Origin of the sequence: Marinobacter sp. F4218, from assembly GCF_019443085.1 — a bacterium.
GTDB classification, from domain to species: Bacteria; Pseudomonadota; Gammaproteobacteria; order Pseudomonadales; family Oleiphilaceae; genus Marinobacter; species Marinobacter albus.
This window is the reverse complement of the sequence record NZ_JAHZIL010000003.1, coordinates 2,392,686-2,480,457: the sequence shown is the minus strand read 5'-3', so window position 1 is coordinate 2,480,457 and position 87,772 is coordinate 2,392,686. Positions and strand designations below refer to the sequence as shown.

Below are 87,772 nucleotides of genomic sequence, written 5' to 3'. Positions count from 1 at the left end.
CATTCTACACCGAACCACCTCTCTGTCAACCGCTTTCTGAAGAATTTTTAAGCTCGATTTCTTCAGTACTTTCAAACGGTTATCTTTCGATTTCTGGCCCGCCTCAGTGGCGTTCCCCTCGAAAGAGATGCGCATTCTACAGACCTGCTCAGAGGTGTCAACGGCGATTCTGAAAAAAACTCAAAACCGCCGAAAATCGGTCACGCAGTAATCACCACCCGGGCGATTTTCTTCTTCCCCGCCTGGACGACGCAATCATCTCCCTCAACAAACATACGATTACCGTCGAACTGCTCACCATCTACAAAGACTGCACCGCGCTTCAGGACATCTCTGGCAGCAGCTCCGTTCTTCACCAGGTCTGCAAGACGCAAAACCGCAGCCATCGGCATTTCTGCCTGCCCTTCCAGGGAAACCTCAACCGTTGGCACATTGTCCGGGATCTCGCCAAGCGCCACGCGGTTGCCCGCGGACTTGTGCGCCGTCTTGGCCGCCTCTTCATCATGGAAGCGGGTGATGATCTCCTCGGCCAGCAGCTTTTTATAGTCCTGCGGGTTGGCACCAGCCTCGACAGCCTTGCGGAATTCCTCCACCTCAGCCAACGGGCGGAAACTCAGCAGTTCGAAATACCGCCACAGCAAGGCATCCGGCATAGAGAGAAGCTTGGTGTACATCTCGCCCGGCGAATCGTTTACCCCGACATAATTCCCCAATGACTTCGACATCTTCTGGACGCCATCCAGGCCTTCCAGAATCGGCATGGTCAGGATGGCCTGGGGCGACTGGCCGTAAGCCTTCTGCAGGATACGGCCCATCAGCAGGTTGAACTTCTGGTCGGTACCGCCCAGCTCGACGTCAGCTTCCATGGCAACCGAGTCGTAACCCTGCACCAGGGGATAGAGGAATTCGTGAATGGCAATGGGCTGCTCGGCGCGATAGCGCTTGGTGAAATCGTCCCGTTCCAACATCCGGGCAACCGTGTACTGGCCCGCCAGTTTGATCATGTCGGCCGCGCTCATCTTGCTCATCCACTCGGAGTTGAACATGACGCGCGTCTTTTCCGGATCGAGGATCTTGAACACCTGCTCTTTATAACTGACGGCATTGTCTGCAACCTGCTCCTCGGTTAATGGAGGGCGCGTCGCACTTTTTCCTGTGGGATCGCCGATCATGCCGGTGAAATCACCAATCAGGAACATGACCTCGTGGCCGAGATCCTGGAACTGCCTCAGCTTGTTGATAAGAACCGTGTGCCCAAGATGGAGGTCCGGCGCCGTGGGATCAAAGCCCGCCTTGATACGCAGGGGGCGACCTTCCTTTAGTTTTTCAACCAGCCCCTCTTCCGGAATCAGTTCGTCAACGCCGCGCTTGATTACGGCCAACGCCTCATCAATAGATGCCATGAACAACACGTCCCCAGTTTTGATCTCGATAGATTCTGACAGTTACAGACCTCTACAAAAGAAATCTGTGAGTTACCTGCACTCCTGCTAAAGTATAATCGTACAGTTTTTAAGCAATGCTGGATGAACAGGGCGGCGCATTATAGCAGTGCCGTGTGCAAAAATCCGGGGGTCATGGATCAGCAATCGTAATGTTCCATACTGTCCCACATACCGTTTATACGGTAACCTGTTTGTCTATACTTAAATAACAGCTTTAATTAGGTAGCTCAACCTACCGTAATACCGATTAAAACGGATGCGATACGTGCTTAAAATGCTCCCAAAGACACACATTACCATTGCCGCCACTGCAACGGTCGTAGTGACCGCCGCCATTCTCATGAGCCCGAGTGCCGACGTGGAAGCCAAGCGCATGTCATATGCGTTGGACCTGGAACAGGGCACTGTCTCGGACAGTGGCACGGCGGAAAAGGCCCAACCCGATATCACGGACCGCAAAGCGATAGATGAAAAGGCGCCGGTGGTGTCCGCGAACCAGAAGGCCAAGGCAGTAGAACCCGCTAAACCAACGCTTGACTGGGATACGTTCGAGATCAAGTCCGGCGACACACTATCGTCTCTGTTCAAAAAAGCCGGCTTCAATGATGGCATCATGCTCTCGGTCATTCACGGAGAAGGTGACGCCGAACAACTTCAACGTCTCTACGCGGGTGAAACCATCCGGTTTGCCAAAGGCGAGGAAGGAGATCTGGCGGCGATTGAGCTTCAGCGCAGTCTGCTCGAGTCTCTCAAAATTGAGAAAACCGAAAACGGTTTCACCGGGCAGAAGGTTATTCGCGAACCAGAGGCTCGCCCGGCGTTTGCCTCTGGCACTATTGACGGCTCCCTTTATCTGGCCGCCCGCGAGGCGGGCCTGAATGATCGCCTGACCATGGAGCTTGCGGGCATCTTCGGCTGGGAAATCGACTTTGTCTACGACGTTCGCAAAGGTGACCACTTCGAGGTCGTATACGAAGAGCTGTACCTCGACGGCGAAAAGTTCGATACCGGACGAATTCTCTCCGCCCGGTTCATCAATCGTGGCGAGGACAACACAGCCCTGCTCTACACCGACAGCAACGGCGAGAGCGATTATTACTCCCCCAACGGCAAAAGCATGCGCAAGGCGTTTCTGCGCACCCCCATCAATGCCCGGGTCTCATCGCCTTTCAATCTCCAGCGCCGTCACCCGGTGCTGGACGTCGTGCGCCCCCATGAAGGCACCGACTATGGTGCGCCGACGGGCACTCCCATCAAGGCAGCCGGATCCGGCAGGGTACATTTTGCTGGCTGGAAAGGGGGCTACGGTCGTACTGTCATCCTTCAGCACGGTGACAACATCTCGACCCTTTACGCTCACATGAGCCGTCTTGGCCGGGGCATTAAGAAAGGCACCCGGGTAAAGCAGGGTGAGACCATTGGATATGTCGGTTCATCCGGCATGGTGACCGGTCCGCACCTGCATTATGAGTTCCGCCTCAACGGTTCACCCCGCAACTCCCGGACCGTAAAGCTGCCGGATGCCAAGCCGGTGCCGTCCTCTGAGATTGCGCGCTTCAAGCGTTATACCGAGCAGCGTCTGGCCCAGTTCGACGTCTTCCGCGAGAACTACCAGCAACTCGCTCTCGCCTCAGAAGAGTAGACGCCATGGAAGCCTGGATAGGGCTCATGTCAGGCACCAGCATGGACGGCATCGACGCCGTGCTGGTGTCCTTTGATGACCAGTCGGTCAACGTGCACGCCTCGGAAACCCTGAACTACCCGGACGATCTTCGACACCGGCTTCTGGCGGTCAGCCAGAACCAGGGCACACCCGACGAGGTCGGAGAACTGGACACACTGGCCGGAGCGCTTTTCGCCGATGCCGCCAGCAGGGTCATCAAACGCTCCGGCATCTCACCCTCGGCCATCCGCGCCATCGGTTCACATGGCCAGACGATTCGTCATCAGCCTTCCGGATTCGCTCCGTTTTCCATCCAGATTGGTAATCCTGCAGTTATTGCTGAAAGAACCGGCATAACGACCATCGCCGACTTCCGGCGCCGGGATATGGCGGCGGGAGGCCAGGGTGCGCCGTTGGTCCCGGCTTTTCACAAAGCTTTCTTCAGCTCCGACCGCGAGGACCGCTGCATCCTAAACCTCGGCGGTATCGCGAACATAACCTGGATTCCCGCGGATTCGACGGAACCGGTCACCGGCTTTGATACCGGCCCGGCCAACGCGCTGATGGATGCCTGGTGCCTGAACCAGACCGGACTTCCCTACGATACCGACGGTCACTGGGCTGACGAGGGTAGCGTGAACCAGGAGCTGCTTAAGGACATGCTGTCCGACGCCTATTTTGCGAGGTCAGCCCCCAAGAGCACCGGTAAAGAAAGGTTCAATCTGGACTGGGTGAAGACCCAGGTGCAGCGGCACCCGGATATTCCGGCTGAAGACGTTCAACGTACCCTGCTGCAACTGACCGTCACGAGTATTATCCACCAGTTGCCGGCCGTACCGGCCATGAGAATCTATGCCTGCGGCGGTGGAACACGGAACCCTTTACTGATGAGGGAACTGGAGCAGGCGGTGAGCCCCGCCTCCCTGGCCGTCACTGCCGAACTCGGGCTGGATCCTCAATGGGTCGAACCGGTTGCGTTCGCATGGCTCGCACAGCAAACCCTCGCCGGCAATCCCGGCAACCTGCCGGATGTGACCGGGGCACGAGGGCCTCGGATTCTCGGTGCAATCCACCACGCCTGACGGCCCAGGCCGCAATGCCAATACAAAAAAAGGAGAGCACAATGCTCTCCTTTTTTGTTCCGTCCCTGGTCAGTCTAAACAAGTCAGATTGAAAACGAACTACCGCAGCCGCAAGTGGAACTGGCATTCGGATTCTGAACTACAAACTGAGACCCCTGAAGCCCCTCCTGATAATCGATGGTTGCGCCCACCAGGTACTGATAACTCATCGGATCCACCAGCAAGCTGACGCCATCCCGCTCGATCACGGTGTCCTCTTCATCCTGACTGTCATCGAACGAAAAACCATACTGGAAACCGGAGCAGCCACCACCCGTTACAAAGACACGGAGCTTGAGATCAGGATTTTCCTCCTCCTCAATCAACTCTCGTACTTTGGCAACGGCACTGTCACTGAAGAACAGCGGCGCGGCCATTTGTTGCTGAACTACACTCAAGTTCGCCTCCGGATCAGTTATGAACAACTCGGACGATTATGGTATTCCTGACTAAAACAATCAACTATTCGGACTTTCCACCACTCTCGACTTCAGCCTCAGCCTCTGCAGCCACAGATCTGTCGTCGGACGAAAAGCTCTCGGATTTCACTCGCGGCTTATCCTGAGTCAGCAGCCCTGCCGGTTCCCGCTGGTGGACCAGGTTACCGTTGACCGACGCACCCATCGCCATCTCAATCAGGTTGTAGTACACATTGCCGTTAATAGAGGCCTTTTCGGCCAGCTCAAGGTGAGCCGAGGCATAAACGTCGCCATGCACCGTGCCGTTGATAATGACATGGGGCGCGACAATGTCTCCGGCGATCTCACCGATCTCCGAGATCCTCAGTACGGCATCGCTGCCCTCTTCAGCTACGACTTTGCCATGGACCTTGCCATCCACGTGCAGACCGCCGGAAAACTGAACGTCGCCCTCGACCGTGGTGCGGGACGAAATCAGCGTATCAAAGTGGCCCGTTGGCCGACGCGGTTTCTGCTTTTTCTTTCCAAGCATGTCAATTCTCCGTTAAGTCATCCCAGTCAAATGTTCGTTCTGCCTGCGAGGATTTGCGGCCTTCGGCCTGGGCCACCACCTGGATCTCCAGCGGTTCGAAATCGTCCGGGAGCACCAGTAGACCTTCCACGTCCTGGAAGTAGCGGAAGCGGAATTTCACGCCGAGGTCTTCGATATCCTGAGACAGGTCGCGCAAGGCAATGACTTCTTTTTCTTCGTCGCGCAAGCCGATGACGTTCACCGCCACCACACCTGCTATGTAGCTTTTATTATTTCCCACCTGGGTCAGTACCAATTTGAAATCAAAGGCACCGGGCTGGCGATCGGGAGCCAGTGAGAAGCTGTCTACCTGAAGCCCCTTACTGGTTTCCGAGGGAGCCATGATATTTTTATAGAATGTCAGATCGGATTTCAGTGAAGCAATCCGGGTTTCAAGTTCAACGATGGTCTTTCGGGCCTGATTCAACGCCTGCTCATCGATGGCCCGGCCACGGTCCAGGTTGATCACCTGTTGTCGAGCCTCGGTGTAACTGTCCCGGAGCTTATCCAGCTCCTCTTCCAGAACGTCATTGGAGGCTTCGACGCTGGAAAATCGAAACCCGCCCTGGGCCAATCCGGCGGCATAGCCGGCAATGGCGGCAACAATGGAGAATACCAGCAGAATGGCTGTCCGCCGAAACCGGTAGCCCGGCCGGTGGCGGATCACGACATACTCTTGTGCCGGCTTGCGGTCCTGACTCACAGCAACGCCCTACGGAAGCAGCGCCGGGGCCTCGAGCCCGAGCGTTTCATTCAGATCGAACATAATGTTCATGTTCTGGATGGCCTGCCCGGCGGCGCCTTTCACCAGGTTATCGATGACTGACGAGACAATCACGATATTGCTCTGTTCCTGGCGATGGAGGGCCATCCGACACTGGTTAGCTCCGCGAACGCTGCGCGTCTCGGGATGACAGCCAAATGGCATGACATCAACAAAGGGCTCGTCCCGGAAACGGTCCTCAAAAAGCGACTGAAGCCGGTCAAACTGGCCCGGATCCTTGAGTTCCGCGTAAAGCGTCGCCTCGATGCCGCGAATCATGGGGATCAGGTGAGGCACAAACGTGATCCCGACCCCGGAGCCGGCCGCCCCGCTCAGCCCCTGACGGATTTCCGGAAGGTGACGATGACCCGAGGCACCGTAGGCCTTGAAACTCTCCCCGACCTCGCCGTGCAGCATGGCGATCTTACCCTGTCGGCCGGCACCGCTGGCGCCGGACTTGGCATCGGCAATCAATCTCGCCGGATCGACCAGGGCGTTTTCCAGTAACGGCAGGAAGCCGAGTTGAACGGCGGTCGGATAGCACCCGGGATTCGCCACCAGCTGAGCCTTTCGAATCTCTGCACGCGCCACTTCCGGCAGGCCATAAACCGCCTGCTCGGCCCACTCGGCGCTTTCGTGGGCCATACCGTACCAGTTCGCCCAAACATCCAGATCCTTCAGCCGAAAATCCGCCGACAGGTCAACAACCCGAACACCAGCGGCCATCAACTCAGGCACCATGCGCATGGCGACGCCGTGCGGCGTGGCAAAAAACACCAGGTCACAGGCTTTCAGTACGGTCGCATCTGGCTCTGAAAATGCCAGATCGTAATGCCCGCGCAAATTCGGGTACATGTCGGCCACAGGCATGCCTGCTTCCGACCGGGAGGTAATGCAACGCACTTCAACTTCCGGATGAACTGCCAGAATTCTCAGCAATTCCACACCGGTATAGCCGGTGCCACCAACGATGCCTACTTTAATCACCACTTTCTCCAGCGACGTCGTATCAGAGTTTGGACGAATAACGCCGTAGTCTACCATGATAAACCAAGGACTTATTGCAGCCCTCAGGGCGGTCGCTACAATGATGGCAGAATCGCTCCTTCACTTCATCGCACCCAACCGGAAATCCGGCGTTCATGCAAAGACTCTGGCACCAGATTACCGAGCATCTTATCCCTGTTTTCCGGCGCAGGTTATCGGGTGTCGATGCACTGCCTCAACTGGCGGTGCTCGGACTGTTATCCGGCCTGATCACCGGCGGCGTTATCCTGGTGTTCCGGCTTGCCATCGAGTGGCCCCTGGAACACTTTCTCCCCGGCGAAGGCTCTGAGTCCTTCGAAGAGCTGGACCTGCTTACCCGCGGCCTGCTGCCTCTGACCGGGGCGCTGCTGCTGGGGTTCATGCTGCATCGCCTTGCGATTCATGACCGCAAGGTGGGGATTGTGCACGTCATGGAGCGCCTGAATTACCACCAGGGGTACATTTCGCTCCGCAGCGCCATCGTGCAGTTCGTGTCCGGGGTCGCGACCGTAGTGACCGGCCAGTCTGCCGGTCGTGAAGGTCCGGCGGTCCACCTGGGCGCGGCTTTTTCAAGCCTGATGGGGCAATGGATGCGGCTGCCCAACAACAGCATCCGCACGCTGGTGGCCTGCGGTTGTGCCGCGGCGATTTCGGCCTCGTTCAACACCCCCATTTCCGGCGTTATCTTTGCCATGGAAGTGGTAATGATGGAGTACACCATTGCCGGGTTTACTCCGATCATCCTGGCGGCGGTCAGTGCGGCCATCGTGACCCAGGCCGTCTACGGCTCGGAACCCGCCTTCAGTGTGCCGGCCCTGACCATGAATTCCCTGCTGGAAATCCCTTGGGTCCTCGCCATTGCGGTCATCATTGGCATCGCCGCGGCACTTTTCATTCAACTGGTGGACACCATGGGCCGTCACCACCAGCGCCCGGTGATGCTTCGGATCGCGTTGGCAGGCCTGTTGATGGTTCCCTTTGCCATCCTGATGCCGGAAACAATGGGGATTGGCTACGACACGGTCGATGACACCATCAATGGTCAGTTGGGTTTCTGGCTGTTGCTGGGAGTCGGCGTTTCCAAGCTGTTGGTGACGTCACTCACCCTCGGACTGGGCATGCCGAGCGGCGTCATCGGCCCGACCCTGTTCATGGGAGCCACCCTTGGCGGTGCGATGGGGCTGGTGGGGGCGCAGATCTTACCCGAGCATGCCTCGTCCGTCGGGTTCTACGCCATGCTCGGCATGGGCGCGATGATGGGGGCCGTGCTGCAGGCGCCATTGGCCGCACTGATGGCCCTGATGGAATTGACCCGCAATCCGAACATCATTCTCCCGGGCATGCTGATTATCACCACCTCTACCCTGGTCACGAGTGAGGCTTTCGGCAAGAAATCGCTGTTCCTTACCATTTTGAAAAGCCAGGGGCTGAGCTACCAGAATTCGCCGGTTATCCAGGCGTTGCGACGGGTGTCCGTGGGCGCCATCATGGATCGGAGCCTTCTGCGTACGGAACGCCATCTGACCGTCGACGAAGCCAGGAAGGCGCTGAAGTCAGAGCCAAAGTGGCTGTTGGTCGAGGGCAGCAGTGGGCCCACCGCCCTGTTGCCCGCCGTCGACCTGGCGCGGTACCTGGAGGACACGGACAAGCTGGTCGCCGAGGACGAGGCTGAAGCCCCGGAATCCGTAGACCTGATGGACATTCCGGCCAATCGCCGGGATGTCGCGCCGGTCCAGTACCAGGCCACCCTCGAAGAAGCCCTTAATGTCTTCGATTCAAGCAATTCCGAGGCCCTCTACGTACAACGGCACGTAGCCCCGATGATTCAGCGGGTGTACGGGGTGATCCTGAAATCTGACATCGAAAGCTACTACCAATACCGACGGAGCTGATGAATGCTTTGGGTTAAAGCCTTCCACATTATCGCCATGGTGTGCTGGTTCGCCGGCATTTTTTACCTGCCACGATTGTTTGTATACCACGCCGCCTGCGAGGACGAGGCTGGCCGCGAACGATTCAAGGTAATGGAACGCAAGCTGTACCGGGGAATCACCACTCCCTCCATGATTGCCACGCTGATCTTCGGACTCTGGCTCATCGGTTACAATGTCTCAGGCTATTTCAGCCAGGGCTGGCTGCCCGCCAAACTGCTACTGGTGGGTGCGCTGATCGTTTACCATTTCTACTGCGGGCACCTGGTCAAGGTTTTCCGTGACGATCGAAACACCAGAAGCCACGTGTTCTACCGCTGGTTCAACGAACTGCCGGTGTTTATCCTGCTGGCGGTCGTGATCCTTGCCGTTGTCAAACCCTTCTAAGGAGTCGAGCCATCAAACGCTATACCCGACCTCAGGTTCTGATATTGTCCGGCCTTGATCCCTCCGGCGGCGCGGGCATTCAGGCTGACATTCAGGCGATTACGTCGCTGGGCTGCCATCCTCTGCCCGTCCTCACCTGCCTGACCGTGCAGGATACGACCAATGTTTATGGCGCCGAAGCGGTCGATGCCGAACTGATTCGCAAGCAATTGAAGTGTGTTGCCGACGATGCCCCGATTCACGCGATCAAAACCGGAGCCCTCGGCAACGCCGCCATTGTCGATGTGCTGGTGGAGTTTATCCACCAGCACCCGGGCATCCCGGTGATTACCGATCCGGTGATAAAGGCCGCCGGCGGTGGCGATCTTGCTGATGACGAACTGATCAACGCCATGAAACAGCGCCTGTTCCCACTGGCCGAAATGATTACCCCAAACGGGGTCGAATTAAGCATGCTGGGCGACAGCGCAAACCCGGAACAGGCCGCCCGGAACCTGCTGGAGAGTGGCTGCTCATCAGTCCTCGCGACCGGCGGGCACGGAACGGGACTGCATATCACCAATACACTCTTCAATCATGCCCCGGAGCCCATGACCTGGGAACTCGAACGTATCGGCGGCGAATATCATGGCACCGGATGCACGCTCGCTGCGGCTATTGCCGCTGGACGTGCAGCAGGCCTGTCCCAGCGTGCCGCTATCTCGCAGGCACAGAATTACGTGAACCGGGCGATCCTGCACGCGTTGGACGTGGGCAAAGGTCAGCCGGTTCCAGACCGGGGCATTCCGTGGGAACGGTGACCCAAGCCCTGCGGCCCGGACTGTATGCCATTACCGACAGCCGCCTGACGCCGCCGGAAACACTGATCGCCTCGGTTGAAGCTGCCCTGCGGGGCGGTGCCGTTCTGGTACAATACCGGAACAAGAGTGCCTCCATGGCCGAACGGCTCCGGCAGGCTCTTGACCTGCAGGCGGCCTGCTCCAACGCCGGTGTCCCGTTGCTGATAAACGACGATGTGGACCTTGCCCGGCGCTCGGGCGCGGCCGGCGTGCATCTGGGCCAGACCGACGACTCGCTGGCAAGCGCACGCCAACTATTGGGAGAAGACGCAATCATCGGCATCACCTGCCATGCGGACCTCGAACTGGCACAAACGGCCTATGCCGCAGGTGCAGATTACCTGGCCTTTGGCCGCTTCTACACCTCCGGCACCAAGCCCGATGCACCGGCGGCCGACCCGGCCGTGCTGACCGCAGCCCGGCAGTTTGACCGGCCGCTCACGGCCATTGGTGGGATTACCACCGAGAACGGTGCGCCCCTGATCCGAGCCGGTGCAGACATGCTGGCCGTCGTGGGCGGTTTGTTCGGCGGCACTCCGGACGACGTTGAGAATCGTGCCAGAGCCTTTGCCCGATTGTTCCAGCAACATCATCCACTTTTTTCAATTTCCAGATAACAGGACTACAGACCCATGACTCACTCCGAAACCCTGTTCGAAGAAGCCCAGAAATACATCCCCGGCGGCGTCAATTCCCCGGTCCGGGCTTTTCGTGGCGTGGGCGGCACCCCGGTGTTCTTCAAACACGCCGAGGGCGCTTATCTGTACGATGAGGACGACCGCCGATACATTGATTACATCGGCTCCTGGGGCCCGATGATTCTTGGCCACTCTGACCCGCGCATCAAACATGCCCTGCATGCTCAGGTGGACCTCGGTATCGGGTACGGTGCGCCCACCTCTCTCGAAACCGAAATGGCCAAAAAGGTCTGCGAGCTGGTCCCGTCGATTGACCTGGTCCGCATGGTGAACTCCGGCACCGAAGCCACCATGAGCGCCGTGCGTCTGGCCCGCGGCTACACGGGCCGGGACAAAATCGTCAAGTTCGAAGGCTGTTACCACGGCCACGTGGACTCCCTGCTGGTGAAAGCCGGTTCCGGCGCCCTGACCCTGGGCCAGCCCAACTCCCCCGGCATCCCCGCCAGCCTGGCCGAACTCACACTGACTCTCAATTTCAACGACATCGACAGCGTGCGGGAAACCTTTGCGAAGATGGGCGACGAGATCGCCGCAATTATTGTCGAGCCGGTGGCCGGTAACATGAACTGCATACCGCCCGTGCCAGGATTCCTCGAGGGACTGCGGGAGGTGTGCGACGAGCATGGGACGGTACTGATTTTTGACGAGGTCATGACCGGTTTCCGGGTATCCCTGGGTGGGGCCCAAGGCCTCTATGGGGTCACCCCAGACCTGACCGCTTTGGGCAAGGTTATCGGTGGCGGCCTGCCGGTTGGAGCCTTTGGTGGCAAGCGGGAAATCATGGAGCATATTTCGCCCCTTGGACCGGTCTACCAGGCGGGCACCCTGAGTGGCAACCCGCTGGCCATGTGTGCCGGCCTGACCACACTGAACGCCATCTCCGAACCGGGTTTTCACGACCGGCTGACGGAAAAAACCGTTGCCGTACGCGATGGCATCAAAGCTGCCGCCGACGCCGCTGGCATCCCTCTGGCCGTCCAGAGTGCCGGCGCCATGTTCGGTTTCTTTTTTACCACCGAGGAATCAGTCACCCGGTTCGATCAGGTGATGGCCTGCGATGTCGAGCGCTTCAAGAAGTTCTTCCAGGGCATGCTCAAAGAGGGCGTTTACCTGGCACCTTCAGCCTTCGAAGCCGGCTTTACCACGGCCGCGCTGTCCGACGCCGACATCGAGCACACCATCAATGCCGCGCATAAGGTCATGGCGACGCTCTGACCGCCGATCGATTGGAAACCCCACCCCCGGTCCCGCTGGCACATTCCATTGACGTGTCATGCGGGGCCAACCGGGTGACCCCTGTCACAACCTGAACACCTGCCCGGCCAAAGCGCCTCTCCGGACATTGACTTGATCCCCGGACCGCCAAACTATAGTCAGATCTCATTAGAGATAGTCTGACGGCAACAATCTAACAATCACAACACCGAAGTCAGCGCACGGAAGCCCTTATTCTGCCCTAGTAGGCAGATGCAGTAAGAGAAGCAGTCTCTGGAGCAGCCCGTTAGGTTGAGCCGCAGTTTGAATAACAAACACAACATCAAACTGTAGGAACGACAATGAAACTCTGGATCAAAGCAATGGCTCTGACCCTCGCGGTTGCGTGGTCAGCCCCCTCCGCCGCCTGGTGGTGGGACTCTACTCCCTCGAATTACACCGATACCCGTTATCCGATCGTGCTGGTACACGGCATGTTCGGGTTCGATTCCCTTGCCGGCGTGGATTACTGGTATGGCGTGGCGGAGGACCTTCGCAAGTACGGCGCGGATGTCTATACGACCCAGGTGCCGGCACTGGACAGCACCATCGCACGGGGCGAGGCCCTGTTGCCGCAAGTGCAGGCCATTGCCGCTGTGTACGGCAAGGTTAACCTGATCGGCCACAGTCACGGTGGTCCGACCGCCCGATACATTGCCCGGGTCAGACCGGATCTGGTGGCGTCGGTTACGTCCGTGGGCTCCCCCCACAAAGGCTCACCGGTGGCCGACCTGATCTACGGCTCCCCGGCCGAGAGCCTGGCGGCCTCTCTGGGCAATGCCCTGGGCGGACTCATTGATCTGCTTTCCGGTGGCGGCTACAACCAGGATCTGCGCTCGAGCCTTCGATCCCTGACCACCCAGGGCAGTGCCGAATTCAATCGCTTTGCGCCCGCGGGCATGCCCACCACATCCTGTGGCGAAGGTGCGCATTCTGCCAATGGTGTCCGGTTCTATTCCTGGGGAGGGACCGGCGTGCTTACCAACGTTCTTGATCCTTCGGATGCACTGCTGGGGACCACCAGTCTCGCCTTCGGTTTCAGTCAGAACGATGGCCTGGTGGGACGCTGCAGCAATCACTTTGGCAAAGTCATCCGGGATAACTACTTCATGAACCACCTGGATGAAGTGAATCAGGCATTGGGGCTGCACAGCCTGTTTGAAACCGATCCCAAGTCGGTATTCAAACAGCACGCCAATCGGCTGAGAAACGTCGGGCTCTGAATCTGCACCTGACTGGCCCCGGCCTCTGGCCGGGGCTAGAAACTCCCTTCCAGTGAGGCTATCAGGGTGTGGCGACGATAGTCGTAGCGGTCAATCCGGCTGTCATTGTCCTGTACCTGCCATTCTGCGCGAACCAGCCAGTTGCCAGTGAGCCGACGCTCGGCAAACACTCCTGCCTCGATCCGGCTATCAACTCGAATTTCGCTCACCAGGGCATTACCCTCGAGCAAGACGTGGGCATCCTGGTAGCGACTGTAACGGTATGCGCCGATCCACCCCAGAGTCAGATCCGGACGGAGACGGTAACGCCCCGTCAACTCCAGGGTGTGGTGCTGGGGCGACACGCTGATAAACTGGTCTCCGGCCCGAAAGTCCTTCCTGTCATTGACTTCCCATCGGTAGTCGCCGTCCAGCAACCAGCCCCTGAACCGGCGCATTGCGGACAAACGAAGCCGGTACCATTCGCCGTCGTAACCCTCGAAACCGTCGCCACCATCAACATGTGCCGCTGCCAGTGCGACCGAGCAGCGTTCCAGCACCATGAATCCACCACAGGCTGACCAACGCTGAAAACCTTCCACTCCGTAACGGCGCTCAAGCGCATCGGCATCGTACCAGGACTGACTCATGGTGAGGCTGGCCCCCTGGACCGACGACGCCAGGGTTCGTGACCAGATCAGTTCCCCCTGCAGAAGGGAGGTGTCGTATTCATCGTTGGCGGGGTAGTGACGGCCATAGGCGACGCCGCCAAGCCTTAGCCGGCCTTCGCCAAGCTCTCCAACCGTCGTTGAGGCGGCAGCCAGGACCTCACCAAAGATGCCCCCCTCACTGGTGGCAGAGGTGTCGGGCAAGCCGGCAATGTTGCTGTCGTAGCCGACGGAGGCCGCCAGGTAGCCCATACGTGAACCCCGGGAATAGTCCTCGGTGGCGTGGGGGGCCAGCTTTTCAAGCTGGACCTCGGCCAGCGCCCGAAGCTTTTCCGGCGTGCTCGGTGTCGCTACCCGCGCGAACCAGTGCCGCGCGGCGGGTTCTTTGCCCTGGGCCAGCGCGACAAGCCCGAGATTGTAACTGGCAAGGGCCTGGTGCTCCGTATTCAGAAGCTCATGAAAGGTCCGCTCGGCAGACTCATAGTCACCCAGACGGTAGTAAACCACACCCAGGTTGTAGACCAGCGAAACCGAGCTGAGACCACCGGCCCTGGCCGTCTCGAACGATTCGCGGGCCCCTTCCAGATCGCCCGACTGGAACTGCTCGACGCCAAACCTGAAGGTCTGAGCGGAAGAATCGTGTTCGGATGCAGCGACCCAGGAGGACGCCAGAGGAAGCAGCCAGCACAGAAGAGTTAGCCGAAATGCCAGCAAGGGTACTCTCCGGATCAACGAATGAGTCAGCAGGCTGGCGGAAGGACATACCAGCGCTACCGGGCGATAACGCTGGAGAGTATAGCAAGGAGGGCACTAAAAAAAGGGGAAGATCGCCTGACGATGCACAGACTCAGCCGATCGGATTACCGGTCCAGGCCTGGCGGGGTTTTACCCCGGATATCCTGTGCACGATCTTTTGCATCAGACGAGACCTCAGGGCGCTCAGGTTTCTGGGGAGCGTTAATTTTCTCCGGAAGCTCCGGCTTTTCCCGCACCGCGTCGACACTCCCTCTGGCGCCACGGGCGTCATCGGCAACAGACTGGCCGACTTCCCGACTGCTGTTCAGGCCATCTTGCGATGAATCCGGGTTCGACACCGATTTTCCCCTCTGCAATTCGGACGGGGTAGCCATGGGCAACTCAATCTCCCGGACGACGGATTCCGTTAATTCGGCATCGTCCAGAACCATGCGCATGGTGACATCAAGATCCTCTGCGGCCGCAGCGCCCAGGGACACAGACAATCCAGCGGCCATTACACAGGCACGAAGGAATACAGCAGTTCCCAAAGTACGATACATCACGACGATGGCCCCTCTTTCATTGGCATAGCGTTCTCACTCTCCGGAATCACTGCCCTGAATGTTTTCTGGCGATCACCGGTATCAAGCTTGGCAACCAGCTCTCCGGAACCGGGGAACAGAACCTTGAGAGGCAAGGACAAAACGTTCTCGCCGGCATCCAGGCTGACCTTCCAGCTCAACTCATGCTGGCCAGGCCAGGAGGCAAGCTCCACGTGGGGCGGCAGCTCAAGGGTCAGAGTGACATCTTCAAGCGCTTCACCCGAGCGGAAGGCCAGGCGGACGGTGCGCTCGGTCGGCTGACCAACCTCCGCCAGACTACTTTCGGGCTGACTCTCGCCCGCAGATTCAGCGCTCGCGACCGGCGTGTCCGGAGACGGTGACCGCTCGTCCAGCATCACACCCAGACCGATACCGAGTGCCAACGCAGCGGCTATCGCGCCACCCAGGACAGAGTGACTCCAGCCCTTGCCAGTCTCGGGCGCGCTACCGGTTGCCGCATCAAGCACCCGCGTCTCAAACCCACTCGACGGCGCGGGAATGGCAGCCTGGCGCCGTAGCGCACCGGTCAGAACCCGCTCGGATTCGAGCCAGTCACGACACAGCGAACAGGTGTGCAGATGCCGCGCAATCTCTTCAGTGCGTGCTTCTGAGAGCTCATTGTTGCTGTAAGCAGGTAGGCTTACACGAATTTCCCGACACAACATAGTCATTACCTCACTCTCCTACACGCCCGGACCCGGAGATTGGTTCCAGCTCCCGCTGCAATTTTTTTCGCAGCATTGCGCGGCATCGGTGCAGTCGGGATTTCACCGTACCGAGGGGTATTTCGAGAACCTCTGCAATGTCCTCCTGTCGCCAGCCATCGACGTCGTGCAGCAACACCAACGTGCGCTGGTCCGGAGAGAGTGTTTCCAGAACCCGGTCCAGTACCGGCCCCAGGCGTTCCTGCTCAAGCAGGGCCTCGGGACCTTCCTCCTCCGATTCGAGGCTGTCCAGCCAGTCCGCGTGGCTATCGCCATCAATCAACTCACTCAGTGGGCGATCGCCCTGACGGCCCTTGCGTCTGACCTGATCAATGAATTGTCGGTACAACACGCGGTTCAGCCACGGGCGGAGTTGTTCAACGGACTCGAGCTCTTCAAGCCTGGGGTAGAGTTTGACTACCACATCCTGAACGAGATCCTCGGCGTCGTGCTGCTGCCCCGCCAATCGATAGGCAAAACGGTACATCACTTCCAGATGTGGCTGCACAAGCGCTTCGAAACGCCGGGTCTTGGAAAGCCTGAACGGAACTAGGGACAAAACCGGTACTACCTGCGTGGTTTTTATTCGGCCCCGCAGTTTATAACAGTTACCTCCCCACTGCATTCACCGGCTGCTCCGGAAGCGGGTTCATGACTGAACCATGAGGAAACGTTAACAAAAATTGCGGAACTCTAAGGATTTCGCGAACGTGATAGTGACGTCACATAGCGATTTTTTTCGGCTATACACCAAGAAATAAACCAAGGGGGTTTATATGAAGCGTTCCATCCGTTTTTTCACCGTCTCAGCCCTGGCTGCAGGTATTGCCGCCTGCGGCGGTGGTAGCGATGGCTCAGGCTCAACCGGAACAGTTTCCTTTGACGTGACCGACGCGCCGGCCATGGAATTTTCCAATGTAACCGTGGCGTTCACCGGGATTTCCCTGAAACCCGAGAACGGCGAATGGGTCGAGTTCACTTTCGATGAGCCGAAAACCTGGGACCTCCTGGACCTGCAGGGTGGCATGAGCGAGCCGCTCATCACCGATGAAGAAGTGCCGGCCGGCCCCTACAGCGAGCTTCGCCTGCTTGTGGACACCGAAAGCTCTTTCCTCGTGCTGAAAGATCAACCCGACATCCAAAAAACCCTGGCAGTACCCTCTGGCGAGCAGAGCGGCCTGAAGCTCAAGGGTGACTTCCTGGTGGCAGCAGACACCACCACAGACTTCACCATCGACTTTGATGTCAGGAAGTCCATTGTGAACCCGCAAGGTGAATCGCTGGCAGACTACCTGGTTAAGCCGTCCCTGCGTCTGGTCAACAACCTGGAAGTGGGCTCGATCAGTGGTGAAGTGGATTATGTAACCATCAACTCCACCCGGTTGAACAGCGCCGAACTGGCCAACTGCTCAGATGGTTATGAAGGCTCCGCCTACGTCTATGAAGGCGCCGACGTAACGCCGACCGACATCAACGTGAACAGGGAAGAAGACATCGGTCCGTTGATGGCCATCCCGGTCACGGACGCCGATAACGACGGCATTCACTCCTACACTGCCGCGTTCCTGACTGCGGGCGAGTACACCGTCAGCTACAGCTGCCAGCTGGATGACAACGAGTCGGATGATTCTATCCAGTTCGAAGGTACGCAGAACGTGACGGTTGTTGTGAATACCGAAGCAAAAGCAGAGCCGATTCCGCTGGTGCAGTAACCAGAAGAATCCTCTGAACTGAAAAAGCCCCTGCCTTGGCAGGGGCTTTTTTTGTTAGAGCGCCGCAGCCCTCTCTTCGGCCTGATCTGCCCCCGCAACGTTACCACGGGCTCTTCGTATGTCCGCCAGCAATAACCAGCCCGCCCGTTGCATCTGGGCATCATTGCCAGCCAGCGAGAGACCTTTCAGGGTGAACTGCTCCGCCGCTCCCAACTGATTACTCGCCACATAAGCCTCTGAGAGCTTGAAGTAGACCTCGGCAGAACGGGGCGCAATTCGCTGGGCCCTCTCGAGCCGGGCGATGGCCGCAGGCGCGTCACCCCGGGCAAGCAGGCCGTCCGCCTCCCGAATCAGGCTGAGCGCGGCCGGAGACAGGCTCTCCCCGGAATCCCGGTAGCTTGGAGACGTACTGCGCGGGCTCGACTCCACCGGCTCGGACGTCTCCGGCTGCTCACTTTTTCGCCAAACCCTTGGCTCTTCGGGCTCACTCGTTGTTCGGGGCGGCTCCGGCGCCCTCGGTGCATCGCCACCAATGGGCACATAAATCGACTCTCCCGGCGACGAAGCACAGCCCGCAAGGGCAAGGAACGCCGTCATCGAACCGGCGCAAATCAGAAAACGCGTATTCATTGGAAAAATCCTTCAAACCAGCCTTGGATTCGACGCTGCAGGGTACCAGAACACGACACCGTTTGATCGGGTTCACTGCCGGCGATCAGTGGCACCAGCCGGGCATTGTCACAGTACTCGTCGGTCAACGCCTGCCTTTCGCTATTGACCCAGTGATAATTGACACCATCGGGAACGACCGGTGACAGGCCATGCTGGGGAACCCGGGCCATAAACCGCGACCAGACCGGCAGTGCGCCGCTGGCACCGGTCAACGACGTCGGGCCATTATCATCCCGGCCAACCCAGGCGACGGCGAGCAGATCGCCACTGAAGCCGGCAAACCAAGAATCGCGACCGTCGTCGGTGGTACCGGTCTTGCCTGCCAGGGCAAGCTCCTTCGGCAGCGTATAATAGGCTGACCGGCCGGTTCCTTCCTGCATGGTCTCCTGCATGGCGTACTGCACCAGATGCACCGCCGCCGGGTCAGCCACCTGATCAACTTCCAGGCTGTAACGGGAAAGCGCCTCACCACCGGAATCGGTTACTTCGCGAATGGTACGCAAGGGTGTATTGAAGCCGGATGTCGCCAGACCCTGGTACATCTGGGCCACGGTCACCGGATTCATGGACACCGATCCCAGCAGCATCGACGGATACTCGGAGATGCTGGAGGTGACCCCGAACTCCTGGAGGGTTTCCTTGACCACGTCCACCCCGATGTCCAGCCCTACGCGCACTGCAGGCAGGTTGTAGGAGTGCGACAGAGCCTCGTGCAGGGGTACCTCACCACGCTCCTTGGTATCGTAGTTCTTCGGTTCCCAACGCCGGCCATCATCAAACTCAAGGACAAAGGATTTATCGAGCACCGGCGTGATGAGTGTGTAGCGCTCGGGTTGCTCCAGGGCAGACAGGTAGATGAACGGTTTGATCAGCGAGCCGATAGGCCGATTGGCGTCGAGGGCCCGATTAAACCCGGCAAACTGGGGATCACGCCCACCCACCAGTGCCAATACCTCGCCGCTGTCCTTGGCCGTAACCACCAGCGCAGCCTCCAGCGCTTTCCGGGTTTCACCACTGGCCAGCCTGGGCAAGGTATCCGTCACCGCGTACTCTGCCGCGTACTGAATGGACGGATTGAGGGTCGTGAAGATGCGCAGCCCTTCGCTGCGAAGATCTTCCTCACGGTAATCCCGCGCCAGGTGTCGGCGAACCAGGTCGATATAGGCCGGATAACGGTTTTCGGAATAAGAGGGTTTTCCGCTGACCCCGAGTGGCAGCCCACGGGCGCGCGCCGCGCGCACGGAATCAATCAGGCCGGCTTCCTCCATTTCCGAGATCACGAGGTTCCGGCGCTCCGTGGCCCGGTCGGGATGGCGTCGCGGATTGTAGTAGCTAGGCCCCTTGACCATACCCACCAGGAGGGCAACCTGATGCACGTCCAGATCCTTCAGGGACTCCCCGAAATAGAACTGACTGGCCAGCCCGAAGCCGTTGATGCTGCGAGTGCCCGCCTGCCCCAGATACACCTCGTTCAGGTAGGTCTCAAGGATGTCCCCCTTCTCGTAATGCAATTCCAGAAGAATCGACATGAGGGCCTCATTGCCCTTGCGCAGCAGGGTCTGATCCCGGGTCAGGAAGAAGTTCTTGACCAGCTGCTGGGTCAGGGTGCTACCGCCCTGGACAATCTGCCCGGCGCGAATGTTGGCGAGCATGGCACGGGCTATGGAAAGCGGTGCGATTCCGAAATGGTCATAGAAGTTCCGGTCTTCTACCGCCATCAGTGTGGCCGGAAGCAGTGCCGGAACCTCCTCCAACTGCACCAGGATCCGGTCCTCCTTGTGGGACGGGTAGATTCCGCCGATCTGCGCCGGTTCCAGGCGCACAATGGGCGATGCTTCGCCGTTCAGCACCGAGAAATCCTGAACCCGGTCACCATAGATATTGAGCGCCAGCCGGCGCTTCGACTCGCTGCCATCCGGGAACCGGAATCCCCGGGTGCTGATGACAAAATGCCCGCCGCTGCGGCGATAGGTGCCGGCACGGTTACCATCCCCCTTGCGAAAGCCCGAGAGCTGGAGTTCCCGTTCCAGGGCGCCAGAACTGATACCGGCACCATCGTACAACTCCAGAGGGCGAGCGTAGACCCGGGAGGGCACTTCAAACCTTCGCCCCTCAAAGCGCGAGGTAATAACCGCGTCAAGGTATACCGTCCAGCCAACCAGCAGAACGAATCCGATGGCGGCAAAACGGCCAAAGAACCGCCAGAACCATGGTCGGCGACCGTTCCTCGGTGACTTTCGGGGTGATTTCCTGCGTGATCTGGACGATGAGCTAGATTTTTTCATGACCGGATTATAACGAAGGCCATCGCACTAAAGGCAGGCCAACTGTGTGTTATTTCTGTAATCTGGCGGCTATGATGGGCCGGTTAAAATTCAATGAGTTCAGGGAAAGTTAGGAGAACACCGTGAGCGAGACATCCTCAGAAATGCTGGTTCGGGCACTGCAGAATCCTGAGCTTTACGATCACCCAGTCAACGGATTTCAGGTCATTGAGACTCACATTTCGCAGGTTATCCTCACGGGTGACTACGCCTACAAAATCAAGAAACCGATGAATTTCGGGTTCCTGGATTTCTCGACCCTGGCCCGGCGCAAGCATTTCTGCGAGGAGGAGCTCAGGCTGAATCGCCGACTCGCCGAGCCACTGTACCTTGAGGTCCTGCCCATTACCGGCACACCAGACCAGCCAGTGCTTGGCGGGACCGGCGACGCCTTCGAGTATGCCATCAAGATGCGCCAGTTCGGACAGGACCAGTTGTTCGATCGGTTGCAGGAGCAAGGCAACCTCGATCCCTCACTGCTGACGGACCTCGCCCGACAGGTGGCCGATTTCCACGACCGGCTGCCCACGGTCCCCGACGACAAGCCCCTGGGCACCCCGGAGGCGGTGTACGCCGCCATGCAGGAGAATTTTGACCAGATTCGTCCGATGATCGACGACAAGGACCTTCTGTTGCAGCTGGATAACCTCGAAGCCTGGACCGAGACCACCTTTGAACGGCACCGCGACCTGATTGCCCAGCGCCGGGCCAATGGCCTGGTTCGCGAATGCCACGGCGACCTGCACCTGGCGAATATCACGCGTTTTGAGGACAAGGTTACGGTATTCGACTGCATCGAATTCAATGAACCGTTCCGCTGGATTGATGTGATCAACGATCTGGCGTTTCTGCTGATGGACCTTGAGTCCCGACGGGAGCAGGCCCTCAGTAACTTGGTACTCAACACCTACCTGGAATACCGGGACGATTTCGACGCACTCCCGCTGCTGCCACTCTACAAGGCTTATCGTGCCATGGTGCGGGCCAAGATCGCCCTGTTCACCATGGGCAACCCGTCTTTGAGCGATGCGGAGAAAGCCGGGCTGATGCAGCGTTACCGTGATTACGCTCAGCTGGCCGAGGATTACAGCGCCATCCCCAACCCTTACCTGCTCGCCACCACGGGCCTGTCTGCCAGCGGAAAGTCCTGCGTGTGTTCGGCCATGGCCGGCGAACTGGGCCTGATACGACTGCGGTCAGATGTGGAGCGCAAACGAATCCACGGACTGGCTCCCCTTGCAAACAGCAAATCCCCCACCCGCGGCAACCTCTACACCCCGGAAGCCACGGAGAAAACCTACCGGCGCCTCGCGGATGTTGCCGGCAACCTGCTCGCGGCCGGGCTTCCAGTGGTAATAGACGCAGCCTGCCTGAAAGAACAGGAGCGTTCCCTCTTTGCCAAGGTCGCCGAAGAGCAGGCCGTGCCTTTCGCCCTGCTGCACTGTGAGGCCCCGGAGGAATTGCGCCGGGAATGGATTCGCAAGCGTACGAACGACGCGTCCGAGGCGACCGAGGAGCTCCTGGACGAACAGCAGAGCTGGTTTGAGCCACTGACGACCGAGGAACGCAGTCACACCATCCACCTGCATACGGATCAGGAGCATGTGGCCGAGGCCGTCGCTGACCGGATTCGTCAACACTTCGGTTTTGGCCCGCGCTGACCAGGGAAGGATGCGTTCATGACCTCGACGCCAGCCAGCCCGTGGCAGCCAGTCTGCCGTCGGGACGAAATTACCGCGGAGCGAATCGTGGAGTTCCGCATTCAGCGCCCGAATGCGGAACCCGGCTCAATGCCACTGTCCGGGTTCCTGTTCCTGGACGGCGACGAGCTCCGGGCCTATGTCAATCAGTGTCCCCACCTGGGCATTGAACTGAACTGGATGCCCGGTCGGTTCATGGATTCCGACAACCTGTTCATTCAATGCTCGACCCACGGGGCGCTGTTCAAGCCCGGCACCGGCGAGTGCATCGCCGGCCCCTGCCAGGGCGACGCGCTGACCGCCCTCGATACAAGAATTGAAAACGGGGAGGTTCAGATCAGATTTCAAGAATGACCGGCACCGAATCGGTCAGGCTCATCACTCCCGTCGGGTTACCGCTCTCGCCCATTAGATCGGCCCGATAGGCAATCACCTCGACACCGGCGTCGCAGGCTTCCCTCAATAACTGTCCGTAGGTCGGATCAATATGGTCCGCCGGTCGAACGGTCTCGATGCCCGTGTGATTCACCACAAAAAACAGCACGGCCCGGTCGCCCGCGGTTACCTGAGCCATCAGTTCCCTCAGGTGTTTCTGCCCCCGGGTCGTCACCGCGTCGGGGAAAAAACCTTGACCGTTCTCCGCCAGGGTGACGTTTTTCACTTCCACCCAGGCATCCGGCTCGCTGCCATGCCCGGATAACAGAAGGTCGATACGGCTTTTCTCGGAGCCGTATTTCACTTCTGTCCGGCAAGATTCGTAGCCGGTGAGTTCGGCCACCCGGCCACTTTCCACCGCCGAGCGAGCCTGGGCGTTCGGCCGGACAGTATTGATGCACGCGAGCGCACCCGGCGCAGTTTCGACCAGCTCCCAGGTGAATTGCAGTTTGCGCTTCGGGTTATCACTCCGACTCAACCAGACCCTGGCATCGTCGGGCTGGCACCCGAGCATCGAGCCGGTGTTCGGGCAATGTGCCGTCACCTCGCTTCCGTCTGCAAGACGCACGTCTGCGAGGAAGCGCTTATATCGGCGAATCAGACGCCCTTCAACCAAAGGTTCTGGAAACTTCATGTGATCTCCGTACAAAAGTAGTTGTCACAAGGCTGGCACCCCCGTGACTAATCTGCTATTTTCCGCAAATTCCCGTTTTCAGGACGTCTGCTTCATCCAGGGTTCAACCGCTCAGCCACGGGGGCTCAGGCGGTGGGAAGCAAAGCGTTCTTGTGAAGTACAAACAAGAGGCCGGGTTCAATGGCAAACACTGCAGAACAACCACGCGAACGTTTTACTAACTTCACCCCTTACGAAATGAAGAAGGGTGAAGAGTACATGAGTGCAGACATGCTGGAGCACTTCAAGAATCTGCTGCGGCAATGGAAGCAGGAGCTGATGGAAGAAGTGGACCGCACCATGCACCACATGCAGGAAGATGCAGCAAATTACGCGGATCCCAGCGACCGCGCAACCCAGGAAGAAGAATTCAGCCTGGAACTGCGGACCCGCGATCGCGAGCGCAAACTGATCAAGAAAATCGATCAGACCATCGACCGTATCGACAAGGACGACTATGGCTTCTGCGACCAGTGCGGTGTCGAAATAGGCATCCGTCGTCTGGAAGCGCGCCCGACTGCAACCCTGTGCATCGACTGCAAAACACTCGCCGAAATTCGCGAGCGCCAGACCGGCATCTAAGCCAGGCCAACCCCCAGCAGCCGGCACCGCATTTATTGAGCTGCCGGCTGACTGACTGCCCATGACACCATCACGTTACCGGGGCCGTTTCGCGCCCTCCCCAACCGGCCCGCTGCACTTCGGCTCTCTGGTCGCGGCGTTAGCAAGCTATCTTGAAGCCCGCCAGCATCAGGGCATGTGGTTCATCCGCATTGAAGATCTGGACCCTCTGCGAGAGCCTCCCGAGGCTACCGGCCAAATTTTGCAAAGCCTTGAGGCCCACGGCCTGATGCCCGATGAGGCGGTACGCTTCCAGTCGAGACGGCACGACGCCTATCAGGCTGCCATCGAACGCCTGCTCGCCAGTGGCAATGCGTACCGCTGCGTCTGCTCGCGCAAAGAACTGAAACTTCATGGCGGCCGTCACCCCAATCACTGCCGGGAGGGCAACATCACGCCCGGTGATCGGCCGTACGCCATTCGCTTCGCGCTGAACGACGAGACCAGCCATTGGCAGGACCAGCTTCTCGGCCCCCAGGTCCAGCACGTTACGGCGGAACTGGATGATCCGGTGATTCTCCGCAAGGAGGGGTTCTACGCCTATCAACTGGCGGTGGTGATGGACGACATCGACCAGGGCATCACCGACGTGGTCCGCGGCTCCGACCTGCTGGACATGACCGCCCAGCAACAGCAGATCTACCGGGCGCTGGGCGCCGAGCCTCCCAACTGGCTGCACATTCCCGTAATTCTCAACGAACAGGGGCAGAAGCTGAGCAAGCAAACTCATGCACCGCCCCTTGATGACGACCACCCGGCGGAGAACCTGGTTCAGGCGCTGGACGCCCTGGGGCAGCAACCACCAGGGACGCTCGGCAAGGAGACTGTCGACACGATTCTTGACTGGGGCGTCAGGCACTGGCGGCGGGGAGCCATCCACCTGACATCAAGGTAAGCGACATGGTATAAAGCCTTTCACAAACCTCAGCGCGGATGGCATACCTGATGTATATCTACCGTCTGGTCTTCCTGTTGGTCCTGGCCATCTACATTTTTTCGCCGAACATCCTCGATTGGTGGACGTCACCGGGAAACGCTTGGTACAGCCCTTATGCGATCTGGGCCGGACTCATTGCCGTAGGCTTCTGGCTGGAATGGCGACGGGACCCCAATGAGTTTTAGCGCCGCCGGGCTGCTATTCGCCAGCCTGTTCTACCTGGTTATCCTGTTCGGCATCGCCTGGATCACCGAACGCGGCGTGCTGCCCCGACACTGGGTCAGGCACCCCCTGGTGTATACCCTCAGCCTCGGCGTCTATGCCGGCATCTGGGCCGTTTACGCGGCCGTCGGCGTGGCCGCCGAAACCGGGTACGGCTTCCTCGCCTATTACCTTGGTATCAGCGGCGCCTTCCTGCTGGCTCCGGTCCTGTTGAACCCGGTGCTGCGTATCGGCCGCGCTTACCAGCTGACCTCCCTGGCCGATCTGTTTGCTTATCGCTATCGCAGCCAATGGGCCGGCACCCTGGTCACCCTGTGTTCCGGCGTCGCGATTCTGGCGCTGCTCAGTATGCAGATCCAGGCGGTCACCACGTCGGCCAGCATTCTGGCGCCGGACACCTCGCCCAACGTCATCAGCGTGATGTTCAGCCTCACCGTCGTGCTTTTTGCCATGCTGTTTGGCGCCCGCCGGGATCAGACCTCCGAAAACCATCAAGGGCTGGTCCTGGCTATTGCCTTCGACTCCCTGGTCAAACTGGTGGCCCTCCTGGTCCTCGGTGGTGTCATCCTGTTCAGCGTGTTTGGCGGCATGGACGGCCTCGATGCCTGGCTGCTCAGCAACAGTTCGCCGGCGACCACCATGACCCTCAACGTCGACGATGGCAGCTGGCGAGCCCTTATGCTGATGTCGTTCGCCGCCGCCCTGGTGCTGCCTCATATGTACCACATGACATTCAGCGAAAACCCCTCGCCGAAGGCACTTGCCAAAGCCAGCTGGGGGCTGCCCCTGTACCTGTTGCTGCTCGGCCTGCCGGTCCCACTGATACTCTGGGGCGGCCAGGAATTGGCCGTCACCACCGGCTCAAGCTTTTACACCATTGGCACAGCCCAGGCGCTGGGCAGTCGCGGTCTGACCCTGTTCATGTTCATTGCCGGCCTGTCCGCCGCCAGCGGCCTGATGATTGTCAGCACCCTCGCCCTTGCGGGCATGGTCCTTAACCATGTGGTGCTTCCCCTGAAGACACCGCGTGAACAGGGTGACATCTACAGCTGGCTGCAGTGGATCAAGCGCCTGCTGATCGCCGTCATCATCTTTCTTGCGTTGCTGTTCCACGAAACCCTGGGCAAGAACCTCGACCTCTCAATCCTGGGTATCATTTCGCTCTCGGGGATGCTGCAACTCCTGCCCGGCGCACTCGGCGTCATTTACTGGCCGGAGGGCAACCGGCGCGGACTCATCGCCGGCCTTTTGGTGGGCCTGACGATCTGGACCGCCACCCTGGTTCTGCCGTTCTCCCACACGGCGAATCTGCTGGCCGTTCTGGGCGCTCCGATCATCCCGGATTACAGCAACTGGCACATCTTCGTCTTTGTCAGCCTGACAGCCAATGTCACGGTGTTTGCCCTGATCTCCATGCTGAGCACCAGCACCGGAGAAGAAGCCAGTGCCGCCCAGGCCTGCTCAATGGGGGCGCTCTCCCGCCCGCAGCGGCGGGAACTGCTGGCAACATCATCAATGGAATTCGCCAAGCAGCTGGCGGAACCGCTTGGCTTTGGTGTGGCCAAGCGCGAAGTGGAACGGGCGCTGGCGCAACTCAAACTGCCCAATGTCGAGTATCGCCCCTACCAGTTGCGCCGGCTGCGGGATCAGGTGGAAATCAACCTGTCCGGCCTGCTCGGGCCTTCCGTCGCACGGGATATGGTGAAGCGTTACCTGGGTTTCAAACCCATGACCAGAGGCGGCACCGCGCAGGACATCCGCTACGTGGAACGGGCACTGGGCGAGTACCAGAACCGGTTGACCGGCCTGGCCGGGGAACTGGACAACCTGCGACGTCATTACCGGCAAACCCTTCAGAACCTCCCCATTCCCGCGTGTTCTGTCGGTGAGGATGGCGAAATCCTGATGTGGAACAACGCCATGGAGAGCCTCACCGGCATCACCGCAGACGACGTGGTCGGTGCCCGACTGCTGGCACTGCCCGAACACTGGCACCTGCTGCTGGATGACTTCAACAGCGGCGAGGAGTTGCACCGGTACAAACACCGGCTCGACCTGCGGGGCAAGCCCCACTGGCTGAACCTGCACAAGGCAGCGCTCAGCGGCCCGGACCACCCGGAAGGCGGCAGTATCATCCTGGTGGAGGACCAAACGGAGACCAGGCTTCTGGAAGACGAACTGATGCACAGCGAGCGTTTGGCGTCTGTTGGTCGACTCGCCGCGGGGGTGGCCCATGAAATCGGCAATCCGGTAACCGGCATTTCCTCCCTGGCCCAGAACCTGAAACTGGAAACCGATAATCCGGACATACTCGACACCGCGGAACAGATTCAACAACAAACCCGCCGGATTTCCACCATTCTGCAATCGCTGATGAATTTCGCCCGTACCGGCAACCATGCGCAGGCCAACCACTACGAGCCAGTCACAATCCGACGCTGCGTGGACGAATCCATCAACCTGCTGTCGCTAAGCGACAAAGGCCTGCGCATCCACTTCATTAATGACTGCCCGGCGAACCTGCAAGTGCTGGGGGATGAACAGCGCCTCGTCCAGGTTTTCGTCAACCTGTTGGCAAATGCCCGGGACGCGTCCCCCGATGGCGGCACCATCCGGGTCAGTGGAAACGGTGACGGCTACTCCGCTATTATCGAGGTCATTGATGAAGGCTCAGGCATTCCCCAGGATCAGCTCGACCACATCTTCGAGCCGTTTTACACCACCAAGGCACCCAATAAAGGTACAGGGCTTGGCCTGTCGCTGGTGTACAGTATTGTGGAAGAACATTACGGTAACGTTCAGGTGGAAAGCCCGGCCGCTTCCGGCAAGGGAACCTGTGTACGCCTGAGACTGCCCGCCTTCGAACCGGAAACCGGCATTACGCCCATCAGCCAGAACGAAAGGTCATAACACTTATATGCCTCGCATTCTGATCGTAGAAGATGAAGACATCATTCGCTCGGCGGTACGAAAGCTGCTGCAGCACGCCGGTTACGAAGTGTCCGACGCCGGCTCGGTAGAAGAGGCTGAGCAAAACTTTGAACCGGAACATTTTGACCTGATCATCTCCGACCTTCGGTTACCGGGCGCCGCTGGCACCGAACTGATTAACCGCGCGCCCAATACCCCGGTGCTGATCATGACCAGTTACGCCAGCCTCCGTTCGGCGGTGGATTCGATGAAGATGGGGGCGGTGGAATATATCGCCAAGCCCTTTGATCACGACGAAATGCTGGCCGCAGTCGAGAACATTCTGGCCCGTCAACCCTCCACTCCGGGCAAGTCCGACAATCAGGGCAGCTCCTCCTCCGCACCGGAGGACGGTGATCCGGCCAACGTCATGTTCGGCCAGTGCGACGCCATGGAGCGGGTGTTCACCCTGATTCGCAAGGTGGCGCCAACCGAGACTACGGTACTGATTCGGGGGGAATCCGGCACCGGTAAGGAACTGGCTGCCCGGGCACTCCACCTTCTCAGCCCCCGGGCCTCCAAGCCCCTGATCTCGGTCAACTGCGCAGCCATTCCCGAGAGCCTGATTGAATCCGAACTATTCGGCCACGAAAAAGGCGCTTTCACCGGTGCCGTATCGGCCCGGACCGGGCTGATCGAGGCTGCCGATGGGGGCAGCCTGTTCCTGGACGAGATCGGTGAACTGCCAGCCGAGGCACAGGCCCGGCTGCTCCGAGTCCTGCAGGAGAGTGAGATCCGCAAGGTGGGCTCGACCCAGAGCCGAAAGGTGAACGTCCGGATGATTGCCGCAACACACCGGAACCTGAAAGCGATGACCCGGACCGGAGAGTTCCGCGAGGACCTGTATTACCGTCTGAACGTCATGCAGATTCGCATACCACCATTGCGCGAGCGCCAGGGAGACACCCTCGGGCTGGCCCGGCGTTTCCTGACGCGCCAGGGCGAGAAGATGGGCAAACCCAACCTCAACTTCAGCCCGGAAGCCATGCGCGTCCTGGAACGCCACCGCTGGCCCGGCAATGTTCGTGAGCTTGAGAACGCTATTGAGCGCGCCACCATTCTTTGCGACGGCGATGTCATCACGCCGGCGCTGCTGGACCTGGACAGCGAAGTCGGCGACGAACACATTCCGGAAACCCTGGTGGAAGGCAACAACGAACAGAGCCGAGCCAGCGATGTCGATTCCTCCAACGATCTGTCGCTGGAGGATTACTTTCAGCACTTTGTGCTGGAAAACCAGGATCGGATGAGTGAAACCGAACTGGCCCAGAAGCTCGGAATCAGCCGGAAATCCCTGTGGGAACGCCGTCAGCGCCTCGGTATTCCCCGGAAAAAATCCTCAGGCAACTGAATTGGCGAAGACCGGGCCGCGCCCGACTTTGGCCTGGCCCGGCAAAAAGTGTGAACCTCTGCTCATTTGTTACCTGCCTGTTCCTGTCGGTAACACTCCATCCAGAATTAACGTGACCTGAGTAACACTTTGGTTGGGTACGGGGTAACACTTACGACCTAAAAATTCGTAACGTGCTGTTAATAAAGCAAATCCAAAAACTGGCACACCGACTGCACTCTATTAAGCGCACAACAACAAAAACAACAATGACAACGCAGCGCTAAAACAAAAACAAAAAGCTGCAGAGAAACGTTCAGCAACAAAAACAAATACAGAACGTGAGCGAACTGAGTGTTTTGGGTACTTTGCTTTTTAGTGGTCCCACGGCACGTGTGAGTTGTAGATGTAGAGAAGAATCGTCGACAGGCGACGCTGCAGCTACCCCTGACTCGCCCGATGTCCCTAGCCGCTCTATGTATTCAAAGCTTTCCGTTTGCGCTGCTGAGATGCCCCGTTGTTCGGGGATATGCAGTGGGGTACAAAAATCAAGAAAAATCCCGGTAACAACAACAACAATGCAGATCGTCAACGCTTTCAGGGCGGATTCGTGAAAACGGATCCGCCTTTTGATTTTCTGGCCTTCCTGTATTTAAACGCCACTTTCCCGGCCAGACGTGGGCAAATCCTGCGCAAACCGTTAAACTCTCGGTTTTTGCTCATCGCAACCACGGATTTCAATGCCTAAACGACTCGTCGACAAACTCCGTTCTTTCATTCCCGGCAGCGGAAACAAGAAGCCTCGCCCCTATCAACGAAGGGAAATTCCGCGCGACCAGCACAATGTCTCCCGCTCGGTAATCAGCGACCCCGCGAAAAAGGTGCTCAACCGGCTGAACAAGTCCGGGTACGAGGCGTACCTCGTTGGCGGTGGTGTGCGCGACATTCTCCTGGGCGGAACACCGAAAGACTTCGATATCGCCACCAATGCCACTCCCGAAGAAGTCCACGATCTGTTCCGCAATTCGCGGCTGATCGGCCGCCGTTTTCGCATAGTGCACGTGGTATTTGGCCGGGAGGTCATTGAGGTGACCACCTTCCGCGGGAACGCCGCCCAGGCTGATGACGACACACCGGATGATGACCGCAGAACCAGTGAACACGGACTGCTGTTGCGGGACAATGTCTATGGCAGCCAGGAAGAAGATGCTCTGCGGCGGGATTTCACAGTCAACGCCCTTTACTATTGCATTCGCGACTTTACCGTCATTGATTTTGCCGACGGCATTGAGGACCTGCGCAATCGCCAACTCCGGCTGATCGGTGACCCCGAAACCCGTTATCGGGAAGACCCGGTCCGCATGCTCCGGGCCATCCGGTTCGCCGCCAAGCTGGACTTCGACATCGAACCGGAAACCGAGGCACCGATCCGGGAGCTGGCCCCCCTGCTGACCCATATTCCTCCGGCGCGGCTGTTTGATGAAGTCCTGAAGCTGTTTTCCGCCGGCCAGGGCGAAGCTACCTACGATCTCCTGATCCGTTACAACCTGCTGGCCCCCCTGTTCCCCGAAACCGTCCGGGCCATCGACAATGGTGAACCGGACGAGCTGATTCGCCAGGCGCTGCAAAACACCGACGCCCGCATTGCCCAGGGCAAGTCCGTCACCCCCTATTTCCTGTTTGCGGCCATGCTCTGGCCAGCCCTGCAGGCTGAATGGACCCGCCGCCAGGATCATGGCGATCCGGTGCAGCCTGCACTGCATGGGGCCATCGGCAAAGTCATTGGGCGCCAGGTTCAGGCCACATCCATACCCAAGCGCTTCTCCGGCCCCATGAAGGAAATCTGGGAGCTGCAGATGCGTCTGCCCCGCCGCCAGGGCAAGCGCGCGTTTGTCACCATGAGCCACCCTCGCTTCCGGGCTGCCTATGACTTCCTGCTGGTGCGGGAAGCGGCCGGTGAAATCGAGCCCGGTCTCGGTCAGTGGTGGACCGATTTCCAGCAAACGGACGAGCGCGGGCAGGAGCGCATGCTTTCCGAACTGGGCAGTGACGCGCCGAAGAAGCGCCGGCGTCGCGGCAAACCACCGGTGAAACGGCCCGCCCAGCAATGATGACTGACGCCTTCATCGGCCTCGGCAGCAACCTCGAAGATCCGGCGGCCCAGTTGGCGCGGGCGGTGACGGCACTGGCGACATTGCCGGAGTCCGTGCTCGTCGCCCAGTCACCCTTCTACGCCAGCCGCCCGGTTGGCCCCCAGGATCAACCGGATTTCGTCAATGGCGTTGTCTGGCTGCGCACCTCACTTACGCCACATGCACTCCTCGATCACCTGCAATCGATTGAACAGCAGCATGGGCGGGAGCGACTTCGCCACTGGGGCCCCAGGACCCTGGACCTCGATCTGCTGATCTTTGGCGACCAGACCCTTGAGGACGAACGGCTAACCGTCCCCCACAAAGAACTGCCGAACCGCGATTTTGTGCTTCAGCCCCTACTGGACCTGAATCCGGACCTGACACTTCCTGACGGCCGGAGCATCAGCGCACTTCGCCAACACTGTACCGACAACCGGCTGCGCAAGCTTCCCCCGATCAACAGGGATCCCCTCGCCCCATCTTGAGAAAGGCCTGGGCGCCAGGACAGACGGGCCTATCCGCGCCAGGGTTCGTGCTACTATTGCCTCAGACATACCCCCGGATTACCCTTAGCACTGAATGCCGGCAGACCCCGGCCCGGTCTTGGCCCATCCACCCACAAGGCAAGGATTTTATGGCTGTTACCATCAATACCCTTCGGGAATACAAGCAGAAAGGCGAAGCCTTTTCTGTCCTCACCTCCTACGATGCCACCTTTGCCCAGCTGGTCAGTGAAGCGGGCGTTGATGTCATTCTGATTGGAGACTCCCTTGGCATGGTTCTGCAGGGGCACGACAGCACCCTGCCCGTCACCATGGACCAGATGGTTTATCACACCAGCTGCGTTGCCAAGGGCAACCGTGGCGCACTGATCATGGCCGACATGCCGTTCATGACCTACGGCACCGTGGACGCCGCACTGGAAAACGCCGCCGAACTGATGCGGGCCGGCGCCCATCTGGTCAAGCTCGAGGGTACCGACTGGATGAAAGACACCATCAGCGCGTTGAGCGAGCGAGGTGTCCCGGTCTGTGCTCATCTGGGCCTGACTCCGCAATTCGTCAACAAGTTCGGTGGCTACAAGGTACAGGGGCGTGATGAGAAGGCGGCGGAAATGATGATTGAGCACGCCTGTGAACTCGAAGCGGCCGGGGCCGATGTCATCCTGCTTGAGTGCGTCCCGGCACCCCTGGCGGCTCGTATCACCCAGACGGTCAAAGCCCCGGTTATTGGCATTGGCGCCGGTGCCGACACCGACGGACAGGTCCTGGTGCTGCACGACATGCTGGGCGTAACCACCGGACGCAAACCCCGTTTCGTGAAAAACTTTCTGGCCGAGACCAACTCGGTTCAGGAAGCCCTTGCCGCCTACGTTTCCGCAGTACGCGAGCGCACTTTCCCCGCCGAGGAGCACACGTTCAAGGCATGAGAACCGTACATTCCCTAAAAGAACTGCGCACCATTCTCCGCGGCTACCGGCAACAGGGTAAAACCATCGGTCTGGTTCCGACCATGGGCAACCTGCACGAGGGTCACATTTCACTCGTTCGCAAAGCTGCCGAGGCCGCCGACGTGGTCGTCACCAGCATCTTTGTCAATCCGATGCAATTCGGTGCCGGCGAGGATCTGGACAAGTACCCACGCACCCTGGCCGAAGATCAGGAACAGCTCGAAGCGGCTGGCAACACCCTCGTGTTCGCTCCCGGCGTCGATGAAGTCTACCCAGAAGGCCTGGCCCAACAGACCCAGGTCGTCGTGCCCGAGGTCAGCGATGGCCATTGCGGCGCCAGCCGACCGGGGCATTTTGAAGGCGTGGCGACTGTAGTGACAATGCTGTTCAATATGGTCCAGCCAGACCTTGCCGTGTTTGGCGAGAAGGACTTCCAGCAGCTCGCGGTAATCCGAAAAATGGTCAGGGATCTGATGATGCCCGTGGAAGTTGTCGGCGCCCCCACCGTCCGGGAAGACGACGGTCTGGCGAAAAGCTCCCGCAACGGTTACCTCTCGGCGGACGAACGCAAAATAGCTCCGGCAGTTCACCAAACCCTGCAGGACACTGCTCGGGCGCTGTCCGAGGGGCGTTCCGATTTCCAGACTCTTGAGGACGAAGCCCGGGACAAGCTCAGCAAAGCCGGGATGCGCCCCGATTACTTCAATATCGTGAACAGCCGGACCCTCAAACCCGCAACCGCAGAAGACACCGAAATCACTCTTTTGGCAGCGGTATTTCTGGGCACGACTCGCCTGATAGACAATCTTTCCATCACACGGTAATCAAGCAAACCCGACAGAGAAAGGATGTTCTGATGCCCGACACCGCGAGCAAGCTGACCTCCAAACCGGAATGGAAGGCATTGGAGCGTTTACAACAGCAGCTTCTGGCCACGCCCATGACCCGACTGTTTGCGGATGACCCGGGCCGGGCAGAGCGGTACTTCATTGAGGGCGCCGGCCTGTCTCTGGATTTCTCCAAGAACCGGATCACCGACGACGCCTTCAACGGCCTGCTGGCACTGGCGCGGAGCTGCCAGCTGGAAGATCGTCGGGACGCCCTGCTCCGGGGTGACAAGGTCAACACGACGGAAGACCGACCAGCCCTGCACACCGCCCTCCGGAACCCGGGCAATGCGGCCATAATGGTGGATGGCGTCGATGTGGTCGAGGAAGTCCGGAACACTCTGGATCGCATGGAGACCTTTGTGACCAGCGTTCTCGAGCAATCCCGAACCGGATACAGCGGCAACCCCCTGACCGACGTGGTCAGCATTGGAATCGGCGGCTCTTACCTGGGCCCGAAGCTGGTGGGCGAGGCTCTGCAACCTTATTGGCAAGGCAGTATGCGCTGCCATTTCGTGGCCAATATTGACGGCACGGACATCTGCGAAACGCTCAAGCTGGTCAATCCCGAGACCACCCTCTTCCTCATTCAGTCGAAATCCTTCCGCACTCAGGAAACCCTGGAAAACAGCGCCGTGGCACGACAGTGGTTTCTCGATCACTGCGGTGACGAAGCCGCCATTGCCACCCACTTTCTGGCCGTAACGGCCAACGTGGCAGATGCGGAAGCCTTTGGCATCGATGCCGACAACGTATTTCCGATGTGGGACTGGGTGGGCGGAAGGTACTCGTTGTGGTCCGCTATCGGCCTTCCCGTGGCGTTGGTTGTAGGCATGGACAACTTCCGGAAGCTGCTGGCCGGCGCTCACGCCATGGACAGCCATTTCCGGGACGCGCCACTGGCGCAGAACCTCCCGGTAGTAATGGGGCTGCTGAGCGTCTGGTACAACAACTTCTGGGGCGCCGACACCCACGCCATCCTGCCGTATGACCACTACCTGCGCAGCCTGCCGGACCATTTGCAACAGCTGGACATGGAAAGCAACGGCAAAAGCGTGAACGAAGCCGGCGATCCGCTGGGTTATGAAACCGGGCCAGTCATCTGGGGCGGCACCGGTTCAAATGGCCAACATGCCTATCACCAGCTGATTCATCAGGGCACCCGGCTGATACCGGCAGATTTCATTATTCCCCTGAAGACCCACAATCCGGTCGCCACCCACCATGCCGATCTCTTTGCCAACTGCCTCAGTCAGGCCCGTGCCATGATGGCCGGCAAGTCCCTGGAGTTGGCCCGATCTGAATTGAAGGCGGAAGGACTGGCGGACACCGAGATCGAACGGCTGGCCCCCCATAAGGTGATTCCCGGCAACAAGCCCAGCAACATGCTGATCATGGACAAGGTAACGCCGGAAACGGTCGGCGCGCTGATAGCCCTCTACGAGCATCGGACCTTTGTGCAGGGTGTGATCTGGGGCGTGGATTCCTTCGATCAGTGGGGGGTGGAGCTGGGCAAGCAGCTGGGCAAGGGCATTCTCCCGCGCCTGCTGGGTGAGGGCGAACAGACGTCAGACAGTGACAGTTCGACCGACCACCTGATCGACCTGTTTCGGTCAGCGGGCGGCCAGTGAGATCCGGCGGCCCTTCCAGGTGAAATCCACGGGCCAGAGTTTCTGGCCCGTATTGTAGTCGTTCCACAGCTCCCGGTACTTCCGGCCGCAAACCGGATGCTCAACCTCCGGCGCAATATCGGCCAGAGGTCTCAGGACAAAGGCGTTCTTGAGAATCTCCCCGCGAGGAAGCTCCACACCATCGATCTGACCTACCTGATCACCGTAGGTCAGGATGTCCAGATCCAGGGTTCGGGCACTGAACTTGGGCACATCGCGACGGCGCCCATTGTCCGCCTCGAGCTGCTTGAAGCGACGGGACAACTCGCCGACCGACAGGGTTGTGGTTACTCCAACCACCAGATTCAGAAACGGAGACCCGTCAAAGCCTACAGCTTCACTTTCATAGACCGGTGATATATCCAGTTCGCCAAACCAGGCCCCAAGCGCATCCAGCGCCGCGGACACATAGCGTTCCCGGTCGATGTTGCTGCCAATGCTGATGTACACCCGGACCTGACCGGCCATTAACGTGCTCCCCTTTCGATTCGGACACCCACCGCCTGCGCCGCCGGCACGGCCCCGGGCTTTCTGAGTGTCAGTCTGAGCCAGGCGATCCCGAATACCTCCTGCAATTCCGCCGCAAGCCGTTCGGCACCGTGTTCCAGTAACTGGGGCCTGAGCGCCTGCAGGCACGACACCACCCGTTCAGTGACGGCGGAATAATCGAGAGCATCATGTACGTCGTCGGATGCCCCCGGAATCCGGTTGTCCCAGGCCATCTCCAGGTCCACCAGCAATTGCTGGTCAACCTTTCGCTCCCAGTCGTAAACGCCGACGACGGTTTCCACCACCAGACCTTCAATGAGCACACTGTCTGCCAAAGGAACTCCCGGAGTATTCCACTCTTTGCTGATTGAATAACACACAACCAGCGGATACTGTGTTAACGCCGGCCTGCGATTTCAGGGCCGGCATTTTCGCACACAACACCCTGAGACGTCTCCGCCTTAGAGCCGATACCATGAATCTGCCCAGTGACCCGGTTGTAACCGTCCTGCTTTGCGCAGCCGCCTATCTTGCCGGTTCCGTGCTATTTGCCCTGCCGGTATGCCGGCTGTGGAAATTGCCAGACCCCCGGGCTCAGGGCTCCGGCAATCCCGGAGCGACCAACGTCTACCGCACCGGAGGCTGGCCGCCGGCCATAGCGACACTGATCCTGGACGCCGCCAAGGGCTGGTTGCCGGTTTGGCTGGCGCACGCTAGCGGGCTCTCGGTGATGGTACAGGCCATGGTAGCCCTGTTCGCGGTAACCGGGCACATGATCCCCGTGTTCTACCATTTCAAGGGCGGCAAGGGCGTGGCGACAGCACTTGGTGCCGGCCTGGCCCTGGCTCCTGTGACCACCCTGGTGATGGCGGCAATCTGGCTGCTTGTCATGTGGCGCTGGCGCATCTCTGCCCTTGCCTCCCTGATCGCCATCATCAGTGGCCCCATCATCAGCGCCTTTCTCGAACCCAAAACCTTGCCGCTGTTTGGTCTGCTGGCGATCCTGATTGTCGTTCGCCACCGGAACAACCTGATTCGACTGGCCCAGGGCCGGGAGACAGGGCTTTAAGGGCCAACCTCAGTCCACCAACCCTTCAGAGCGGGGCTCGGTGATCGGCGGCAGCGTGTTCATCGGCCAACGGGGCACGGCAACGATTCGTTCGCCATCCCGCTGGCCTGCTTTCAGGCGCTGGGCGCCGGCGTAGGCAATCATGGCACCGTTATCGGTGCAGAACTCCGGCCGGGCATAAAAGACACCTGCCTTCAATTTGGTCGCCATTTTCTCCAGCCCGGCTCGTAACCGCTTGTTGGCACTGACACCACCGGCGATCACCAGGCGCTTGCAGCCGGTCTGTTCCAGTGCACGTCGACATTTTATGGTCAGTGTATCGACGACCGCCGCTTCAAATGCCAGGGCAATATCCGCACGAGTCTGATCGTTAAGATCGCCGGCTTCGCGGGCGGCGTTGACCGTGTTCAGGGTGAAGGTTTTCAGTCCGCTAAAACTGAAATCCAGTCCCGGGCGGTCGGTCATCGGCCGCGGGAACCGGTAGCGGCCGGGTGTACCCTGCTCCGCCAGGGCCGCAACCCGGGGTCCGCCGGGATAATCCAGACCCAGCATTTTAGCGGTCTTGTCGAATGCCTCACCGGCCGCGTCGTCCACCGATTCGCCCAGCATTTGATAGGCACCGATGCCGTCGACGCGCACCAGCTGGGTGTGCCCTCCGGAGACCAGCAAGGCGACAAATGGAAAGGCAGGTGGATTGTCTTCGAGCATTGGTGCCAGCAGATGGCCTTCCATGTGATGAACGCCCAGAACCGGAAGCCCGAGGGCAAACCCCAGGGAGTGGGCGACCGAGCCACCAACCATCAGTGCCCCGATCAGCCCGGGACCGGCGGTGTAGGCTATGCCGTCCATGTCGGCCCTGGTCTTGCCGGCCTCGGACAGCACCTGGTCGCACAGGGGTAGAAGCTTGCGCACGTGATCCCGGGAAGCGAGTTCAGGTACCACGCCACCATAATCCGCGTGCATGTCGATCTGACTGAACAGCGCATGCGCCAACAGTCCCTGCTCGCTGTCATACAGCGCCACACCGGTTTCATCGCAGGAGGTTTCAATACCAAGAATCAGCATAATGTCCAGGCCACGTTGGTTGGCTATAATAAAGAGAGCGGCATTTTAGCAGAAACCCGAAACGCGCTGTCAGTTTGGTCGAACAAACATTGACCTCGCCATAAGGCAAGCGCTATCATTGCCGCCCTAAAATATGCACTGGTCGAGTTTTAGCCAATCTGACCAGGGATCGAACCAGTCTGGCCCGGCCAGATGGACAAAATTGAAACCGAATCTATCAGGTAGGTGATTTCCGAATGCCAGCTGTTAAAGTGAAAGAGAATGAACCGTTTGACGTAGCACTGCGTCGCTTCAAGCGTTCCTGCGAAAAAGCGGGTGTACTTTCCGAAGTACGTCGTCGCGAGCACTATGAGAAGCCGACCGCTGTTCGTAAGCGCAAAGCAGCCGCTGCCGTTAAGCGTCATCTCAAGAAGCTTCAGCGGGAACAGCGCAAGTTTGAGCGTCTGTACTAAGTTTTAACCGACGCCGCTTGACTGCAAAGCACTGATTGCCTGTCCAGCCGCAGGCTGCACAGAGCGACTCACAAAATGCCGCCGAGGCCTGGCTTCGGCGGCATTTTTGGCTATGGCCGAACCCGACAAGTCCTGGTTGATCTGGAGTCTCCATGAGTGGACTGATCCCTCAACGTTTCGTTGAAGACCTGCTTGATCGTCTTGATCTGGCGGAGCTGATCGGTTCACGCATCACTCTCAAGAAAGCCGGCGCCAACTACAAGGCCTGCTGCCCGTTCCATGATGAGAAGACCCCGTCTTTCAATGTAAGACCAGACAAAGGCTTCTATCACTGCTTCGGATGTGGCGCCCATGGCGATGCCATCAGCTTTGTCCGGGAGTTCGAGGGCCTCGGCTTTACCGAGGCGGTCGAGGAACTGGCCAAGCGGGCCGGCCTGGAGGTGCCCTACGACAAGGCGGCCAAACAGGAAATCCAGCAGGCGCGGACACTGACCGATGCCCTGGATTTTGCCAACCGCTTCTATCAGTCGGCACTGGGCGGCCAGCAAGGGGCCTACGCGCGGGATTACCTGAAACAACGGGGCCTTGACGACGCCATCGTGCAGCAGTACCAGATTGGTTATGCCCCGGCGGCTGGCACGGCGCTGTTCGATGCCGCCAGCAAGGACCTGAAGGGCCCGCTGGTTGAGACCGGCACGGTTTCCGACAAGTACGGCCGGCCACGCGACCTGTTCCGCAATCGGGTCATGTTCCCGATCCGGAACAGCCGGGGCAAAACCATCGCGTTTGGCGGACGCACCCTTGGCGACGACAAGGCGAAGTACATCAACTCCCCGGAGTCCGATGTCTTCCACAAGAGCCGGGAGATCTACGGACTCTTTGAAGCCAAGCAGGCACTGAGACAACTGGACAAGCTGCTCGTTGTCGAAGGCTACATGGACGTGATTGCACTCGCCCAGCACGGCATTCATTACGCCGTCGCGACACTGGGCACCGCAACGAACCAGGACAGCCTGACCGCCCTGCTCCGGCAAGTGCGACACATAGTGTTCTGCTTCGACGGTGACGAGGCCGGGTTCAGGGCAGCCGATCGCGCCATGGACAATGCGCTCGAATTGATCGCCGACGGCATGCACCTCCAGTTCCTGATGCTGCCACAGGGCGAAGACCCGGACACACTGGTTCGCAAGGAAGGCCCGGAAGCCTTCCAGAAGCGGATCGACGCGGCAACGCCGCTGTCCCGATACCTGTTTGACCGGCAGAGTGAGGGTCTGGACCTTCAGTTGCCGGAACACCGGGGTGAATTGCGGGCGCGGGTAGAACCGCTGCTGAACAAAATGCCCAAGAGCACCCTGCGGGATGCCATGTGGCATGAAATGCTGCGCCTGTGTGGGGGCCGTAACCAGTGGCAGAACCGGCAGAAAAACCAGGGCGGCCAATGGAAAGGTGAGCGCCGGAACCGCATCGCAGAAGAACGGATCGACGTAAAGCTCAGCAAAGACAGCATCCTGTGTCTGGCATTGCTGGAGGCACCGGATATGGCGACTGAGGTCATCGAACTGTCGAGAAGCTCACGCCAGTTCGATCAGGCCCGCAACTTTGCGGGCTGGATTCTGGAGCAGGACATCGGGGACCGTAAAACCCTGGTGCGCTGCCTGGCCCTGAACAATCAGGCCCGGGATCGCTTCTTTCACCTGTTCGACGGGATTGAGCACATTCCCGCGCGGGAGAGCACATTGGCGGCGGCACGGGAATTACTGAGTCCCAATGAGGAAACATCGCGCCAGCAGCGCCTCGCGGCACTGTTGCGCAATTTTTCGAACCTTACGACCGAGGAACGGAAAGAATTGAGGGCCCTGAGTAGTGGCACTCAGGACTAACAGCACTTGAAACTAGACGCATTGATCACCATCTAACCATTCGGTGGCAGTGCAACTGAGCGACAGCTATAATGGCTGTTTAACTTTTTTTCCTTTTAAAAAGCGAGTTCACAGGGTGTCTATGTCAGGCAATTCGCAGAAATCACGTTTAAAAGACCTCATCGCACGAGGCAAGGAACAAGGTTACCTGACTTACGCCGAGGTAAACGATCACCTCCCGGAAGACATCGCCGACCCGGATCAGGTCGAAGACATCATTCGCATGATCAACGATATGGGTATTCAGGTCACGGAAGAAACGCCGGACGCCGATACCCTGCTGATGACCGAAGGCGATTCCACCGCTGACGAGGCGGCCGCCGCCGAAGCCGCCGCCGCACTCGCCGCCGTAGAAACCGACGCCGGTCGCACCACCGATCCGGTCCGCATGTACATGCGGGAAATGGGCACCGTGGAACTGCTGACCCGTGAAGGCGAGATTGTCATTGCCAAGCGCATCGAGGAAGGCATTCGCGATGTCATGGCTGCGGTTGCACACTTCCCCGGTACCGCCGGCACCGTCATCCAGGCCTACGAGCGCATCATCGAGAACGAAGGCCGAATCAATGACATCGTGACCGGCTTTCTCGACCCGGACGACGCCGAGCCGTTCATGGGCGAAGAAACCCAGACCGAAAGCTCCGACGATGCCGACTCCTCGTCCGACGACGATGATGATTCCAACGACGAAGAAACCGAAAACGGTCCGGATCCGGAAGAGACCCGGCTGCGCTTCGAGCTTCTGAAAGAGAAACTGGATGCCGCCGACAAGGCGCTCGCCAAGCATGGCCGCTCCGACAAGAAAACCCAGGAAGCCCTGAATGAGCTGGGCCAGGTGTTTGCACCGTTCAAGCTCGCCAACAAAGCGTTCGATGAACTGGTTAACGTGGTCCGCTCCACCAACGATCTGGTGCGCGAGAACGAGCGCGCGATCATGCAGATCTGTGTTCGCGACTGCAAAATGCCGCGCAAGGATTTCATCAAGTCGTTTCCGGGCAACGAAGTGAACCTGGACTGGGCCGAGAAGATCGCAAAAAGCAAGAAGCCCTACGCCGCACCGATGGCCGAGCGCATTGACGAAATTGTTCGCCTGCAGAAACGCATCCAGAACGTTCAGACCGAAGTGGATCTGGATGTGGCGGACGTCAAAGAGATCAACCGTCGCGTGTCCATCGGTGAAGCCAAGGCCCGCCGCGCCAAGAAAGAGATGGTCGAGGCGAACCTGCGTCTGGTTATCTCGATCGCCAAGAAGTACACCAACCGTGGCCTGCAGTTCCTCGACCTGATCCAGGAAGGCAACATCGGCCTGATGAAGGCTGTCGACAAGTTCGAATACCGCCGCGGCTACAAGTTCTCGACCTATGCCACCTGGTGGATCCGTCAGGCCATCACCCGCTCCATCGCGGATCAGGCCCGTACCATCCGTATTCCGGTACACATGATTGAGACCATCAACAAGCTCAACCGTATCTCCCGCCAGATGCTGCAGGAGATGGGCCGCGAGCCGACCCCGGAAGAGCTGGGCGAGCGCATGGAAATGCCGGAAGACAAGATTCGCAAGGTCCTGAAGATCGCCAAGGAGCCGATCTCCATGGAAACACCGATCGGCGATGACGAAGACAGCCATCTCGGTGATTTCATCGAAGACATCCAGGCGCTCTCGCCGGTGGATTCCGCCACTGCCGAAGGCCTGCGCGAGTCCACCCGCCTGGTACTGGCCGGCCTGACCGCCCGCGAGTCCAAGGTACTGCGCATGCGCTTCGGCATCGAGATGAACACCGACCATACCCTGGAAGAAGTCGGCAAGCAGTTCGACGTAACCCGGGAGCGGATCCGCCAGATCGAAGCCAAGGCCCTGCGCAAACTGCGCCACCCTTCCCGCTCCGATCACCTGCGCGGGTTCATTGACGATCAGGGCAACCAAGGTTAATTGCCCGAACAGTAGCGGGCGCCACACCTCACCGGTATAATGGCGCCCGCTTTGTTTTCCCCACCAGGAAACATCCTTCAAAACAGCATTTTGCTGCTTGGGCCTATAGCTCAGTTGGTTAGAGCAGGGGACTCATAATCCCTTGGTCGCTGGTTCGAGTCCAGCTGGGCCCACCATTTTTCAATGGGTTAGATTACTCTAAAACACCTGAACCGCCTTAGACGTCAACGAAACGTCAACGGAAACTGTGAACTGCATTGTTGGACACATGGTAAAGGCGTTCCGCAGTATCCAGATAAAGCTCTTCAGCCCGATCACAAGAACCGCTCATCTCTGTCTTAGCAGACTTAGGAGCGGAGTACATTCGAGCCAATCTCGCCCGGAAGGCTGATTCTTCAGCAACCGCTACAGCATCAAGAACGAACGAAATGCTCTCTGTTGCATAATAAGGTCGTTCCGTGAATGCAGTAATTACTTTGCTTGAATACACGATGGCCCCGTCGACATCACAAGCATGCTCTCGGTCAGTACTTCTCAGCAGAATGTCGGGTGCCACAATACCGGCGCTAAACATTGGCGTTTCATCTGCGCCAGTGAAACGATATCGAAACCTTGAGTAGCTATTGTTAACTAATGAGTCGGCCATGAGAAATGTGCCCAGATCCGCAAACGCTGGGTGAAGAGACCCCATTCCACTATCAACGGGTAAACCGCCAAAATTATCCCCAATCTCAAACGCATTAGGGTCCCGCTCAAGCGAACTGAAAACGTCATCGATTTGAGAGTTGGGCAATTCTGAGACGGTAGGACTATCTTGCCGACCAATCGGAACTGGAAAACCAAGCCCTCTTTTCAGGTCGACCCAAAATCCCTGTTCTGAGCCTTTCGAATCGTCGGACACCTCGGCGTGGGCAACCGAAAAAAATGAAAACTCTGGGAGAAGACTTAAATCATGGGAAACACGATCTCCAGTACCAGCAAGGATGTTGGTGATCAACCCAGGTGCAGCAATTCCGAGAACAAACGCTTGCCTGTATTTTCGTTCCCTCAAACCCAAACAGACTAAAAACCCGATGAAGGCATAAATTCCGATCGCTACTATATGCCCCAACTTCAATATCGCTTCGACACTTTGCTCAATCCCCATTGGGGCAAGCCTACACAAGGTCGGAAGAGCTCCCCCAACGCCAGCGTATAACGCCGCAATATATACGGACGATGCTAAATCATCTTCTGAAGAATTATCAGACATGTTAAGACCTCCATATCGAACGCCTCCATACAATAATCGTGGCGCCTGATAGTCACTACTAAGTCAGGTCTGGTGATTTATCAACCACCTCGTCTAAAAAGCTGGGCGCCAAATGCGCGTACTTCATAGTTAACTTTAGGTCTGAATGCCCTAAAACCCTCTGCAAAGTAAGGATATGACCGCCGTTCATCACGAAGTGACTAGCAAAGGTATGCCGGCAAATATGCGTCAGTTGACCTTTTGGCAGCTGAATGCCAGCTCTCTCAACTGCGGATCTGAAGGCGCTGTAGCATGATTGAAAAGGCAGTTCTGTAATTAATTCCTGGTAAAGACCCTTACTGAGTGGAACCGAGCGACTTTTCCCGCTTTTCGTTCCGAAGTATGTCACCCGATAAGGCGTGAATGCTGATGGCATTACAGACTCAGCTTCAGACCACCTCGCGCCCGTAGCCAGGGCCAAACGAGCAACATGATAGACCGATGGATTGGATGATGCCCTGCACTCCTCGAGGAGCCTTTCAATTTGTTCCTGGTTCAGGAAAGCTAACTCGGGCTCATCGATTTTGAACCGGCGGAGTTTTTCCAGCGGGTTCTTTCCTTTCCATTGGCCTTGACGGATCAGCTCGTTAAATACAGCCGTGAGATATGCCTGCTCATGATTCATGGTGTTCTCTGAGATTCCGGAGTCGACCCGTACGAGGCGATAGGCTGCAAAGTCGCCAGACGTAAATCGTGTACCCCTGGGATTGCCCAAGCGCTCAGCGGTTGCTTCCAGCTTTTTCTTCCGGGATTCGCCGTCTTTCAATGCGTGACCGTGGTGGATGTACCACAGTTTTACCAAGTCCTGGAGCGTCCGCTTGTCGCGCTTTGGGTTCCAATCTTCCCCGACCTCGTGCTTGTTAAGTACCCAGCGTTCATACCTAAGAGCCTCCGGCTTTGAATCGAAGGATTTCCTGATGCGCTTCTGCCCTCTTCCACCTGGCTGAATATCAACCTGCCATCGTCCCGACGGTAGCTTCCTGATCATGCGGCCACCTTTGTGAGCAGCCGTCGCTTGATGAGCCCATCCTGAACGAGCTGGAAAAGCTCGTTTTCATAGATCTCACGCCTTCGGTAGTAATTGCAGAGGTCTTCCCAAAGACCGGATTTCTTCAAGCAGTCCCAGGCCTGGCGTGTGTTAAATCGGTTGCGGGCATAAATGGAGAGCAAGTTGCCAAAGGCCAGGGAGACATTCTTTTCGTTGCCGCAACCGGGTTCCTTTTTTACGCGTTTGTAGAGCAGGTCCGGAGCTGAATAGCCAAAGCCGATGTCGTCTCTCAGCTTCGTCCAGATGGGGTGCACCCATTCCCGTTTGACCTCGTAGCGGTTGCCTTGCAGGGCGTATTGCCAAAGGCCCGTCAGGTGGGGAACTGCATCCATGAAGGTATAGATCGGTTTCATATTGGGCGTGCCCTGGGAGATCTCGTTGACGATCCGGTGATGAAAGCGGATTTCCAGACGCCAGACGGGCTTCTCGGGGTCATAGCAGGTGTCCAGGAAGCGCTCTTCGTTGGTCGCGCATTCCCAGATGCCCTCCATAAAGGCGCGCTTGTCGGAGACGTCGATTTCCTTGGACTTGTCGTAGAGGCACACCTGCAGACTGTTTGCCTTTCCAAAGGTGTAGGTTTCTCCCCGGCCGTTCACGGTTGAGCCTTCCAGGCCCTGGAAGTGGAAGTCACTCATGCCGTTGTGGACGCTGATAGTCCGGGCACGAGTCACGAAGTGTTGGGCAAAATCCTGGGGCGGTTCCCAGCCCTGGAAATCCACGGCGAGATGAAGCGCAATGCCGACCGGGTTGATGTTAGTGAGGAAGTACATACCCCACTCAGCCAGCTCGTCGTGGATTTCCTGGCTGGAGCGTTCGTAGAGCCAGCGGGGAGACGTCTCGATCTTAACGTGCGTTCCGAGGGTGTCGGCTTCAGCGTAGAAGTTCTGCAATAGGATAGTGAGGCCGTATTCCCGGTTTTGCAGGATGTACTTGAAGCCCCCTCGCCTGCCCGATTGGAGACGGAACGGGATTTTCTTAATGATGATCGTGGCGTCGTAACCAGATTCATATTCAGTGGCGATGTCCGCGAGAATTTCCGGTTTGAGACGTCCCTGGAAGAGCTGCCGGACGGTATCCGTTCCGGTCCAGAGGACATTCACCTCATTGAGGTTCACCTGCTGGCCTTCCGGACCAATAAACAGGTCCCCTTTTCCGAGTTCGCCCGTTTGTACATCAATGCGCTCAAAGTCTTTGATTTTCATCTATGGCTCACTGTGGTTCTGTGTGGTTAAAAATCGACTACCGTCGTTTTCTATGAGACGTGTTACAGGGACGTCTCTGGGGCTTCGCCCCGGCGCCAGCGGATCGCTTGCTCCTCGCGCATCGTCGCTAGCGCTCCGCTGGCGCCGGGGCGTCGGCCTGGGTTAATAAGGGTGGATACATGCTGGGTTCGATCATCGGCCGTGGTCCTGGGTCTTCCGATCGGATGCGATGGCAGTAGAGATCCTGAACGGCTTGCCCGTTCCACCAGAGCTGGCCGTGGCACTCTCTCAGGTAGAGGACGTGGTAGCCGTAGCTGGCGAGGTCCTGTTGAGTGAGTGCAAACTCACCTTGCTGATCTTTACCGCTGAACAGGTAGGCGCGGTTGATGCTGCCGGCGATACGGAGGTGAACGTCCGAGAAAGGATGTTGTGGATCTACAGCACGCTCAGCCGGGCGATTAACCGGAACGCGGCCCCCATCAGCACCATCAGGGTTAGCGCCACCATCAACCTGAGCAGCTTCAGGCACAGCCACCTGCTCACCTGAGAGACGCGCTTTCTCACGCTCGATGATCTGGACCGCAGCGTATGAGAAGTAGCCGAGACTGCCGATGACAACCACAACTGCCATCTGCAACTTGCGATCCTTAAGGATTGAATGGCCCCCGACCACCCCTTTAGCCTTGCCGGTTTTGGTCGATTGGTAGCACTCGAATACCCGGAGATCGACCTTGTACTCTTTTGGGACACCGATGCTATGGGAGGTAGCTTTTCCGCTGTTTTCAGGGTCATGTTCCAGTTCCCTCCATTTGTTTTTCTTCCAGGGCACGATGTGCCCCATCTGCCAATGACGAAACGCCTGCTGGGCACTCTGTCTTATTTCTTTGTGGATCTTTCCGATGTTCGGGGTGCATAGGAACAGGTCCCAGTTGTAGTGCCGGTGCATGTCGAAGGCTAAGAGGACATCGGCGGGCCGGTTGTCTCTCTGAGCGGCTTCCTTTCCGCCTGGGTAGTCCAACTGCTCGATCCTGAAGTCGCGCCTTGCTGCCGGATACACGGCCTGGGCTTCATCGAGGACGATCAGGGCACCGATAGGGGCCCAATGGAACCAACGGGCGGCGTATTTCAGGGCGTCCCGGGTTTCGGTTTCCAGGTTGATGATGCGGGCTTCCGGGCCGCAGTTGACGCCGAAGGCTTCCTCTACCCGCTCGATGGAATCCAGGCCCCTAATATTGGTGACGACGCAACGGCCATCCGGATAGTCACCGTCCTCCCCGATCAGAGCCGGGATCACATAGCGTTGAACGACCCCGGCGGATTTATAAGAGCCGGGCGGGCCGTGGTGGATGTTGATGGTCATTTGAAGACTCCCATCACGTAGCGGGTCAGGTGAGCGTTCAGGATGATGTTCAGCGCGTCCGGCACCCGGAAGAAGGTGAGCACGCCCATGACCTTGGAATCGATGGAACCCCAGTACTGATTGATGGTGCCGGAGATGTTCAGCTGGTTGAGGACTTCCTGAGCCACCTGCCAGGAGAAGCCGACGAAGTAGATCTTGGCTTTCGTTACCCAGATCACGTACCAGGCGGAGAGCTTGACCAGAATGTCATCCAGGAAAGCCGGGATGGATTCGAAGAAGCCCCAGATAGCGGTGAAAAAGTCAGCAATGAATTCCATCAGTCACGTGCTCCCATGGTGATGCCGAGCGCGGCGAAGGTGGCGGCGAACAGGATGATGGAGCCGATCATGGACAGGTCCGCTCCAAACTTGGACAGGCCGGCGTTGAAGGTCTGGCCGAACAGGGTGATGTTGTTGTCCTGGAGACCGCCGGCCCCGGTGAAGGAGCCAAAGAAGGCGGACATTTCCGCGCGGACGTTGGCAATAAGGGATTCATATTCACCCTGAACAGCATTGAGTTCGTTCAGGCCGTCTTCGACTTCCATGACGATCGCACCGCCGGACCAAGAGATCGCATTGCCGTCCTCGCCGACGATCTCGGTTTTGTCGGCGGAAGAAGGGTCTGCTGTTCCACCACCGGCCGCACCGAGGCCGTCAACAACATCACCAAAGCCTTTCTTTATGGCCTCGGCGATATTGTCGCGGGTGACGTTGCCGTCCTTGAGCAGGCCCTTTATATCCTGTAGCTGGCCGGCAATCCCGGTATCATCCGCGGCCCCATCGCCGTCGCTGTCACCGTCCGAGGTGTCGTTGCGATTGGGATCGGTGGCTTCTTCATTGGTGACGCCACACGCGAAGCCGTCTTCATAGATTTCCAGAACACTTTCAAATCCCCCTGGACACACGGGAGGGTTCTGAGAATCGGAGACACAGACACCCACATAACTGCCAGCAGAGCCTTCCGAAAAGGCATAACTCTGCCCAGCAGGACAAGTAGACTCGCCGGAGCAAACATAACGCTGATCATCTCCAAAACCTGCCGTTCCGAGATAATCATCCGAGGAGGGAAGGCACTGCGGATCAGGCTCAAGGAGGCAGGAGTTATTCAGAGCTCCATTAGTGCAAATAGGGACACAGATCTGCTGGGCAGGATGATAATAGTCGCCCTGTTCCGCACATTCCTCGGGGGTCGGGGCAGGCGTGATACAGGAGCCGGCGCTTTCATCCCATTCCTGTCCCGTATCACAATCAAGCTCAATGTAACCGTAAAGGTTGCTATAAACCGGACCACTGAGATTTTCAGGCGTGCTGTTGCTGTAATACATGTTGTAGCAAAACCCGACCTGAACCTTGTTGTAAGTCGGAGAACGTTGCCACTCAACATGATGAAAATCAGCGTAGGTAGACGTGGAACTTCGGGGCGTACCGGCAAGCGCCTGACAGGCATTCTCCGCCGTCAGATACCGGTAGTCCTCGTTTAAGTTGGCGTACAGCTCCAGCGCCGAGACCGAGGCGGAGACCAGGAAGATGAAAGCGGACAGGACTAACCGGAACATGAGACGACCCTATGAAAAAAGGCCGGATAAACCGGCCTTAGACAGTGCGATAACCGGAGACAAAACAGCCTGTCCAGAGACAGGCTATTAAGATGCTGGTCAGCATTACCGGTTGATCAGACGCAGCACGATGCCGACACCGAAGACCACGGCAGCGACACCGATCACGGCGGCCACTGCGGCAGTGGTGTTGGTAGTCGCGTCTGTCTGTGCCGCGGTGATGGTGGCGGTGTGATCCACGGCGAAGGCGCTTAGGGATGTACCGGTCGCCGCAACCACAGCACCGGCTTTAGCCAGTCCTTTGCCGAAGCGAGCGCGGGCCATGCCCCAGGTTTTGCCGTTGTCCTGCTTTTCCATTTCGATAACTTCGTTCATAGCGTGTACCTCAGACTTTTCTCATGATTTGAACGACTCGTCCGGCACCGACCCCGGTGACGAAGAGAGTCAGGGCGATCCCTGACACCAGGCCGATGATCTCGACATCCGGTGCCAGGTATTCCTGAAACAGGACGTCGACGTCCTGATAAGGAATGCTTTGCAGGGTCCCGGTGCATTCGATGCCCTGGGTCCCTTGAATCCACTCACCTTCACAGGTGATGACGTTCATGGCGGGCTACTCAGGCCGCCGGTTTCTTTACGGTGTCCTGGGGCTTGAGCTCCAGGGCCTTGAAGGTGATCTTGCCGCCCTGCCCGGCTTTCATCTGGGCCTTCACGGTGAACATGCTCGGGAGACGTTCGGCGTGGTTGCGCAGCTGGTCGATATGCTTCCAGTCGCAGGCGATCTTCATGACTTCGTTGCCAACGCGGTTGTCGTCGTCGGCTTCAGCGGGGGAGTAGGCCCACAGGGAGCCGCCCCGGTTGCCGTCGATGTCGTACCGGGTGGCGCCAATGATCATCAGGTTCAGGTAGTTTTCCATGGTGGTTACCTCAGTCCTCGTTGGTGTTGAGTCCGCCTTGTGGCGGTGGGGTTTGGGTTTTCTCTGTTGACGCTGCGCGTCCTCTTGGTACCTCGGGTTCTGGAATCAGAGGGCAGCCGTTTCGCTACCCCCATCACCCGTCCCCGTCGGCGGTCGACAATCTGGCAAAGCCCGTCAGCTCCGCAAGGCCCGCTGCGCTGGCCCTTCGGGCCGCCTTGCAGACCTGCCGTGCTGCGCCTGTCGCCCTCGTACCGACGGAGACGGATGACGGGGGCAGCTACACAACATGGGGGTTATGTCGGGCTTGGCCGAGTTGAGTCCGGTGACTGGCCGCGACTCTGGATGGCCGATTCGAGCACTTGTGCGGCGTACTCGGCGGGGGTCTTGATGGTTTCCTGGCTGGCGACCTGCCGGAGCATTTCGCGGTAGGTGTCGGTGTCCAGGTACAGGCGCATGCCCTGCTTGCGTTTCGTTTTCATGGGGTTCTCTCCCGTGGGTTTCCGGTGTCAGGGTTCCGTTGTCGTAGGCATCGCGCAGGGCGATGAGGCGGTCGAAGGCGGGGCTGTGGTAGCCGTGGCCTTCGAGTTCGTTCAGGAGCTGGTCGGTGAAGGCGGCCTTGATGCGGGCCACGTAGTCATCCGGCAGATCGGTACGCACCTGGGTTAACTGCTCCGGGCGCAGGCACAGGGTTGTAAAAAGACCTTCCAAGGCATGCAGTGAGGGTGAGCCAGCCAAGGGGCCCTGGAAGGAAAAGGAAGTTCTGTTCAGTGCGGATTTCGGCGGTTGGTGGGTTCGCATTACGCCACCTCCACGAGCTTGAGCTTTTCCTGGATGCCGGAGCGCGACTCCGGGCGATTGGTTACGGGCACAGGATCGACGAACGGCTCGACCTGATAGCTGTTGCAGATTTCCGTGGCAAAGACTTCGACTTTGTGAAAACCGCAAAGACCAAACTGAGTTCTTTCTTTGGGCTTTCGGCTGAACTTGTCATTGAAGGGACAATGGGCGTCCCGATCGTAACCCTTGGCTGTGTAGTTCTGGCAGCTGATGCAGGCTTTTGGCATCTGCAGTTCGGGAGATGCGTCCACTCCGTTGAGTATTGGTTTTGGAGCATGAATCATTGCCAGTCCTCCTTGTCCATGGCGTCCTGGGAGAGCGCGGCGATGTTCACCATGCGAGGCTTTCCGATCTTGAGGGAGGGCAAATGGCCCTTCTCGATCATGCCCCGCACCTGCCCTTCCGTGAGCCCGGTCAGCTGAGCAAAGCGCTCCTGCGTCATGACCGGTGTGGCTAACAAGATGATTTGTTTCTGCTCGTCCACTGTTTTGCACTCTGCTACACTGATTTACACACAAAACGACACCGAAATAGAACACTAACGTGTGTCGCTAGAGTAAATATAACACTTTAAGGTGTTTTTGCAATACCTTAACGTGTTTCTTTTTGATTTAAGCGAAACACAAAATGCATCAGAACACACAAAACGCTACTTCTTATGCCATCGGGGAAAGGTTGGCCGAAATCAGAGGCCCTAAAAGCCAGGGAGCTTTTGCCGAGGAACTCGGCATTCATAAAAATTCACTGGGGCACTATGAACGCGGAAACCGGGTACCTGATGCAGAGGTCCTTTTCCGATTAGTGGGAATGGGATTCAATGCAAACTGGGTTCTTACAGGAGAGGGATCTCCAAAACTCGAACCAGAAACTCCTGGCCTAAGACAAGACATAGACAAACTAAGACGGCTAGATGAAGAGTTCGCTCTAATACCTGGTTACAACGTACAGGTAGCAGCAGGGCATGGTTCAATTGCCGGAGATGAGGCGCCGACTAGGGAGCTGGCTTTCCGGAGGAAGTGGCTCAGGTTTCGAGGGCTGAGGGAGAATGATTTAGCATTAGTATTCGCTAAAGGTGACTCCATGGAGCCAACTATCTCCGATAACGAGACAGTGATGGTTGATACAAGCGAAACGAAACTGCGGGATGGCCATATTTACGTAATTCGGAACGGCGATCACTTACTGGTTAAACGAATTCAGACTCTCTGGAATGACGGAGTACAACTCTTGAGTGACAATAAGGAGTATCCTCCGCAGGAGATTTCGAGTTCTGACTTGGAGAGCTTGGAAGTTATTGGGAAGGTTGTTTGGGTTGGGAAGGACCTTTGAAGCTGAATTTAAAAACCAAAGTCATCCTGTAAACAGGATAACTTGTCACCATGCAAGGCTGCTAAGGCTTTGATAACCGGAAACTCAACTTCATCGTTCTGATAATCAATATAAGTAACTTCTCCCTTGCGCCCTAAATATATTATTAAAATAATTTGCATAGAAAATAAAACAGATGAACAAATAGAGTCTAAGAAATTGAAATAATCTTCATTACAACTACCACCATATTCCTCATCCTCAGGAATCTCATGAGTTCCATGGGCTAGACTGTTCCTGGCCATCCGGACGACGTTTAACCCTATGGCCAAAGACGACTTAAATTCGTCAGGGGACAACATATTTTCGATTGCTTTTTCAGAGCTATCGCTAAGCATAAACTCCCTAGCGAGAGCCGCGAGTTCTCGATCATAACAATGACCGCATAACTTTCTAAGCTCATCGGTTTCATTGATTTTTATATAATATACAGCCCTTTCAACAAGACTAGATTTCTTTCTGATTTTCTTTGGTACTTCAGGGAACTCATCCCCCAAGTTTTTCAAAAAACACTCTAAAGCTGACCATAAAAATGTAAACCTTGAAATTCTAAGCGTTGCCTCATCAAGAAATTTATCTCTGCGATCCGCATACTCCATAGCTGGACCACACATAAACCAGGCCCCGCTCGCATCATAAGCTGTTGTATTAGTCTTAACAGACATAATGGATTTTGCGAGATCTAACCATTCACAAACGGAGGTAAAGCTCACGCCGCGAAATTGCGGATTCATTGGCATCAAATCTACTATGCCCTGCTGCCAAAGCTCCGAGATAAATTGACTTAATTTCGCAGCATGTTCCGAAACACTAGATTCATCACTCATACAAACTCTACTAACCTTTTACAGAAAAAGAACCTCGAACGGGACAAATGTCCAAGCATTTACAAGAAGCCACTACTCTCCAGCCAAGAACGCCGGTTACTTCCGTTGGCATAGTGAAAAGTATGAGTTCGCCCCTTATAACGGCTTGGCACTTATAGGTCCGAACAATTTTCGCCAGACTGATACGATCAGTTCAACAATAGCTTTTTGGCCTCTTGGATCGTGAGCCAACGTCGATTTCGAGAAATGCCACGATGAATCAGGCGGTGGCAATTTGCGCATAAAAGGGCCATGTCGGAGAGCCGTGTGGTTCTCTTTTCCGCCTCTGCCAAGGGGACTACATGATGCGCTTCAAAAACTGACTCCGCGCACTCCGGATGGAACTTTGAGGCCGACATTCCGCACATATCGCAAGCCATCGAACCTTTTTTTGACCTGCTATCCAAAAGTTTCTTCCTGATTTTTTTACTGCGTTCTCGAGCCTTATGATTGCGAGTAAGGAGCCTTCCCTCTGAAAACTCCTCGTCTTCATCGACAATCTCAACATCGATCGTGGGAATGATCGTATTCAGCGATTCTCGGATAAGATTCGCGATAGATTTTACGGTCTTAGGATCATCTCCAAGTTCTTTTACGACCTCGACATCAACCTTGGAAACACTGTCCAACCCTTTGCCGGTCTGTACCTGACGGATGTTTTGCAGCTTGAAAGCAACCCCGTCGGGATTTCGGAAATTTGGTTTTCTCCGAGTACGAGAATGAAATGGCGCTTCACTAAGAAGCTTAGAAAGCTTTAGAACCCGAGGATCAGACTTGTCTGGCACTTTACCCGCACAATCATTATAGAGATCTAAAGCCAGAATCGTCTCGTCTCGATTCCAAAGAGGATTCCCGTGTCCTGTCGTTTTCGGCATAAGCAACCTATTGATTTATCGTGATGATCGCTTGTATGTTTCTATAACTCACAAAAATTAGACGCAGATTTCGATGTACGCAATCTGCCTCTACCAAAAATATTCTGCGTTCGTCAGGAGACCAGTTTCATGGAAGTGAATCCACGGTGGATAACAGCGATAGCATTTTTTACATCCGACGCGACCTATCATGTACCAAAATATCAAAGGGATTACCGCTGGGGTCAGGATGAGATTACAGACTTTTGTGACGACATTCGGCATGCATATCGTCAGAGGGATGCAGGGGAACGAATAGATCATTTTTTTGGTGGGATCGTAACCGTAAGCAAAGCTATCGATGGCTCAGCGACCAGAGAAACGAAAATTGTAGACGGCCAACAAAGAACAACGACGATAGCACTGCTATTGGACGCCATACGAAAGCGTTACAAAAAACTGGGCGAATTAGCTCAAGTTGCTGGCGACGAGGACAAAGCGGAACTCTATGAGAGCCGGACTAGACGAATAACTAAAAAAAACCTCACTATAGAAATCGAGAAAAACCAAAAACCCACCACAATGACGAAGCTTACGTTATCCAAAGCGGATGACAGTGTTTTTCGCGATATTTTGAACGGTGAGGCCGAAATAGATGTTTCTGCCAGGGAGTCTCATAAACGCCTATTCGAGGCCCACAAAGCGATTACGAAGCTAGTCGAAGAACTATCACCAGGAAGCTATGAGCAGGCATCAAACTGTCTGCAGAAACTAGAGTCAGTACTTGCAAGTGATCTTACTCTAATAGAAATCGGTACGACGACTGACAAGGAAGCCTATAAGCTTTTCCAGGTCTTGAACGATAGAGGTGTCAATTTAGCAGAAGGTGACCTTCTGCGGGCTTCAACGCTCGAAGCTTTGGATATTGATGGAGGGGATGAGATATCCAGAACGGCCGCTAACAACTGGGACTTGACCCTTAGCGAAAGCACAGAAGATACCAGAAATTATTTGCGCTGGTACTTCACCGCAATTCAGGGTAAAGCGCCAAGTCGAGCGAAATTATTTGACGAGTTCCTAGAGAAAATTTTTCCTGAGTGCAATCCTGCCAACTACCCCCTCTCGATGGCAGAAGCTTCGAAAATCGAGCAGAAAATAAAAGAACTGAAAATCTATACGGACGCACTCCGAAAACTGGAGTCCGGGGAGTGGCCATACACCACAAAGCAAGGGGTCACTGGTTGGGATAAAGCTAGACTAAATATGCTAGTGAAAGAACTTAGGCATACAGTAGCGATGCCATTGCTTCTAGCCGCAACGCGACGACTGGACGCGAAAGCCTTTGCGCGCCTTGTTCATACTATTGAGAGATTTGCATTTAGGTACAAAAACCTTGTGGGCGCCCACATTGGAAAGGCTCAGAGCGTATACTTCGACCATGCACATAAAATCTATCATGGCGAGATCTTCAACGAAAATAAATTTCGAGAAGATCTAAACTCTCTAATAAACGAGAAAGCAGATGACCAGCTTTTCGAAACATACCTCAAGCAACTTAAATATCAGAAAAAGGCTTCTAATCGCCTCTTGAAGTATTTTCTTATTACGCTAGAGGACTATTGGAGATGGTATAAAGAAGACAACAATAACAAGCCGAAGGTCAAAGAAACTTCTCGAAGTCTACATATGGATGACACTACCCTAGAACATGTCTACCCGCAGAATCCGAAGGCTGGAGACATAATCACTAAACTCCGGGAGAAGGTACACGATCTCGGAAACATCACGTTGCTGGGGCCTGGAGACAACGTTGAGTTCGGCAATGATACCTTTGATGAGAAAAAGGAAAAGCTAGCCAACACAACAATTTCGATGAATCGATGGTTTGAGAATAAAGACCTGTCTCCAAGTTTAATCGACGATCGTGCAGAGGAGTTGATCATTTTGGCTAAAAAGGTATTTAGGGCGTGAGTATAGGAATGTGACTGCAGGCCATATCTGCGGATCGGAGCGGCAGTCTTGGTTGCGATAACAACCGAGGGTTCCAGGTTAACTGTCCGCTCCAATGTTTGGTTAGGCTCTGAACACATATCGCCTGTGATATCGTATATACGGAATGTGCTCCTTGCTGAACTTGATTTTGATTCTCGAATGGATCCCGAGCGCGCTTCGATCTTCCGGTGACAGATACGGCGATAATATGACCGTTCCATTTTCTGCGAAAGCCACCAACCCAGTATCGAACAGTCGGTCCCATGTAGGACTCAAAAGCAAGCCATTGAATGGATCAAGACGCTCGCGATTTTTCGCTTTCGCCCAAGGCTTGATGTGAGACGCAACGAGTAACGCTTGATTCTTGCAGCCCGAGATGGCGCACTCATTCCAGAATTTCAGAAGTTCCTTACGAAAGCGGCCTTGCCCCTTTCTAGTCTTTACTAACGCATCCTTCTCAGTTTCATCCAGCTGGGGATCTGCCAAGATAGTTTGAACGTCTCGACTAATCTCATCATAGGGGTCAGGCCCAAGTTCTTCTGCAGCAACCAAGATGCCATTCTCAACGTCGGCAGCGTCAAATCTCAATTGGTCGAGGTCATCCCGGTATCTCTCCCATACTGCTCGATACTCGACGCGCCCCTTGATCTCCTCTCCGGCTGCGAGCTTATCAAAGTACCTAAATCGACGGCGGACCCCTGCAGGATCGCGAAACTTCGAATTCCTCTTCTCTTGAGGGTGAACACCAAGAGCGTTCAGAACTTGGCTGGTACGGACCACAGTCGAATGCGTGTCGGTAGCTTTGTCCCCGGAACGACGGAGTTCGAAATATGCATTGAGTGCAAGAAGCAACTCGGCAGCTCTCCAGTCTGGGTTCCTTTTCGGGCTTTCGTCATTCATATCAGAAAAACCTAACGCTAAGCTAAGCGGCTGATTAGCCATAAATAGGACACCGACTTATCAATCGCCTGAGTGATTGAACCAGTGCGCCAGCTCATCAATTATCTGAGACAAATCGATTTTTTCGTCATCAGAGGAATTTTTGTTTTCACTGCCCAAAGTACTTCACCATTAGGGTCAGATAGCGCCGTGGTGTCCATTTCTGCCAACGCACCTTAACTCAGGAAATCCCATTAGTCGGTAGATATCAACAAAGTGTCCACGGACTTGCGGTCAATTGTGGTGTTGAGTGGGACTCTATTTTTGCAACTTCCTGTTTTGTCGCTGATAGTGGTTTACTGTGTTGCTCTGGAGGAGTGCGACATCGGGTTCAATTCCCGCAACTCATTAAGCGCTCGAATTCAGAGCTGCCACTTAAAAGCCACATCCGAGACTGCTGTCACATTCACCACTCTGGAAATCTTTATCATGGGTCACATTACGTAGCCAAAAACTACTTGTCGCCACAAGGATGTGCCATGAGAATCCTACCGAAAATTGCCGCTGTAGCATTCCTAATTGCCAGTCCCTGCGCCCTATCCGACATAGAATTGATATCCGACGAAGACTTGGGAGCGATCACTGGTCAGAGAGGAATCTCCATTGAGCTCGAAACTCAGGTTTCCATCGATCAATTTATCTATACGGACGAGGGAAGCCTTGTTGCTAGTGAAATCAGATTTGGGGGCGCAGGCGTCACTCAAAGTGGTCAAACACAAGGTTATGGGGTGCTTTTAGACGAGGTACGCTTTGACTTTGACGTAGAAGATACAGGAAACCTTGTCATCTCAATGGATCAACTGAACGATAAGCCAATCGATTGGGGCTTGCACATTGGAAGCGTGGAAACAAAAGGCACACGTAGCACATCCCTTCTTTCTAACCTCGACATATACGGTCTAACAGACGAGCTGGAAATAACGGTGGATACAGCCACAGACCGGCTCCAGCTCTCTAGCAGCTCCCAATTCGAGATTGATTTTGATGTTCCTTTTCTTGGGATTGCAATTGAGGGAACAACAATCACCGGTCCGGGCAGCAATATCGACTTAGACGGAGATGGCGTAACCTGCGCAGAGAGCGTTTACGAATGCGGAATCGACGAGGGTTATGCCTGGCCACAATCACAGGAAGAACTGCTCAAGCTTTGGGATCAGGCTAAGGAGTCTCTGCAATATGTGAAAGTATCCGCTTCAATATACAAAGGCGATGGTTTGGGCAGCTCAACAAAAAGGAATGTACTAAGAGCAGACTTCGACCCAGTGTACATGGATATGGATGTAGACAATATCTATATCGGTGGTAAGAGCATTGGCTCTCTCCAATTCGACAACATATCTCTGACCGATACCAAACTGGCGATCTACGGACATTGAAAATAGGTCTCAATCGCGCCTATCACTGGTTCGAGCCCTCCACTACCGATCCATCAATTGCTCCGAACCAGCCAAAAAATTCATCATCTAACTTAACAAATGGGTATTCCAGGCTCCCTTCTGCAGCCGGCTTTGAACGAAATCAGCGAATTCTTTTGGCTCACGAGGGGTACTTCTCGCATGCCTTTTGACGTTGCAAAACCTGCATGCGGCCACGATGTTCGAGGAAGATGCCTTTCCCCCTTCACTATGAGCCACCAAATGCTCACCAGTACACTGAAGATGCCTTGCCTGTTTAACCGAAATTGAGAAATTAGCGGCGAAGGTCTTAATATCCGAGATCCACATTGGCTTATGACAATAAAAGCAGCGACCGTCCTGACGGAAATAGGCAGAAGTGCGAAGATACTTAAGTGAGGGTCTTTTTGTTGACATGAAACTACCTGGCGTTCTTATCAGTGCCCAGACTTCGCTTATGCGATAACCTGAGAACCAGCCGAGATAGTTCGTACTGGAGAGTGAAGGGCAATAGAATTATTTCACACTGCCCAATATTGCTATAAAAACTATATCAACCTTTGCAGCCTGTAAAGACTGAAACTGTCAACGAAGCGTCGACGCCGATGCGGTTTTCTGTGGCCTTCAGTGGAGCCATCAACCCCTAACTTACTGTCTTGGCGACTTTTGTGGGTTTCTGTGGTGCTAATTAAATTCCCACAAGGCTCTCATAATCCCTTGGTCGCTGGTTCGAGTCCAGCTGGGCCCACCATTTTTCAGGCGTTACCCAAACCTTCTCTTCTCCGCCAGGACCGCTCCAGGCGAGCTGGTTTCGAGCGGACATAAAAAAGCCCCGGGAGTACCGGGGCTTTTTTTCTTTTTTGTCTGTCAGTCTCAGGATTTCATGAATCGACGTCTGCATCCAAGAGCAAAGAGACCTACCCCCAACAGGGCAAGAGTGCCTGGCTCCGGCACCTCGACGGTTCCACCGATCGGTGCAATATGACTGATCGTGAATCCGTCGCTGGGCAGATTGAACCCGGCGGCGAGCAGTGAGGTGTCAATCACAGCCCAGTCCAGTTCAGGGGTGTTCTCGAACAGCCCATACCACTGTGCGTTCTTGATAAAGAAGTACTGCGTCGGGCTCGAAAGCTCGAACGCTATCACCGTCGAGCTGCCATCAACCGTTGAGTACGGCTGCGTTTCGACCTTGTCGCCCTCTTCATAAGTCGTTGTACCTCCGCCCAGACTCGACAGAAGGTTGTTGATCCAGCAAAGCTCGGTGGTCGGGCTGTTACCGGAACCACAGGTGCCAGTGGGATTGGCATTCAGATCGTCGGTTTGTCCCAACAATGTGTCTGCTCCACCGACATCCTCGGTTCCGATCATGTAGGCCGAGGCCGGAACGACCCAGGCGAGGCTTGCAGCCAGAACCACAGATTTAGTTAATGCCTTCATATCCTTATCTCCCCCAGTAGGGACTATCAAATCCAACCGCTTGATCCTGTTAAAGTTACAGGCCCTCCAAGCGAGTTACCACTGATGCCACCCAGAACTCCAGGCGAGTGATTACACGCGTTCGTCCTGTTCTTGCACAGTCCGCGCCAAGAATTGATTACCGGATTAAATACAGGACAATGCTGAAGCTTCGGAAAAACGTCACTCGGGGCAGTGTAAAATTCCTCGACAGACGATTCCCTCTGCATTACAGCGCTGCCCGTCTTGCGCAATCTCACATTTCGGCCAAAGAACCACACCACTTCCATACAGAACGAAACGTGAATTCTGCGATTAAGACCTTGTTTTCCGGTTACTTTTAAATGCCACTTGTGCCTACGTGGTTTTGCAGACACCCACCTGTGTCAAACAAGCCAAAGTCCTGATAAGACAAGCCTCATACACTAAACCTGAACAAACGTACCAGTCGTGATCCCGCTCCGGCCAACGACATGCGTATAAAAACAATGAAATGATGGAGTGTATCGATGATTTCCAACTCCCGGTTTTCAGTACGGGCAATGTCCCTCGCCGTTGCAACACTATCTGCCGGCCTCTCGATGCCAACTAACGCCAGTATGGGCAACCTCGGTACTACCTATGGGGTCATGCCGGTGGACGTTGCTACTGCGCAATCGCTTTCCATGTTCAACGACCAGGTATCAGCGACCTACTACAACCCGGCCTACCTCACCCAGGACACACGGGGTGAGCTGACCACAGGCATCCTTCATGCCGATCAGGAACTGCGATCAGCCAATCCGAACGCCGACGGCGATGTGCTCTCCAATTCCCCGAGCCAGCACGTACTGATCGGCATGAAGACCAACCTCGGCTCGTTGACCCGTTTCGACCATCCGATCTACCTGGGCTTCATTGCGGGCGTCGAGAAATATGGCAAAGAAATGCTGGCTTTCAGCTCGCAAACCACGGAAAGCGGACAGTTTCTCCAGTACGGCAAGGAACCCCTGTTCCTTAATATCGGCGGTGCCACGCCCATTTGGCGCGGAATTTCAGCCGGTGCCTCAGTGAGAATCACCCTTGAGGCGGCGGCCAAACTTGATGCAGTCTCGACGCTCGGCGGTGAAACCAGTCGCGAGAGGCTGTCGGTTAACGCCGAGCCCTCGCTCAAGAGCATCCTGGGCACCAACATCGATCTTGGCCGCACTTTCTGTCCCAATTCCGATTGTTTCCTTGATGGCTGGGAAACCGCACTGACCTACCGAACCAAGTCCGCCGCCTCCACCGCCATCGATTCCAACATCATCGTTACCCAGACCATCCCGGACCCTGGCCTGAGCCTCGCGGTGTCGACCATCGATTCGTTCCAGCCCGAGACCCTGGCAATCGGCACTCAATACCGGGGCAAAAACTGGCGCGTGGGTGGTTCGATTGAACAGCAGAACTGGTCGGAACTGGAGGATGAATTCGCCGCCGACACCATCAAGGACCAGCAGTCCGCAGCCCCCGGGGATCGCATCAAATTTGATGACATTGTCATCCCCAGGATCGGCGCGGAGTACGAACTCAACAAGAACTTTGCCGTTCGTGCCGGGGTAGCCTTTGAGGAATCCCCGCTGAAGTCCACCCGCAACCCCGAGATCAACTATCTGGATACCGACAAGATCGTATTGGGTCTTGGCTTGAGTGTCACCTACGACCGTACCCGCCTGCTTGTCTACCCGGTGCGCCTGGACATTGGTTATCAGTACCAGCAACTCCAGGAGCGGGATTTCACACTGGTGGATTACGACGGTAACGAAACCGACGTAACCGCCGAAGGCGATGTTCATGTAATCAGCGGCTCCATCACCCTGAAGTTCTGAGGAGAGGTTCTGCCATGAAATACAACAAGACTCTGGCATTGATTCCAGCCATGCTGCTCGCAGCCTGTGGCGGCGAAGAACAAACCGTGAACAAGCCGGCGATTCCGGGTTCGGTGGTCTATTCCTACCCGGCGGATGGCCAGTCCGGCATCAGCCCCACAGCCAGCATCGTTGTCCGTTTTTCTCATGCCATTTCGGACGAGGAAGCAGACCTGCAACAAAAGATTCTGGTGACGGACGGCAGCACCCCCGTTGCCTTTACTGTCACCAAGGTGGATGGCGGCCGGAGCCTCAAACTGACGCCGACCAGCGAACTGACGACAGGCACCGACTACTCGGTAACCTTCACTGACCCACTGCTCGCCGAAGGCGCCCGGGAAGTCAGTACCCCGAACGCCCAGGGCCCCGACGGCATACAGTTCTCCACCCGGGGCGGTTTCACCGGCATCGCGGACCTGGACAGCCTGAGTGGTGAGTTTGGCGTTGCTGAACTGATTCCCTCCCCCAACGATCAGTTCAAGCCCATGAACTTCTCGACATTCCGGCTCACGCTGACCCAACCGGTGCATCCGGAATGGCGAGCAATGGGCGGCCAGATCACATTGGAGAATGGCGAGGGCGAGACCGTACCGACCACAGTCCTGATTGATGGCCGCCGCATCACGGTCGATCCATGCACGGTTGGGGCAAAGGAACTTTGCGGCACCAAAGACGATGCGCTGACCGCCGGTGAAACCTATACCCTCCGGATTCAGGGGCTGCCAAGCCAGACCGGGGCCGGCACACTGGACTTCACCCAGGCGTTTGTCCCCCGTGAAACCGGGCCGACCGTCGTCCTGTTCCAGGAAGTGATCGATTCCGGATTACTGGCAGGGGCCGACGAATCCGGGGCCCAGAAGTCCGTACTAAACGGCCAGATCATCAACGGGATCACCCTGAACTCTGTTTTGCAGGGCGTGGCGGGCCCGTCACAGCAAACCGGCGGTCTGTTCGCGGAACTTGCCTACGCCCCCTCATTCTCGGCGGATGAACCCTTGCCGCTTCGGGTCCCCAAGGGCAGCGTCCTGACCAGCAGCAGCCTGGACGTGAGAATCAATGGCAGCGTGCCCGTTCTGGACGCCGGCACCGGACAGCCACAATCCACTGGCGACATCAACGTCACCATGCTGTCCGATGCGACTGGCTATCTGTCCCCCAACCCCTATACCGATGACCTGAGTGCGCCACGCCATGTGAAGCTGTTTATGGATGTGGCCATGAACACGGAAGAGGCGCAACCGAATGCCTCCCTCTCCCAGGATCTGCTCGGTGTCGAACTCAGCGGTATTGCCCTGGTCAAGGACGGCGTACTGACCATTGACGCTATTGGCGTCGTTGAGCCGGAGCTGTTGGGCCAGGAGTACACCGATTCCACCATCGCCTTTCAGATCGAAGCGGCGACGGACGCCAATTCGGTTCTGGATGCGGAGCAGCTCTGGACCCCGGACACCACCAGCCCGCAACTGGTCAGCTGGATGCCCGGCCCCACCGATGCCATTCCGGCCACGCGCCAGTCCATGCAGCGGCCTGGCGACCCGGTGATTCTGAACTTTGACGAGCCGCTGGATGGCGAAACGTCAATCGCAGCGTTTACGCTCTTCGAAGAAAACTCGACGGTGCCTTTTAAGACACGTGTGGACGGTACGACGGTCACGATAAACCCAGAGGGAGGACTGAAGCATGGGGTTGATTACAGTCTTCTAATCAATTCCGAGCTGACTGATCTCGCTGGAAACGGTGCAACCGAACAGACTCTGACGTTCTCACTACCCGCTATCCGTGACGGCCAGGAAGCCGCGTTCCCCTCACCGATTGCGCTGACGACCTATCCCGGTTTTCCGTGCGTCACCGAAAATCTGGACATCGCAAACGGCGAACATGGAAACTGCATCGATGACGCACCAGGCGACACTGTTCGAGACCAGATCCCTGTTATGACGATGCCCCGGGATCGCCCAATTGTAGTGAAATTCTCTCAATCCATGGATCTGGCCTCGATCAACCCCCAATCCTTTGTGGTCGAAAAAATTGCTGACACTTCGGCTCCCGGGCCAGTCGGGTCCGAAACAATTCTTTCCGGACGCCTAGAGAAGAACAACCAGCACGTACGCTTTTACCCGGATCAGCCTTGGGAAATTGGCGAAACCTATCGCTATACAATGCGCTCAGAAGTCGACGGCGACTGTTCATCAGGTTCATTTATTTGCTCCGAAGAAAACCGCCCGCTTCAAACTGACTTACTAGTCGCACCAAGTGATTTTGGCGGCCCTGACCTGTCAATCTATTTTACTGGGTCAACGGCATTGGATAGCGTATTTACCCCTTTGCGGAACCTACCAATTCGGGACACCAACTCGAACTACATGGTTGATTGCGATTCACCGCAAAATGAAGGTTGCCTGGAGCCGTTTGACCATGAAACGGACGGTAACGGCGGCTTTTTACCTTCGGCCAATTCCAGCAAGTTGACCATCGTGAATGGGGAAAGCTCTCAAGGTCCAGCCAGGGTTGGTTGCTCACCCGACGGGGCGGACTGCCCAACCGAGAAGTTCATCTACCAAACCTATGGACTGGATACAGAGGTTATCGGCCCTGCTCTTGACGATTCTGGGAACACAATTGGGGTCAGGGTATTGTTATATCCGACTTTGCTCGCTACCTCTTCAGCCAGAGTGATTGTAAGTGCCAACCTTCTGCTGGGAAGCGACATCACTTCTGATACCGGCACACAAATCCTGCGTATGACCTATGGCGAACCAACGGATGATAATCCACTCGGATTGGTCGAGGGGGTCATCGTGGAGGGTGCAAATGGCGGCCCCGTTTTTAAAACCGAGGCAAACCTGACCTTGGACGCGCCAGAACTGAGTGGCGTCGACAGCCACGACGTATACAGCAAGCCCCTCACCCTAAAGCTCGAAGGGCCTATTACCTTCTTCGACGATGGACGCATGCAAATCGAGCAGCGCAACGTAGTGCAGGAAGATATCATCGTCAATGCAACGTCATTCGGCTTCGTTGACGTAAAAATTCCACTGAGAATCCCTGCTTTAGGGACTTATCTCAATTTCATCTCCAACCCTATTAAGGAAATTCCGGCACAGCAATAACCTCAGGCCCGTGCCTTTCAGGCCAGCCTACACAGCTGGCCTTTTTTGTGTCCGAAGTGGCCTGGGGACCTTTTCCCATCCCTGTGCTTTCCTGCTAATCTGGTTGCACAATGAAACTGCCTCATTCACAACAATAACCTGCCAGGAGAGAGCATCCATGGAAAACGGAACTCACTACCGCACCTGCCATCTTTGCGAAGCCATGTGTGGCGTTGCGATAGAAATGAAGGATGGACACATCGCGTCTATCAAGGGTGACGAAGAAGACCCGTTGAGCCAGGGACACATCTGCCCGAAAGCCGTGGCCCTAAAGGATCTCCATGAGGACGCTGACCGGCTGCGAAAGCCCGTTCGGCGCACCGACAATGGCTGGCAGGAGATGGAGTGGGACGAGGCATTCGACTTGGTGGCGGACAAGCTGCATCAGACCCGAAAGGAACACGGTCGGAACAGTGTGGGTGTCTACCTGGGTAACCCGAATGTCCACAATCACGGCTCTCTCGTGGCGACCATGCCATTTTTGCGAGCCATCGGCACCCAGAACCGGTTCTCGGCCACATCCAACGATCAGCTTCCTCACATGCTGGCAAGCCTGGAGATGTTCGGCCATCAGGTACTCTTCCCGATTCCGGATATCGACAATACCGATCTGTTCATCTGCATTGGCGCCAACCCCATGGCCTCCAACGGCAGCCTGATGACGGTTCCCGACTTCCGCGGCCGGATAAAGCGAATGAAGGGCCGGGGCGGAAAACTGGTGGTGGTCGACCCCCGGCGAACCGAAACCGCCAAGCTCGCAGACCAGTTCCATTTCATCCGGCCCGGCAGCGATGCCCTGCTGCTGATGGCCATGGTGCACACGCTGTTTGCCGAGGATCTGGTCAACCTGGGGCCCGCCGAACACTTGGTCAAAGACGCCGACCTCCTGCGACTGGCGTCCCTGGCATTCACCCCGGAAGCCGTGAGCCAACACTCGGGCATCGCCGCCGACGAGATCCGTAACCTTGCCCGACAGCTGGCCTCCACGCCCAAGGCCGCCTTATACACCCGTATGGGCACCAGCACTCAGGCCTTTGGCGGCGTGGCCACGTGGCTCGCTTACTGCTTGAACATTCTGACGGGCAAACTGGATACCCCGGGTGCCATGCTGTTCACCCAGCCCGCCATCGACTTGGTTACACTGGGTGCCATGGTGGGACAACACGGCCATTTCGGCAAGCGCCACAGCCGGGTCAAAGGGCTGCCGGAGTTTGCCGGGGAATACCCGGCGAGCACCATGGCGGACGAAATCCTCACCCCGGGCGAAGGTCAGGTCCGTGCCTTTGTGACCGTGGCCGGCAACCCGGTGCTGTCCAGCCCCAATGGCAAGCGCCTGGAACAGGCCTTCAGCGGGCTCGAGTTCATGGTCTCCGTGGACTACTACCTGAATGAGACGACGCGCCACGCGGACGTCATTCTGCCTCCGACGGCGGCGCTGGAGCGCAGTCATTACGACCTGATCTTCAGCATGTTCGCGGTGCGAAATTTCGCCAAATACAGTGAGCCCCTGTTCGACGCCGGTCCCGACAGCCGCCATGACTGGCAGATCCTGCTGGAGCTGGCGCATCGGCTGGAAAAACGGCGCAAGGGCGGGCGTCTCCCACTGCGCTCGGAACTCGGATGGCGGGCTTTCAAACAGGTCGGACCGGACCCGATCCTGGACCTGTTATTGCGAACCGGGCCCTATGGCGCGGATGCAGGTCGTGTTCGCGGGTTGGTTCAACCGGCCATTGATCTGGTGATGGACGTTCTGCCCACGCGGCACCCACTCCGGGGCCTGGCAAATCTCAGTCCGCTCAACCGGCGCTGGCAGGCACTGCCGAAGGGCCTCTCCCTGCCGGCGCTGAAAGACAACCCCAACGGTGTGGATCTCGGCCCCCTGCAGCCGTCATTGCCCGACCGCCTGTTCACCCGGGATGGCCGGATCAACCTCGCCCCGAGACTCTACCTTCAGGACCTGGACCGTTTGCACGAACACCTCGCCCAACCGGCAACCGACACGCTGGTACTGATTGGTCGGCGCCATGTCCGCAGCAACAATTCGTGGATGCACAACAGCCAGCGCCTGGTCAAAGGCAAGGACCGCTGCACGCTGATGATCCACCCCAAGGATGCCAGCCGGCTGGGCCTTCAGGCCGGGGACTCCGCCGAAATTTCCGCCGAGACCCGAAAGATTGTGCTGCCGGTGGAGATCACGGAGGACCTGATGCCCGGAGTCGTATCCATTCCTCACGGCTGGGGTCACAACCGCCAGGGTACAGGGCAATCGGTTGCGGCCGCTCATGCCGGCGCGAGCATCAATGATGTCCTCAGTGACGAGCAGATTGATCCGCTGGTCGGTACGTCCGTATTGAATGGGCAGTCGGTAACTGTCAAAGTCTGGCGTCCAGAACGACAACGCAAACGCGCCTGAATCGAAACGAGGAGACCAGAATGCCATCGTGGCTGCAGTGGACCCTGATTATCGCAGGACTGATTGCCATCACTCTGCTGCTGGCCTTTATCCGGCGCCAGGTTGGCACCCTTTCCGAGGGCCGCCGGCGCCGGCTGAAAGCCGAGGCGTTCCAGCAGAAGCGCCGTGAAGACATGATCGACAGCATTCGTGTGATCGCGATGGCGGTCGAAACGGAGCAGGTCGAGTATTCCGAGGCCTGCCTCCGTATAAAAGGCCTGCTGGATCATGTTGCGCCCGAGCTGCTCGAACAGACACCTTTCAGGGTTTTCCAGGAAGTGCACGAAAAGCTGGAACACATGCCCACCCATCGGGCCCGCCAGGCGACCGACACTCGCTTCGTCGAAAAGATGGACAAGGAGCGGTTTGAAGTGGAAAAGGTCCACGCAGACGAGATCCGGCGGGCGGCTACCGCCATTCGGCATCATCAGTTTGATGCCAGGTAGGCAAAGTTATCTCGTTACCTGGTCAGACCGTCTTTTTGTAACTTTTTGTAACCGAAAAGCCAGTCAACAGTGCAGGTTAGTCCTGAAAATCAAAAGCTTCCAGAGGACAGAAAAGTTGACAGCAAACTCATTCCTTGATGCCTGCAACTATTGACTTTTCTTTTCCCTTCCTTCGGCTAAATTGAAGTCAGGGCGTTGCCTAAATCTGCGACGGCAACAGTCCTTCGTTGTTTTCTCCTGAAAAGTTTGGACGACTCTGCAACAAGCGGGTGAGCTTGCCGGCCTTAGGGCCGGCTTTTTTTGGGGAACTGTTTCAGGCGGTCGTTTAGTGGCCCATCATTCCGGCCATGGTCATGATGCTGCTTTTGCTCTTCACCAGCTCATCGAACTGTGCCTCCACCTGCTCACGATCAAGCCCGAGTTCATCGTACACTGCCTGGCTGACTGATTCCCCCGCACCAAGGGCAACGCCTCTGGCGGTCAGCAGCTGGCGGCCCAGCCAGAGCAGCTTGGCGTAGACACTGTAAGGGCCATTGTAGGCCCGGTTTTTCTGGTAGCGAATTGCCATGATTACCTCATCCGGCATGCCCCAGTTTTCCATCAGCTGGGCCGCAATCTGCTCCCGCGTGATGCCCAGCAAATAGTGTTCAGTAACCGATGAGTCGATCTCTGGATTAACCTCGAGAGACCGGCAGACCAGCTTGAAATGGGGCGGAAAAACCTGCGCCAATACCAGATGACCAAAGTTGTGCAGCAGGCCACCGAGGTAGGCAAGCCCTAATAATGGTCGTTCACCGCGGGGCATCATGCTGGCAAGGATACCTGCGGACTGGGCCTGCCAGATCGCCTGCTGCCAGTAATCAACGTAACCCTCCGGGTGATCCTGAGGTTTTTTCAGGGCGCGGCCAAGAGACAGGCCCATCGCCAGGTTCATCACCAGATCAAAGCCCAGCACCCGGGAAACCGCGTCATGAACGGATCGCACCTGCCCTGCCGCCGCATAAAACGACGACGATGCCCAGCTGACAACCTGGGCCGCCAGACTCGGATCACTCTCGACAATATCGACGAGGTCTCCCATTACGGCATTGGGGTTCACCCGCAGGTGGATGATGCGCTGGGCGGTTTCCGGAAGCGGTGGCAGTTCCAGCGTGTCTTCAAGACGCTGTTGAATGCGCAGGCCGGTGAACTTCTTGATAGCACATTGCAACTGATCCCGATCCCGGCCGTGATCGTCCAGGTTGACTGCGATCGACTCCGGATCCACCGCAAAATCCAACCGATCGGCACCGCTCGTCAGCGCCTGAAATTCGTTTGCGGGGACCACCATGGCCAGGTTCTGTTCTTCCAACTCCAGTGCCACAGCGGGCAATGCATCAACACGGCTGTCAACGACGGTCGGCCAGCCCGTCAGGGAGGGCAAGGCCGGCAGGGTCGTTAATCCTGCCCGCTCGTGGACACGGACCTGCTCACGGCGTTTCATGACCCGGAAGTCCCGCCCGAGCCGCTTGTTCAGTTCTTCAAGATCAATCAGATCGTCTTTGCGACAGATCACCTGGAGGTTGCCGCTCCCGTCACTCAGCAACGCCATCCGCAGTAGTTGATCCTTGTCTGCCTGGCACGCACTGCGCAGCGACACGCCTGAGACCGAATCACCAAGGGCTTGCTGGACTGCGACAGGTAGTTCCATAGTCTGCTCCATTTCTTGCTGCAGGCTGGCTTCCAGCCTTTCCTTGAAGGGTCAGGGTCAGTATAGGCAAACCCGACAGCTCAACGGGCATTCTCACACATCACCGTAGCGAATTCTTTCACCCAACCAACGGCGTATAAGGGCTTGAACCACGTCCCGGTCCGGCATCAGCCGGGGGGCCATTTCTCGGACCGGCTCAATCCAGCCCTTATCGCGCTCAAAATCGGCGAGTCGAAACTGCATCATGCCAGTCTGGCGAGTACCTAGCACTTCACCCGGCCCGCGAATCTCCAGGTCTTTCTCGGCAATAAAGAAACCATCCTGGCTATCCCTGAGCGCCTGCAACCGGGCCTTGCCATTGCTGGACAGGGGCGGGTGGTACATCAGAACACAGAAGCTGGCCATTTCGCCTCGTCCCACCCTGCCCCGCAACTGATGCAACTGGGCCAGGCCCAGGCGTTCCGGATTTTCAATGATGATCAGCGACGCGTTGGGAACATCTACCCCAACCTCAATAACCGTGGTGGCCACCAAAAGGTCCAGCTCGCCGTTCTTGAACTGTTCCATGACCCCGGCCTTTTCTGCCGCCTTCAGACGACCATGGACCAGGCCAACTTTGAGGTCTGGCAAACGCTCCGACAATTCCAGCGCCGTGACCTCTGCGGCCTGGCACTGCAATGCTTCCGACTCCTCGATCAGAGTGCAGACCCAATAGGCCTGCCGCCCCTCACGGCAAGCATTGCGCACCCGCTCGATCACATCTTCCCGACGGCTGTCCGGGATGACAATGGTTTCAATCGGCTTCCGCCCGGGCGGCAGCTCATCTATTACCGAGGTGTCCAGGTCGGCATAGGCGCTCATGGCCAGGGTTCTCGGAATCGGGGTCGCCGTCATGATCAGTTGGTGAGGCGCAAGCCTGGCGCCAACACCTTTTTCACGAAGCGCCAGGCGCTGGTGAACGCCAAACCGGTGCTGCTCGTCGACAATCACCAATGCCAGGCGGTCAAACACCACATCGTCCTGAAACAGGGCGTGAGTACCGATCACCACGCTAACCGAGCCCGCCTGCACGGACTCCAGGGCCTGCTGGCGCGCCTTACCCTTCACCTTGCCAGAGAGCCAGGCCAGATTGATACCCAGGGGCGCCAGCCAGCTGTGAAAGTTCTGGAAATGCTGCTCGGCCAGTATCTCGGTCGGAGCCATCAGCGCGACCTGCGCACCGGCGCCAATCGCTTGCAAGGCTGCCAGTGCCGCAACCACGGTTTTGCCAGACCCAACATCGCCCTGAACCAGCCTCAGCATCGGCAGCGGTTGGCTCAGATCCTGGCGGATATCCGTCATTACATGACGCTGGGCACCGGTGAGCTGAAACGGCAACAAGTCCAGGAACCGGTCGGAGAGATCACCCGTTGGCAACAGGGGCAGAGCCTCCCGCGCCTGGATCTGTTCCCGAACCTGCAACAGACTGAGCTGATGGGCCAGCAATTCCTCCATGACCAGTCGTTGCTGGGCCGGATGGCGACCTTCCATCAGCAGGTGGACCGGCGCGTCTGCCGGGGGCGAGTGCACCAGTTGGACGGCCTCAGTGATTCCGGGCAACTGGTAGTCTGCCAGTAAAGATGGAGGCAGCCAGTCCCGGATCGGAAAACGCTGGAGGTAAGCCAGCGCCTGCCGGCAGAGTCCACGCACCCGGGGTTGCTGAATGCCCTCGGTGAGGGGATACACCGGTGTCAGGGTGGCTTGCCCCTCAGCGGGCATAGGTGGGGGATTGACCTGATATTCGGGGTGATAGAATTCGTAGCCGGCACGACCGGGCCGCACTTCACCAAAGCAGCGCACCCGGGCTCCTTCCGTGAGCTGGTTTTTCTGGGCGGCGTTGAAATGAAAGAACCGCATGACCAGAAAGCCGCTGCTGTCCTTGAGGGTAACCTGCAGGCTGCGACGCCGGCCCATCACCAGGTCCGCCTTCATCACCTCTCCTTCCGCAACCGCCACATCGCCGATCCGGAGACTGCCCATCGGGACGATCCGGGTACGGTCTTCATACCGGTGAGGGAGGTGAAACAGCAGATCCTGCAGCGAGGCGATGCCCAGTTTGGCGAGCTTTTCCGCCAGGGCGTTGCCGACTCCCTTGAGCTGGGTGACCGGAATGTCATCCAGTGACGTCATGCGGAGACTCAGGCGCTCTCGGCCACGGCCGGCGTGTCTGTTTTCGCCTTCTCAATGACCCGGCACTGGCTCGCCGCTAGAGACAGGACGTCGATCGCTTTTGGCCTTGGGAAGGTCACTCGCCAGGCGAGCGCAACGGTCCGGAACGGCACGGGAGGCGCGAACCGGCGTACCGCCAGAATGTCCTCTTGATACTGCATGGCGGTCGCCGCCGAAAGCGGCAGAACCGTGATCCCGAGGCCGGAGGCGACCATGTGCCGAATGGTTTCCAGGGAACTGCCCTCGGTCACCAGCGACGGTGACGCCGTGTCCACACGCCGGGTGACGGCTTCAACCAGCGGCGGGCAGGATTCCAGAACCTGATCCCGGAAGCAGTGTCCCGGCCCGAGCAACAGCAACTGTTCCTGCGCCAGCTCCTCGGCCGTCAGCTGGTCCTTCTTGGCCAGCGGGTGCCCCGCCGGCAACAACACCACAAACGGCTCATCGTAGAGTGGCAGGGTAAGAACCTCTGGTTCCTCGAAGGGCAACGCAATGATGATGGCGTCGAGTTCGGACTGGCGCAGCTTCTGGCGCAGGGTTGCCGTGTAGTTCTCTTCGATGTACAACGGCATATCAGGCGCCGCGCGGCGCAGTTCCGGCAAAAAATGAGGAAACAGGTAAGGGCCGATGGTGTAGATGGCCCCGACTTTCAGCGGGGAATTCAGCTGATTTTTGCCGTCCTGGGCCATGTCCTTGATCACACCGACCTGGTCCAGTACCCGCTGGGCCTGTTCAATGATACGCTGCCCGGTCTCGGTCACCCGAATGCTGCTTTTGCTGCGCTCAAACAGGGGAATGCCGAGTTCGTCTTCAAGCTTTTTGACGGCGACACTGAGCGTTGGCTGACTGACATGACAGCGCTCGGCAGCGCGGCCAAAATGCCTTTCTCGGGCAAGCGTAACGACGTATCGTAACTCGGTGAGAGTCATGTTGAGCTCCGGTCAAATGGGTCCAGGTCGAAGTTTCGCTTATTTATGGGTTCAAGCATAAGGATTGAAATTGTCTATGGCAATGACTGAAACCACGAACACTCCCAGGGTTCTTGTAGCCGGCTGCGGCAACCTCGGAGGCGCCATTGCCAGCCTGCTGACCGACTCCGCCACCGTCTATGGGCTGCGGCGAAATCCTGACCGCATTCCCGTCGGCATTCACCGCCTAAAAGCCGACCTCATGCACCGGCATTCCCTGGAAGCGACGGTGCCCGAGAACCTCGACGTTGTCATCTATTGCCTGACCCCGGCCAGTTATGACGAGCAGGGCTATCAGGACGCGTACGTGAATGGCCTTAGCAATCTCCTGGCGACGATCGCAGGGCAGCCGATAAAACGGGTCATCTTTGTCAGCAGCACCAGCGTCTACGCCCAGGACGACGACAGCTGGGTCGATGAGACCAGCCTGACTCAACCACGGCGCTTCAGCGGTGAGAAAATCCTGGCCGGCGAACAAACCGCTCTGGAATCCGGGCATCCTGCCACCGTGGTGCGCTTCAGCGGCATCTACGGTCCGTCCCGACGACGGTTCCTCGAGGAAGTTATTGAAGGCCGAATGGATCCACAAAAACCGGCTCCCTACAGCAACCGCATCCACGAAGAGGATGCCGCCCGGGTCGTCCAGCATCTGGTGGAACGGGTACTGTCTGGCCAATCCTTGCAGGAACTCTACGTGGCCAGTGATTGCGAGCCGGTTCGGCTCGACGAGGTGGTTGACTGGGTGCGCCAACAAACTCCCTGCGCAGAGCCGGCCGAGGGCGCCAGAAAGGGCGGACGTGCAGGAAGCAAACGCTGCAGCAACCAGCGTTTACTGGAAACCGGCTTCCGGTTCCGATTCCCGAGTTTCCGGGACGGCTACCGGGGCATGATTGCAGACCGGTAGTTTGGCAGACACAAACAAAAAGGCGGCCGTAGCCGCCTTTCCTACCCTAATGGTTTCGGGTGCCAGCTCACTCAGCTGAGCACCATCACCGCTTCCATCTCAATGGGCACACCTTTGGGTAGCGCCGCAACGCCCACGGCGGCCCGGGCCGGGTAAGGCTCCTCGAAATACGTCGCCATGATTTCGTTTACGGTGGCAAAGTTGGCGAGGTCCGTCATGTAGATGTTGAGCTTCACGATATCTTTGAGCTCGCCACCAGCCGCTTCACACACCGCCTTGAGATTTTCGAATACCTGCCGTGTCTTGGCGGCAAAATCTCCGGCAACCACTTCCATGGTTTCCGGTACCAGCGGAATCTGGCCAGACAGGTACACCGTGTCACCGGCTTTCACAGCCTGCGAGTAAGTGCCAATCGCCTGCGGGGCGCTTTCAGTCTGGATAACGGATTTGTTGGTCATGACTTTGGAATTCCTCTCTTTCAAAACGCCAATCGTCACCTCTCGGCGCTGCGACTGTCAACCAGCCATTGGTCCGTATCAGTGGCGGACACGGCCGATGTGGGTGACCGCCCGGATGTTACGGACGCGCCGCATGACACGGGCCAGGTGCCGGCGCCCGTTGACGTGGAGCACCAGGCTGACGATGCTGAACTTGGCGTTCTGGTCTTCTACGTTGATCCGTTCGATGTTGCCGTCGGCCATCGCCACGGCATTGGCCACTTCCGCGATCACGCCCCGCTGCCGCTCAAGCTCGACCCGCAATTCCACAGAGAACTCGTCGGTGATGTCCTTGGCCCATTTGAGGTGGGTCAGCCGCGCACGTCCCTCATCGTCATCGGGTAGACGGGCGCAGGTATCAGAATGAATCACCATGCCCTTCCCGGAGTCCATCATACCGACCACCGGGTCGCCCGGAATCGGTTTGCAGCAACTGGCGAACCGAACCAGAAGCCCCTCGGTACCCCGGATGGTGACCGGGCTGTGATCACCATTGCGATGAACATCCCTGGCAACGTCGACACTGGGTTCCGATTCCGCGCCGGTCAACAGCTGCCGCGCGACCAGATAGGCCATGCGATTCCCGAGGCCGATGTCGCTGATCAGATCGTCAAGGCTGTTGACCTGATTGTGATTGACCACCGCCTGCACCTGGGCATCGCTGATGTCGGCCAGACGGGCACCAAAGCCCTTAAGGGATTTCTTCAGCAGGGTTTTACCCAGATCCAGGGATTCGGCCCGTTTCTGACTCTTGAGCACATGCCGGATACTGCTGCGGGCTTTGCCCGTGACGACAAAGCTGAGCCATGCCGGGTTCGGGCGAGCGCCTGGAGCGGTAATAATCTCAACGGTCTGACCGCTCTGCAGCGGCTGGCTCAGTGAGCTGAGGTTGCGGTTGATGCGGCAGGCGACGGTGGCGTTGCCGATATCGGTATGGATGGCGTAGGCGAAGTCCACCGGGGTAGCCCCGCTGGGCAACTCCATGATCTTGCCCTTCGGCGTGAACACGTATATTTCGTCCGGGAACAGGTCGACCTTCACGTGCTCGATGAACTCCAGTGAGTCATCGGCCCGTTCACGCATTTCCATCAACCCCTTGACCCAGCGGTCGACACGGGCCTGATTGGCATTGGTTACACTGCTCGGCTCATTCTTGTACATCCAGTGGGCCGCGATACCGTTATTGGCGATATGCTCCATTTCCTCGGTGCGGATCTGGATCTCGATGTTGACGTGCATACCGAACAGCGTCGTGTGCAGGGATTGATAGCCGTTGGCCTTGGGCATCGCAATGTAGTCCTTGAAACGACCAGGCAGGGGCTTGTACAGGCTGTGGACGGCGCCCAGGATACGGTAGCAGTCGTCCTCGGTATCGGTAATGATCCGGAACGCATACACGTCCATGATTTCGTGAAAGGATTTCTGTTTGAACTTCATCTTGTTGTAGATGCTGTTCAGATGTTTCTCGCGCCCCAGGATACGGCCCGGCAACCCCCGCTCCTCCAGCTTTTCCTGCAACTTGCCACGAATTTCTTCGATGATTTCCCGATGACTTCCCCTCAGCTTGTCGACAGCCTTCGAAATGTATTTTGACCGCATCGGGTACAGGGAGGAAAAACCGAGGTCTTCGAGCTCGGTACAGATCGAATGCATGCCGAGACGATTGGCAATGGGCGCGTAGATGTCGAGGGTTTCGGTGGCGATACGCTGGCGTTTCTCATAGGGCATGGGACCCAGGGTGCGCATATTGTGCAGGCGGTCCGCGAGCTTCACCAGGATGACGCGAATGTCCCGAGCCATCGCCAGTGTCATCTTCTGGAAGTTCTCGGCCTGTGCTTCGGCCCGCGAACGGAATTCGATCTGGGTCAGTTTGCTGACGCCATCCACCAGCTCTGCCACATCCTCGCCAAACTGCTCAGAGAGGGCATCCTTGGGAATACCGGTGTCTTCAATCACATCGTGGAGCATGGCCGCCATCAGACTCTGATGGTCCAGTCGCAAATCGGCAAGGATGTGAGCGACTGCAAGGGGGTGGGTAATGTAGCGATCGCCGCTTTTGCGCATCTGCCCTTCGTGGGCCTGCTCGGCATAATAGTAGGCCCGACGCACCTGATTGATGCGGCTTTTATCCAGATAGGTACTCAGCTCTTTCGCGAGCCCTTCAACTGTAGCCTCTGCCGACACCGCGCCTCCGTATACTCCAGAATTTCAGGGACAAAAAAACCCGAATGCACGCATCCGGGTCCTTCCTGATCCTGCCAACGACGTTCTATAGCTACACTATAAAAGCGCGGGGCCAGATTTCAATGCTTCCAAGGTACGGATACGTACTTGTACCCGCGACGGCGTTACTCGTCGTCTTCTTCCTTCAGCAATTCACGACCGACCTTGCCCTCGGCGATCTCGCGCAGTGCGATAACCGTCGGCTTGTCGTTTTCTTCCGCCACCATTGGTTCCGCACCTTTGGTCGCCAACTGACGGGCACGCTTGGTGGCCAGCATCACCAGCTGGAAGCGGTTATCAACGTTTTCCAGACAATCTTCAACGGTAACTCGTGCCATAACTTCCCCGAAAATAAAATGACTGATTCAGCAGACCGCGTAGTTTACTGCGGCCGGCTCATTTTGTATACAGCTACAATCGCTCCCGGCACTATTGCGAAAGTCCCGCCAGAAGCTCGCCGTGACGCTCCTGCTGTACCGACATCCGCAGGCGTTGACTGCGGACAACCGCCAGCAGATCCGCCAACGCCACCGCGAACTGATCGTTCACCACCAGGTAGTCAAACTCAAGGGCGTGCCGACACTCCTCAGCCGCCTCGGCGAGCCGGCGCTCCACCACCTCCGGCGCGTCCGTTCCGCGTCCGGTCAGGCGCTCCCGAAGGACGTCCGACGAGGGGGGCACGATAAATATGCTAACGCATTCCGGCATCAAACGGCGCACCTGTTCGGCGCCCTGCCAGTCGATCTCCAGGATTACGTCCCGGCCTTGCGCAAGGGTGTCGCGAACCCATATGTGGGAGGTGCCGTAGTAGTTCCCGAAAACATCGGCGTGTTCCAGAAAATCGCCCCGCCCGATCATTGCCTCAAAGGCTTCGCGACTCACGAAGTGATAATTCACACCGTCCTGTTCACCCTCGCGCATGGGGCGGGTGGTGTGGGAGACCGAGACGCAGAGCTTCTCGTCATTGCGCAGCATTGCCGCCACAAGGCTGGTCTTCCCGGCACCCGAGGGGGCAGAAACGACATACAACGTACCTTGCTCACCTGCTTGACTCATGAACAAACAACTCCAACCCGCGTGTATTCAGACGGCCGCCCGAAACCGCATCAGCGCCGCGAAAGCGCAGGATTATACGATTTTCGGTCCGCGCCCGCACCTCATTCGAGGTTCTGCACCTGCTCGCGCATCTGCTCGATCAGCACTTTCAGGTCCACCGCAGCGCGGGTTACCCGGGCATCGATGCTTTTGCTGCTCAGCGTGTTGGCCTCCCGGTTCAGCTCCTGCATCAGGAAATCCAGCCGTCGCCCGATGGCGTCATCGCTCTTCAGGGTGTCGCCAACTTCACTGATGTGGGCATCCAGCCGCTCCAGTTCTTCGGCGACGTCACTCTTCTGGGCCAGCATCACCATTTCCTGGGCGACGCGCTCAGGATCCAACTCCACCTTGGCCTTCTCGAAACGGTCGCGCAGACTCTGCTCCTGGGCCACAAGGAGTTCCGGCATCAACTCCCGCACCTCGGATACCAGACGACTCATGGCATCCAGTCGGTCCTCGAAAAGCGGCCTGAGGCGCTCTCCTTCCCGTTCGCGGACACTCACCAGCTCACCGACCGTCTCCTCGAAGATTTCGGCGGCTGCAGCCCGGGCCGGACCATAATCCTGCTCAGGCACCGACATCACCCCGGGCCAACGGAGGATATCCAGGGCGCTGATGTGCGCGGGATTGTCGAGAATGCGGTTGACGTGATTGGCGGCTTCATTGAGCGCCTTCGCCAGATCATCGCTGACCTCGAAGCTCTGGGAGGACGTATCGGCTGACTGCAGGCGCATGGATACATCGACCTTACCCCGTTTCAACTGCCTTCGAAGTTCTTCGCGGAACTGATTTTCAAGTTCACGAAAGGCCTCCGGCAAGCGAAACGACGGCTCCAGGTACCGATGATTGACCGTGCGAATCTCGCAGGTCAGCGTGCCCCAGTCTCCTTGGGCGTCCCTTCGCGAAAATGCGGTCATACTTCGGATCATGGCAGCTCCGGTCATGGTTGTTGGCATGGAAATCGAGTTTAGCAGGCTCCCAGCGCTGCCGGCGAGTGCAACCCGAGCCAAAGCCATCCGGGCCTTGATCGACGTGTTATACTCCCACTCCTTTCAATACACGCTCAACCGGGACACGTGCCCGGACACCAACTTCAGACTTCAGGAAATACTATGCGACCAAGCGGCAGAACGCCCGAGCAACCCAGAGACGTTCGAATCACCCGTAATTACACCCGTCATGCCGAAGGCTCGGTACTGGTGGAATTCGGGGACACCAAAGTGATCTGCACTGCCTCCGTCGAAAACAAGGTTCCCCCATTCCTGCGCGGTGAAGGCAAAGGCTGGATCACTGCCGAATATGGCATGCTCCCACGCTCCACCGGCAGCCGCATGGGTCGGGAAGCAGCACGCGGCAAACAGGGTGGGCGCACCGTGGAAATCCAACGGCTCATCGGCCGCTCACTCCGGGCCGCCGTCGACCTGAGCGCACTGGGTGAGCACAGCATCACAATCGACTGCGACGTCATCCAGGCAGATGGTGGTACCCGAACCGCCGCCATCACCGGCGGCTGCGTGGCATTGGTGGATGCGCTGAATTTTCTGGTCGCCGAAAAGCGCCTGAAGAAATCACCACTGAAACAGATGGTTGCCGCGTTTTCGGTAGGCGTCTACAAGGGCACTCCGGTGGTCGATCTGGACTACCCGGAAGACTCTGAGGCTGAAACCGACATGAACGTGATCATGACCGATCAGGGAGGGTTCATTGAAATTCAGGGCACCGCCGAAGGCGCGCCTTTCGTTCAGGAAGAACTGGACAGCATGCTAGGCTTGGCCAAGCAGGGAATCGAGAAGCTGTTTGAGATTCAGAAGGCAGCGCTGGAAGGCTGACCCGTCAGTCCGGGGCGCCGTAACGGCACTCCGGACCTAAAACCCGATTTCGATGTCGTAATCCATGATCACGGGTGCGTGATCCGAGAACCGGGTGCTGTCGTCAATCCAACCATCCTGGATGGTATTCCGGATGCCCGGCGTCAACAGTTGGTAATCCACCCGTATACCCGCATTCTTACGTGCACCCTCGGCCTGTTCCGGCCACCAGGTAAACTGATTACTCTGTTTGTTGATTTCCCGGAACGCGTCAATAGAGCCCATCTCATCAAAAAGACGGTCCAACCACGCCCTTTCATGGGGCAGGAAGCCAGAGAAATCATGCTTGTGGTAGAGCGGGCTCGCATCGGTTACGTGGTGAGCAGTCTGCAGGTTGGCGCAGAAGATAAACTGGCGGCGCTTGCGCAAGGTCTTCTGCATATGCAAGCCGAAGGCGTCCATGAATTCGTCCTTGTGATCCAGCACCGTGAGGTCATCCTCACCGAGAAGCTCTTCCTCACGCCCCAGCGCACAAGGAGCCAGCACACAGGCAACCGAAACCTTGTCAAAGTCCGCCTGAATAAAGCGGCCTTCACGGTCCGCCTGCTCGTTGGCGAAACCGTACATGATGGCCTTGGGAAAATGCCGGGTGTAGATACCGACGCCGCCATCTGCGTTGTTTTCGCCGTCAATGAAGTAGGCCTCGTAACCTTCCGGGATGAGATTGTAATCCTCAATCTCGTAGGCCCGCATGCGGTGATCCTGAACGCAAACGACGTCAGCGTCCTGATCGGCCAGCCAGTCGAAGAAACCTTTATCAACGGCCTGCGCAAGACCATTGACGCTGATTGATACTACCCGCATACGTGTTCCCTGATTCGGTTTGTGTGTATGATACCGGTTTTACGCGCTAATTAAAGATCCACACCCGCCAGAAGCCTTGCCATGCACGACTATCAGCAAAATTTCATCGAATTTGCCATTCGCCGGAACGTACTTCGCTTTGGTGAATTCACGCTCAAATCCGGCCGTACCAGTCCGTACTTTTTCAACGCGGGGCTGTTCAACACGGGCGACGACCTCCTTCAGTTAAGCAAAGCTTATGCCGCCGCGATAGAACGCAGTGGGCTGGATTATGACATTATTTTCGGGCCTGCCTATAAGGGCATTCCGTTGGCCACCGTGACGGCCATGGCGCTCGCTACAGACGGTAACAGCAAACCCTTTGCCTTTAACCGCAAGGAAAAGAAAGATCACGGTGAGGGCGGCAATGTGGTCGGCGCGCCATTGCAGGGCAAAGTCCTGATTGTCGACGACGTCATTACCGCAGGCACTGCCATCCGGGAATCCATTGACCTGATCCGCAGCGCCGGCGCCGAGCCGGCAGGTGTGCTGATCGCTCTGGACCGCCAGGAAAAAGGCAACGGGGAGCTGTCCGCCATCCAGGAAGTCGAGCAAGAATTCGGCATCCCGGTTGTCAGCATCATCCGCCTCGAACAGGTTCTGGACTACCTGAAGGCCAATCCGGAATTTTCCGACCACGCCGCGAAGGTGGCCAGTTATCGGGATCGCTACGGAGTCTGATTCATGACCAACCGTTTAACTCCATTCAAAATCGCAGCTGCGATGACGTTGGCACTGGGAATTGTTGCCACCGCTCACGCTGGCATGTACCGGTACACGGATGAAAACGGTCAGGTCGTCATCAGCAACACCATCCCCCAGGAAGCCACCCAGCGGGGTTACGACATTCTCGGCAATAACGGCCGGGTCATCGAAACTGTCGATCCGGCGCCGACCGAAGAAGAAATCGCCGCCCGGGAAGCCGAAAAACAGCGACAGAAAGAGCGGGAAATCCAGCGTGAAAAGGACCGCCTGCTGCTGAAGCGCTACAGTCATCCAGACCAGGCCGTTCGTGCCATGCACCGCAAGGTTCGCGAACTGGAAGGCCTGATCCAGCTGAAGCGGGGCAACATCGCTGTCATCTCGAGCCAGCTGGACAATGAGCAAAGCCGCGCAGCTGACATGGAGCGCGCCGGTCGCGACATTCCGGAGGCCTCGCTGGAAAAGATCCGGCGACTGGAATCCCAGATTCGCGACCTTGAACGGGAAATCGATGTCCAGAACCGGGAAATTGACGCCCTCAAAGCCGATTTCAAAGCCGATATCGAGCGTCTGGAAGAAGTGACCGGGGAGCCGCGCACGCTGTCACTGAATGGGACGGACAAGGACTAGCAGTCGACCGTCCGAAACAAAATGTCCGGACACAAAAAAGGGCGGAGGTTATCAACCTCCGCCCTTTTTACTGAAGACCACCGACACGCGGCGTTCCATCAGGCGTCTTAGGCAGACGCAGTCGTCTTCTTCTCAGAAGAAGTGGTCTTGCGCGTAGTGGTCTTGCGCGCAGCCGGCTTCTTGGTTGTTACTGAAGCCTTGGCACTTTGCGCAGCACTGGTCACTTCGTCAGCGGTTTCGGAGACGGTATCCGCCGCTTCCTTCTCCAGCTTGGCAACCAGATCGGCGGCAAAGTTGCCGAAGCGGCTGTTCAGGCTGCGCAGCTGGTCGAACAGGTTTTCGCTGTACCCGTAGTAACGCTTGCGCAGAGTCTTGACGCTGTATTCGCGAGCTTCGGACTCCAGCTTCTCAGCATAATCAAACGGCTTCGAAGCCAGTTTTTTCTGCTGCTCTTCGGCAGTGTTGATGCCTTTCTCAACGATTTCCTGAATCTGTTCCTGATACGATTTTAGTTTACCCATAACATTTCTCCTTAGGTTTTCTGAAAGCACTTTCGGTCCAGCGGCCTAGCGTCGACTTCCGGCCTTTTCTGAATTTCGACTTCCAAGGTACGGAGAAAAATTAGAATGTTCATACTAAAAGCTGACAGGTGACCCAAGCTCACCGAATTTCCCGATTCCAGACCGGGCACCAGCCACACCTACCAGCGAAACAGCACCCAGCTCGGCACCAGCATGTCGGACTCGGTTTCCCGGATCCAGCCGCCCCCGTCCGAAGGGACGAGGTAGTATTCCGGGCCGACCTCCGGTACCACCTTGATCTCCATGAGCTGGCCGTTCACCCGGTACTCGTAGAAGACCTCATTCTCTCCGGGTCGAATGACAATCTGCGGGCCGTCGCTGCTGGGCTGGTAATCCGAGATCACCACGGGCTCGTCCGGAGTTTCCACGAGCGTCTCATCCAGGGCACCGTCATTCTGGGCAATAACCACTCCGGAAAAACACGCAAGCAGTAACGCTCCGGGAAAGGCGAATCGTTTCATTTTCGTGATACCCTTTTGCCAATTGAATTAAGTACAGATTTGCACAAGCCAACCAACGCTTCAATCAGAATCCGGACCCGTTTTGACATGACTGAGCAAAAGACTCCGCCTGTGGTTCTTGTGGACGGTTCGTCCTACCTTTTCCGCGCCTATCATGCACTTCCCCCGCTCACCACGAGCAAAAACCAGCCGACTGGAGCCATCAAGGGCGTAATCAGCATGCTGCGGCGACTGGAACAGGATTTCCCGGGCTCGAAGATGGTGGTGGTGTTTGACGCCAAGGGCAAAACCTTCCGCCATGACATGTACGAAGAGTACAAAGCCAACCGCCCGCCGATGCCGGACGACCTTGCCTGCCAGATAGAACCCATCCACGAGATCGTGAAGGCCATGGGCCTGCCGCTGCTGATTGTCACCGGCGTGGAAGCGGACGATGTGATCGGCACTCTCGCCCACGAAGCCACCAGCAAGGGCATAGATGTGGTGGTATCCACCGGTGACAAGGACATGGCCCAACTGGTCAGTGATCACGTCACCCTCATCAACACCATGACGGAAACCCGCATGGATCGGGACGGTGTGCGGGAGAAATTCGGGGTAACGCCCGAACAGATCATCGACTATCTGGCGCTGGTCGGCGACAAGGTCGACAACATTCCGGGCGTCAACAAGTGCGGCCCGAAGACGGCGGTAAAGTGGCTTGAGAGCTACCAGGACCTCGACAACCTGATTGAGCACTCGGATGAGATCAAGGGCAAGATCGGCGAGTATCTTCGCGAAGCCACGGAGACCCTGCCCCTGAGTCGGGAGCTGGCCACGATCAAGACCGACGTGGATCTGGACTTCGGGCTCGAAGACCTGAAACTCAGGCAACAGGACGATGACCTGCTCCGGGACCTGTTCAAGGAATACGAGTTCCGGAGCTGGGTCGCGGAGCTGGAGCAAGACCATGGCAACGACGAATCCGCAGATCCGCCTGATGCCCCGAGCAGCCCGCCCGGGGAAAAGAACTATGCCATCATCACCGACCAGGCTGAACTGGACAGCTGGCTGAAACGGTTAAAGGACTCGGGTCTGTTCGCCTTCGACACCGAAACCACCAGCCTTCGGTACAGTGACGCCGAGGTGGTCGGGGTATCCTTTGCCGTTGTGCCCGGCGAAGCCGCCTACGTACCCCTGGCGCACGATTACATGGGCGCGCCCGAGCAACTGGACCGTGACGCGGTACTGGACCGACTCAAACCACTGCTGGAAGACCCGAAACAGGCCAAGGTCGGCCAGAACCTCAAGTACGACAAGAACGTACTGGCGAACCACGGCATCAATCTGGAAGGCATCGCCGAGGACACCATGCTGGAGTCCTATGTGCTCAACTCCGTCCTCACGCGCCACGACATGGACAGCCTGGCGCGGCAGTACCTGGATGAGAGCACCATTACCTTCGAGTCCATTGCCGGCAAGGGCGCCAAGCAGCTGACGTTTAACCAGATTGAACTCGAAAAGGCCGGCCCCTACGCGGCTGAAGACGCCGACATCACCCTGCGCCTGCACCAGACGCTGAAACCCCTGCTGAAAAAAACCGGCAGGCTGGAATCGGTATACCGTGAGATCGATCTGCCTCTGGTACCGGTTCTGTCCCGGATGGAACAGCGGGGCACCCTGATCAATGCCGGCACGCTTCGCAGGCACAGCCAGGAGCTGGCCGAACGCATGGCCGAACTTGAGCAGGAAGCCCACGAGGTCGCCGGAGAAACGTTCAATCTCGGCTCCCCGAAGCAACTGCAAGCCATCTTCTACGACAAAATGGGCCTGCCGGTCGTCAAGAAGACCCCCAAGGGCGCCCCCTCAACGGCCGAGCCAGTGCTCCAGGAACTCGCCCACGAACACGAACTGCCACGACTCATTCTTGAGCATCGCAGTCTGAGCAAACTGAAATCCACCTATACGGACACGCTGCCAGAGCTGATCAGTCACCGCACCGGCCGGGTTCATACGTCTTACCACCAGGCAGTTACGGCCACCGGTCGCCTGTCCTCATCCGAGCCCAACCTGCAGAACATCCCGATTCGCAGCGAACAGGGCCGCCGGATTCGTCAGGCCTTCATCGCTCCGGAAGGCTACAAGCTGGTAGCGGCTGACTACTCCCAGATTGAATTGCGCATCATGGCACACCTGTCCGGGGACAAGGGCCTGCTGAGTGCGTTCGAACAGGGCGAGGACATCCACAAAGCGACCGCGGCCGAAGTGTTTGGCGTCGCCGTGGACGAGGTTTCAGGGGACCAACGCCGCAGCGCCAAGGCCATCAACTTTGGCCTGATCTACGGCATGTCCGCGTTCGGCCTGTCCCGCCAGCTGGATGTCGAGCGCAAAGTCGCGCAGGCGTACATTGACCGTTATTTCGAACGCTACCCGGGCGTACTCAGATACATGGACAATATCCGCAAACAGGCCCATGAGGATGGTTTTGTGGAAACCCTGTTCGGCCGGCGCCTCTACCTGCCGGAGATCAATGCCCGTAACAAACAAATGCAGCAGGCTGCCGAACGAACGGCGATCAACGCCCCGATGCAGGGTACGGCGGCCGACATCATTAAACGGGCCATGATTGAGGTTGAGGACTGGCTACTCCGGGAGCATGCCGACGAGGCCAGGATGACTATGCAGGTCCACGACGAACTGATCCTCGAGGTCCGGGAAGCGGCGCTGGACAAAGTCCGGGATGGACTGGTGAAACGGATGTCAGCGGCGGCCAGGCTCGATGTTCCGCTCGTCGTGGAGGCGGGCGTCGGAGACAACTGGGACGAAGCCCATTAACTAACCGGGCTGTCCCGCTCTGTCAGACAACACCGGGCCAAAGCCCGGTGCTTTTCCATTAACGCCCCCAAAACAGGGCAACAGCTCACAAAATGCACCTTAAAAAAGCGTAACCTTCCGACCAAGACGCTGAATTTTCTCCGCTCTCCCCTCCTCCCGACCTTTGATAACAGCACTCCACGGCTTTCTTTCAGAAGCGGCACGAAATTCGCTTTATTTTTCAGTGTCGGCGTTCGCCCGTCCCACTGAAACCAGGCAGCGCCATTCGTGACACATCCAGTCCGAGGTCGTAACCATGACATCTATGGCATCTGAACGAAGCTGGCTGCTGGATCCGGGCCTGCTCAAGCTGGTTCACCAGTGCCGCCGCCTGATTCGCTCCGAATTCGGCGTCAAATTGCACCTCACAGAAGAACATCTGGAACAACAGCTGGCGGAATACGCGAGCAAAACGCGCTCCAGTCACCTGACCCGTACCTGGGAGGCATTGCAGGAAAAGGTGCCGCAACTGTGTGTGGCAATTGACGATGCAGAAGCGCCGAAACGGATGTATCGGGGCCAGGAAATCGCTGAGGACAACAGGCCTGCAGTAGAGGCAAGCGAAGCGGATACAGAAGCGGACCAGGCACGGAAGAAGAAGGTCATCTACCGCGGCCAGGTCATCGGCTGATCAGCAGACGCTGATCAGCCATGCATCATGATTAGAAGGCCTTGCTGACCTGCACTGACGCACTCCAGGCACTCAACTCGTAAGCGCCCTGATAATTGGCGACCGAGCTCGGCCGGGTCGGGTTCTGGTGCGTGTAGTACCGGTCATCGACTTCCGCGTCATCGGCAAAAATCAGTGTACCAATCGCCGCATCGACCGCCCAACCACTTTGGACATCCTTCCACTGGGCACCCAGGGTCAGCCAGTGCCGGTCTTCCGAGGGAATGCGGGCGGTAACGAACTGGTCAACGGGTGACTCGTCCCAGGCGTAGCCTGCCTTGAACGCCCATGCCGGGGTCGCCTGCCAGATTCCGCCAAGGTTGAACTGCCAGGTGTTCTTCCACTTCTCGGTAATGTGGGTGATGTAGGCTCCCGGGACGCCAGCAATCTCTCCGTTCGGATCCCGGCTGATGATATCCAGCTCCTCGAAACGCCCCCACCTGGCGTAGGTCGCCCCTGCCAGAACCGTGACCTCGTCGGTCAGCTGGTGCCGGGCGCCAAAGGTCACGCTCTCGGGAATCGCCAACGGCACGGTCACCTTTTCATTCAGGGTTGTAGTGTCAGTGAAGGTCGGCGGTACCGGCACATTACTGATTTCCGCATCCCCCTTGAGTTCCAGCTCGGTTCCGGTCTGGGCTGTCAGGCCGAACTGAGTCCGATTCGAGAGCTCATAGAGGAAACCCACCCGGAAGGTAACAGCCACATCATCGCCTTCGATGTCGGCGTAGGGCTCGGGCAGGGCAAGCGCAGCCGGTCCGGCTGTCGAGCTCAGATCCTGATAACGGGTAAGACGGCCCTCGGCGTAGATCAGGTTGAGGCCCGCGCCCATAGACAGTCCCTGGCCGTTGCTGACTGAGACGGAAGGTGTAAAGGCAATGGCCGTCAGCTCGGTCTTGTCGGCAAAGAAGCGACCGGCGAAATCGTCGTCGTAATCGGCGGCCAATCCGTAGGGCGCGTGAATACCGAAGCCGACGTCGATCTCGTCACTGACTTCGTGGCTCAGGTAAAAGTTGGGCAGGACCGCAGGGTCGGAAATATCGCCACCGTTGGTGGCAGGCCGCACCGGAACTGCAGGGTTTTCACGGGTTGCGGAAATGCTGTCCTGCTTCGCTTCGGCATCAATATCCAGTACTGCGGCACCAAACGAGACATTGGTCCCGGACAGCTGGCTCATGCCAGCCGGATTGAACAGCACCGTGGTGGCATTTTCCGGGTTGGCCGCCGCACCGGCGTTCGCCGTGCCCATAGCACTGGCACTTTGCTCATTCAGGGAAAAACCGCCAGCCAGCGCCGTGGCCGGCCCGGTGATGGCGGCCAGAGTGGTTAGGCGAACGGCTCGCGCAAGCAGTGTGGATCTCATGTGCAGGTATCTCCTTTTTAATTCGGCGCGGAGTATACGCAGCACGGGCTAATGGCCTCAAATGCCAATCCTACTGGTTCGCGAGACTAACAATTTACGACTTTTGTCTAATCACCCTGGATCGACAGCTTGTCGACTGTCGAGGACAACTGATCCGCTCCCTGGGCATCGGCACCCAACTTGATCATCAGACGCAGATCGTTGGCGGAATCGGCGTGGGCGAGTGCATCTTCATAGGTAATCGAACCTTCCGCGTAAAGCCGGTAGAGTGCCTGATCAAAGGTCTGCATGCCCGATTCGGTGGATTTGGACATCAGTTCCTTGAGCTTGTGCACCTCGGCCTTGCGGATCATGTCGGCCACCAGAGGCGTATTGATCAGGACCTCGATTACCGCCTTCCGGCCCTTGCCATCCGGTGTCGGGACCAGTTGCTGGGCCACGATCGCCTTGAGGTTGAGGGACAGGTCCATCCAGAT

The 87,772-nt window shown here is 57.3% G+C and carries 85 protein-coding genes and 1 tRNA gene (1 of these 86 running past the window's edge); 41 read left to right on the top strand and 45 right to left on the bottom strand.

Annotated elements, in window-relative coordinates:
• Positions 1 to 200: 200 nt before the first annotated feature.
• Positions 201 to 1,403: a tyrosine--tRNA ligase gene (tyrS, locus tag K0B93_RS15325; protein ID WP_219868021.1), complete on the bottom strand. Its 1,203-nt coding sequence runs from the start codon at positions 1,401 to 1,403 to the stop codon at positions 201 to 203.
• A gap of 307 nt (positions 1,404 to 1,710) precedes the next feature.
• Here tyrS and K0B93_RS15320 point away from each other — a divergent pair, with 307 nt between their 5' ends.
• Positions 1,711 to 3,087: a peptidoglycan DD-metalloendopeptidase family protein gene (locus K0B93_RS15320; RefSeq protein ID WP_219868020.1), complete on the top strand. Its 1,377-nt coding sequence runs from the start codon at positions 1,711 to 1,713 to the stop codon at positions 3,085 to 3,087.
• 5 nt (positions 3,088 to 3,092) lie between these two features.
• Positions 3,093 to 4,190: an anhydro-N-acetylmuramic acid kinase gene (locus tag K0B93_RS15315; protein WP_219868019.1), complete on the top strand. Its 1,098-nt coding sequence runs from the start codon at positions 3,093 to 3,095 to the stop codon at positions 4,188 to 4,190.
• Positions 4,191 to 4,273: 83 nt separating this feature from the next.
• Here K0B93_RS15315 and erpA read toward each other — a convergent pair whose 3' ends face one another.
• The 4 genes from erpA to argC all read right to left on the bottom strand — a co-directional run bounded on the left by erpA (position 4,274) and on the right by argC (position 6,969).
• Positions 4,274 to 4,606, bottom strand: coding sequence for an iron-sulfur cluster insertion protein ErpA (gene erpA / locus K0B93_RS15310; RefSeq protein WP_219868150.1), 333 nt, complete (start codon positions 4,604 to 4,606; stop codon positions 4,274 to 4,276).
• Positions 4,607 to 4,691: 85 nt separating this feature from the next.
• Complete coding sequence (locus tag K0B93_RS15305) at positions 4,692 to 5,180, bottom strand: bactofilin family protein (protein WP_219868018.1); 489 nt, start codon at positions 5,178 to 5,180, stop codon at positions 4,692 to 4,694.
• A gap of 1 nt (position 5,181) precedes the next feature.
• Positions 5,182 to 5,922 carry a DUF6776 family protein gene (locus K0B93_RS15300; RefSeq protein ID WP_219868017.1) on the bottom strand — a complete coding sequence of 247 codons (741 nt, stop codon included), beginning with the start codon at positions 5,920 to 5,922 and terminating at the stop codon, positions 5,182 to 5,184.
• Positions 5,923 to 5,931: 9 nt separating this feature from the next.
• Positions 5,932 to 6,969 carry an N-acetyl-gamma-glutamyl-phosphate reductase gene (gene argC / locus K0B93_RS15295; protein ID WP_219868016.1) on the bottom strand — a complete coding sequence of 346 codons (1,038 nt, stop codon included), beginning with the start codon at positions 6,967 to 6,969 and terminating at the stop codon, positions 5,932 to 5,934.
• 155 nt (positions 6,970 to 7,124) lie between these two features.
• Between argC and K0B93_RS15290 the strand changes: the two genes are divergently transcribed.
• The 6 genes from K0B93_RS15290 (at position 7,125) to K0B93_RS15265 (ending at position 13,340) form a co-directional block, all read left to right on the top strand.
• A complete protein-coding gene (locus K0B93_RS15290) occupies positions 7,125 to 8,900 on the top strand; it encodes a chloride channel protein (protein ID WP_219868015.1) in 1,776 nt (591 codons plus the stop codon).
• A 3-nt stretch (positions 8,901 to 8,903) separates the two neighbouring features.
• Positions 8,904 to 9,326, top strand: a complete 423-nt coding sequence (gene hemJ, locus K0B93_RS15285) for a protoporphyrinogen oxidase HemJ (protein WP_219868014.1) — start codon at positions 8,904 to 8,906, stop codon at positions 9,324 to 9,326.
• A 41-nt stretch (positions 9,327 to 9,367) separates the two neighbouring features.
• Entirely contained in the window at positions 9,368 to 10,126 is a 759-nt protein-coding gene (thiD, locus tag K0B93_RS15280; protein ID WP_219868149.1) for a bifunctional hydroxymethylpyrimidine kinase/phosphomethylpyrimidine kinase, read from the top strand.
• Entirely contained in the window at positions 10,114 to 10,782 is a 669-nt protein-coding gene (gene thiE / locus K0B93_RS15275) for a thiamine phosphate synthase (RefSeq protein ID WP_219868013.1), read from the top strand. The genes thiD and thiE overlap by 13 nt, the downstream gene beginning before the upstream one ends.
• Before the next feature lie 15 nt (positions 10,783 to 10,797).
• Positions 10,798 to 12,078 carry a glutamate-1-semialdehyde 2,1-aminomutase gene (gene hemL, locus K0B93_RS15270; protein ID WP_219868012.1) on the top strand — a complete coding sequence of 427 codons (1,281 nt, stop codon included), beginning with the start codon at positions 10,798 to 10,800 and terminating at the stop codon, positions 12,076 to 12,078.
• 341 nt (positions 12,079 to 12,419) lie between these two features.
• On the top strand, positions 12,420 to 13,340 hold the full coding sequence (locus K0B93_RS15265) for a lipase family alpha/beta hydrolase (protein ID WP_219868011.1): 921 nt from the start codon (positions 12,420 to 12,422) through the stop codon (positions 13,338 to 13,340).
• Between the two features lie 35 nt (positions 13,341 to 13,375).
• Here the strand turns inward: K0B93_RS15265 and K0B93_RS15260 are convergent, their stop codons facing one another.
• From K0B93_RS15260 to K0B93_RS15245, 4 genes are all read right to left on the bottom strand, one after another.
• Positions 13,376 to 14,701, bottom strand: coding sequence for a tetratricopeptide repeat protein (locus K0B93_RS15260; RefSeq protein ID WP_219868010.1), 1,326 nt, complete (start codon positions 14,699 to 14,701; stop codon positions 13,376 to 13,378).
• A gap of 146 nt (positions 14,702 to 14,847) precedes the next feature.
• Positions 14,848 to 15,222, bottom strand: coding sequence for a hypothetical protein (locus tag K0B93_RS15255; RefSeq protein ID WP_219868009.1), 375 nt, complete (start codon positions 15,220 to 15,222; stop codon positions 14,848 to 14,850).
• Positions 15,223 to 15,284: 62 nt separating this feature from the next.
• Complete coding sequence (locus K0B93_RS15250; RefSeq protein ID WP_228743381.1) at positions 15,285 to 15,998, bottom strand: anti-sigma factor family protein; 714 nt, start codon at positions 15,996 to 15,998, stop codon at positions 15,285 to 15,287.
• A gap of 4 nt (positions 15,999 to 16,002) precedes the next feature.
• Positions 16,003 to 16,590: an RNA polymerase sigma factor gene (locus tag K0B93_RS15245; RefSeq protein WP_219868008.1), complete on the bottom strand. Its 588-nt coding sequence runs from the start codon at positions 16,588 to 16,590 to the stop codon at positions 16,003 to 16,005.
• Positions 16,591 to 16,807: 217 nt separating this feature from the next.
• Between K0B93_RS15245 and K0B93_RS15240 the strand changes: the two genes are divergently transcribed.
• A complete protein-coding gene (locus K0B93_RS15240; protein ID WP_219868007.1) occupies positions 16,808 to 17,743 on the top strand; it encodes a DUF4382 domain-containing protein in 936 nt (311 codons plus the stop codon).
• Between the two features lie 54 nt (positions 17,744 to 17,797).
• On the opposite strand, the gene K0B93_RS15235 is transcribed toward K0B93_RS15240, so the two are convergent.
• Both K0B93_RS15235 and mrcB read right to left on the bottom strand, forming a co-directional pair.
• Entirely contained in the window at positions 17,798 to 18,373 is a 576-nt protein-coding gene (locus K0B93_RS15235) for a tetratricopeptide repeat protein (protein ID WP_219868006.1), read from the bottom strand.
• Positions 18,370 to 20,700, bottom strand: coding sequence for a penicillin-binding protein 1B (gene mrcB, locus K0B93_RS15230; RefSeq protein ID WP_219868005.1), 2,331 nt, complete (start codon positions 20,698 to 20,700; stop codon positions 18,370 to 18,372). The genes K0B93_RS15235 and mrcB overlap by 4 nt, the downstream gene beginning before the upstream one ends.
• Positions 20,701 to 20,843: 143 nt before the next feature.
• Here mrcB and K0B93_RS15225 point away from each other — a divergent pair, with 143 nt between their 5' ends.
• Together K0B93_RS15225 and K0B93_RS15220 are read left to right on the top strand one after the other, a co-directional pair.
• Complete coding sequence (locus K0B93_RS15225) at positions 20,844 to 22,400, top strand: bifunctional aminoglycoside phosphotransferase/ATP-binding protein (RefSeq protein ID WP_228743553.1); 1,557 nt, start codon at positions 20,844 to 20,846, stop codon at positions 22,398 to 22,400.
• Positions 22,401 to 22,418: 18 nt separating this feature from the next.
• Positions 22,419 to 22,793 carry a Rieske (2Fe-2S) protein gene (locus tag K0B93_RS15220; RefSeq protein WP_219868003.1) on the top strand — a complete coding sequence of 125 codons (375 nt, stop codon included), beginning with the start codon at positions 22,419 to 22,421 and terminating at the stop codon, positions 22,791 to 22,793.
• On the opposite strand, the gene sfsA is transcribed toward K0B93_RS15220, so the two are convergent.
• A complete protein-coding gene (gene sfsA / locus K0B93_RS15215) occupies positions 22,777 to 23,508 on the bottom strand; it encodes a DNA/RNA nuclease SfsA (protein ID WP_219868002.1) in 732 nt (243 codons plus the stop codon). The genes K0B93_RS15220 and sfsA overlap by 17 nt on opposite strands.
• Positions 23,509 to 23,688: 180 nt before the next feature.
• Here sfsA and dksA point away from each other — a divergent pair, with 180 nt between their 5' ends.
• The 11 genes from dksA to pgi all read left to right on the top strand — a co-directional run bounded on the left by dksA (position 23,689) and on the right by pgi (position 35,730).
• Positions 23,689 to 24,129, top strand: a complete 441-nt coding sequence (gene dksA / locus K0B93_RS15210) for an RNA polymerase-binding protein DksA (protein ID WP_219868001.1) — start codon at positions 23,689 to 23,691, stop codon at positions 24,127 to 24,129.
• Positions 24,130 to 24,190: 61 nt separating this feature from the next.
• Positions 24,191 to 25,063 carry a tRNA glutamyl-Q(34) synthetase GluQRS gene (gene gluQRS, locus K0B93_RS15205; RefSeq protein ID WP_219868000.1) on the top strand — a complete coding sequence of 291 codons (873 nt, stop codon included), beginning with the start codon at positions 24,191 to 24,193 and terminating at the stop codon, positions 25,061 to 25,063.
• A gap of 50 nt (positions 25,064 to 25,113) precedes the next feature.
• Positions 25,114 to 25,290 (top strand): hypothetical protein, encoded by a 177-nt coding sequence (locus K0B93_RS15200; protein WP_219867999.1) that lies wholly within the window; start codon positions 25,114 to 25,116, stop codon positions 25,288 to 25,290.
• Positions 25,280 to 28,237, top strand: a complete 2,958-nt coding sequence (locus K0B93_RS15195; RefSeq protein ID WP_219867998.1) for an ATP-binding protein — start codon at positions 25,280 to 25,282, stop codon at positions 28,235 to 28,237. Before K0B93_RS15200 ends, K0B93_RS15195 begins: the two co-directional genes overlap by 11 nt.
• A 7-nt stretch (positions 28,238 to 28,244) precedes the next feature.
• Positions 28,245 to 29,648, top strand: coding sequence for a sigma-54-dependent transcriptional regulator (locus K0B93_RS15190; RefSeq protein ID WP_219867997.1), 1,404 nt, complete (start codon positions 28,245 to 28,247; stop codon positions 29,646 to 29,648).
• A gap of 508 nt (positions 29,649 to 30,156) precedes the next feature.
• The gene (locus K0B93_RS15185; protein ID WP_219867996.1) at positions 30,157 to 30,375 is read left to right on the top strand and encodes a hypothetical protein; all 219 of its coding nucleotides are present in this window, start codon (positions 30,157 to 30,159) and stop codon (positions 30,373 to 30,375) included.
• Complete coding sequence (gene pcnB, locus K0B93_RS15180) at positions 30,368 to 31,738, top strand: polynucleotide adenylyltransferase PcnB (RefSeq protein WP_219867995.1); 1,371 nt, start codon at positions 30,368 to 30,370, stop codon at positions 31,736 to 31,738. The genes K0B93_RS15185 and pcnB overlap by 8 nt, the downstream gene beginning before the upstream one ends.
• On the top strand, positions 31,735 to 32,247 hold the full coding sequence (gene folK, locus K0B93_RS15175) for a 2-amino-4-hydroxy-6-hydroxymethyldihydropteridine diphosphokinase (RefSeq protein WP_219867994.1): 513 nt from the start codon (positions 31,735 to 31,737) through the stop codon (positions 32,245 to 32,247). Before pcnB ends, folK (K0B93_RS15175) begins: the two co-directional genes overlap by 4 nt.
• Positions 32,248 to 32,396: 149 nt before the next feature.
• Positions 32,397 to 33,191 carry a 3-methyl-2-oxobutanoate hydroxymethyltransferase gene (gene panB / locus K0B93_RS15170; protein ID WP_219867993.1) on the top strand — a complete coding sequence of 265 codons (795 nt, stop codon included), beginning with the start codon at positions 32,397 to 32,399 and terminating at the stop codon, positions 33,189 to 33,191.
• The gene (gene panC / locus K0B93_RS15165; protein WP_219867992.1) at positions 33,188 to 34,036 is read left to right on the top strand and encodes a pantoate--beta-alanine ligase; all 849 of its coding nucleotides are present in this window, start codon (positions 33,188 to 33,190) and stop codon (positions 34,034 to 34,036) included. The genes panB and panC overlap by 4 nt, the downstream gene beginning before the upstream one ends.
• A 32-nt stretch (positions 34,037 to 34,068) precedes the next feature.
• Positions 34,069 to 35,730: a glucose-6-phosphate isomerase gene (pgi, locus tag K0B93_RS15160; RefSeq protein ID WP_219867991.1), complete on the top strand. Its 1,662-nt coding sequence runs from the start codon at positions 34,069 to 34,071 to the stop codon at positions 35,728 to 35,730.
• Here pgi and folK (K0B93_RS15155) read toward each other — a convergent pair.
• Both folK (K0B93_RS15155) and K0B93_RS15150 read right to left on the bottom strand, forming a co-directional pair.
• Positions 35,713 to 36,237: a 2-amino-4-hydroxy-6-hydroxymethyldihydropteridine diphosphokinase gene (gene folK / locus K0B93_RS15155; RefSeq protein WP_219867990.1), complete on the bottom strand. Its 525-nt coding sequence runs from the start codon at positions 36,235 to 36,237 to the stop codon at positions 35,713 to 35,715. The genes pgi and folK (K0B93_RS15155) overlap by 18 nt on opposite strands.
• A complete protein-coding gene (locus K0B93_RS15150) occupies positions 36,237 to 36,593 on the bottom strand; it encodes a dihydroneopterin aldolase (protein WP_219867989.1) in 357 nt (118 codons plus the stop codon). The genes folK (K0B93_RS15155) and K0B93_RS15150 overlap by 1 nt, the downstream gene beginning before the upstream one ends.
• 140 nt (positions 36,594 to 36,733) lie before the next feature.
• Between K0B93_RS15150 and plsY the strand changes: the two genes are divergently transcribed.
• A complete protein-coding gene (gene plsY / locus K0B93_RS15145) occupies positions 36,734 to 37,327 on the top strand; it encodes a glycerol-3-phosphate 1-O-acyltransferase PlsY (RefSeq protein ID WP_219867988.1) in 594 nt (197 codons plus the stop codon).
• Between the two features lie 9 nt (positions 37,328 to 37,336).
• On the opposite strand, the gene tsaD is transcribed toward plsY, so the two are convergent.
• On the bottom strand, positions 37,337 to 38,392 hold the full coding sequence (tsaD, locus tag K0B93_RS15140; protein WP_219867987.1) for a tRNA (adenosine(37)-N6)-threonylcarbamoyltransferase complex transferase subunit TsaD: 1,056 nt from the start codon (positions 38,390 to 38,392) through the stop codon (positions 37,337 to 37,339).
• Positions 38,393 to 38,628: 236 nt separating this feature from the next.
• On the opposite strand from tsaD, the gene rpsU reads away from it, so the two are divergent.
• From rpsU to K0B93_RS15120, 4 genes are all read left to right on the top strand, one after another.
• The gene (gene rpsU / locus K0B93_RS15135; protein ID WP_007153483.1) at positions 38,629 to 38,844 is read left to right on the top strand and encodes a 30S ribosomal protein S21; all 216 of its coding nucleotides are present in this window, start codon (positions 38,629 to 38,631) and stop codon (positions 38,842 to 38,844) included.
• Between the two features lie 152 nt (positions 38,845 to 38,996).
• Entirely contained in the window at positions 38,997 to 40,724 is a 1,728-nt protein-coding gene (dnaG, locus tag K0B93_RS15130) for a DNA primase (RefSeq protein WP_219867986.1), read from the top strand.
• Between the two features lie 121 nt (positions 40,725 to 40,845).
• Positions 40,846 to 42,693: an RNA polymerase sigma factor RpoD gene (rpoD, locus tag K0B93_RS15125; protein ID WP_219867985.1), complete on the top strand. Its 1,848-nt coding sequence runs from the start codon at positions 40,846 to 40,848 to the stop codon at positions 42,691 to 42,693.
• Positions 42,694 to 42,792: 99 nt separating this feature from the next.
• A tRNA-Ile gene (locus tag K0B93_RS15120) sits at positions 42,793 to 42,869 on the top strand.
• A gap of 59 nt (positions 42,870 to 42,928) precedes the next feature.
• Here K0B93_RS15120 and K0B93_RS15115 read toward each other — a convergent pair.
• The 10 genes from K0B93_RS15115 to K0B93_RS15070 form a co-directional block, all read right to left on the bottom strand.
• Positions 42,929 to 43,945, bottom strand: coding sequence for a hypothetical protein (locus tag K0B93_RS15115; protein WP_219867984.1), 1,017 nt, complete (start codon positions 43,943 to 43,945; stop codon positions 42,929 to 42,931).
• A gap of 58 nt (positions 43,946 to 44,003) precedes the next feature.
• A complete protein-coding gene (locus tag K0B93_RS15110; RefSeq protein ID WP_219867983.1) occupies positions 44,004 to 44,972 on the bottom strand; it encodes a tyrosine-type recombinase/integrase in 969 nt (322 codons plus the stop codon).
• Positions 44,969 to 46,234 carry a hypothetical protein gene (locus K0B93_RS15105; protein ID WP_219867982.1) on the bottom strand — a complete coding sequence of 422 codons (1,266 nt, stop codon included), beginning with the start codon at positions 46,232 to 46,234 and terminating at the stop codon, positions 44,969 to 44,971. The genes K0B93_RS15110 and K0B93_RS15105 overlap by 4 nt, the downstream gene beginning before the upstream one ends.
• Before the next feature lie 127 nt (positions 46,235 to 46,361).
• Positions 46,362 to 47,594, bottom strand: coding sequence for a zonular occludens toxin family protein (locus tag K0B93_RS15100; protein WP_219867981.1), 1,233 nt, complete (start codon positions 47,592 to 47,594; stop codon positions 46,362 to 46,364).
• Positions 47,591 to 47,911 (bottom strand): DUF2523 family protein, encoded by a 321-nt coding sequence (locus tag K0B93_RS15095; RefSeq protein WP_219867980.1) that lies wholly within the window; start codon positions 47,909 to 47,911, stop codon positions 47,591 to 47,593. Before K0B93_RS15095 ends, K0B93_RS15100 begins: the two co-directional genes overlap by 4 nt.
• Positions 47,911 to 49,188, bottom strand: a complete 1,278-nt coding sequence (locus K0B93_RS15090; protein WP_219867979.1) for a hypothetical protein — start codon at positions 49,186 to 49,188, stop codon at positions 47,911 to 47,913. The genes K0B93_RS15095 and K0B93_RS15090 overlap by 1 nt, the downstream gene beginning before the upstream one ends.
• A gap of 105 nt (positions 49,189 to 49,293) precedes the next feature.
• A complete protein-coding gene (locus K0B93_RS15085) occupies positions 49,294 to 49,563 on the bottom strand; it encodes a hypothetical protein (protein WP_219867978.1) in 270 nt (89 codons plus the stop codon).
• 10 nt (positions 49,564 to 49,573) lie between these two features.
• Positions 49,574 to 49,795, bottom strand: coding sequence for a hypothetical protein (locus K0B93_RS15080; protein ID WP_219867977.1), 222 nt, complete (start codon positions 49,793 to 49,795; stop codon positions 49,574 to 49,576).
• A gap of 10 nt (positions 49,796 to 49,805) precedes the next feature.
• Positions 49,806 to 50,105 (bottom strand): hypothetical protein, encoded by a 300-nt coding sequence (locus tag K0B93_RS15075; protein WP_219867976.1) that lies wholly within the window; start codon positions 50,103 to 50,105, stop codon positions 49,806 to 49,808.
• Between the two features lie 293 nt (positions 50,106 to 50,398).
• Entirely contained in the window at positions 50,399 to 50,584 is a 186-nt protein-coding gene (locus K0B93_RS15070; protein WP_219867975.1) for a hypothetical protein, read from the bottom strand.
• Between K0B93_RS15070 and K0B93_RS15065 the strand changes: the two genes are divergently transcribed.
• On the top strand, positions 50,583 to 50,771 hold the full coding sequence (locus K0B93_RS15065) for a hypothetical protein (protein WP_219867974.1): 189 nt from the start codon (positions 50,583 to 50,585) through the stop codon (positions 50,769 to 50,771). The genes K0B93_RS15070 and K0B93_RS15065 overlap by 2 nt on opposite strands.
• A 131-nt stretch (positions 50,772 to 50,902) precedes the next feature.
• Here K0B93_RS15065 and K0B93_RS15060 read toward each other — a convergent pair whose 3' ends face one another.
• Both K0B93_RS15060 and K0B93_RS15055 read right to left on the bottom strand, forming a co-directional pair.
• Positions 50,903 to 51,226, bottom strand: coding sequence for a hypothetical protein (locus tag K0B93_RS15060; protein ID WP_219867973.1), 324 nt, complete (start codon positions 51,224 to 51,226; stop codon positions 50,903 to 50,905).
• Positions 51,223 to 51,426 carry a helix-turn-helix domain-containing protein gene (locus K0B93_RS15055; protein ID WP_219867972.1) on the bottom strand — a complete coding sequence of 68 codons (204 nt, stop codon included), beginning with the start codon at positions 51,424 to 51,426 and terminating at the stop codon, positions 51,223 to 51,225. The genes K0B93_RS15060 and K0B93_RS15055 overlap by 4 nt, the downstream gene beginning before the upstream one ends.
• Positions 51,427 to 51,569: 143 nt before the next feature.
• Here K0B93_RS15055 and K0B93_RS15050 point away from each other — a divergent pair, with 143 nt between their 5' ends.
• On the top strand, positions 51,570 to 52,271 hold the full coding sequence (locus tag K0B93_RS15050; protein ID WP_219867971.1) for an XRE family transcriptional regulator: 702 nt from the start codon (positions 51,570 to 51,572) through the stop codon (positions 52,269 to 52,271).
• 8 nt (positions 52,272 to 52,279) lie between these two features.
• Here K0B93_RS15050 and K0B93_RS15045 read toward each other — a convergent pair whose 3' ends face one another.
• Positions 52,280 to 53,137, bottom strand: a complete 858-nt coding sequence (locus K0B93_RS15045) for a hypothetical protein (protein ID WP_219867970.1) — start codon at positions 53,135 to 53,137, stop codon at positions 52,280 to 52,282.
• 188 nt (positions 53,138 to 53,325) lie between these two features.
• On the bottom strand, positions 53,326 to 54,051 hold the full coding sequence (locus K0B93_RS15040; RefSeq protein WP_219867969.1) for an HNH endonuclease: 726 nt from the start codon (positions 54,049 to 54,051) through the stop codon (positions 53,326 to 53,328).
• Between the two features lie 129 nt (positions 54,052 to 54,180).
• Between K0B93_RS15040 and K0B93_RS15035 the strand changes: the two genes are divergently transcribed.
• The gene (locus tag K0B93_RS15035; RefSeq protein WP_219867968.1) at positions 54,181 to 56,001 is read left to right on the top strand and encodes a DUF262 domain-containing protein; all 1,821 of its coding nucleotides are present in this window, start codon (positions 54,181 to 54,183) and stop codon (positions 55,999 to 56,001) included.
• 102 nt (positions 56,002 to 56,103) lie between these two features.
• Here the strand turns inward: K0B93_RS15035 and K0B93_RS15030 are convergent, their stop codons facing one another.
• Positions 56,104 to 56,964 (bottom strand): HNH endonuclease, encoded by an 861-nt coding sequence (locus tag K0B93_RS15030; protein ID WP_219867967.1) that lies wholly within the window; start codon positions 56,962 to 56,964, stop codon positions 56,104 to 56,106.
• Between the two features lie 476 nt (positions 56,965 to 57,440).
• Here K0B93_RS15030 and K0B93_RS15025 point away from each other — a divergent pair, with 476 nt between their 5' ends.
• On the top strand, positions 57,441 to 58,337 hold the full coding sequence (locus K0B93_RS15025) for a DUF6160 family protein (protein WP_219867966.1): 897 nt from the start codon (positions 57,441 to 57,443) through the stop codon (positions 58,335 to 58,337).
• A gap of 87 nt (positions 58,338 to 58,424) precedes the next feature.
• Here the strand turns inward: K0B93_RS15025 and K0B93_RS19475 are convergent, their stop codons facing one another.
• Together K0B93_RS19475 and K0B93_RS15015 are read right to left on the bottom strand one after the other, a co-directional pair.
• Positions 58,425 to 58,685 carry an HNH endonuclease gene (locus K0B93_RS19475; RefSeq protein ID WP_416383216.1) on the bottom strand — a complete coding sequence of 87 codons (261 nt, stop codon included), beginning with the start codon at positions 58,683 to 58,685 and terminating at the stop codon, positions 58,425 to 58,427.
• Positions 58,686 to 59,228: 543 nt separating this feature from the next.
• Positions 59,229 to 59,792 carry a PEP-CTERM sorting domain-containing protein gene (locus K0B93_RS15015; RefSeq protein WP_219867964.1) on the bottom strand — a complete coding sequence of 188 codons (564 nt, stop codon included), beginning with the start codon at positions 59,790 to 59,792 and terminating at the stop codon, positions 59,229 to 59,231.
• A 527-nt stretch (positions 59,793 to 60,319) separates the two neighbouring features.
• Here K0B93_RS15015 and aupA point away from each other — a divergent pair.
• The 4 genes from aupA to K0B93_RS14995 all read left to right on the top strand — a co-directional run bounded on the left by aupA (position 60,320) and on the right by K0B93_RS14995 (position 67,743).
• Positions 60,320 to 61,657 carry an alkane uptake protein AupA gene (aupA, locus tag K0B93_RS15010; protein ID WP_219867963.1) on the top strand — a complete coding sequence of 446 codons (1,338 nt, stop codon included), beginning with the start codon at positions 60,320 to 60,322 and terminating at the stop codon, positions 61,655 to 61,657.
• 14 nt (positions 61,658 to 61,671) lie between these two features.
• The gene (locus K0B93_RS15005; protein ID WP_219867962.1) at positions 61,672 to 64,806 is read left to right on the top strand and encodes an Ig-like domain-containing protein; all 3,135 of its coding nucleotides are present in this window, start codon (positions 61,672 to 61,674) and stop codon (positions 64,804 to 64,806) included.
• A 157-nt stretch (positions 64,807 to 64,963) separates the two neighbouring features.
• Complete coding sequence (locus K0B93_RS15000) at positions 64,964 to 67,258, top strand: molybdopterin-dependent oxidoreductase (protein ID WP_219867961.1); 2,295 nt, start codon at positions 64,964 to 64,966, stop codon at positions 67,256 to 67,258.
• 20 nt (positions 67,259 to 67,278) lie between these two features.
• Entirely contained in the window at positions 67,279 to 67,743 is a 465-nt protein-coding gene (locus tag K0B93_RS14995; protein ID WP_219867960.1) for a DUF2489 domain-containing protein, read from the top strand.
• Between the two features lie 325 nt (positions 67,744 to 68,068).
• Here the strand turns inward: K0B93_RS14995 and K0B93_RS14990 are convergent, their stop codons facing one another.
• The 3 genes from K0B93_RS14990 to K0B93_RS14980 all read right to left on the bottom strand — a co-directional run bounded on the left by K0B93_RS14990 (position 68,069) and on the right by K0B93_RS14980 (position 72,570).
• Positions 68,069 to 69,433 (bottom strand): HDOD domain-containing protein, encoded by a 1,365-nt coding sequence (locus K0B93_RS14990; RefSeq protein ID WP_219867959.1) that lies wholly within the window; start codon positions 69,431 to 69,433, stop codon positions 68,069 to 68,071.
• 93 nt (positions 69,434 to 69,526) lie between these two features.
• Positions 69,527 to 71,602 carry an ATP-dependent DNA helicase RecG gene (gene recG / locus K0B93_RS14985; RefSeq protein ID WP_219867958.1) on the bottom strand — a complete coding sequence of 692 codons (2,076 nt, stop codon included), beginning with the start codon at positions 71,600 to 71,602 and terminating at the stop codon, positions 69,527 to 69,529.
• 8 nt (positions 71,603 to 71,610) lie between these two features.
• Positions 71,611 to 72,570: a hydrogen peroxide-inducible genes activator gene (locus K0B93_RS14980; RefSeq protein ID WP_219867957.1), complete on the bottom strand. Its 960-nt coding sequence runs from the start codon at positions 72,568 to 72,570 to the stop codon at positions 71,611 to 71,613.
• Between the two features lie 76 nt (positions 72,571 to 72,646).
• On the opposite strand from K0B93_RS14980, the gene K0B93_RS14975 reads away from it, so the two are divergent.
• On the top strand, positions 72,647 to 73,513 hold the full coding sequence (locus tag K0B93_RS14975; RefSeq protein WP_219867956.1) for an NAD-dependent epimerase/dehydratase family protein: 867 nt from the start codon (positions 72,647 to 72,649) through the stop codon (positions 73,511 to 73,513).
• A gap of 71 nt (positions 73,514 to 73,584) precedes the next feature.
• On the opposite strand, the gene K0B93_RS14970 is transcribed toward K0B93_RS14975, so the two are convergent.
• From K0B93_RS14970 to K0B93_RS14950, 5 genes are all read right to left on the bottom strand, one after another.
• Positions 73,585 to 73,971 carry a RidA family protein gene (locus tag K0B93_RS14970; protein ID WP_219867955.1) on the bottom strand — a complete coding sequence of 129 codons (387 nt, stop codon included), beginning with the start codon at positions 73,969 to 73,971 and terminating at the stop codon, positions 73,585 to 73,587.
• Positions 73,972 to 74,049: 78 nt separating this feature from the next.
• Positions 74,050 to 76,194 (bottom strand): RelA/SpoT family protein, encoded by a 2,145-nt coding sequence (locus K0B93_RS14965; RefSeq protein ID WP_219867954.1) that lies wholly within the window; start codon positions 76,192 to 76,194, stop codon positions 74,050 to 74,052.
• A gap of 164 nt (positions 76,195 to 76,358) precedes the next feature.
• The gene (gene rpoZ, locus K0B93_RS14960) at positions 76,359 to 76,571 is read right to left on the bottom strand and encodes a DNA-directed RNA polymerase subunit omega (RefSeq protein ID WP_219867953.1); all 213 of its coding nucleotides are present in this window, start codon (positions 76,569 to 76,571) and stop codon (positions 76,359 to 76,361) included.
• Between the two features lie 91 nt (positions 76,572 to 76,662).
• On the bottom strand, positions 76,663 to 77,289 hold the full coding sequence (gene gmk / locus K0B93_RS14955; protein WP_219867952.1) for a guanylate kinase: 627 nt from the start codon (positions 77,287 to 77,289) through the stop codon (positions 76,663 to 76,665).
• A gap of 101 nt (positions 77,290 to 77,390) precedes the next feature.
• Positions 77,391 to 78,257 (bottom strand): YicC/YloC family endoribonuclease, encoded by an 867-nt coding sequence (locus K0B93_RS14950; protein WP_219867951.1) that lies wholly within the window; start codon positions 78,255 to 78,257, stop codon positions 77,391 to 77,393.
• Positions 78,258 to 78,440: 183 nt separating this feature from the next.
• On the opposite strand from K0B93_RS14950, the gene rph reads away from it, so the two are divergent.
• On the top strand, positions 78,441 to 79,157 hold the full coding sequence (rph, locus tag K0B93_RS14945) for a ribonuclease PH (RefSeq protein WP_219867950.1): 717 nt from the start codon (positions 78,441 to 78,443) through the stop codon (positions 79,155 to 79,157).
• Between the two features lie 36 nt (positions 79,158 to 79,193).
• On the opposite strand, the gene K0B93_RS14940 is transcribed toward rph, so the two are convergent.
• Complete coding sequence (locus tag K0B93_RS14940) at positions 79,194 to 80,000, bottom strand: exodeoxyribonuclease III (protein ID WP_219867949.1); 807 nt, start codon at positions 79,998 to 80,000, stop codon at positions 79,194 to 79,196.
• An 81-nt stretch (positions 80,001 to 80,081) separates the two neighbouring features.
• On the opposite strand from K0B93_RS14940, the gene pyrE reads away from it, so the two are divergent.
• Both pyrE and K0B93_RS14930 read left to right on the top strand, forming a co-directional pair.
• The gene (gene pyrE, locus K0B93_RS14935) at positions 80,082 to 80,720 is read left to right on the top strand and encodes an orotate phosphoribosyltransferase (RefSeq protein ID WP_219867948.1); all 639 of its coding nucleotides are present in this window, start codon (positions 80,082 to 80,084) and stop codon (positions 80,718 to 80,720) included.
• Between the two features lie 3 nt (positions 80,721 to 80,723).
• The gene (locus K0B93_RS14930; RefSeq protein WP_219867947.1) at positions 80,724 to 81,371 is read left to right on the top strand and encodes a DUF4124 domain-containing protein; all 648 of its coding nucleotides are present in this window, start codon (positions 80,724 to 80,726) and stop codon (positions 81,369 to 81,371) included.
• 107 nt (positions 81,372 to 81,478) lie between these two features.
• Here the strand turns inward: K0B93_RS14930 and K0B93_RS14925 are convergent, their stop codons facing one another.
• Both K0B93_RS14925 and K0B93_RS14920 read right to left on the bottom strand, forming a co-directional pair.
• Positions 81,479 to 81,892, bottom strand: coding sequence for a hypothetical protein (locus K0B93_RS14925; protein WP_219867946.1), 414 nt, complete (start codon positions 81,890 to 81,892; stop codon positions 81,479 to 81,481).
• 179 nt (positions 81,893 to 82,071) lie between these two features.
• Positions 82,072 to 82,413 carry a DUF2782 domain-containing protein gene (locus K0B93_RS14920; protein ID WP_219867945.1) on the bottom strand — a complete coding sequence of 114 codons (342 nt, stop codon included), beginning with the start codon at positions 82,411 to 82,413 and terminating at the stop codon, positions 82,072 to 82,074.
• An 87-nt stretch (positions 82,414 to 82,500) separates the two neighbouring features.
• On the opposite strand from K0B93_RS14920, the gene polA reads away from it, so the two are divergent.
• Together polA and K0B93_RS14910 are read left to right on the top strand one after the other, a co-directional pair.
• A complete protein-coding gene (polA, locus tag K0B93_RS14915; RefSeq protein WP_219867944.1) occupies positions 82,501 to 85,227 on the top strand; it encodes a DNA polymerase I in 2,727 nt (908 codons plus the stop codon).
• Positions 85,228 to 85,522: 295 nt separating this feature from the next.
• Positions 85,523 to 85,897 carry a hypothetical protein gene (locus tag K0B93_RS14910; RefSeq protein WP_219867943.1) on the top strand — a complete coding sequence of 125 codons (375 nt, stop codon included), beginning with the start codon at positions 85,523 to 85,525 and terminating at the stop codon, positions 85,895 to 85,897.
• Positions 85,898 to 85,928: 31 nt separating this feature from the next.
• Here K0B93_RS14910 and K0B93_RS14905 read toward each other — a convergent pair whose 3' ends face one another.
• Entirely contained in the window at positions 85,929 to 87,302 is a 1,374-nt protein-coding gene (locus K0B93_RS14905) for an OmpP1/FadL family transporter (RefSeq protein ID WP_416383215.1), read from the bottom strand.
• Positions 87,303 to 87,403: 101 nt separating this feature from the next.
• Positions 87,404 to 87,772, bottom strand: the final stretch of a protein-coding gene (locus K0B93_RS14900) for a PilT/PilU family type 4a pilus ATPase (RefSeq protein ID WP_219867941.1). Its footprint extends 753 nt past the window's final position; 369 of the gene's 1,122 nt are visible here — the last part of the coding sequence; its start codon lies off the right edge, out of view — the gene reads right to left on this strand; its stop codon occupies positions 87,404 to 87,406.

What these genes read in the sequence shown, in the direction of transcription:
- K0B93_RS15115 (WP_219867984.1), bottom strand. Translation starts at nt 43,945, where the DNA reads ATGTCTGATAATTCTTCAGAAGATGATTTAGCATCGTCCGTATATATT.
- K0B93_RS15045 (WP_219867970.1), bottom strand. Translation starts at nt 53,137, where the DNA reads ATGAGTGATGAATCTAGTGTTTCGGAACATGCTGCGAAATTAAGTCAA.
- K0B93_RS19475 (WP_416383216.1), bottom strand. Translation starts at nt 58,685, where the DNA reads ATGTGGATCTCGGATATTAAGACCTTCGCCGCTAATTTCTCAATTTCG.
- K0B93_RS15090 (WP_219867979.1), bottom strand. Translation starts at nt 49,188, where the DNA reads ATGTTCCGGTTAGTCCTGTCCGCTTTCATCTTCCTGGTCTCCGCCTCG.
- gmk (WP_219867952.1), bottom strand. Translation starts at nt 77,289, where the DNA reads ATGAGTCAAGCAGGTGAGCAAGGTACGTTGTATGTCGTTTCTGCCCCC.
- K0B93_RS14925 (WP_219867946.1), bottom strand. Translation starts at nt 81,892, where the DNA reads ATGGGTAAACTAAAATCGTATCAGGAACAGATTCAGGAAATCGTTGAG.
- K0B93_RS15030 (WP_219867967.1), bottom strand. Translation starts at nt 56,964, where the DNA reads ATGGCTAATCAGCCGCTTAGCTTAGCGTTAGGTTTTTCTGATATGAAT.
- dnaG (WP_219867986.1), top strand. Translation starts at nt 38,997, where the DNA reads ATGAGTGGACTGATCCCTCAACGTTTCGTTGAAGACCTGCTTGATCGT.
- hemL (WP_219868012.1), top strand. Translation starts at nt 10,798, where the DNA reads ATGACTCACTCCGAAACCCTGTTCGAAGAAGCCCAGAAATACATCCCC.
- K0B93_RS15265 (WP_219868011.1), top strand. Translation starts at nt 12,420, where the DNA reads ATGAAACTCTGGATCAAAGCAATGGCTCTGACCCTCGCGGTTGCGTGG.
- K0B93_RS15305 (WP_219868018.1), bottom strand. Translation starts at nt 5,180, where the DNA reads ATGCTTGGAAAGAAAAAGCAGAAACCGCGTCGGCCAACGGGCCACTTT.
- K0B93_RS14970 (WP_219867955.1), bottom strand. Translation starts at nt 73,971, where the DNA reads ATGACCAACAAATCCGTTATCCAGACTGAAAGCGCCCCGCAGGCGATT.
- sfsA (WP_219868002.1), bottom strand. Translation starts at nt 23,508, where the DNA reads ATGAAGTTTCCAGAACCTTTGGTTGAAGGGCGTCTGATTCGCCGATAT.
- K0B93_RS14940 (WP_219867949.1), bottom strand. Translation starts at nt 80,000, where the DNA reads ATGCGGGTAGTATCAATCAGCGTCAATGGTCTTGCGCAGGCCGTTGAT.
- rpoD (WP_219867985.1), top strand. Translation starts at nt 40,846, where the DNA reads ATGTCAGGCAATTCGCAGAAATCACGTTTAAAAGACCTCATCGCACGA.
- folK (WP_219867994.1), top strand. Translation starts at nt 31,735, where the DNA reads ATGATGACTGACGCCTTCATCGGCCTCGGCAGCAACCTCGAAGATCCG.
- tsaD (WP_219867987.1), bottom strand. Translation starts at nt 38,392, where the DNA reads ATGCTGATTCTTGGTATTGAAACCTCCTGCGATGAAACCGGTGTGGCG.
- K0B93_RS15075 (WP_219867976.1), bottom strand. Translation starts at nt 50,105, where the DNA reads ATGGAAAACTACCTGAACCTGATGATCATTGGCGCCACCCGGTACGAC.
- K0B93_RS15200 (WP_219867999.1), top strand. Translation starts at nt 25,114, where the DNA reads ATGTATATCTACCGTCTGGTCTTCCTGTTGGTCCTGGCCATCTACATT.
- K0B93_RS15040 (WP_219867969.1), bottom strand. Translation starts at nt 54,051, where the DNA reads ATGCCGAAAACGACAGGACACGGGAATCCTCTTTGGAATCGAGACGAG.
- K0B93_RS15025 (WP_219867966.1), top strand. Translation starts at nt 57,441, where the DNA reads ATGAGAATCCTACCGAAAATTGCCGCTGTAGCATTCCTAATTGCCAGT.
- K0B93_RS14910 (WP_219867943.1), top strand. Translation starts at nt 85,523, where the DNA reads ATGACATCTATGGCATCTGAACGAAGCTGGCTGCTGGATCCGGGCCTG.
- K0B93_RS15185 (WP_219867996.1), top strand. Translation starts at nt 30,157, where the DNA reads ATGCAGTGGGGTACAAAAATCAAGAAAAATCCCGGTAACAACAACAAC.
- K0B93_RS15240 (WP_219868007.1), top strand. Translation starts at nt 16,808, where the DNA reads ATGAAGCGTTCCATCCGTTTTTTCACCGTCTCAGCCCTGGCTGCAGGT.
- K0B93_RS15085 (WP_219867978.1), bottom strand. Translation starts at nt 49,563, where the DNA reads ATGAACGAAGTTATCGAAATGGAAAAGCAGGACAACGGCAAAACCTGG.
- mrcB (WP_219868005.1), bottom strand. Translation starts at nt 20,700, where the DNA reads ATGAAAAAATCTAGCTCATCGTCCAGATCACGCAGGAAATCACCCCGA.
- K0B93_RS15000 (WP_219867961.1), top strand. Translation starts at nt 64,964, where the DNA reads ATGGAAAACGGAACTCACTACCGCACCTGCCATCTTTGCGAAGCCATG.
- pyrE (WP_219867948.1), top strand. Translation starts at nt 80,082, where the DNA reads ATGCACGACTATCAGCAAAATTTCATCGAATTTGCCATTCGCCGGAAC.
- K0B93_RS15225 (WP_228743553.1), top strand. Translation starts at nt 20,844, where the DNA reads ATGCTGGTTCGGGCACTGCAGAATCCTGAGCTTTACGATCACCCAGTC.
- plsY (WP_219867988.1), top strand. Translation starts at nt 36,734, where the DNA reads ATGAATCTGCCCAGTGACCCGGTTGTAACCGTCCTGCTTTGCGCAGCC.
- K0B93_RS15080 (WP_219867977.1), bottom strand. Translation starts at nt 49,795, where the DNA reads ATGAACGTCATCACCTGTGAAGGTGAGTGGATTCAAGGGACCCAGGGC.
- panC (WP_219867992.1), top strand. Translation starts at nt 33,188, where the DNA reads ATGAGAACCGTACATTCCCTAAAAGAACTGCGCACCATTCTCCGCGGC.
- hemJ (WP_219868014.1), top strand. Translation starts at nt 8,904, where the DNA reads ATGCTTTGGGTTAAAGCCTTCCACATTATCGCCATGGTGTGCTGGTTC.
- recG (WP_219867958.1), bottom strand. Translation starts at nt 71,602, where the DNA reads ATGACGTCACTGGATGACATTCCGGTCACCCAGCTCAAGGGAGTCGGC.
- rph (WP_219867950.1), top strand. Translation starts at nt 78,441, where the DNA reads ATGCGACCAAGCGGCAGAACGCCCGAGCAACCCAGAGACGTTCGAATC.
- K0B93_RS15110 (WP_219867983.1), bottom strand. Translation starts at nt 44,972, where the DNA reads ATGATCAGGAAGCTACCGTCGGGACGATGGCAGGTTGATATTCAGCCA.
- gluQRS (WP_219868000.1), top strand. Translation starts at nt 24,191, where the DNA reads ATGACACCATCACGTTACCGGGGCCGTTTCGCGCCCTCCCCAACCGGC.
- panB (WP_219867993.1), top strand. Translation starts at nt 32,397, where the DNA reads ATGGCTGTTACCATCAATACCCTTCGGGAATACAAGCAGAAAGGCGAA.
- K0B93_RS15070 (WP_219867975.1), bottom strand. Translation starts at nt 50,584, where the DNA reads ATGAAAACGAAACGCAAGCAGGGCATGCGCCTGTACCTGGACACCGAC.
- rpoZ (WP_219867953.1), bottom strand. Translation starts at nt 76,571, where the DNA reads ATGGCACGAGTTACCGTTGAAGATTGTCTGGAAAACGTTGATAACCGC.
- polA (WP_219867944.1), top strand. Translation starts at nt 82,501, where the DNA reads ATGACTGAGCAAAAGACTCCGCCTGTGGTTCTTGTGGACGGTTCGTCC.
- K0B93_RS14980 (WP_219867957.1), bottom strand. Translation starts at nt 72,570, where the DNA reads ATGACTCTCACCGAGTTACGATACGTCGTTACGCTTGCCCGAGAAAGG.
- K0B93_RS15015 (WP_219867964.1), bottom strand. Translation starts at nt 59,792, where the DNA reads ATGAAGGCATTAACTAAATCTGTGGTTCTGGCTGCAAGCCTCGCCTGG.
- pgi (WP_219867991.1), top strand. Translation starts at nt 34,069, where the DNA reads ATGCCCGACACCGCGAGCAAGCTGACCTCCAAACCGGAATGGAAGGCA.
- K0B93_RS14930 (WP_219867947.1), top strand. Translation starts at nt 80,724, where the DNA reads ATGACCAACCGTTTAACTCCATTCAAAATCGCAGCTGCGATGACGTTG.
- K0B93_RS15095 (WP_219867980.1), bottom strand. Translation starts at nt 47,911, where the DNA reads ATGGAATTCATTGCTGACTTTTTCACCGCTATCTGGGGCTTCTTCGAA.
- K0B93_RS15235 (WP_219868006.1), bottom strand. Translation starts at nt 18,373, where the DNA reads ATGAATACGCGTTTTCTGATTTGCGCCGGTTCGATGACGGCGTTCCTT.
- tyrS (WP_219868021.1), bottom strand. Translation starts at nt 1,403, where the DNA reads ATGGCATCTATTGATGAGGCGTTGGCCGTAATCAAGCGCGGCGTTGAC.
- K0B93_RS15035 (WP_219867968.1), top strand. Translation starts at nt 54,181, where the DNA reads ATGGAAGTGAATCCACGGTGGATAACAGCGATAGCATTTTTTACATCC.
- K0B93_RS15005 (WP_219867962.1), top strand. Translation starts at nt 61,672, where the DNA reads ATGAAATACAACAAGACTCTGGCATTGATTCCAGCCATGCTGCTCGCA.
- folK (WP_219867990.1), bottom strand. Translation starts at nt 36,237, where the DNA reads ATGGCCGGTCAGGTCCGGGTGTACATCAGCATTGGCAGCAACATCGAC.
- K0B93_RS14950 (WP_219867951.1), bottom strand. Translation starts at nt 78,257, where the DNA reads ATGATCCGAAGTATGACCGCATTTTCGCGAAGGGACGCCCAAGGAGAC.
- K0B93_RS14990 (WP_219867959.1), bottom strand. Translation starts at nt 69,433, where the DNA reads ATGGAACTACCTGTCGCAGTCCAGCAAGCCCTTGGTGATTCGGTCTCA.
- K0B93_RS15100 (WP_219867981.1), bottom strand. Translation starts at nt 47,594, where the DNA reads ATGACCATCAACATCCACCACGGCCCGCCCGGCTCTTATAAATCCGCC.
- K0B93_RS14920 (WP_219867945.1), bottom strand. Translation starts at nt 82,413, where the DNA reads ATGAAACGATTCGCCTTTCCCGGAGCGTTACTGCTTGCGTGTTTTTCC.
- K0B93_RS14995 (WP_219867960.1), top strand. Translation starts at nt 67,279, where the DNA reads ATGCCATCGTGGCTGCAGTGGACCCTGATTATCGCAGGACTGATTGCC.
- K0B93_RS15050 (WP_219867971.1), top strand. Translation starts at nt 51,570, where the DNA reads ATGCATCAGAACACACAAAACGCTACTTCTTATGCCATCGGGGAAAGG.
- aupA (WP_219867963.1), top strand. Translation starts at nt 60,320, where the DNA reads ATGATTTCCAACTCCCGGTTTTCAGTACGGGCAATGTCCCTCGCCGTT.
- pcnB (WP_219867995.1), top strand. Translation starts at nt 30,368, where the DNA reads ATGCCTAAACGACTCGTCGACAAACTCCGTTCTTTCATTCCCGGCAGC.
- K0B93_RS15315 (WP_219868019.1), top strand. Translation starts at nt 3,093, where the DNA reads ATGGAAGCCTGGATAGGGCTCATGTCAGGCACCAGCATGGACGGCATC.
- K0B93_RS15220 (WP_219868003.1), top strand. Translation starts at nt 22,419, where the DNA reads ATGACCTCGACGCCAGCCAGCCCGTGGCAGCCAGTCTGCCGTCGGGAC.
- K0B93_RS14975 (WP_219867956.1), top strand. Translation starts at nt 72,647, where the DNA reads ATGGCAATGACTGAAACCACGAACACTCCCAGGGTTCTTGTAGCCGGC.
- erpA (WP_219868150.1), bottom strand. Translation starts at nt 4,606, where the DNA reads ATGGCCGCGCCGCTGTTCTTCAGTGACAGTGCCGTTGCCAAAGTACGA.
- K0B93_RS15190 (WP_219867997.1), top strand. Translation starts at nt 28,245, where the DNA reads ATGCCTCGCATTCTGATCGTAGAAGATGAAGACATCATTCGCTCGGCG.
- K0B93_RS15105 (WP_219867982.1), bottom strand. Translation starts at nt 46,234, where the DNA reads ATGAAAATCAAAGACTTTGAGCGCATTGATGTACAAACGGGCGAACTC.
- K0B93_RS15250 (WP_228743381.1), bottom strand. Translation starts at nt 15,998, where the DNA reads ATGACTATGTTGTGTCGGGAAATTCGTGTAAGCCTACCTGCTTACAGC.
- dksA (WP_219868001.1), top strand. Translation starts at nt 23,689, where the DNA reads ATGGCAAACACTGCAGAACAACCACGCGAACGTTTTACTAACTTCACC.
- K0B93_RS15065 (WP_219867974.1), top strand. Translation starts at nt 50,583, where the DNA reads ATGGGGTTCTCTCCCGTGGGTTTCCGGTGTCAGGGTTCCGTTGTCGTA.
- K0B93_RS15195 (WP_219867998.1), top strand. Translation starts at nt 25,280, where the DNA reads ATGAGTTTTAGCGCCGCCGGGCTGCTATTCGCCAGCCTGTTCTACCTG.
- K0B93_RS15290 (WP_219868015.1), top strand. Translation starts at nt 7,125, where the DNA reads ATGCAAAGACTCTGGCACCAGATTACCGAGCATCTTATCCCTGTTTTC.
- K0B93_RS15060 (WP_219867973.1), bottom strand. Translation starts at nt 51,226, where the DNA reads ATGATTCATGCTCCAAAACCAATACTCAACGGAGTGGACGCATCTCCC.
- rpsU (WP_007153483.1), top strand. Translation starts at nt 38,629, where the DNA reads ATGCCAGCTGTTAAAGTGAAAGAGAATGAACCGTTTGACGTAGCACTG.